Source organism: Dehalococcoidia bacterium (genome assembly GCA_040902535.1).
Lineage (GTDB): Bacteria > Chloroflexota > Dehalococcoidia > DSTF01 > JACRBR01 > JBBDXD01.
This window is the reverse complement of sequence record JBBDXD010000001.1, coordinates 57672-173014: the sequence shown is the minus strand read 5'-3', so window position 1 is coordinate 173014 and position 115343 is coordinate 57672. Positions and strand designations below refer to the sequence as shown.

General features: G+C 65.2%; 106 protein-coding genes and 1 tRNA gene (2 of these 107 cut by a window edge). 43 read left to right on the top strand and 64 right to left on the bottom strand.

Annotated elements, in window-relative coordinates:
- Nucleotides 1-438 carry the 3' portion of a D-aminoacyl-tRNA deacylase gene (dtd, locus tag WEB52_00805; protein MEX2224967.1) on the top strand. The gene continues 27 nt to the left of window position 1, outside the view, so 438 of the gene's 465 nt are visible here — the last part of the coding sequence; its start codon lies beyond the left edge, outside the window; the stop codon is at nt 436-438.
- Here dtd and WEB52_00800 read toward each other — a convergent pair.
- The 6 genes from WEB52_00800 to ispH form a co-directional block, all read right to left on the bottom strand.
- Nucleotides 435-977 carry an AAA family ATPase gene (locus tag WEB52_00800; GenBank protein ID MEX2224966.1) on the bottom strand — a complete coding sequence of 181 codons (543 nt, stop codon included), beginning with the start codon at nt 975-977 and terminating at the stop codon, nt 435-437. The genes dtd and WEB52_00800 overlap by 4 nt on opposite strands.
- Nucleotides 977-1846: a carboxylating nicotinate-nucleotide diphosphorylase gene (gene nadC, locus WEB52_00795; GenBank protein ID MEX2224965.1), complete on the bottom strand. Its 870-nt coding sequence runs from the start codon at nt 1844-1846 to the stop codon at nt 977-979. Before nadC ends, WEB52_00800 begins: the two co-directional genes overlap by 1 nt.
- A 3-nt stretch (nt 1847-1849) precedes the next feature.
- Nucleotides 1850-3385 (bottom strand): L-aspartate oxidase, encoded by a 1536-nt coding sequence (locus WEB52_00790; protein ID MEX2224964.1) that lies wholly within the window; start codon nt 3383-3385, stop codon nt 1850-1852.
- Nucleotides 3386-3508: 123 nt separating this feature from the next.
- Nucleotides 3509-5344: a glutamine--fructose-6-phosphate transaminase (isomerizing) gene (glmS, locus tag WEB52_00785; GenBank protein MEX2224963.1), complete on the bottom strand. Its 1836-nt coding sequence runs from the start codon at nt 5342-5344 to the stop codon at nt 3509-3511.
- Nucleotides 5345-5741: 397 nt separating this feature from the next.
- On the bottom strand, nt 5742-7217 hold the full coding sequence (locus WEB52_00780; GenBank protein MEX2224962.1) for a DUF512 domain-containing protein: 1476 nt from the start codon (nt 7215-7217) through the stop codon (nt 5742-5744).
- Nucleotides 7218-7263: 46 nt separating this feature from the next.
- Nucleotides 7264-8124, bottom strand: coding sequence for a 4-hydroxy-3-methylbut-2-enyl diphosphate reductase (gene ispH / locus WEB52_00775; GenBank protein ID MEX2224961.1), 861 nt, complete (start codon nt 8122-8124; stop codon nt 7264-7266).
- Between the two features lie 80 nt (nt 8125-8204).
- Here ispH and WEB52_00770 point away from each other — a divergent pair, with 80 nt between their 5' ends.
- Both WEB52_00770 and WEB52_00765 read left to right on the top strand, forming a co-directional pair.
- Nucleotides 8205-8759, top strand: coding sequence for a hypothetical protein (locus WEB52_00770; GenBank protein MEX2224960.1), 555 nt, complete (start codon nt 8205-8207; stop codon nt 8757-8759).
- A 35-nt stretch (nt 8760-8794) separates the two neighbouring features.
- Complete coding sequence (locus WEB52_00765) at nt 8795-9277, top strand: hypothetical protein (protein ID MEX2224959.1); 483 nt, start codon at nt 8795-8797, stop codon at nt 9275-9277.
- Here WEB52_00765 and WEB52_00760 read toward each other — a convergent pair.
- The 8 genes from WEB52_00760 to xseA form a co-directional block, all read right to left on the bottom strand.
- Entirely contained in the window at nt 9274-9975 is a 702-nt protein-coding gene (locus WEB52_00760; GenBank protein MEX2224958.1) for a lysophospholipid acyltransferase family protein, read from the bottom strand. The two genes, WEB52_00765 and WEB52_00760, sit on opposite strands and share 4 nt — an antisense overlap.
- A complete protein-coding gene (gene cmk, locus WEB52_00755) occupies nt 9972-10631 on the bottom strand; it encodes a (d)CMP kinase (GenBank protein MEX2224957.1) in 660 nt (219 codons plus the stop codon). The genes WEB52_00760 and cmk overlap by 4 nt, the downstream gene beginning before the upstream one ends.
- Before the next feature lie 97 nt (nt 10632-10728).
- Nucleotides 10729-11481, bottom strand: coding sequence for a pseudouridine synthase (locus WEB52_00750; GenBank protein ID MEX2224956.1), 753 nt, complete (start codon nt 11479-11481; stop codon nt 10729-10731).
- Nucleotides 11478-13400, bottom strand: a complete 1923-nt coding sequence (locus WEB52_00745; protein MEX2224955.1) for a lamin tail domain-containing protein — start codon at nt 13398-13400, stop codon at nt 11478-11480. The genes WEB52_00750 and WEB52_00745 overlap by 4 nt, the downstream gene beginning before the upstream one ends.
- Before the next feature lie 67 nt (nt 13401-13467).
- Nucleotides 13468-13827, bottom strand: coding sequence for a zinc ribbon domain-containing protein (locus WEB52_00740; GenBank protein ID MEX2224954.1), 360 nt, complete (start codon nt 13825-13827; stop codon nt 13468-13470).
- Between the two features lie 55 nt (nt 13828-13882).
- The gene (locus WEB52_00735) at nt 13883-14713 is read right to left on the bottom strand and encodes a formyltransferase family protein (protein MEX2224953.1); all 831 of its coding nucleotides are present in this window, start codon (nt 14711-14713) and stop codon (nt 13883-13885) included.
- A 59-nt stretch (nt 14714-14772) separates the two neighbouring features.
- Nucleotides 14773-15081 (bottom strand): exodeoxyribonuclease VII small subunit, encoded by a 309-nt coding sequence (xseB, locus tag WEB52_00730; GenBank protein MEX2224952.1) that lies wholly within the window; start codon nt 15079-15081, stop codon nt 14773-14775.
- Nucleotides 15082-15089: 8 nt separating this feature from the next.
- Nucleotides 15090-16361 (bottom strand): exodeoxyribonuclease VII large subunit, encoded by a 1272-nt coding sequence (gene xseA, locus WEB52_00725; protein ID MEX2224951.1) that lies wholly within the window; start codon nt 16359-16361, stop codon nt 15090-15092.
- Between the two features lie 224 nt (nt 16362-16585).
- Between xseA and WEB52_00720 the strand changes: the two genes are divergently transcribed.
- Nucleotides 16586-17146 (top strand): plastocyanin/azurin family copper-binding protein, encoded by a 561-nt coding sequence (locus WEB52_00720; protein MEX2224950.1) that lies wholly within the window; start codon nt 16586-16588, stop codon nt 17144-17146.
- Nucleotides 17147-17268: 122 nt separating this feature from the next.
- Nucleotides 17269-19350: an excinuclease ABC subunit UvrB gene (gene uvrB, locus WEB52_00715; GenBank protein MEX2224949.1), complete on the top strand. Its 2082-nt coding sequence runs from the start codon at nt 17269-17271 to the stop codon at nt 19348-19350.
- A gap of 12 nt (nt 19351-19362) precedes the next feature.
- On the opposite strand, the gene WEB52_00710 is transcribed toward uvrB, so the two are convergent.
- From WEB52_00710 to WEB52_00695, 4 genes are all read right to left on the bottom strand, one after another.
- On the bottom strand, nt 19363-19902 hold the full coding sequence (locus tag WEB52_00710; GenBank protein MEX2224948.1) for a GNAT family N-acetyltransferase: 540 nt from the start codon (nt 19900-19902) through the stop codon (nt 19363-19365).
- Between the two features lie 66 nt (nt 19903-19968).
- Nucleotides 19969-20880 (bottom strand): hypothetical protein, encoded by a 912-nt coding sequence (locus WEB52_00705; GenBank protein MEX2224947.1) that lies wholly within the window; start codon nt 20878-20880, stop codon nt 19969-19971.
- 103 nt (nt 20881-20983) lie between these two features.
- On the bottom strand, nt 20984-22381 hold the full coding sequence (locus tag WEB52_00700; GenBank protein MEX2224946.1) for an amidase: 1398 nt from the start codon (nt 22379-22381) through the stop codon (nt 20984-20986).
- A 56-nt stretch (nt 22382-22437) separates the two neighbouring features.
- Complete coding sequence (locus tag WEB52_00695) at nt 22438-23226, bottom strand: Sir2 family NAD-dependent protein deacetylase (protein MEX2224945.1); 789 nt, start codon at nt 23224-23226, stop codon at nt 22438-22440.
- Nucleotides 23227-23375: 149 nt separating this feature from the next.
- Here WEB52_00695 and WEB52_00690 point away from each other — a divergent pair, with 149 nt between their 5' ends.
- Nucleotides 23376-23711: a hypothetical protein gene (locus WEB52_00690; GenBank protein MEX2224944.1), complete on the top strand. Its 336-nt coding sequence runs from the start codon at nt 23376-23378 to the stop codon at nt 23709-23711.
- Between the two features lie 137 nt (nt 23712-23848).
- Here WEB52_00690 and WEB52_00685 read toward each other — a convergent pair whose 3' ends face one another.
- Entirely contained in the window at nt 23849-26800 is a 2952-nt protein-coding gene (locus WEB52_00685; GenBank protein ID MEX2224943.1) for a putative PEP-binding protein, read from the bottom strand.
- A 704-nt stretch (nt 26801-27504) separates the two neighbouring features.
- On the opposite strand from WEB52_00685, the gene mutS reads away from it, so the two are divergent.
- Together mutS and WEB52_00675 are read left to right on the top strand one after the other, a co-directional pair.
- A complete protein-coding gene (gene mutS, locus WEB52_00680) occupies nt 27505-30129 on the top strand; it encodes a DNA mismatch repair protein MutS (GenBank protein MEX2224942.1) in 2625 nt (874 codons plus the stop codon).
- Nucleotides 30119-30526, top strand: coding sequence for a PPOX class F420-dependent oxidoreductase (locus WEB52_00675; GenBank protein ID MEX2224941.1), 408 nt, complete (start codon nt 30119-30121; stop codon nt 30524-30526). The genes mutS and WEB52_00675 overlap by 11 nt, the downstream gene beginning before the upstream one ends.
- Before the next feature lie 102 nt (nt 30527-30628).
- Here WEB52_00675 and WEB52_00670 read toward each other — a convergent pair whose 3' ends face one another.
- Complete coding sequence (locus tag WEB52_00670; protein ID MEX2224940.1) at nt 30629-31618, bottom strand: hypothetical protein; 990 nt, start codon at nt 31616-31618, stop codon at nt 30629-30631.
- A gap of 125 nt (nt 31619-31743) precedes the next feature.
- Complete coding sequence (locus WEB52_00665) at nt 31744-32115, bottom strand: hypothetical protein (protein MEX2224939.1); 372 nt, start codon at nt 32113-32115, stop codon at nt 31744-31746.
- A gap of 327 nt (nt 32116-32442) precedes the next feature.
- Between WEB52_00665 and mutL the strand changes: the two genes are divergently transcribed.
- Nucleotides 32443-34170 (top strand): DNA mismatch repair endonuclease MutL, encoded by a 1728-nt coding sequence (mutL, locus tag WEB52_00660; protein MEX2224938.1) that lies wholly within the window; start codon nt 32443-32445, stop codon nt 34168-34170.
- A gap of 5 nt (nt 34171-34175) precedes the next feature.
- Here the strand turns inward: mutL and WEB52_00655 are convergent, their stop codons facing one another.
- Together WEB52_00655 and WEB52_00650 are read right to left on the bottom strand one after the other, a co-directional pair.
- Complete coding sequence (locus WEB52_00655; protein MEX2224937.1) at nt 34176-34817, bottom strand: DNA-3-methyladenine glycosylase; 642 nt, start codon at nt 34815-34817, stop codon at nt 34176-34178.
- Between the two features lie 22 nt (nt 34818-34839).
- Nucleotides 34840-35952: a carbon-nitrogen hydrolase family protein gene (locus WEB52_00650; GenBank protein MEX2224936.1), complete on the bottom strand. Its 1113-nt coding sequence runs from the start codon at nt 35950-35952 to the stop codon at nt 34840-34842.
- Between the two features lie 257 nt (nt 35953-36209).
- Between WEB52_00650 and WEB52_00645 the strand changes: the two genes are divergently transcribed.
- A complete protein-coding gene (locus WEB52_00645) occupies nt 36210-37643 on the top strand; it encodes an FAD-binding oxidoreductase (protein ID MEX2224935.1) in 1434 nt (477 codons plus the stop codon).
- Nucleotides 37644-37757: 114 nt separating this feature from the next.
- On the opposite strand, the gene WEB52_00640 is transcribed toward WEB52_00645, so the two are convergent.
- Nucleotides 37758-38891 carry an exo-alpha-sialidase gene (locus WEB52_00640; GenBank protein ID MEX2224934.1) on the bottom strand — a complete coding sequence of 378 codons (1134 nt, stop codon included), beginning with the start codon at nt 38889-38891 and terminating at the stop codon, nt 37758-37760.
- 153 nt (nt 38892-39044) lie between these two features.
- On the opposite strand from WEB52_00640, the gene WEB52_00635 reads away from it, so the two are divergent.
- On the top strand, nt 39045-39476 hold the full coding sequence (locus WEB52_00635; GenBank protein MEX2224933.1) for a VOC family protein: 432 nt from the start codon (nt 39045-39047) through the stop codon (nt 39474-39476).
- 49 nt (nt 39477-39525) lie between these two features.
- On the opposite strand, the gene WEB52_00630 is transcribed toward WEB52_00635, so the two are convergent.
- Nucleotides 39526-41028, bottom strand: a complete 1503-nt coding sequence (locus WEB52_00630; GenBank protein MEX2224932.1) for a helicase HerA-like domain-containing protein — start codon at nt 41026-41028, stop codon at nt 39526-39528.
- Between the two features lie 138 nt (nt 41029-41166).
- Here WEB52_00630 and WEB52_00625 point away from each other — a divergent pair, with 138 nt between their 5' ends.
- The 3 genes from WEB52_00625 (at nt 41167) to WEB52_00615 (ending at nt 43566) form a co-directional block, all read left to right on the top strand.
- On the top strand, nt 41167-41532 hold the full coding sequence (locus WEB52_00625) for a VOC family protein (protein MEX2224931.1): 366 nt from the start codon (nt 41167-41169) through the stop codon (nt 41530-41532).
- Nucleotides 41533-41907: 375 nt separating this feature from the next.
- Nucleotides 41908-42807 (top strand): hypothetical protein, encoded by a 900-nt coding sequence (locus tag WEB52_00620; GenBank protein ID MEX2224930.1) that lies wholly within the window; start codon nt 41908-41910, stop codon nt 42805-42807.
- A gap of 132 nt (nt 42808-42939) precedes the next feature.
- On the top strand, nt 42940-43566 hold the full coding sequence (locus tag WEB52_00615; GenBank protein ID MEX2224929.1) for a hypothetical protein: 627 nt from the start codon (nt 42940-42942) through the stop codon (nt 43564-43566).
- Between the two features lie 88 nt (nt 43567-43654).
- On the opposite strand, the gene WEB52_00610 is transcribed toward WEB52_00615, so the two are convergent.
- The 6 genes from WEB52_00610 to WEB52_00585 form a co-directional block, all read right to left on the bottom strand.
- On the bottom strand, nt 43655-46045 hold the full coding sequence (locus WEB52_00610; protein ID MEX2224928.1) for a S8 family serine peptidase: 2391 nt from the start codon (nt 46043-46045) through the stop codon (nt 43655-43657).
- 1658 nt (nt 46046-47703) lie between these two features.
- A complete protein-coding gene (locus tag WEB52_00605) occupies nt 47704-48036 on the bottom strand; it encodes a hypothetical protein (protein MEX2224927.1) in 333 nt (110 codons plus the stop codon).
- The gene (locus WEB52_00600; protein MEX2224926.1) at nt 48021-48572 is read right to left on the bottom strand and encodes a hypothetical protein; all 552 of its coding nucleotides are present in this window, start codon (nt 48570-48572) and stop codon (nt 48021-48023) included. The genes WEB52_00605 and WEB52_00600 overlap by 16 nt, the downstream gene beginning before the upstream one ends.
- Nucleotides 48573-48736: 164 nt before the next feature.
- Nucleotides 48737-49042, bottom strand: a complete 306-nt coding sequence (locus WEB52_00595; protein MEX2224925.1) for a hypothetical protein — start codon at nt 49040-49042, stop codon at nt 48737-48739.
- A 193-nt stretch (nt 49043-49235) separates the two neighbouring features.
- A complete protein-coding gene (locus tag WEB52_00590) occupies nt 49236-50003 on the bottom strand; it encodes a hypothetical protein (GenBank protein MEX2224924.1) in 768 nt (255 codons plus the stop codon).
- Nucleotides 50000-50758 carry a class I SAM-dependent methyltransferase gene (locus WEB52_00585; GenBank protein ID MEX2224923.1) on the bottom strand — a complete coding sequence of 253 codons (759 nt, stop codon included), beginning with the start codon at nt 50756-50758 and terminating at the stop codon, nt 50000-50002. Before WEB52_00585 ends, WEB52_00590 begins: the two co-directional genes overlap by 4 nt.
- Before the next feature lie 402 nt (nt 50759-51160).
- Between WEB52_00585 and WEB52_00580 the strand changes: the two genes are divergently transcribed.
- From WEB52_00580 to WEB52_00570, 3 genes are all read left to right on the top strand, one after another.
- Entirely contained in the window at nt 51161-51619 is a 459-nt protein-coding gene (locus WEB52_00580) for a pyridoxamine 5'-phosphate oxidase family protein (protein MEX2224922.1), read from the top strand.
- A 24-nt stretch (nt 51620-51643) separates the two neighbouring features.
- The gene (locus WEB52_00575; protein MEX2224921.1) at nt 51644-51937 is read left to right on the top strand and encodes an acyl carrier protein; all 294 of its coding nucleotides are present in this window, start codon (nt 51644-51646) and stop codon (nt 51935-51937) included.
- Between the two features lie 102 nt (nt 51938-52039).
- A complete protein-coding gene (locus WEB52_00570) occupies nt 52040-53386 on the top strand; it encodes an AMP-binding protein (protein ID MEX2224920.1) in 1347 nt (448 codons plus the stop codon).
- A gap of 402 nt (nt 53387-53788) precedes the next feature.
- Here WEB52_00570 and WEB52_00565 read toward each other — a convergent pair whose 3' ends face one another.
- The 6 genes from WEB52_00565 to WEB52_00540 all read right to left on the bottom strand — a co-directional run bounded on the left by WEB52_00565 (nt 53789) and on the right by WEB52_00540 (nt 67439).
- The gene (locus tag WEB52_00565) at nt 53789-54472 is read right to left on the bottom strand and encodes a response regulator transcription factor (protein ID MEX2224919.1); all 684 of its coding nucleotides are present in this window, start codon (nt 54470-54472) and stop codon (nt 53789-53791) included.
- Nucleotides 54444-55553 carry a sensor histidine kinase gene (locus WEB52_00560; GenBank protein MEX2224918.1) on the bottom strand — a complete coding sequence of 370 codons (1110 nt, stop codon included), beginning with the start codon at nt 55551-55553 and terminating at the stop codon, nt 54444-54446. Before WEB52_00560 ends, WEB52_00565 begins: the two co-directional genes overlap by 29 nt.
- Before the next feature lie 274 nt (nt 55554-55827).
- Nucleotides 55828-57141 (bottom strand): AarF/ABC1/UbiB kinase family protein, encoded by a 1314-nt coding sequence (locus tag WEB52_00555; GenBank protein ID MEX2224917.1) that lies wholly within the window; start codon nt 57139-57141, stop codon nt 55828-55830.
- Between the two features lie 163 nt (nt 57142-57304).
- Complete coding sequence (locus tag WEB52_00550) at nt 57305-57871, bottom strand: superoxide dismutase family protein (GenBank protein ID MEX2224916.1); 567 nt, start codon at nt 57869-57871, stop codon at nt 57305-57307.
- Nucleotides 57872-58244: 373 nt separating this feature from the next.
- On the bottom strand, nt 58245-58721 hold the full coding sequence (locus WEB52_00545) for a hypothetical protein (GenBank protein ID MEX2224915.1): 477 nt from the start codon (nt 58719-58721) through the stop codon (nt 58245-58247).
- A 720-nt stretch (nt 58722-59441) separates the two neighbouring features.
- Complete coding sequence (locus WEB52_00540) at nt 59442-67439, bottom strand: choice-of-anchor Q domain-containing protein (GenBank protein MEX2224914.1); 7998 nt, start codon at nt 67437-67439, stop codon at nt 59442-59444.
- 1763 nt (nt 67440-69202) lie between these two features.
- Between WEB52_00540 and WEB52_00535 the strand changes: the two genes are divergently transcribed.
- Nucleotides 69203-69793, top strand: a complete 591-nt coding sequence (locus WEB52_00535) for a hypothetical protein (protein ID MEX2224913.1) — start codon at nt 69203-69205, stop codon at nt 69791-69793.
- A gap of 216 nt (nt 69794-70009) precedes the next feature.
- Here WEB52_00535 and WEB52_00530 read toward each other — a convergent pair whose 3' ends face one another.
- The gene (locus WEB52_00530) at nt 70010-70159 is read right to left on the bottom strand and encodes a hypothetical protein (GenBank protein ID MEX2224912.1); all 150 of its coding nucleotides are present in this window, start codon (nt 70157-70159) and stop codon (nt 70010-70012) included.
- A gap of 6 nt (nt 70160-70165) precedes the next feature.
- Between WEB52_00530 and WEB52_00525 the strand changes: the two genes are divergently transcribed.
- The 12 genes from WEB52_00525 (at nt 70166) to WEB52_00470 (ending at nt 77986) form a co-directional block, all read left to right on the top strand.
- The gene (locus WEB52_00525) at nt 70166-70906 is read left to right on the top strand and encodes a hypothetical protein (protein MEX2224911.1); all 741 of its coding nucleotides are present in this window, start codon (nt 70166-70168) and stop codon (nt 70904-70906) included.
- 22 nt (nt 70907-70928) lie between these two features.
- Nucleotides 70929-71657 (top strand): hypothetical protein, encoded by a 729-nt coding sequence (locus WEB52_00520; protein ID MEX2224910.1) that lies wholly within the window; start codon nt 70929-70931, stop codon nt 71655-71657.
- A 414-nt stretch (nt 71658-72071) separates the two neighbouring features.
- On the top strand, nt 72072-72581 hold the full coding sequence (locus tag WEB52_00515; protein MEX2224909.1) for a phage terminase small subunit P27 family: 510 nt from the start codon (nt 72072-72074) through the stop codon (nt 72579-72581).
- Nucleotides 72578-72700: a hypothetical protein gene (locus WEB52_00510; GenBank protein ID MEX2224908.1), complete on the top strand. Its 123-nt coding sequence runs from the start codon at nt 72578-72580 to the stop codon at nt 72698-72700. Before WEB52_00515 ends, WEB52_00510 begins: the two co-directional genes overlap by 4 nt.
- A gap of 6 nt (nt 72701-72706) precedes the next feature.
- Nucleotides 72707-73591, top strand: a complete 885-nt coding sequence (locus WEB52_00505; GenBank protein ID MEX2224907.1) for a ParB N-terminal domain-containing protein — start codon at nt 72707-72709, stop codon at nt 73589-73591.
- Nucleotides 73592-73696: 105 nt separating this feature from the next.
- Complete coding sequence (locus WEB52_00500) at nt 73697-74152, top strand: hypothetical protein (protein ID MEX2224906.1); 456 nt, start codon at nt 73697-73699, stop codon at nt 74150-74152.
- Between the two features lie 46 nt (nt 74153-74198).
- Nucleotides 74199-74465 (top strand): hypothetical protein, encoded by a 267-nt coding sequence (locus WEB52_00495; GenBank protein MEX2224905.1) that lies wholly within the window; start codon nt 74199-74201, stop codon nt 74463-74465.
- A 171-nt stretch (nt 74466-74636) separates the two neighbouring features.
- Nucleotides 74637-75323, top strand: coding sequence for a hypothetical protein (locus WEB52_00490; GenBank protein MEX2224904.1), 687 nt, complete (start codon nt 74637-74639; stop codon nt 75321-75323).
- 208 nt (nt 75324-75531) lie between these two features.
- Nucleotides 75532-75693, top strand: coding sequence for a hypothetical protein (locus tag WEB52_00485; protein ID MEX2224903.1), 162 nt, complete (start codon nt 75532-75534; stop codon nt 75691-75693).
- 338 nt (nt 75694-76031) lie between these two features.
- A complete protein-coding gene (locus WEB52_00480) occupies nt 76032-76445 on the top strand; it encodes a pyridoxamine 5'-phosphate oxidase family protein (GenBank protein MEX2224902.1) in 414 nt (137 codons plus the stop codon).
- Nucleotides 76446-76714: 269 nt separating this feature from the next.
- Nucleotides 76715-77359 (top strand): dihydrofolate reductase family protein, encoded by a 645-nt coding sequence (locus tag WEB52_00475; protein ID MEX2224901.1) that lies wholly within the window; start codon nt 76715-76717, stop codon nt 77357-77359.
- A 231-nt stretch (nt 77360-77590) separates the two neighbouring features.
- Entirely contained in the window at nt 77591-77986 is a 396-nt protein-coding gene (locus WEB52_00470) for a VOC family protein (GenBank protein ID MEX2224900.1), read from the top strand.
- Between the two features lie 180 nt (nt 77987-78166).
- Here WEB52_00470 and WEB52_00465 read toward each other — a convergent pair whose 3' ends face one another.
- From WEB52_00465 to WEB52_00455, 3 genes are all read right to left on the bottom strand, one after another.
- Complete coding sequence (locus WEB52_00465; protein MEX2224899.1) at nt 78167-79510, bottom strand: adenylate/guanylate cyclase domain-containing protein; 1344 nt, start codon at nt 79508-79510, stop codon at nt 78167-78169.
- A 137-nt stretch (nt 79511-79647) separates the two neighbouring features.
- Nucleotides 79648-79724, bottom strand: a tRNA-Asp gene (locus tag WEB52_00460).
- A 92-nt stretch (nt 79725-79816) separates the two neighbouring features.
- Nucleotides 79817-81484 (bottom strand): ABC transporter substrate-binding protein, encoded by a 1668-nt coding sequence (locus WEB52_00455; GenBank protein ID MEX2224898.1) that lies wholly within the window; start codon nt 81482-81484, stop codon nt 79817-79819.
- 104 nt (nt 81485-81588) lie between these two features.
- Here WEB52_00455 and WEB52_00450 point away from each other — a divergent pair, with 104 nt between their 5' ends.
- From WEB52_00450 to WEB52_00440, 3 genes are all read left to right on the top strand, one after another.
- Entirely contained in the window at nt 81589-82152 is a 564-nt protein-coding gene (locus WEB52_00450; protein ID MEX2224897.1) for an Lrp/AsnC family transcriptional regulator, read from the top strand.
- Between the two features lie 61 nt (nt 82153-82213).
- Nucleotides 82214-82660 carry a hypothetical protein gene (locus WEB52_00445; protein MEX2224896.1) on the top strand — a complete coding sequence of 149 codons (447 nt, stop codon included), beginning with the start codon at nt 82214-82216 and terminating at the stop codon, nt 82658-82660.
- Between the two features lie 8 nt (nt 82661-82668).
- Complete coding sequence (locus tag WEB52_00440; protein MEX2224895.1) at nt 82669-83499, top strand: serine hydrolase; 831 nt, start codon at nt 82669-82671, stop codon at nt 83497-83499.
- Here WEB52_00440 and WEB52_00435 read toward each other — a convergent pair.
- From WEB52_00435 to WEB52_00415, 5 genes are read right to left on the bottom strand one after another with little or no spacing between them, the layout of a single operon-like run.
- The gene (locus WEB52_00435) at nt 83496-84359 is read right to left on the bottom strand and encodes a hypothetical protein (protein ID MEX2224894.1); all 864 of its coding nucleotides are present in this window, start codon (nt 84357-84359) and stop codon (nt 83496-83498) included. The genes WEB52_00440 and WEB52_00435 overlap by 4 nt on opposite strands.
- Nucleotides 84356-85141 (bottom strand): class I SAM-dependent methyltransferase, encoded by a 786-nt coding sequence (locus tag WEB52_00430; protein MEX2224893.1) that lies wholly within the window; start codon nt 85139-85141, stop codon nt 84356-84358. The genes WEB52_00435 and WEB52_00430 overlap by 4 nt, the downstream gene beginning before the upstream one ends.
- Nucleotides 85138-85953, bottom strand: a complete 816-nt coding sequence (locus tag WEB52_00425) for a methyltransferase domain-containing protein (protein MEX2224892.1) — start codon at nt 85951-85953, stop codon at nt 85138-85140. The genes WEB52_00430 and WEB52_00425 overlap by 4 nt, the downstream gene beginning before the upstream one ends.
- Nucleotides 85953-86777, bottom strand: coding sequence for an ABC transporter ATP-binding protein (locus WEB52_00420; protein MEX2224891.1), 825 nt, complete (start codon nt 86775-86777; stop codon nt 85953-85955). The genes WEB52_00425 and WEB52_00420 overlap by 1 nt, the downstream gene beginning before the upstream one ends.
- Complete coding sequence (locus WEB52_00415) at nt 86767-87525, bottom strand: ABC transporter permease (protein MEX2224890.1); 759 nt, start codon at nt 87523-87525, stop codon at nt 86767-86769. Before WEB52_00415 ends, WEB52_00420 begins: the two co-directional genes overlap by 11 nt.
- 306 nt (nt 87526-87831) lie before the next feature.
- Between WEB52_00415 and WEB52_00410 the strand changes: the two genes are divergently transcribed.
- Together WEB52_00410 and WEB52_00405 are read left to right on the top strand one after the other, a co-directional pair.
- Nucleotides 87832-88617, top strand: a complete 786-nt coding sequence (locus WEB52_00410; GenBank protein MEX2224889.1) for an FxLYD domain-containing protein — start codon at nt 87832-87834, stop codon at nt 88615-88617.
- Nucleotides 88618-88808: 191 nt separating this feature from the next.
- On the top strand, nt 88809-89552 hold the full coding sequence (locus WEB52_00405) for an FxLYD domain-containing protein (protein ID MEX2224888.1): 744 nt from the start codon (nt 88809-88811) through the stop codon (nt 89550-89552).
- A gap of 51 nt (nt 89553-89603) precedes the next feature.
- Here the strand turns inward: WEB52_00405 and WEB52_00400 are convergent, their stop codons facing one another.
- The 4 genes from WEB52_00400 to WEB52_00385 all read right to left on the bottom strand — a co-directional run bounded on the left by WEB52_00400 (nt 89604) and on the right by WEB52_00385 (nt 91841).
- The gene (locus tag WEB52_00400) at nt 89604-89894 is read right to left on the bottom strand and encodes a DUF3303 family protein (protein MEX2224887.1); all 291 of its coding nucleotides are present in this window, start codon (nt 89892-89894) and stop codon (nt 89604-89606) included.
- 142 nt (nt 89895-90036) lie between these two features.
- A complete protein-coding gene (locus tag WEB52_00395) occupies nt 90037-91035 on the bottom strand; it encodes a tyrosine recombinase (GenBank protein MEX2224886.1) in 999 nt (332 codons plus the stop codon).
- Between the two features lie 54 nt (nt 91036-91089).
- Complete coding sequence (locus WEB52_00390) at nt 91090-91422, bottom strand: DUF5615 family PIN-like protein (protein MEX2224885.1); 333 nt, start codon at nt 91420-91422, stop codon at nt 91090-91092.
- A complete protein-coding gene (locus tag WEB52_00385) occupies nt 91419-91841 on the bottom strand; it encodes a hypothetical protein (protein ID MEX2224884.1) in 423 nt (140 codons plus the stop codon). Before WEB52_00385 ends, WEB52_00390 begins: the two co-directional genes overlap by 4 nt.
- 313 nt (nt 91842-92154) lie before the next feature.
- Between WEB52_00385 and WEB52_00380 the strand changes: the two genes are divergently transcribed.
- Nucleotides 92155-92886, top strand: coding sequence for a hypothetical protein (locus WEB52_00380; GenBank protein MEX2224883.1), 732 nt, complete (start codon nt 92155-92157; stop codon nt 92884-92886).
- A gap of 9 nt (nt 92887-92895) precedes the next feature.
- On the opposite strand, the gene WEB52_00375 is transcribed toward WEB52_00380, so the two are convergent.
- The 6 genes from WEB52_00375 to WEB52_00350 all read right to left on the bottom strand — a co-directional run bounded on the left by WEB52_00375 (nt 92896) and on the right by WEB52_00350 (nt 96904).
- A complete protein-coding gene (locus WEB52_00375) occupies nt 92896-93864 on the bottom strand; it encodes an SDR family NAD(P)-dependent oxidoreductase (GenBank protein ID MEX2224882.1) in 969 nt (322 codons plus the stop codon).
- The gene (locus tag WEB52_00370) at nt 93861-94850 is read right to left on the bottom strand and encodes an SDR family oxidoreductase (GenBank protein MEX2224881.1); all 990 of its coding nucleotides are present in this window, start codon (nt 94848-94850) and stop codon (nt 93861-93863) included. Before WEB52_00370 ends, WEB52_00375 begins: the two co-directional genes overlap by 4 nt.
- Nucleotides 94851-94946: 96 nt before the next feature.
- Nucleotides 94947-95384, bottom strand: a complete 438-nt coding sequence (locus WEB52_00365; protein ID MEX2224880.1) for a MaoC/PaaZ C-terminal domain-containing protein — start codon at nt 95382-95384, stop codon at nt 94947-94949.
- A gap of 37 nt (nt 95385-95421) precedes the next feature.
- Entirely contained in the window at nt 95422-95913 is a 492-nt protein-coding gene (locus WEB52_00360; GenBank protein ID MEX2224879.1) for a MaoC family dehydratase N-terminal domain-containing protein, read from the bottom strand.
- Between the two features lie 36 nt (nt 95914-95949).
- Complete coding sequence (locus WEB52_00355) at nt 95950-96378, bottom strand: MaoC/PaaZ C-terminal domain-containing protein (GenBank protein ID MEX2224878.1); 429 nt, start codon at nt 96376-96378, stop codon at nt 95950-95952.
- 25 nt (nt 96379-96403) lie between these two features.
- On the bottom strand, nt 96404-96904 hold the full coding sequence (locus tag WEB52_00350) for a MaoC family dehydratase N-terminal domain-containing protein (protein MEX2224877.1): 501 nt from the start codon (nt 96902-96904) through the stop codon (nt 96404-96406).
- A gap of 185 nt (nt 96905-97089) precedes the next feature.
- On the opposite strand from WEB52_00350, the gene WEB52_00345 reads away from it, so the two are divergent.
- Both WEB52_00345 and WEB52_00340 read left to right on the top strand, forming a co-directional pair.
- Nucleotides 97090-98829 carry a dockerin type I domain-containing protein gene (locus WEB52_00345; GenBank protein MEX2224876.1) on the top strand — a complete coding sequence of 580 codons (1740 nt, stop codon included), beginning with the start codon at nt 97090-97092 and terminating at the stop codon, nt 98827-98829.
- A 218-nt stretch (nt 98830-99047) separates the two neighbouring features.
- Nucleotides 99048-101405, top strand: coding sequence for a sodium-translocating pyrophosphatase (locus tag WEB52_00340; GenBank protein ID MEX2224875.1), 2358 nt, complete (start codon nt 99048-99050; stop codon nt 101403-101405).
- Between the two features lie 106 nt (nt 101406-101511).
- Here the strand turns inward: WEB52_00340 and WEB52_00335 are convergent, their stop codons facing one another.
- Entirely contained in the window at nt 101512-103428 is a 1917-nt protein-coding gene (locus WEB52_00335) for an AMP-binding protein (protein MEX2224874.1), read from the bottom strand.
- Nucleotides 103429-103660: 232 nt separating this feature from the next.
- On the bottom strand, nt 103661-105064 hold the full coding sequence (locus WEB52_00330; protein ID MEX2224873.1) for a sigma-70 family RNA polymerase sigma factor: 1404 nt from the start codon (nt 105062-105064) through the stop codon (nt 103661-103663).
- 483 nt (nt 105065-105547) lie between these two features.
- Here WEB52_00330 and WEB52_00325 point away from each other — a divergent pair, with 483 nt between their 5' ends.
- Nucleotides 105548-106246, top strand: a complete 699-nt coding sequence (locus WEB52_00325; protein ID MEX2224872.1) for an HD domain-containing phosphohydrolase — start codon at nt 105548-105550, stop codon at nt 106244-106246.
- Nucleotide 106247: 1 nt separating this feature from the next.
- Here WEB52_00325 and WEB52_00320 read toward each other — a convergent pair whose 3' ends face one another.
- The gene (locus tag WEB52_00320; GenBank protein ID MEX2224871.1) at nt 106248-106574 is read right to left on the bottom strand and encodes a hypothetical protein; all 327 of its coding nucleotides are present in this window, start codon (nt 106572-106574) and stop codon (nt 106248-106250) included.
- A 182-nt stretch (nt 106575-106756) separates the two neighbouring features.
- On the opposite strand from WEB52_00320, the gene WEB52_00315 reads away from it, so the two are divergent.
- The gene (locus tag WEB52_00315) at nt 106757-107518 is read left to right on the top strand and encodes a site-specific DNA-methyltransferase (GenBank protein ID MEX2224870.1); all 762 of its coding nucleotides are present in this window, start codon (nt 106757-106759) and stop codon (nt 107516-107518) included.
- Here WEB52_00315 and WEB52_00310 read toward each other — a convergent pair.
- The 3 genes from WEB52_00310 to WEB52_00300 form a co-directional block, all read right to left on the bottom strand.
- Nucleotides 107515-108612, bottom strand: coding sequence for a DNA polymerase IV (locus WEB52_00310; GenBank protein ID MEX2224869.1), 1098 nt, complete (start codon nt 108610-108612; stop codon nt 107515-107517). The genes WEB52_00315 and WEB52_00310 overlap by 4 nt on opposite strands.
- Before the next feature lie 85 nt (nt 108613-108697).
- A complete protein-coding gene (locus WEB52_00305) occupies nt 108698-109261 on the bottom strand; it encodes a GNAT family N-acetyltransferase (protein ID MEX2224868.1) in 564 nt (187 codons plus the stop codon).
- Nucleotides 109262-109271: 10 nt separating this feature from the next.
- On the bottom strand, nt 109272-112490 hold the full coding sequence (locus WEB52_00300) for an error-prone DNA polymerase (GenBank protein ID MEX2224867.1): 3219 nt from the start codon (nt 112488-112490) through the stop codon (nt 109272-109274).
- Between the two features lie 42 nt (nt 112491-112532).
- On the opposite strand from WEB52_00300, the gene WEB52_00295 reads away from it, so the two are divergent.
- Nucleotides 112533-112919, top strand: a complete 387-nt coding sequence (locus tag WEB52_00295; GenBank protein MEX2224866.1) for an AbrB/MazE/SpoVT family DNA-binding domain-containing protein — start codon at nt 112533-112535, stop codon at nt 112917-112919.
- The gene (locus WEB52_00290) at nt 112916-113332 is read left to right on the top strand and encodes a type II toxin-antitoxin system VapC family toxin (protein MEX2224865.1); all 417 of its coding nucleotides are present in this window, start codon (nt 112916-112918) and stop codon (nt 113330-113332) included. Before WEB52_00295 ends, WEB52_00290 begins: the two co-directional genes overlap by 4 nt.
- Here the strand turns inward: WEB52_00290 and WEB52_00285 are convergent.
- Nucleotides 113329-113493 (bottom strand): hypothetical protein, encoded by a 165-nt coding sequence (locus WEB52_00285; protein ID MEX2224864.1) that lies wholly within the window; start codon nt 113491-113493, stop codon nt 113329-113331. The two genes, WEB52_00290 and WEB52_00285, sit on opposite strands and share 4 nt — an antisense overlap.
- A gap of 71 nt (nt 113494-113564) precedes the next feature.
- Nucleotides 113565-114764: a DNA polymerase Y family protein gene (locus WEB52_00280; GenBank protein MEX2224863.1), complete on the bottom strand. Its 1200-nt coding sequence runs from the start codon at nt 114762-114764 to the stop codon at nt 113565-113567.
- A 167-nt stretch (nt 114765-114931) separates the two neighbouring features.
- On the opposite strand from WEB52_00280, the gene WEB52_00275 reads away from it, so the two are divergent.
- Nucleotides 114932-115343, top strand: the 5' portion of a protein-coding gene (locus WEB52_00275) for a cyclase family protein (GenBank protein MEX2224862.1). The gene runs 233 nt beyond the window's last position; only the first 412 of its 645 coding nucleotides appear in the window; the start codon lies at nt 114932-114934; the stop codon falls past the right edge of the window.

The following is a 115343-nucleotide window of genomic DNA, read 5'->3' as shown; positions in this document are numbered from 1 at the left end:
CGCGCCAGCGTCCGGTTCGACGGTGAGACCGCGGGCGAGATCGGCGTCGGGCTGCTGATACTCGTGGGGGCGGCGGCCGGCGACGATGAGGCGACGGCGCGCCGTCTGGCGAAAAAGTGTGCGGAGATGCGCATCTTCGGGAACCAGGAGGGCCGCTTCGCCGCGTCGCTGCTGGACATAAGCGGCGAGGCGTTGGTCGTGTCCCAGTTCACACTCCTCGCCGATACGCGGAAGGGACGGAGGCCGAGCTTCACGGGCGCGGCGCCGTCGGGAGTCGCCGAGGCGCTGATCGCAGCGTTCGTGAATGAACTCGAAGCGCTGGGCCTGCGCGTCGCGACGGGCAGCTTCGGCGCCATGATGGACGTTGAGCTGGTCAACGATGGCCCGGTGACAATCGTCGTGGACAGCGCGGAGCTGGATCGACCGCGTCGGAGCTAGGGCTTCGGCAGCACCAGGCACGAACCGGCGCCGCATGCGTCCATCACGCGGTCGGCCGTTTGCATCGGCGTCATGTCGCTGGTATCGATCGTGCAACCCGCGAAGTTCGGCGCGTCGCTGAACATCGGGTAGACACGCCGGAACATCTCCTCTGCGCCTGTGATGCGCTTTTCGCGCTGGGCGGCTCGCCGCACTGCCACATCGAGCGCGGGCAGCAGCAGGGCGAAATGGACGGGGACGCCCGCCTTCTCCAGTTCTTCCAAATACACGGGGAGGTGAGCGGGCCCGATCACGCCGTCGATGAAGACGGCATAGCCCTCCTGGGCGAATGCAGTGGCCGCTCGCGCCGCTGCCCGGCTCACCATCATATTCTGGCGCGATGAATCCGTGTGCCATGGCCGCACAAAGCCCATGCGGATCCAACCGTAGGCGTCGTCGGTCTCCAGATGTACGGTGCGGTCATAGCGCTCGCACAGTGCTTCGCAGACGGTGCTCTTGCCGCTGGCCGGCGGGCCGGACACAATCACAATCTGTGCCATCAGACCGTCGAGATATCGAGGCTGATGTCGAGTGCGGGTGCGGAGTGCGTGAGGCGTCCGATCGAGATAAAGTCGACACCCGTGCGCGCGATCTCCGCGACGTTCGCGAGGGTGATACCGCCCGATGCCTCGACCTGCGCGCGGCCGTCGATAACGCGGAGGGCGGCACGGATCGCTTCGACGTCCATGTTGTCGAGCAGGATGACGTCTGCGCCGCCCTCCAAAGCCTGTGCGACCTGCTCGTCGTCGGTGCATTCGATCTCGATGCGCAGGGTGTGGGGCGCCGACTTGCGGACTTGCCGCACGATGTCGCCGAGGTGCGGGGTGCCGTCCTGCTTCGACGCTTCGATGTGGTTGTCCTTGATCAGGATGCCGTCGGCGAGCGCGAAGCGGTGGTTGCGGCCCCCGCCGGCGCGCACGGCGTAGCGTTCGAGCACGCGCAACCCGGGCGTCGTCTTGCGGGTGTCGAGAATCACAGCGTTCGTGTCTTGCACGGCATCGACGAAGTCGCGTGTCAGCGTGGCGATGCCCGAAAGCCGCTGCAGAAAGTTCAAGGCGACGCGCTCGCACGCCAGGATCGCCGCAAGCTGGCCTTCAACCTCGGCGATAGTCGTCCCGGCAATCACCTGGTGGCCTTCTGCGACGAGCGTGTCGAAGGAGACATCCTCGTCGAGCGCGGTCATGGCAGCGGCCGCGACGGGCAGGCCGGCGATCACGCCCGCGGTCTTGGCGATGAACGCGCCTCGCCCCCACTGGCCGGGCGCAAGGACCGCGGCGGTCGTGACGTCGTTGTGCGCGGCATCCTCTTCGAGCGCGGCGAGGACGGCTTCATCGATGACGTGCGGCGGCAGCGGTGCTCCCTGGATCATCCGTCAGATCCTGCGCCGGAAGGCGATGTGGCGGCGCCATGCATCGACGGGCTCGGGGTAGTCCGTGCGGCAGTGGGCGCCGCGGCTCTCTTCGCGCAGCAGGGAGGCTTCGGCCATGAGCCGCCCGGCGAGCAGCATGTTTGCCAGCTCGTGCGACAGGCGATCGAGGGGCTGCGGAAGCGCCGCGCGCCACGCCGCAAGCTGTCGTGTCGCGTGACGCAATCCTTCGCCGTCGCGCACGATCCCTACGTTGTCCCACATCAGTGCCTGCAGTGATGGGCGATCCGGATGCGACCCGCTTTCGTTCGCGAAGCGGGGCAACTCGCGCGCGTCGGCGGTCAGCTCAGCGGCAGCGCCGGTTGTATCGAGCGTGCGCTGCACGATGCGCTTGGCAAAGACGACGGTTTCGAGGAGCGAGTTGCTGGCGAGACGGTTGGCGCCGTGCACGCCGGTGCAGGCGACCTCGCCGCAGGCGTAGAGGCCCGGGAGCGTCGTTTCGCCCCAGGTGTTCGTGCGGACGCCGCCCATGATGTAGTGCGCGGCCGGCGACACCGGGATCGGCTCCCGGGTCATGTCCAGGCCGTGGTCGAGACAGTACTTGTAGATCTGGGGAAAACGCGCCGTAATCCGTTCCGCCGGCAGGTGCGTGATGTCGAGGTACACGCGATCCGATGCCGTGTGCGTCATTTCGCTCACGATCGCTCGCGCGACGACGTCGCGAGGAGCGAGTTCAGCGTCTGCGTGATAGCGCGGCATAAATCGCTCGCCGACGGCGTTCGCGAGCACGCCACCCTCGCCACGCACCGCCTCTGTGATGAGGAAGATGGGCACGCCTGGCAGGCGCAGCGCGGTGGGGTGGAACTGGATGAACTCCATGTCCTGCACCTCGGCGCCGGCGCGATAGGCGAGCGCGACGCCGTCACCCGTGGCGATCTCCGGGTTGGTGCTGACGCGGAATAACTGGCCGATACCGCCCGTCGCAAGAACGATCGCGCCGGCATCGAAGCGCTCGTTGGCGTTCGTCCGCGTGTCGAGTGCGAGCACACCGCTCGCGCGGCCGTTCTCGACGACGATCTCTTCGACCTGGACGTACTCCTTGATCGTGATGTGCGACATCTTCGCGAGGCCGCTGAGCGAGATCTCGATGTGGGCGCCGGTGGAGTCGCCGCCTGCGTGCAGGATGCGGCGGCGGCTATGCGCCGCTTCGCGGCCGAGTGCGACTTCGCCGTCGGTGCTGTCGAAGGGGACGCCGAAGGTCACGAGGTCGCTGATGCGGTCTGCGGCGGCTTCGACGAGGATGCGCGCCGCCTCTTCGTCCACCAGTCCGGCACCGGCTTCGATGGTGTCGCGCAGGTGAAGGCCGGCGTTGTCGTCGGTGCCGACGGCGGCGGCGATGCCACCCTGCGCGTACTTCGTATTGCACTCGTCGATGCTGCCCTTGGTGAGCACGCAGACGCTGCCGTGCTGCCGCGCGAGCAGGGCGGCATAGAGTCCCGCGATCCCTGACCCGACGACGATGTAATCGAACCGCTGCAGCATGGATGACCCCGAATGCGCCTGAGTTAGTGTCACTCTTACACTAACTCAGACGCCGGATGTGGTCAACGCCGGCAGGGCGGACGCCGCTATGCGATATGTTGCCCCAGCGCCGCTGGTCAGCGCTCACTCCACCGTCACTGTTTTCGCCAGGTTGCGTGGCTGGTCGACGTCGCAGCCGCGACGCAGGGCGATGTGGTACGACAGCAACTGCATCGGGATGGCGGTGAGCAGCGGGTAGAGCAGCGGCGTCGTGCGCGGCATCTCGAGCGCGTATTCGCACTTCGAGGCAATTTCGGTATCACCTTTGCTGACGATGCCGACGACGATGCCGTCGCGGGCGCGCACCTGCTCGATATTCGAGAGCATCTTCTCGCGCGTGCCATCATCAACAGCAATCGCGACGATGGGCATGTTGCGGTCGATGAGCGCGATCGGGCCATGCTTCATCTCCCCTGCCGGATAGCCCTCGGCGTGGATGTAGCTGACTTCCTTGAGCTTCAGCGCGCCCTCCATCGCCATCGGGTACTGGAGTCCGCGGGCGAGGAACAGGAAGTCATCGTGGCGGAACAGCCGGTGCGCGATCTTCTCGATCTCGGGGTCCAGCTTGAGGACGTCACCGACGAGGTTCGGGATCGTCGCCAGGTCGTTGATCAGCTCGCCGGCGCGTTCGGCATCGAGCGCGCCACGGGCCATGCCGACGCGAATCGCCAGCAGGTAGAGCGCGGTGATGGACGCCACGAGCGTCTTGGTGCTGGCGACGGCAACTTCGGGGCCGCAGCGCGTCAGGACGAAGCCGTCGGCGACGCGTGTCGTCTGGGCGCCCGGAGTATTGCAGACCGTAAGCTGAGGAGCGCCATGACGGCCGGCGTCGGACATCGCCTCCAGCGTGTCCACCGTCTCACCGGACTGCGCGACTGACACGACGAGCGTGCGCCCGTCGACGAGCGCGTCGCGATAGCGGAACTCCGAGGAGTTGTCGACTTCCGACGGGATGCAGGCGATCCGCTCGAAGTACGTGCGGCCGACCATCGCCGCGTGCATGCTCGTGCCCATGCCGATGAGCATCACGCGCTCGACCGAGCGCAGCACGTCGTCGCTGATGGCCACGTCTTCGAGGTCGACGCCCGGCGGATCAAAGATGGCGCGCCCGCGAAGCGTATCCATGATGCACTGCGGCTGCTCCATGATCTCCTTGAGCATGAAGTGCTTGAATGCGCCCTTTGCGGCCGAGACGGCGTCAAACGGCACGACTTGCGGCTGCTTCTCGATCGGCGCGCCGTCGAACGAGACGTACCGTACGCCGGAAGCCGCGACGCACGCGATCTCTCCGTCTGACAGAAATGCGACGCGCTGGGTTTCGGGCAAAAGCGCGGTGAGGTCGCTGGAGACGAACATCTCACCCTCGCCGTAACCCACGACCACGCCACCCGCGTTGCCACAGCGGGCCGCGAACAGTGTGCCCGGCTCGCGCCGCGACATGACGACGATCGCGTGCGCGCCATCGATGCGCGCGATGGTGCGCCGTAGCGCCGTTAGGAGATCGTCTCCTTCGTCGAGATAGCGTTCGATGAGGTGCGGCAACACTTCCGTGTCAGTCTCCGAGCGCAGATGATGCGCGCTCAGTTCGTTGCGCAGCGCGAGGTAATTTTCGACGATGCCGTTGTGAATGACGACGACGTCTCCGGCGCAATCGAGGTGGGGGTGCGCGTTGTCCGTCGTCGGCTTTCCGTGCGTCGCCCAGCGGGTGTGACCGATGCCGGCGGCGCCGGCGGGATACGCGCCCTCGAGGGCGGCACGGAGCGTCGAAAGCTTGCCGGCGCCCTTTGCGACGTGGATCTCACCGCCGTCAAGCAGGGCGATGCCCGCGCTATCGTAGCCGCGGTACTCGAGGCGTTGCAGCCCATCGAGCAGCAGCGGCGCGGCGTCCCGTTCGCCGGTATATCCGATGATCCCGCACATCTAGGCCACCTCCGAGCAGGTCAACCATAGGCGTGAAGGGATTGCCCAGGCATCGAGCGAGTGCGGCGTGGCGTAACGATTCCGTTCGTGTGGCAATGCAGACTCCTTGCTTGGGTCGCGATCGGCACGATCGCGCCTGTGCTCGCGAGGCGAGGCATCGAGCGGGTATCACGGTCTGCGGAGGGGGAGCGAAGCCTCGACGGAGGCTTGCACGCTGGCCGGTCTTTGTCGGGCGCTCGCGCGCCGCGTTTTGCTCCGTCCATGACGACTGTGCTGCCGAGAGGCCATCCGCCGAGTCTTTCGATGAGCCTCTGCCTCGTCGTCCGCGCTCGCGTCTCTAATCCGGCCGTGCCGGGCGATCCTGCGAAGCGGACCTGGCGCTGTGTTGATTACGCTCCTACCTCGCCGCTGCCGGCGCACCTCCTTCGTTCAGGGCCGCATAGTCGACCCAGGCCTTACCGTTCGTGGCCGCCGCGGTTTCGGCGCCCGACACGGGCGATTCTAACGGTTCTGACACGATTTGCAAGACCGCGCGCAGAGACGACGCGAACCCGATCGGCAGGCCGAGGCTGCGCTGCAGTTGGTCAGGCGTGCCGTCGTCGAGGAATCGGTTCGCGGTGTAGTCCAGCGCGTAGCGCGGCATCACGACGAGGTCGCCGAGGTCGCGGCCGCGCAACTGGCGCTCAATGTCCTCCGCGACGAGCAGCCCGGACACGTTCACGCGCGGACCAAAGAACGTGTTCTCAAGCGCGTGTACCGTGACTTCGATGCCGGTGGCGGCGGCGAATTCGCGCGCGATCCGGCGGAGCGTGGGTGCGATGAGCGTCGCGCAGACGAGGCTGACGCGATCGACCGCATAGCGCTGCTTAGCCCCAGCGCCGATCGATCGGCGCGTCTTCCTCCAGTCTTCGATCAGAGAGCGCGCCATGCCGATGCCATTTTCGAACTGTGGGAAGCCGTCGTAGTGCGCGACGCCGGGAGGCTCGCCGCCGTCGAGCAGGTAGTATTCGTCGGCGAGATACACGAGCGTCTTGCCCAGTTCCTTGCGGAACCGGCGCTGACAGGGTTCGACCTGCGCCTTTACGCGCCGTGCGTGCTCCACGTTCACTTCTTCGACTTCATCGGCGTGGTGTTGGCGCTCGATGCGTTCCTCGGCGTACGTCGTCGCGCCGACAGGCACGATCGAGACGTTCTGCACGGCCGGATGCAGCGATGTCAGGTCGTTGATCGTGCGGTCGAGTGCGTCGCCGTCGTTGACGCCGGGGCAGAGCACGACCTGCGTGTTGGCCTGAATGCCGATCGCGTCGAGGCGGCGCAACTGCTCGCAAATATCTGGCGCGGTCTTGTTGCCCAGCATGTAGCGTCGAAGCTCCGGCTCGGTGGCGTGCACCGAGACGTTGATCGGTGACAGCCGTTGCTCTTCGAGGCGCGCCCAGTCTTGCTCGCTGAGGTTCGTCAGCGTGACGAAGTTGCCGTGGAAGAAGCTCAGCCGGTAGTCGTCGTCCTTGACGTAGAGCGTCTTGCGCAACCCCTTCGGATTGCCCTTGAGGAAGCAGAAGAAGCAACTGTTGTTGCACGTGCGGACACCATCGAACGCGGCGTCCTGGAACTCGATGCCGAGATCTTCATCGATGAACTTCTCGACTTCTATGACCTCGGGCTCGCCGGCGCGGACGACTTCCAGCTCGATGGTGTCTTCCGCGGCATAGAACTGGAAGTCGACGGCGTCGCGCAGCGCGCGTCCGTCGATCGCCGTGATGCGGTCGCCTCGCTGCAGGCCTATTTCGTCGGCGAGGCTGCCCACGCGCACCGCGTCGATCACGCCACCTTCGTTGGGGCGGCGGCTGCTCGGCCTGCGTCGTACTTCGGTCATCGGCCGCGCGCCAGGTTCAAGATTGGTACGTCAGGAGACATAGAGATCAGTTCGGGGCCAGGGCGTGGAGGCGCTCTACGACCTCATCGATCACCACGTCGGGGGTCGATGCTCCCGCCGCAACGCCGACGTTCTCGTGACCGGCGAGCCATGCACGGTCGATCTCGTCTGCGGATTCGACGTGGTACGTCTCGATCCCGCGTTCGCGGGCGACTTCCGCGAGATGGCGCGTGTTCGCGCTCTCCCTGCCGCCGACTACGATCATCAGGTCGACCTGACCGGTCAACTCTTCCGTGGCGGCTTGCTGACTCGTCGTCGCGTTGCAGAGCGTGTTGATGACGCGCAGTTCGCTGATATGGTCGATATGCGCCGTCAGCAACTTGTGCACGAACGCGGCGAAGTGCGCTTCCGTCTCCGTGGTCTGTGAGAGCACTCCGACGCGGGACGGCATCCACGCGGGCAGGGGTGCGTCCAGTTCGTCGGCGCTGCGCATCGTGACGACCTTGCCGTTCGCCCAGCCGAGGATGCCGCGCACTTCCTTATGGTTCGGGTCGCCGAAGACGATGACGCCGAAGCCCTCGTCGGTGAGCTTCTTCGCCCACTGCTGAGCGCGCGTGACGATCGGGCAGGTGGTATCGACAATCTGCGCTCCGCGCGCCTCGAGCGCGCTGAGGACCGTGGGGCCGACGCCGTGCGCCGTGATGGCGACTGGACGCGCGTCGATCTCGTCGATCGTGGCGATGACGTCGACGCCACGCTCGCGCAGCTTGCCGACGACCTGCGGGTTATGCACGGTCGAGCCGAGGCTCGTAATGGGCCCGAGTTCGCCCGCGGCGTGCTCCATCATGTCGACGGCGCGTCGCACGCCCATGCAGAACCCGAGTTCTTTGGCTTTGATGACCTGCATGTCCTCAACCTGACACGCGAGCACGGCCGCGGCCAGCACGCTGATCGCACGATATGCGCAGTCAGTATAGCGTCATTGTGATGCGCTGCACGAAGCTGGAAGTGGAGTGCGCGATGGAGGGATTCTGGCTCGTGTGGAGCGTCCTGCTGTTCGCCTCCGTGCCCGTGGCGGTCGGCGGCGGCGTGCTCGCGATGCTTCGGCATCACTTGCGACCGCTAGTGGCGGTGCCAGCGGGCGTGGCCATCGGCATGATCGCCGCTCCGACGTTCCTTCTCGGGTCCTACATCTTCCTGCTCGGGTGGATCGCCGCCGCGTTCATCTGGGCGGTAGCCGGCGCATGGCATCGGTACGTCACGGACGTGCAGTTCCTGGAGATTGCTGTGGTCATCGTGTTCGCCTTCGGCTGGCTGATGGCGGGCAGCGTCGGTGAACTCTTCCAATCGGGCGAAGGGGCGCGAAAGGTCGCGGCCGATGGCGCGTTCCTCACGAGTCCGCTCGTGGCGACCCTCATCGTGCTGGAATTCAGCGCCGCGTCCTGGGATTGGCTCTTCCCGCGCCGTCGCTCTGCCAGCCGTGACATGACCCAGCCGGATGGCGGGTTCGCGGCGATTCCGGCCCGACCGGGGCGCAAGTAGGTCGGTCTCCCGCCGACCCTTATTGGGGAGGCGTCATGCAATTCATCTTTGCGCTCTTGTGGCTCGTCGGGCTGCTGGTCGCGGCGCCGCTGGCGATCCTGGGCGGCATCCTGGTGGCGCGCCACGGAGGCTGGCGCCCACGCGTGGCGATACCCCTGGGCGTGGTGCTGGGCGCCGCCGCCGCCCCGACGTTCCTGATCAGCGCGTACCTCATCGTCGGGTGGGCATTGGCGATCTTGCTGTGGTTGTTTGGTCTCGCGTGGCATCGACTCGTCGGCAACATTCGCGTCGTGCAGATTGCGTTCTCGGTCACCTTCACGATCGCATGGCTTGCGGTGACGAGTGCGTCGCAAGCGGCCGATCGCTACGGCGACCCGCTCGGTCTCGCGACCGACGGTGCGATCCTGTTGAGCCTGCTGGCGTCGTGCCTCATTGTGCTCGAGTTCAGCGCGCTCGCGTGGGTGCGGCGGCCGTCTGAGAACATCGTAGAGGAGCCCGTCGGAAGCCTCGCGGCCTAGGCTTCCGTCGAAATAGCTGAGCCGACACGACCGCTGGCGACGGCCTCGCGGAACTCCCCCTGGTACGACTCGGGCAACAACTCCGCGACGCGGAGCATGATCTGGTCGGTGGCGTCTTTCGCTGCCTGCGTCGTGATGCGCCCGGTCGCCGGTGGGTAGAACGGCTCGCCGATCGTGACGGTCACGCGCGGGCCGATGAATGGCCGAAAGAACACCCAGGGCCACGGTAATCCTTCGGTGCCGGTAATCGCGATCGGGATGATCGGGGCGCCGGTGCGGTACGCGACGAGCGCCGTCCCGGGAAAGCCGCGGTGCAACTGGCGATCCTTCGATCGCGTGCCCTCAGGGAACATCAGGAGCAGCAAGCCGTCGTTGACGAGGCGCTGAGCCTCGCGCAGCGCGCCAAGATCGGCGCCCTGCCGATCGACCGGAAAAGCGCCGATGAACTTGAAGAGCCAGCTAATCACGGGCCAGCGGAACATCTCCTTCTTCGCCATCGTGACGATGCGCCGGCTGGTGACGCCGGGGATGATGCACGGGTCGGCATTGTTGAGATGGTTCGAGACGAGGATGGCGCCGCCTTCTCGCGGGATGTTCTCGAGCCCGGTGGTCTTCGTGCTGCGGATGTAGAGGAACATGCACAGCCGGATGAACCAGACGATAGCCCAGTACGAGAACGGCACGATGCGCTTGATCACGTTGCCATCTCCACGATGCGCTCGACGACCTCATCGACCGAAAGGTTATCGGTATTGATGATCACCGCGTCGGGTGCCGCCGTCAACGGAGACGCCGGGCGCGAGGAATCGATGCCGTCGCGGCGCTCCAGATCCGCCAGCAGGTCATCATAATCAGCCTCACCGCCCGCATCGAGGATCTGCTTGCGCCGGCGCTGTGCGCGCACCTCTCGGGATGCATCGAGGTAGATCTTGCAGTCGGCATCGGGGAGCACGACGGTGCCGATATCGCGTCCAGCCATGACGACGGCCCCGTCGCTCGCCAGTTCACGCTGGATCCGCACCAGCGCCCGGCGTACGCCGGGAACGCGTGAAACCACCGACACATGGGCTTCTACCGGTGAGTCGCGAAGATGCGGGGTGGCGTCTTCGCCATCGACCCGCACGGAGGTTGCGTCGGCGGAGCCACGCGGGGCTTCGCGTACGGTCACGCTCGCATGTTCGACGAGCGTCGCGAGCGCATGCGGATCGTGTACGTCGATGTTGCGCCGCAGCGCGTACCACGTCACTGCGCGGTACATGGCGCCCGTATCGAAGAACCGGAAGCCGAGTCGAGTCGCCACGGCCACACCGACGGCGCTCTTGCCCGACGCCGCCGGCCCGTCGATCGCGATCACGCCCGCATTTCGGCGTTGTGACTGGTCTGAGGTCGTGACGGTGGGCCTCCCGGGATCGCGCGATTATAGGCGCGAAGTCGCGATGCGAGAAAGCAGCCTACGTCTCTCCCAGTCCGACGATCTTGCGCAGCGCATCGACCTCGGAGCTGGTGAGGCGGCGCGTTTTCCCCTTCGCCAGGCGGCCGATCTCCACATCGCCGATGCGTGTGCGGACCAGGGTGCGCACCTGATGCCCGACGGCGCCGAACATGCGCCGGACCTGGCGCTTGCGTCCTTGATGGATCGTGAGGCGCACCCAGCTATGCTGCGGGCGTCCCTCGAAGCCCTCGGGTGCGGGTGCCAGTTCGGCACGCGCGGGTGCGGTCTCCTCACCGTCGATGACGATCCCGCTGCCCAACTGTCGTAGCGTGGGGTCGTCCGGGCGACCCTCGACGAGCGCGACGTACTCCTTCTCGATCTGGAACCGCGGGTGCGCCATGCGATGCGCAAACTCGCCGTCATTGGTGAAGAACAGCAGTCCTTCGGTGTCCCGGTCCAGGCGTCCGACGGGGAATACGTGGGGCGGCAGGCCCGGCGGCAGCAAGTCCATCACCGTCTTGCGCCGTTGCGGGTCGCTCGCCGTGGTGACGAAACCGAACGGCTTGTTCATGGCCAGGTAGACGCGCTCGGTCGCCACCGTCACGGGACGACCATCGACCTCGATGCGGTCAACGTCGGGATCGGCCTGCGTGCCGAGTTCGGTGACGGTCTCACCGTTGACGCGCACGCGTCCGGACGCGATCAGCGTCTCGGCGGAGCGCCGCGAGCCGTGGCCGGCGCGTGCGAGGACCTTCTGCAGACGCTCCTTCACGCGGGCCGCGACCGCGCGCGGACAGCCTCGATCGCGCGCCACGCGACGGCGCCGGCCAGCGCGACGCCGGACACGGCGACGAGCGCCCACGGCACCCAGTCGAAGTCCTGCGCACCCGTTGCCTCCAGCACCTCGACCGTCGTCGTGCGACTTAGCGGCTTCGGATTGGTCGCATCAGCGTCAAACGGACGTCCCGGTGACGGATCGTTGTTGTCGACGAAGTCTTCGGCGGCATTCGTATCGACGCCGGCCATGCGGCGCTCGATCGAATGGCCGGCCGGCACGGCGTCGATCGGCGGTTCGAGGATCGACGACTCGTCGCCCCAGGAGATCGCGTCGACGACTGTGCCAGTCGGGGAGATCAGTTCGAGGCTGTCACCGTCGTTACCCAGGCCGTTGCCCAGGCGACCGTCCAGCCACGCGACGACGCCTAGGAAGTCGGGGTACGTCGCCAGAAAGCTATCGGAAGCGGCCACGACGGCGAAATCACCTGCAGGGATGATGATGTCGGGGACCGATGAGGCGCGGGCGTTGTCCCTGAGCGTCCAACCGGCGAGCGAAACGTCGTGGCCGCCGGGGTTGTAGATCTCGACCCACTCGCCCTCCGCGTCGGCGCCGGCGGTGTCCGCATCGAACAGCACTTCGTTGATGACGAGTGTCGGAGCATCGGCGCCGGACGAATGGGCTGAAGCGAAGACGCCCGCGCCGGACGCCGCGCTGCCGGTGCTGCGTGACGGACGGGCACTGCCGGCGCTCAGTGATTCAGCACCGGCGTCGTCGTCCGGCACGGGCGCTGCTACAACCGGCGCCAGTGGTGTTGCCGACGAGAATGCCGCATCGTCGACGAAGATGGCCGCCGGTGCCCCCGATGAAGGCGCGAGCATGACGCGCAGTCTTGCGGTCCGTGCGTTTGCGGGCGCGTTGATTGCGCCGGTGGTCAGATGGCGATAGCCGGAGATGGGCGTATCAAGCCGCGTGGTGGAATCGACGCTGGTGATCGACTCACCGCCGCCGTCGGCGCTCGCGTACCAGGAGACGCGCAGAAACGCGGCCGCGACGGCTGGATCGTCGTGCCAGATCCACGCCTCAAACGCGTACGTCGCTCCGGGTTCGACGAGCACGGTCTGATACAGCCACTTCGTCGAGGCGGTGTTGCTGTCGACCCGCGCGGCGTGCCGTCCCGACCGCGCGCGGTCCGGCGCGACGGAGAGCGTCCCGCCGAACTTGGCCCAGGCGAACGGAAGTCCGTCGTCGCCAATCTCCTCGAACGATGCGTTCCGAAGATGCGCTGCTATCGCATCGGCCCGTGCCGTCGTGGGCGTCGCCGTCGGAGAGGCAAGTCCTGTCGCACTTGGGACCGGCGTCGTGGCCGCGAGAGCAGGCGCCGCCGTCGGCGTGAGCGTGACAGGCGGTGCGCCGATCAGTCGCACGGCGTCGACGTACAGAACATCGCCGGGCGCGCCGGAGCCGCTGATCGAAATGGACAGTTCGCCAGCCGCGGTGGCATTGACGGCCATGCGGAGGGGCGTCCACACGCCGGGCTGGGCGTTCGCCATCGTTGAGCCCTCGAAGCCTGAACCGTGCACCTGTGCCCGAACACTCCCGGCGTAGGACGTCAGCACCTGAGCGGAGAATTCGTACGTACCGGCGTCGACAGGACCGCTCATCGCTGGCCGGAGCTCGAAGCGGGTTCCCCCGAGCATGACTTTGCCGCTCGATGTGCCGTCGGCGGGCGCCACTTCGGGATGCTGCGCTGACGTGATCGTGGCGCCATATCCGGCCGACCATCCTTCAGTGCCGAGTTCGAAGCCGCCGTTGCGGACGTGCTCGTATGCGGATGCGTCGGGCGTCGCGAGGGCAGCGAACGCCGCAATGCCGACTATGATAGATGCAACAACCGCGAGGAGCCGCGCTCGCATCGGCGACCGGTCCTGGTGTCCTGCCCGCCCCGGGATCGACTGATGTGCGTAGCGAAGAGCTGCGGCGTCAGGCCTGGCGGCGCACCCGCACGCGCCGCATCATGATCGTTTCGGTGATGATCTGCGCTTCGTCGACCATCCCGTCGTCGCCGCGTCCCCGTCCGACTCGAATCGCGCCCGCCTTGCGCGATCTGCCGCCACTGAGCAACGTGCTAACGGCACGCCGGAACAGGAACTGCCCGACGGTGCCCGCCGCCATCACGGCCGCACCCTTGACGACCGGCGAGACCGCCGGCTGCCAGATCGTCGTCGACATATTCGACCGCACCGCCGGCAGCGTCTGCTCGACGGCAACGCCGCAACGGCGGCAGAAGTTGTCGCTGGTGTCGACGATGGCGTCGCAAGATGCGCACACGGGATTGCTCATGGCCGCGACATCGTAACCGGTGGCCATAAGGCCGTCAATTACGGAAAGCAACAAATCAGGCGAGAGCGGCCTTTGCGAGCGAACCTTCGATCTCCGGCGTCAGATCGTAGCCGCCGACAACTTTGGTGTCATCGGCCATCATGACGCGATCCCCTTCGATGCGGAGGCGGCCATCGGCGAATGCGCGCAGCGTTTCGACGACGAGCGGCAGTTCGCGCGACGAACCGCGGCGGCGGATCTCCTGGAAGAGCGGATTCGCCTCGCCGTCCGACGCGCGTATCTCGTCGACGCTGCGGTGCTCGATCCCGCGCCAGAGCAGGTCGATCGTCGCGCCCCGCAAGGGGTACGTGCAGTAGGTGGCGATCGTGCCTTCGTCGAGCGCTTCCGTCGTGAGGTGGATGCGCACGCCACCGTGGTCCACACGCTGCTCGATCAACTTCCACGTCACATCCTGCCACGTGCCCGCAGGTTGGCCGGGTGCGGCGGGATGCATATTGAGCAGCGGCCGCCACGAGAAGAGAGGCTCGGTCGTGATCCGCATGTAGCCGGCGAGCATGCCGAGGTCGCAGCCGTGCGGATCCAGCAGTTCTGCGACGCGGCGGTCGTAGTCCGTGCGCCAAGCAGGGAGCGGCTGGCCCACGCGGGCCACTTCGCCGCCGTTCTCGCGGCGGAAGCGCGCGTCGGAGAGCGTGATGAGCGGGATGCCGCACGCGTTGACCTGGCTGAAGAAGGTGTCGGTGGCCTCGAATTGACCGGGTTCGCGATTCGAGAAGACGAACGCGATCTCGGCGTCGAGCCGGCCCTCTGTGATCGCCTCGACGGCGGCGCGCAGGAGCTTTTGCGATCCCTCGCCGCGTCCCGTTGAGAACCAGCCGATGCGCAGCACGACGATCTCCCTTTCTGCCGGTTCACCCTAGCCCGAGGCCGCCGTGGCACGCAACCGGATTATTCGGAAGGCCCGTCGGCCGGCGGTTCGGCGTCTTCCTCGGGAACGTACTCGTATCCGGCGACCTCGTCGCCTATTGTGCGGCCGTTCAGGCGCTCCGGCACAGGTGCGAATGACTCTTTTAATTTGGTGATCTTCTGTTCCGCCGCGTCGAGCATGTCCTGGCATCTGCGCGCGAGCGTCATGCCCTCCTCGTACAGGGCGATCGCCTGCTCGAGTGTGAGGCCGCCTTGCTCGAGCTTGCCGACCGACTCTTCCAGCCGCGCGTACAAGTGCTCGAACGTCTCGGCCTTTGGTTCCTTTGCCATCGGTCCTCCTAAGCGCGCTCTTCCGGCATGCTGAAGAGCGGCGCCTGCGCCTCCGGCACAGAGCGGCGGGGCCGTCTGCGCGCCGCCGGAGCGCCGCCATCGACATGCGCGCCGATGCCACCGTCCTTCACGCGAATATCGAGCGCGTCGCCGGCTTTGACGCCCGCCACGCTCGCGACGATCGCCCCGCCACGCTGCACGATCGCGTAGCCGCGTTCGAGCGTGGCGAAAGGGTCGAGCGCGCGGAGCCGCCAGACACAGCCGCCGACGTTGCTGACTGCGCCGCGATGCGCATGCTCCATCGCCTGTTGTCCGCGCCGCGCCAGTTCGTCGATGTGCTGACGTTGCGTGTAGACATCCGGCACGCGACGGTCCATCGACTGCGCCGCTGTGCGCACGCTCTCCTGCTTGATGCGGATCTGCTGACTCAGGATCGACTCCATGGTCCCCGCGGCGATGCCGATCCGTACTGACACGTCGATGCGGTCCGGCGCGACGATCTCAGCGGCGGCCGACGGCGTCGGCGCACGCCGGTCGGCGACGAAGTCGCTGATCGTCGTATCTGTCTCATGCCCGACCGCCGATACGATGGGAACGCCGGTCGCGAAGACGGCGCGCACGACCGGCTCCTCGTTGAACGCCCACAGTTCCTCGTACGAGCCGCCGCCGCGGCCCGCGATGATGACGTCGATGTCGCCGCGCGCGTTGAGTTGCTGGATACCGCCGATGATGCCTGCCGCCGCGTCGGGGCCCTGTACGGGCGTGGGGGCCAGCACGACTTCCGCCAGCGGCCAGCGCCGTTCGAGGACATGGCAGATGTCATGAAACACGGCGCCCGAAGGCGACGTGACGACGCCGATCTTGCGCGGGAAGCGCGGCAGGGGTCGCTTCCGGGATTCGTCGAACAAGCCCTGCTCCGCGAGCTGCGCCTTGAGGCGCTCGAACTCCATTTGGAGCGCGCCGACCCCTTCGGGCTGGACGAAATCAACGTACAGCTGCAAATCGCCCCGCTGTTCGTAGAGCGAAACGCGGCCATGCGCGACGACCGCGTGTCCGTTCTCGACCATGCGGGACGTCGCGTTGGACGGCTGTCCGCGACGGGCGAAGAAGACGGCCCGGACCTGCGCATCGCCGTCCTTCAGGGTGAAGTAGACGTGCCCGGACGCAGGACGGCTGACGTTCGAGACCTCGCCCGAGATCCAGATGTCGCTGAGGTGCGGATCGGTCTCGAACAGCTCACGGAGGTAGGTCGTCAGCTCGTGGACGGCGTAGACCTGCATGCCACCATTGTCGAACAAATGCGCGAATCAGCGCAACGGCACGCCCGCGAAACGTTATGCCCCGGGACGCGAACGCAATGCATCCTTTGCATCGGAACGAGCCGGGCAAACGTAGATCATGGAGGCGATGACCGTCGCGCGACCTGCGTCGTGCGGCGGCCTTGCTGCGAGGATAGGCGCTTCGCCAATACGCGAAGCTACCCAGGGAAGGGATCATGTACATGATGCGGCTCATCATCACGGTAATCGCGCTAGCGCTGGCGGGCACGATCTTGCTGTCCGGGCCACCGGCGGCGAGGGCACAGGAATCGGCGACGGTCAGCGTGGGCGATAACGTCTTTAGTCCCGCGGCGGTCACGATCGACGTCGGCGGCACAGTGACCTGGAACTGGTCAGGCGTGAACCCACACACGGTCACGGCCAGCGACGGCTCATTTGAAAGTCCGCAACAGGCGACCGGATCGTTCAGCCAGACGTTCAATACAGCGGGCACCTTCAATTATTCCTGCGAGGTCCACGGACAAGTGATGAGCGGCACGGTGACCGTGAACGCCGCAGCGGGCGGCGAACCGACCGCGGGAGCGGGCGTCGCGACTCCGACGACGGCCGCGGCGGCGACGCCGGCGGTGGCGGGCACGCCCGGTCCACCTGTGGCGGCGCCAAGCACCGGGACAGGCACGGGAAGTGACGGTGGTTCGGGCAGCGTCGTCCTGTTCGCCGCGGCGCTCGGCCTCGGTGCAATCTTCGCGGCTGCGGGTGCTTTTGTGATCCGGCGGAGCGTCTAGCGGTCGACTGCTGACATCACGCTGACAGTAGCGCGACAAGATGAGGCCCGGACGCACAGCCGGGCCTCGTCGGTGCTCTGTTAGACTTGATCAGATTCCGCCTGAGATTTCCGGGACCGTCCATGCCTGACTTCAAACTCGTATCCGACTTCCTGCCCACCGGCGACCAGCCGCAGGCCATCGAACAGCTCGTGTCCGGCCTGGGGCGGGGCGACCGCTCCCAGACGCTCATGGGTGTCACGGGCTCGGGCAAGACGTTCACCATGGCAAACATCGTAGCGCAGTATCAGCGCCCGACGCTCGTGCTGGCGCCGAACCGGACGCTGGCGGCGCAGCTCTGCTCGGAGTTCAAGGAGCACTTCCCGGAGAACGCCGTCGAGTATTTCGTGTCGTACTACGACTATTACCAGCCAGAGGCGTACATACCGCGCACCGACACCTACATCGCCAAGGACGCCGATATCAACCAGGAGATCGACAAGCTGCGGCATGCGGCGACGCGTGCGCTCTTTGAGCGGCGCGACGTGCTTATCGTGGCGTCGGTGTCGTGCATCTACGGTCTCGGCGAGCCGGAGGAGTACCAGAGCTTCGTCGTCAAGCTGCGCAAAGGTGAGAAGTTCGACCGTTCTCGCATCATGCGGCGGTTCGTCGACATGCAGTACGAGCGCAACGACATGAACCTGGTGCGCGGGAAGTTCCGGCTGCGCGGCGACAGCATCACGATCCAGCCCTCGTACGAAGAGCTGGCGGTACGCATCGACTTCTTCGGCGACGAAGTGGAGCGGATCATCGAGATCGACCCGCTGACGGGCGAACTGCTCGCCGACCGGGAGGAGATCGATATCTATCCGGCGAAGCACTTCGTGACGTCGAAGGACAAGCTCGACGAAGCGATCCAGGACATCGAGCTCGAGCTACGTGAGCGGCTGCAGGATCTGCGCGGTCAGGGCAAGGTCCTGGAGGCGGCGAGGCTCGAAGAGCGCACGAACTACGACCTGGAGACGATGCGCGAGGCGGGCTACTGCTCCGGTATCGAGAACTACAGCCGGCATTTGGCGCGACGCGCCGCGGGGAGCACGCCGTGGACACTGCTCGATTACTTCCCGGACGACTTCCTGATGTTCGTGGACGAGTCGCACATCGCGATTCCGCAGGCGCGGGGCATGTTCCACGGCGACTACGCGCGGAAGCAGACGCTCGTCGACTTCGGGTTCCGGCTGCCGTCGGCGCTCGACAACCGGCCGCTGAACTTTGAGGAGTTAGAGAACCACCTCAACCAGGTGGTGTTCGTCTCGGCGACGCCGGGGCCGTACGAACTCGGCAATAGCAGCCAGGTCGTCGAGCAGGTGATTCGTCCGACGGGTCTGCTCGATCCGGTGATCCAGGTGAAGCCGACGCGCGGGCAGATCGACGATCTGCTCGATGAGGTGAGGAAGCGCATCGAGAAGCAACAGCGCGTGCTTGTCACGACGCTGACGAAGCGCATGGCGGAGGATCTGGCCGACTATCTCCAGGAGATGGGCGTCCGCACGCATTACCTGCACAGCGAGATCGACACGCTCGAACGCGTGGAGATCCTCCGCGACCTGCGCCTCGGCGTGTACGACGTGGTCGTGGGGATCAACCTGTTGCGGGAAGGTCTGGATTTGCCGGAAGTGAGCCTCGTCTGCATCATCGACGCCGACAAGGAGGGCTATCTCCGGTCAGGCGGATCGCTGGTGCAGACGATCGGTCGCGCGTCACGCCACGTCGAGGGCACTGTGATCATGTACGCCGACAACATGACCGCCTCGATGAAGTTCGCGATCAGCGAGACAGAGCGCCGTCGCGCGATCCAGCGTTCGCACAACGAAGAGCGCGGCATTTCGCCGGAGGGTATCACGAAGGCGATCCGCGACATCACCGACCAGATCAAGAAGGTCGCCGAGGAGAAGGCGGAGTACACCGTCAAGTCCATGCCGAAGGACGAGATGGCGCGCATGGTCAAGGATCTGGAATCGCAGATGAAGACCGCGGCGAAGTCGCTCGAGTTCGAGCGTGCGGCGTTGGTGCGCGACCAGATCATCGAACTGCGGAAGGCCATGCTCGACGACGAATCGGCGCTGCACGAGTTTGCGCAATCGTCGTACGGGTCGCTCGGAGCGAAGCCACGTCCGCGGCCGGGACGATACCAGCGGCGGGCGCCCGTGCGGGGGCGGCGCTGATCGCGACGCTGTTCAGGGCCGGCATGCCGCTATGAGCGATGCGGGACGTTCCCAGACATACCGGCACACTTGAATCATGCCGCCGCCTGGCCGCTCGTGCGGTGCGACGCTTTCGTTGCGGCCCCCGAGCGCTTCGTAGAACGTCCTGGCGTTCGTGTTTCCTTCGAGCGCCCAGAGATGGACGGGGCTCTCTGCATGCCGTTCATTCAGTTCCGAGGCGGCGCTGTGCATTAAGGCGCGGCCTAAACCGAGGCGCTGATACGCGCGCGCGACGTGCAGGTTGTCGATGAGCGAGCCCCAGGTCTCGTCTGCGGCGCCGTACGCGCAGACGAAACCCGCGAATGCGCCGTCGGTCTCGGCGACGAGCAGCACGCGTCGCGGATCGCCGTCGAGCAGCCGCTCCTCCCAGACCGTGCGGCGGTCGGCAACCAGGTCGCCGTCCAGGTAGGCGTCGCTGTACATGCCGCGATAGGTCCGACGCCAGCTATCCGCGTGCAGCGCGGCGATCGCTTCGAGGTCGTGATGGATTGCTCGCCGGTAGCGCAGATCCATGCGCGAACGCTACCGGAAGTGCGGCAGACGGACAAACGGGGGCATAGTAATTCGCGAGGCGAAAATCTACTTCCTCGGCCGCAGTGAGCGGCCGCCGACGACCGTCGCGATGCCGACGATCACGAGACCGAATCCGAGCATCGCGACGATGAACGAGACGCCGTCCATGCCGCCCTCGCCGGCGTCCGGGAAGCTCGTGCCCGTTTCCGGCGTGTCGCCTTCGCCGCCGGAGGGGGCGTCGGGCGCGGATGGCTGCGCCGGCGGCGTGCCGCCCTGAACTTCGTCGGTAAAGGTCGGCGTGGCGATTGCCGCAGTCGCGGTCGCCGTGCTTGTCGTGCGATTCCGCGACGACGTACCCACGGGCGTCTGCGTAGCTTCGGTCGGCGGCTCCGTCGGCAGCGGCGTGATCGTCGAGTTCACGGTGATGTCGGGCGTCGCCGTCTCCGCCGGTAGCGGCGTTACGCTGCCTTCGGTCTCCGGCGTGTCTTCGGGCTCTGGCGTGCTCGTAGCCGTCGGCACGGGCGTGTTCGTCGTGCTGGGAGTCGCAGTGGCGGTCTTCGTCGCTGTCGACGTGGGCGCCGCACAGACGAGATCGATGTCGGTGCCGTCGGTGCCGGCCTCGATCGTGTAGCCGCGGCGTCCCCGCTCGTACATCGTGATCGTGCCGGAGGTCTGCAGCGATCCGGTGCCGCTGCGTTCGTAGAGCAGGTAGTAGTCCTGATGTCCGAGATGGTCGTCGTCGAAGATGAACGTCTCGTCGATGTGTTCGCCGTTGACGGTGACGTCGACGACGACCATGCGGTCGCCATTGCCGCCGATGTACTCGGCGCGCACGGTCCAGCCATCGCAGGCGTAGTCTTCATCGGTCTCGATGTGGTGCGCGAGCGCCGCGTCGGGGCGGGCGAACAGCATGGTGAGGCCCGCGGCAGCCAGGGCCGCGCCGAAGGTGATCCGTCGCGCGAGAGGGTGAAGTGGCATCCGTGCCTCCGGCCGTAGCTATGCGCAATCCGCGCAGAGACAAGGATGGAGCCGGAGCGAGCGGCCAACAATGAGGCGAAACCCTGCGTCGGGGGGGTGAAGATCAGGAGATCGGCGGGGCGGGGAAGGGGCCGCGCACCATCTCGTACGCGCGGCCGGCGCGTACGACCGCGGCTTCATCCCAGCGGCGGCCGATGATCTGCAGTCCGACGGGCATGGCCTGGCTGGAAACGCCGCATGGCACCGACATGGCCGGCTGGCCGGTGAGGTCGATGAGGCTCGTGAGCGCGGTGCGCCGGACCACGTCGCGGTCTGTGAGGACGTCCGCCATTTTCGGTGCGACCTGCTGCACCTGCGGCGTCATCAGCACGTCGACGTCATCGAGCGCGCGGTCGGCTTCGCCGCTGCGTGCGCGTTCCATGATGCGCATCGCGTCGATGTATTGCGTCGCCTTAATCTGGGCGCCGGCTTCGAGCATGCCGCCGACAACATCGCTGTACTCGGCGCGTCGCGCTGGCAGGTACTGCGCGTGGTAGGCCGCCGCCTCCGCGAGGATGATCGGCCCGACCGCGGATGAGTACACGGATGCCTCGGGCCAATCGACCTCCTGGACGTCAGCGCCGGCAGCGGCCAGGTCGGCGATGGCTTTGCGCACGAGGCGCTCGACTTCGGGCTCCAGATTGTCCCAGAACAGTTGCTTCGGCACGCCGATGCGCAAGCCCTCTGGTCCTTGCTCGGCGTCCGCGAGCATGTCGTCGACCGGGCGCAACTCGGTGGCAGGGTCAAGCGGGTCGTGGCCGCTGATCGCCTGCGTGACGATGGCCGCATCGCGGACCGTGCGCGTAAGCGGGCCGGGATGGTCGAGCGACCGTGAGAGAGGGACGGCGCCATGCAGGCTCGCGCGTCCGTACGTCGGCATGAGGCCGACGACGCCGCAGAAGGACGCCGGAATGCGGATGCTGCCGCCGGTGTCGCTGCCGAGCGCCGCGAACGCAAGACCGGCGGCGACCGCCGCTCCTGAGCCGCCGGACGAGCCTCCCGGCACGCAGTCAACCCTCCAGGGATTGCACACGTAGCCAAAGTGCACGTTGGCGGACGTCGTGCCGAACGCCCACTCGTGCATGCCAAGCTTGCCGAGCATCACCGCGCCGGCGTCGCGCAGCTTTGTCACGACAGTGGCCTCATGGTCGGGGATCCAGTCGGTCAGGATCTTCGAGCCGGCGGTGGTGCGCACGCCTTTCGTCGCGTAGAGGTCCTTGTGCGCGATGGGCACGCCGTGCAGCAGGCCGCGATGATTGCCGGCGACGATCTCGCGTTCCGCGGCGCGTGCTTGTTCGAGCGCGATGTCGGCGGTGACCGTCATGTACGCGTTGAGCTGAGGGTTCAGCCGCTCGATGCGTTCGAGCATCGCCTGCGTCAGCTCGACCGGGCTGATTTCCTTCGCGGCGATCTTCTCTGCGACGGTCTCGATCGACGCGAGGGCCAATTGGTCTGCGATCATGGGCAGAGATTACACGGCCGCCGCGCCTGCCGACAGACGGCGCGGCGCTCCAACTTCTAGTCTCCAGGTTCCAGCCGTTGCATCCGGTGAATCTCGTCGACGATCAGCGGCAAGGCTTCGCCCGAGGGCGCCCGTATCGACGCCGCGCAATGGGACGAGAACGGCGTCGGCTCCGTGTTGATCTCGATCAGCGTGCCGCCGCGTTCGAGGACGATCTCCGGGAACCACGCGGCGGGCGTGACGCTCGCGGACGTGCCAACGATCATGATGCAGTCAGCGCGCTCGGCCTGCGCCTGGCACTCAGCGAGAAATTGGCGCGGGATCGGTTCGCCGAACATGACCGTGTCGGACTTCACCATTCCGCCACAGTGCGGGCACGCGGGCGGGATGTCCGTCATCGTGAACTCGGCCCACGGCCACCGCGCGGTGCACTCTACGCAACGCAGCTTCGTGCGGTTGCCGTGGATCTCGGTGACGGACATGCTGCCGGCTTCGAAGTGCAGGTTATCGATGTTCTGGCAGATCGTGTGCTTGAGGACGCCCATGCGTTCGAGTTCGGCCATCGCCAGGTGCCCGGCGTTGGGCTTCGCAGCGTTGAGGGCGCGCGTGAACTCGTCGTCGCTATCGCGGCGTGCGAGCATGTTCCGCCAGTGGGCCGCCGGGTCGGCCATGAAGCGCTGATAGCCGTCCATCGGTGGCTCGCCGTGCTTCGTCCAGAGCCCGCCTGCGCCGCGGAACGGCGGGATGCCGCTCTCGACGCTCATGCCAGCGCCCGTGAGCGCGATCATGTGGGTGGCGTTGGTGAGGGTGGTGGCGGCGGTGGTGATCTGAGCCCGAGGCCGCATCACGGCTCGAAAAGTAGGGACGAACCTTCAGGTCCGTCCCACTCGATGCGTTGAGACTGAGCCACAATCGTTCCTCCGGTATGTGGCCACGTGCTGGAGTCGGACGTTAGACCTGCGGCTACGGGATTCTCGATGATATAGCGGGCGACATGAAGAGCGTCGTCGTCCTTGCGAAGGACGCGATCGTGAAAGCTCTGCTGCCAGAGGTGATGACCAAAGTCGCGTTGAGCGATGAAGCTCGTTGTCTGCTTGAACAGCTTCATGAACTTCAGCAGGCTCGAGTCGTCGGCGCACCCCTGCAGGAGCAGGTGGCAGTGATCGGGCATTACGCAATACGCCAATGGATCGAAATTGGTCGCTGCGGCGCTCTGGACGATGCGGGTGCATACGGATTCGGCGAGGTTCTCGCTGAGGATTGGCATGCGTCGATGCGTCACGACCGTGACGTGATAGGCCTGATGCCCGAGATAATCGAATTCCGGTAGGCGGGGGCGACGGCGACTCACCCCGCGGCCATCGTCGGAAACATCCAGTGAGGGGGACGGACCTGAAGGTTCGTCCCTACTTTCAATTCCTACTTCGCCCTTCGTTGCGTCGATCCCTCGGTTTCCGCTCGGATCGCTCACCGATCCCGCTCCGCGCCCTCACCCAATGCTGCCTGCGCGGCGGCGAGGCGGGCGATCGGCACGCGGAAGGGTGAGCATGACACGTAGTCGAGGCCGATCTGGTGGAAGAATTCGACCGAACGGGGCTCGCCGCCGTGCTCGCCGCAGATGCCGAGCTTGATGTTGGGGCGCGTCTGCCGTCCGGCGGCGATCGCCTGCCGCATGATCGCGCCGACGCCTACCTGGTCGATCGTCTCGAACGGGTTGTCCTTGAGGATGCCCATGTCGAGGTAGCGCGCGAGGAACTTGCCCTCGGCGTCGTCGCGCGAGCAGCCGAGCGCGGTCTGCGTGAGGTCGTTGGTGCCGAACGAGAAGAACTCGGCCGTCTCCGCGATCTGTCCCGCGGTGACGGCGGCGCGCGGCAACTCGATCATCGTGCCGAACTGGTAGTCGATCTGCTTGCCGGCGGCGTCCATCTCCTTGCGCGCCGTCGTCTCGAGCAGTTCGCGCAGGTAACGCAACTCCGTGTCGAAGCCGACGAGCGGGATCATGATCTCGGGGAACACCTCGACGCCTTCCTGCGAGAGCTTGATCGCGGCGCGGAAGATCGCCTTCACCTGCATCTCGTTGATTTCCGGGTAGAGGATGCCGAGCCGCACGCCGCGCAGCCCGAGCATGGGGTTCTGCTCGCGTACGGCGTTGACGCTGGCGAGCAGCGCCTCTTTTTCGCCCAGCTCCTGGATCTGTTCTGCGAACTTCGCCTCGATGCGCAGGCGCGTGACGTCTTCGAGCAGCGCGTCGTGGTCGGGCAGGAACTCGTGCATCGGCGGATCGATGAGGCGGATGGTGACGGGCTTGCCGGCCATGACGCGGAAGATCGCCTCGAAGTCGCCCTGCTGCATGGGCAAGATCTTCTCAAGCGCGCCGAGGTACTGGCCCATCGGGCCCTCCATGCGCCCCTGGATCTCATGCAGGCGCTCATCGAGACGCCGCTTCTTCTCGCCGGTGGCGTTCTCCAGTTCCTTTTCGATGGACTCGGCATCGAGTTGCAGGATTTTCGCCTGGTGCGCGCCCAGGATCATGGCGCGCGCGACGGACAGGCGCTCCTTGTCGAGGAACATGTGCTCGGTGCGGCAGAGCCCAATGCCCTCGGCGCCCAGTTCGATGGCCTTCGCGGCATCGGGCGGGTTGTCGGCGTTCGCCCGTACCTTGAGGCGCCGTGCCCCGTCGGCCCAGCGCAGGAACTCGTCCAGCTCGTCGAACAGCTCGGCTTCGGCTGCCGGGATCATGCCGAGCAGGACGACGCCCGCCGAGCCGTCGATCGTCAGCACCTGGCCCTGGTTGAGCGTGACGCCGTTGAGCGAGAAGCTGCGCGACTCCTCATTCACGGAGATCGCTTCGCAGCCTGAGACGCAGGGCTTGCCGAAGCCGCGCGCGACGAGCGCGGCGTGGCTGCTCATGCCGCCGCGCTCGGTGAGAATGCCCTGTGCGGCCTGCATGCCGTGAATGTCGTCGGGCGAGGTCTCTTCCCGCACGAGGATCACGGGCTCGCCGCGGCCGCCGATGCCGATTTCGGCCGCGGTGTCAGGATCAAACGTCGCCTGGCCGACGGCGGCGCCCGGCGATGCCGGCAGCCCGTGCGCGACATCGATGAACTTCGCGCGAGCGATCAGTCCGTCGCGATCCGCCGGCGACATGGCGTCCCACGCGGCGAGATCCATCGTCTGCAGGCCGTTGTCGAAATAGATCACGGCAGGCTTGTCGGCGATGATCGCGGCGACGTCGTTCGCCACCACGCCGAGCGGCACGGTCTGGACACGCGGGTCGACGTGCGGGTGGAGCAGATCGTCGAGCCGCTGCGGCTGCACGCGCTGCAGCGCCTCGCGCTTGTCGATCAGCCCTTCTTGCACCATGTCGTGGGCGATCTTCACGGCGGCGCGCGTCGTGCGCTTGCCGACGCGGCACTGCAGGAAATAGAGGCGTCCCTTCTCGAACGTGAACTCGACGTCCATCGTGTCACGAAAATGCTTCTCGAGCGTCTCGCAGATGTCGGCGAACTGCTTGTACAGGGACGGATTGTCCCGCGCGAGCTGCGCGATCGGCGTGGGCGTGCGGATGCCCGCGACGACGTCTTCGCCCTGCGCGTTCAGCAGGTACTCGCCCCAGATCAGGCGTTCACCTGAGCCGGGGTCGCGTGTGAAGGCGACGCCGGTGCCGGAGTCGTCGCCCATGTTGCCGAAGACCATCGTCTGGACGTTGACGGCCGTGCCGAGGTCGTGCGGGATCTTCTCGATCTCGCGGTAGCGAAAGGCACGCTCGTTATTCCAGGAGTTGAAGACGGCGCGGATCGCCAGCTCGAGCTGGGCCATCGGCTCGTCCGGGAAGTCGTTGCCGGTCTCGCGCTTCACGTGCGCCTTGAAGCGCTGGACGACGTCCTTCAGCGCTTCGGGCTGGAGGTGCGAGTCTTCTTCAACACCGGCGGATTTCTTGGCTTCGTCGAAGATGCGGTCAAAGCTGCGGCGTTCGAGGTCGAGCACGATGTCGGAGAACATCATGATGAAGCGGCGATAGGCGTCGAAGGCGAAGCGCTCGTCGCCGGTCTGGTCGACGAGCCCGAGCAGCGTCGTCTCGTTGAGGCCGAGGTTGAGGACGGTGTCCATCATGCCGGGCATCGAGAACTTGGCGCCGGAGCGCACCGACACGAGCAGCGGCGTCTGCGGATCGCCGAGCTTCTTGCCGGACGCCGCTTCGACCCGAGCGAGGCGCTCGCGGACCTGGTCCATCAGGCCTTCGGGGAACTGCATGCCGAGCCTGGTGTACTCGTTGCAGGCTTCGGTGGTGATGGTGAAGCCGGGCGGCACCGGCAGTCCGAGATTCGTCATCTCGGCGAGGTTTGCGCCCTTGCCGCCGAGCAGATCCTTCTGGTCCTTGTCGCCTTCGTGGAACAGGTAGACGTACTTCTTGCTCATGATTTCCTCATCCGGCGTTCCTCGTCCGAGGATCGTGACTCGATCGACGTGCTGCGATGTGGTGATCGGGCGCGATGGGCGTACGCGATGCGTGTAACCAGGGGACGTTCGGGACCGAGCCAAGAGCGGGCCGCTCCTCGAGGACTCGTTCGCCTGGTCAGACTGGAATTATAACGGGGTCTGCATCCGGCGGTTCAGGACTCGATACTCAGCCTTCGCCGTCGTCGTTGGCGGCGTCGCCCGGGTCGCGGCGATGGTTCGCGCCGTCGTTACGGCCGCCGAGTCGCGTCAGGAGCGCGCCGGTCGTCGCGAGCAGCAGCACGCCGACGAAGATCGACCCGTAGGCGTTCGAGATGAGCGGGATGTCCTGGGCCGCCCGCTCGACCCCACGATGAACAACGCGAGGCCGATCGCCCCAAGGAACGCCGACAGCAACTGGTTGGCGCGGATGTGCCGCAGGGGGCGCGATGCGCCGGTGCGGTCGAGCGCGTCGATCAGGCGGCGGGCGGTGTATTCCGTCATCTCTGCGGATTGGTCGATCATGCGTCGCGACACTGTTCAGCTCTCAACCGCCGGCGTTCGCGGAGTTCGTCGTCCAGCGATTATCGCACAGGCTCATCCGGTTGACGTAATGCGATGGCTGGGAACCGGAGTGAGCGGCGCCCGCTACTTTTCGCGGGCCGGCTGATCTAGGATCGCGGTCTATGGACGAGGTGACGCCGATCCGGCGGCAGTACCTGGACGTGAAGCGACGCTACCCGCACGCGATCGTCTTCTTCCGCCTCGGGGACTTCTACGAGACCTTCGACGACGACGCCGAACTGTGTTCGCGCGAACTCGACCTGACGCTGACATCGAAGCCGATGGGGAAGGGGCTGCGGGTGCCGCTCGCCGGCATCCCGTACCACGCCGTCGACGGCTATCTCGCGAAGCTCATCGCGAAGGGCTACAAGGTGGCGCTGTGCGAGCAGATTGGCGATCCGGCGACGTCGAAGGGCCTCGTCGAGCGCAAGGTCGTGCGCGTGGTGACGCCGGGCACGCTCATCGAAGGCAACCTGCTCGACGAGCGCGCGAACAACTACCTGGCGTGCGTCGCGCCGGCGCGCAGGCGCGGCGACGACGCGTGGAAGGGCGACGCGGGCCTCGCGTACGTCGACATCAGCACGGGCGAGTTCGTCGCCGGGACGCTGACGCCGGAACGGGCTGCGGCGGAGTTGGCGCGCATCCGCCCCTCAGAGGTGTTGCTGCCAGAGGGCGTCGACGCACCGGCGTGGCTCGATGCCTCGATGAATGTGACGTGCGTGGAGCCGCTCTGGTTCGACGCGGAACTGGCGAACGTGACGGTCGTCGAGCACTTCCGCGTCGCGTCGCCGGACGCGTTTGGCGTCGCGAAGGGATCCGCGGCGGTGGCGGCGTGCGGCGCGGTGCTGATGTACGTGCGCGAAAACCAACCGGCGAGCGCTGCGCTGATCACATCGATCCGCGCGCATCGCTCCGACGAGTACGTCGGTCTCGACGCGCACACGACCCGGAACCTGGAGCTGTACACGGCGGGCCGCGAGAATCGCCGCGAAGGCTCGTTGCTCGACGAGTTGGACCTGACCAACACGTCGATGGGGGCGCGATTGCTGCGGCGCCGGCTAGGGCAGCCGCTTATCGACATAACGACGATCAACCAAAGGCTGGGTGGGGTCGCCTACTGTCACGAGTCGGCGCTCCGGCGCGGCCGCGTTGGCGGATTGCTGCGCGCCATGCCCGACGTGGAGCGGCTGGTTGCCCGCATCGTCGCCGGCACGGCGCAGCCGCGCGAACTCGTGGCGCTGCGCCGCGGGCTGGAGCTTGTGCCGCAACTCCGTGAGGCCCTTGATCAGGGGAGCGATGCACGCATGGCGGACATCGTCGCGCGGCTGCGGCCGTGCGAAGACGTCGCCGCGGCGGTGGCGCAGGCGATCGACGACGAGCCTGGCGTGACGCTGGAAGCGGGCAGCGTCGTGCGGCCCGGCTTCTCCGAAGAACTCGACGGCCTGCGGCTGATCTCGCGCGACGTGAAGCGCTTCCTGGCCGAACTCGAGGCGGGTGAGCGTGAGCGCACAGGCATCAAGTCGCTGAAGATCGGCTACAACCGCGTCTTCGGTTACTACATCGAAATCGGCCAGGCGAACGCCGCGAGCGCGCCGGAGCACTACGAGCGGCGGCAGTCGCTGGTGAACGCCGAGCGCTTTGCGACGCCACAGCTGCGCGAGTACGAATCGCAGATCCTGCACGCGAAGGACCGCGCGCAGGAGGTGGAGACGGCGATCTTCCGGCAGGTATGCGCGCAGGCTGCGGGCGCCGTATCGCAGCTCCTGACGACGGCGGTGGCCGCGGCCGAACTCGACGTCGCGTGGGCGCTCGCCGAGGCGGCGTCACGGTACGGATACGTGCGGCCAGAGCTGAACGACTCCGACGTCATCGATATCGCGGACGGGCGGCATCCGATGGTCGAGCGGTCGCTCGCGGCGGGATCCTTCGTGCCGAACGATAGCCATCTCGCGTCGAGCGAGGAACAGATCATCGTCCTCACCGGACCGAACATGGCAGGCAAATCGACATACCTGCGGCAGGTCGCCGTCATCGTGTTGATGGCGCAGTGCGGCAGCTTCGTGCCGGCGTCCTCGGCGTCGATTGGCGTCGTCGACCGGATATTCACGCGCGTGGGCGCCGGCGACGACCTCACGTCGGGTCAGTCGACGTTCATGGTGGAGATGATCGAGACGAGCGCGATCCTGCACAATGCGACGCAGCGGTCGCTCGTCATTCTGGACGAGATCGGCCGCGGCACGAGCACGTACGATGGCATGGCGATCGCGCGGTCGGTCATCGAATACCTGCACAATCGCCCGGGCCTGCAGGCGAGGACGTTGTTCGCCACGCACTACCACGAGTTGGTGGAACTTGCGCAGCATCTGCCGCGCGTGCGCAATTTCAACGTCGCGGTCGCCGAGGAACAGGGGCGGATCGTGTTTCTACGGCGCATTGCACCCGGTGGCGCCGACCGCAGTTACGGGGTGCATGTGGCGGAACTGGCGGGACTGCCGAAAGCCGTCGTCCAGCGGGCGCGCGACGTCCTGCGCGAGTTGGAGGACGGAGCGAACCGCCACGTCGAGCGGGCGCTCGAAGCGACGCCGCAACTGTCGCTCTTCGCGGCGACACCGCCGGACGATGGCCTGCGCCGCGAGGTGGCCGCGATCGACGTGGACGCGATGTCGCCGCTCGAGGCGCTGACGCGCCTCTACGAACTTCGCGACCGCGCGCGCACGGCGGCAGGGAGTGACAACGATGACCAATGAGTTGCTCGACGAACGCCAGCTTCGTTTCGTCGCGAAGGCGCGCATCGCGACGCTCGCGACGGTGCGCGCCGAGGGGTCACCGCACATCACGCCGGTCTGGTATCGCTACGAGGACGGCGACTTCGTGGTGTCGGTCGACCGCGGGTCGGTGAAACATCGGAACGTCGCGCGCGATCCGCGGGTCGAGCTGTGCATCGATGACCGCGAGCGGCCGCCGTTCCACACGGTGATTGTGCGCGGCCGCGCATCGGTCGAAGGCACGCCGTCAGCGGCGTGGCGGCGGGCGCTTGCCGTGCACTACCTCGGCGAGGAGCGCGGCCGCCGCTACATCGAGATGAGTGACGCGCCCGACAGCGTCCTGCTGCGCATCAAGCCTGAGAAGATCGTGGGTTGGTGACCGGGCTTGATGCCGGTGGAGGCGGGATCAGTTGCGACTCGTGCCCGGCGCGCCGGTCCGGGACCGCGGCGCCAGCGCATCCGCCATGTCGAAGAGTTGAGGCTAGGGTTGCGCCCGGTCGCGTGTTGGTCTGACGCAGAAAATGTCGCGCACCCACCCCGCGCCTGTCTCCGCGATCACGTTGCCACTCGCGTCGAGCGCGTGCAAGTGGATCATGCCGTCGTTGCCGGTACCGGCGATGGTGACGTACCAGGCGTCCTGCGGCGGCAACGCCGGCAGATCGAGTGCGAAGCCGTCGACGTCGCTTGTGAACGTCTCGTCGAGCACGATCGTGAGGAGTTCCTCTTCAAGCGGCGGTTCGGCACAGGGGTCCGCGGCGAGTTCGCGGCCGGCGTTGAGCGTCGCGGTCAGCCGATAACCTGCGGCGCCGGCGTGGCGTGTCCAGCGCATCGTGTTGTCGTCGTGGAAGTACCACAGGCGCAGGTCGTCGGAGTCTCGTTGCACGGCAGAGACGACGTCGTACCGGCCGTCGCGCGGGCGCAGCACCATCGGCAGCGTGAAATCGGGACGGCGCTGGATCGTGAGCGTGACGTCGCCGCCGGTTTCGCGGCGCGGCCGATAGTAGCACCAGTCGATGCGCGACTCGTCGGCGCCGAGAATGAGCGGGCGCGTCGCGCACTCGCCCGTCAGTTCGCCGCTCTGAGTTGCGAGCCAGGCGCGCGCCGCGTCGTAGAGCGCAGGGTCGCGCGCCCATGCCATGGCCGTGCGCACCTGCTCGGGGCAACCATCGAGGGCGTCGCCCGCGAACAGGAGCAGCCTGTAGCCGGTGTTGGAAGATCCGTCGAAGAAAAAGAAGGTCGAGTAGGTCGTGCGTCCGTCATCGATGAAGCCGAACGCCGCGTGATCATTCGTCGCGTCGGGCGGGATCTCGAGGCAGACGCGGATTGCATCGTTGGCGAGGCCGGAGGGAATGCGCTCCCACTGGGGCGCGGACGCCGCGGCGACGGCCTCGGCGAACGCCAGCAGGTCGGGCTCCGGCAGGTTGAAGGCATGGATCACTGTCGCGCCGAAGTCTTCCGGAAAGATCACCATGGAGCGCTGCGCGGGCGCGCCGGCGACGGTGGCCGCGATGACGACGGCCTGCCGCGCGCCGATGGTGCGCGCCGTGACATCGCTTTCGGCGGCGTCGAAGTCCCAGGCGCGCGAGACGCTGCGTGTCAGCGTGACGTGCGCGGGGCCGGCATCGTGCGGCTTCGTGAACTCGAGCGTAAGGCCCGTCGTCCGGCCGCCGCATGCGACGACCTCGGGCCGTCCGTGGGAGTGATGTGCGGCTCGTCGCCGGTGCGTTGGAAGCCGGCCGGCAGGACGAGCGGCATCATGAAGTCCAGCTCGCTTTGGCCGGCCGGCGCGCTCGTGCAGCCGCCGGCTACCGTCCGCTCGTACGCGTCGCGAAGCTCAGCGGGCCAGTCATCGACCGACGGGGCGATGTAGAACCCGAGGATCCCGCCGTTGAAGCGTGGCTCGCCGGCGCGGGCAGCGGCCGTCGCGGCCGCCGACTCGAGGCGCTGGTCGAGGCGCTGCGTGGGCATGGGCGTGACGGATGCGTGCTGCTGGCCCGGTCATTTCGCCGCAGGCGACGATCGCGAGCGCCAGAAGGGCGGCCGGAACGGCATATCGAATCATCTTCGTCCGACCAGGTTTCATTCGCGCACTCTAGCGTCGGTGTGCGGAGGCGCGCCTGACGCTCGGGCTACCTTGCGGCTACGGCTTCCCGACGCCAGTTCAGGGGCGCAACATAACCAGAGATGGTTTGGCGTTCCAGCCCGCGCCCAGCGTGCATGACGCGGGCGCTTTTCCCCTGAGGCGCGGGTCTGCCGCAGGATCGCCGGTGCTACAATCGCCGCTGGAGGTCCCGCGTGGCGATTCGGATCCTGGCACCGCACGAGGCGGCGAAGATCGCGGCCGGCGAAGTCATCGAGCGGCCGGCCTCCGTCGTCAAGGAACTCGTCGAAAACTCCCTCGACGCGGGCGCGACGCAGATCACGGTCGAGATCCGCGAGGGGGGCTTGGCGCTGATCCGGATCGTCGATAACGGCTGCGGCATCGACCCGGGCGAACTGCGGATCGCCTTCGAGCGTCACGCGACGAGCAAGGTGCGCAGCGAGGACGACCTCTGGCGCGTGGCGACGCTGGGGTTCCGCGGCGAAGCGCTGCCGAGCATCGCGGCGGCGGGCGACGTCGAGTTGTTGACGCGCGTGGCAGGCAACGACGTGGGCGCGCGCCTTCGGTTGCGCGGCGGCGAGATCGTCGAAGAGGGGTCGGGCGCGACGCCGCCGGGGACGTCGTTTTCCGTGCGGTCGTTGTTCGCGGCGCAGCCGGCGCGCTTGAAATTCCTGCGCGCGCCGGGCGGCGAGTCGACGCAGGTGTCCACCGTGATCATGCACTACGCCATGGCCTACCCCGAAGTGCGCTTCGTGCTGTCGATCGACGGGCGGGTGACGCTTCAGACGCCGGGCACGGGCAGCCTGATCGATGCCGTCGCGTCGGTCTACGGCAACGACGTGGCGGAGTCGGCGATCGAAGTAGACGCCTTGCCGCGGCACGAGGGCGACATCGGCGTTCGGGGCGTGGTCGCCGACCCGCGGATGCACCGGGCGTCGCGCAACTACATCGGCCTGTACGTGAACCGGCGCTGGGTGCGCAACCGGGCGCTCACGTTCGCGGTCGACGAGGCGTACCAGGGGATGTTGCCGGTGGGACGCCATCCGATCGCCGTGCTCGACCTGCGCATCCCGCACGATGAAGTCGACGTCAATGTGCATCCGACGAAAGCCGAGGTGCGGTTGCGGCGGGAGCGCGAGGTGTTCGGCATGCTGCAGCGCGCGGCGCGGCGTGCGCTGTCCGATCGGTCGCCCGTGCCCAGCGCGTCGGCGTCGGTGTGGTCGGGCGGCGGCGCCGGCGCAGGGCCGCCGCTGATCCTGCGCCCGCAACCTGTACAGGCGCCGTTGCCGCGTCCCGCCCCGGTCGACGACCCGGTGCGCGGCGCTGAGCCGGCGCCACCCATGGTCGACCGGTTGCCGATGCTGCGGGCCGTCGGGCAGGTCGGCAACACGTACGTCATCGCCGAAGGGCCGGACGGCATGTACCTGGTCGATCAGCACGCCGCCCACGAGCGCGTGATGTACGAGAAATTTCTGGCCGCGGTCGTCGCGGGCGCGCCAGACGTGCAAGGGCTGCTCGAGCCGGTGACCGTCGAGCTGAGCGCACCGCAGCAGGCGCTGCTCAACGAGCATGCGAGCGCGATGCAGTTGCTCGGCTTCGACATCGAGCACTTCGGCGATAGTGCCTACGTCGTGCGCGCCGTGCCGTCGGCGATGGCAGGCGAGGACCTGCACCGGCGCATCATCGAGCTGTTGGACCGCATGCAGCGCGACGACGGACCGCAGGACGCGTCGCATCGCGTAGCGGCGTCGCTGGCGTGCCATGCGTCGGTGCGGGCGGGGATGACGATGAGCGGCGACGAGCAGCGCGAGTTGCTGCGCCAGCTCGAGCAAACCGAGACGCCGCGCACGTGCCCGCACGGCCGCCCGACGATGGTGCATCTTGCGGCGGATGCGATCGCGCGGGAGTTTCGGAGGCGGTAGGGCGACTACAGGGTGACCAGATCGCCGCGGCGCCACAGGTACCACGATCCGGCGCTGCGGTAGGGCCGCCAAGGCTCGGCGAGCGTCTCCATCTCGGCGGGCTTCGGCATCGCGTCGAGGCCGTACGCAAGCTTCATGGCGTTCTGAATGCCGAGGTCGCCGACGGGCAGCACGTCGGGACGGCCGATGCAGAACATGAGCAGCATGTCCGCCGTCCATCGCCCGACGCCTTTGATCTCCGTCACCGCGGCGACCACCTCGTCGTCCGGCATGCGCATGATCTTGCGGTCGGAGAGGTGCCCGTTCGCGAAATGCTCGGCGATGCTCCGCATGTAGCCGGCCTTCTGGCGCGAGATGCCGGCCGTGCGCAATCGCTCGTCGGTCGTCGGAGCGAGCTGGTGCGGATCCGGAATGCGGCCATCGAACATGGCGAGGAAGCGCCGTTCGATGGCGGCGGCCGCTGGGCCTGCGAGTTGCTGGTAGAGGATGGCGCGCAACAGCGACTGGTAGGGCGCCCCGCGCACTTCGATCGCGTACGGCCCCACGCTCTTCACGATCTCGCGCATGACGGGGTCAGATTTCAGCAATTGTTTGCGCGCCGCCTCCGCATCGTACGGGAGAGGGCGGCGGCGCATGATCGTGCGCACGCGGGTCAGCCTCCGGTCTGCGTCAGGTGCTGCTCCACATGCCGGAGGCGGCCATGTCAATCGATGCGAGCGCTTCGACGAGCGCTTCGTTGACGTCCGCGTCGCCATCGGCGCCGGCGCGTTCCATGATACTGCCGAGGTACTCGCGCATCGCCTGCAGGCGGTCGGCGGCGTCGTGCGAGTTGCTCGTCGCCACGACGAATCGCGCCGCCGCGGCGCCGTTCGTGTAGCTCATGATCGGCTTGCGTTGTGTGTTCATAACGAGCTGAAAAACGTCGGGACGTGCGTAGTGCCCGGCGATGTCGCGCGAGTGCTTCTGCTGGATCGCGTGTTCGATGTCGATCTCGGCGTACAGGATCTCTTCGCGGTCGAAGACCGGACCGGCGAGGTACTTGCCGTCGGGGCCGATGATGCTGGTGCCGCCGTTTGCCTCGGGGACGGTGCCCAACTCGGAGGGATACGATTCCGGCGTGACGACGCCGCACGCGGCGACGACGAAGCAGGCGCCCTCGAACGCGTACTGCCGCGAACCGAAGTCGATGTGGTCGTTCTGCGATGTGTATGCGGGCCAGACGCCGCAGTGCACCTGCTCGCCCTGGGCGTAGAGCGCATACTTTGCGAGCGTCATTTCGTGTTCCCAGCAAATCAAGCCGCCCAGGCGCCCGATCTCAGTGTCGACGACGTCCAGGTCCGAGCCGTCGCCGCAGCCCCAGATCGTGCGTTCGGTGAACGTCGGCATCAGCTTGCGATGCCGGTGCATCACCTCGCCCGTCGGCGAGAGGTAGAGCAGCGTGTTGAAGATCGTGCCGCGGCCGATCGTGTCTCGTTCGTTGATGCCGATGGCGACGTAGGCGTTTGCGCGCTTCGCGGCCTGCGCAAGCTGATTCGTCTCCCGCGACGGGACTTCGACGGCGTTCTTCCACAGTTTTACGAAGAGCTTGCTGGAAAAGACGCCGGGCGATGAATGCCAGAACGGGTACATCGGGACCCAGGTCTCAGGAAAGACGATGAGGCGCGCGCCCGCGTTGCCGGCCTCGACGATGAGTTCGCAGGCCTTGTCGATCGTCGCTTCACGGTCGAGGTAGACGGGCGATGCTTGCACGGCCGCGGCGACGTACTTCGGCAGATTGTCCACGGTTGATGATCCTCCCGTTGTCCGCCCGTCCGCGCGAGCGGTGCATTCTACCAGCCATAACGTCCAGATCGGCCAGCAGAGTCATCAGGCGAGCGCCTGATTTTCGAAAGGGCGAGCTTTGGAAATCGTGCGGAGGCCGTGAAGTGCTTTGCGGGCGATCTCTTCAGACGCCGAGCGTATCCCAGATGCCCACGCGAAACCCCACGCTGCAGCTTCTACCTCCGGGCTGCTCAGGCGGTTGCTACGCTGCAGCCACGATGGCTGAAGAAATGCACGACGGCCTCATCGCGCGGCTGACACGGTTGCTCGGCGATAGCGGTGTCGCCTTCGACGAAGCGACACGCGACGCCGCCGGCTGGGACGCGCTGGGCAGCCAGCGCGGGTTCGACGATGGATCGCACGTCCGGCCCATGGCGGTCGTCTATCCGTGTACGCCCGACGACGTGGTGGCGATCGTACGCGTCGCGAACGAGACCGGTTCTTCGGTCGTGACGCGCGGTGGTGGCACCGGCCTGATGGGCGCCGCGCGCTCTACGCGGCGGGGCATTGTCATCGACACCAAACGCATGGCGCGCGTGCGCGAGATCGACGTGACGTCACGTATCGCATGGGTCGAAGCAGGCGCAGTGCTCGAGCAGGTCGATGACGCGTTGCGGCCCCACGGGCTGATGATCGGCCACGATCCGTGGACATACGGCATCGCCACGATCGGCGGTACGATTTCGACGAACGGCCTTGGGTTCTTGGGCGGCAAATACGGCAGCATGGGCCAGCAGGTGCTCGGCTTCGAAGCGGTGATGGCCGACGGGTCTATCGTCCACACGCGGCCGGTGCGTCCGAAGTCGGCAGGCGCCGACCTGTCATCACTGATCGTCGGTGGCGAAGGCCAGTTCGGCATCATCACCGCCGCCGCGTTGCGCGTCTTCCCGCTTCCCGAGTCGCGCCAGCGCGTAGGCTACAGATTCGCGAATTTCGAACGCGGCTTCGCCGCGATCCTGGCGCTGCACGCGCTGGGGATCGCGCCGGCGCTGCTCGACTATGGCGAACGCCCGGCCGTGCCCGACGGTGTTGGATGGCGCGGCGCGCGCGATGCCGCGCCGCCGACGCTCTTCCTGGGCTTCGATGGCCTCAGCGAGGAAGTGCGGGCGCTCGTCTCGCGCGCCTCCGACATCTGCAAGCGGCACGGTGGCAGCCGTATCGATGACGCGGCGGTCGAGGAATTCTGGGACAGCCGCCACGTCGTCGCTGACAATTTCGCGAAAGGCCGAGCGGCGCGTGCGGGCGTGACGCCAGCGAGCGGCGAGGGACGCTGTTTCGACTACATTCATGTTTCGCTGCCGCCGTCGCGTGTATTGCAGTATCGGCAGCAGGCATGCGCCGTCGCCGTGCTGCACGACGTGCACGTGCTGGAGGCGGGCGTGTGGGTGTCTCCCGGACTGTTCTCGCTGGCGATGGCGAACGTCGCGCCGACACATGAAGAAGCGCGCGTTCGCATGTCGGCGATGGTCGACGAGTGCCTGCGCGCGGCGCACGCAGCAGGCGGATCGATGGAGTACTGCCATGGCGTCGGGATGCGGCTCGCACACCTGATGCGCGAGGAGCACGGCGCCGGGCTGGACGTGTTGCGGCACCTCAAGCGCGGGCTGGATCCATCGGGTGTACTGAACCCGGACAAGCTGTCGTTGACGTAACCACGCGTTGCATCGGCGCGACGGCTATGAGGCCGGGCGCGCGGACACGACGTGAGTCGCGTTCAGATGCTTTAACCGCCAGGCGCCGGGCGCTGCGTGGCGAGGCGGTCGGCATCACACGTCGGCGCAGGTCACCGAGAGGATCGGCGGCAGCGTACCCGGCAGGCGCTGCCAGCGATCGCCGCCGTCGATGCTCGCGAACACTTCGCCGTTGCTTGTGCCGACGTATACGCCCTCCGGGTCGGCGCCGTCGGTGTCCATGCCTTCGCGGTACACGCTCTGGTAGTCGTGCGGGCCGGGGAGGCCGTTCGTCAGCGGTTCCCACGATGCGCCGCCATCGCGCGTGCGGTAGACGGTGAACTGGCCATCGGCGACGCGGAAGTTGTTGTACATGCCGGCGAAGGCCAGCGGCACGACGTAGGCGGCGTCGGCGCCGCGGCGGGTGACGGCCATCGGGAAGCCGTGGAACGACGGCAGTCCTTCCGTGACATCGACCCAGGTCCTGGCGCCGTCGGTCGAACGGAAGACGCCCGTGTGCGCCTGGCCCCACAGGGTGTCCGGGTTCTTCATGTCAATGCGCAGGCGGTGCATTTCGGTCTGGCCCACGGGGTCGACGTCTTCCATCGGGAATTCCTTCGCGAGTTCGGCGTTGAAGGCGAGCGCCATCTGGGTCGTCGGGACGACGTTGTGCGTGCACTCTTCCCAGGTCGCGCCGCCGTCCTTTGTGACAAAGGCGCCGCCGGCGCTGACCACGGCATACATGTGGCGCGCGTCGCGTGGGTGGATCTCGATCGAGTTGACGCACGAGTCGCCGCCGCCGGTGCCGGACCACTTGTCGCGGCCCGGGTGACGGTTCAGGGCGTCGACGGGCGCCCAGTTCGCGCCCCAGTCTTCGCTGCGGAAGAGGCCGGCGGGCTGCACGCCGGCGTACACGACGCCCGGCTCGCCGGGCCCGCCCGGCGCGACTTCCCAGACGTTTTGCACCGTTACGCCCATGTCCTTCGGGAAGGCGAGGCCGGGGCTCTTCCAATCCCACTCCGTGCCGTGATCGTCGCTCTTCGCGACGGACGGCCCCCATGCCCAGTGGTTCGCCGCCGCGTAGAGTCGCGGCGTCTCCCGCCGGGTGTCCGCCGCCATGTGGTACACCGTCCAGCCGGTGAGGATCGGCTCGCTGACGCGCCACTTTTCACGGCGCGTGTCTGATTCGTAGATGAAGGCACCCTTCTTGGTGCCGACCAACAGCTTCATGCTTGGCTCTCCTTCACACTTATTCGTGGTGTAATACTTCGGTCTCGTCTCTCCCGCAAGGATCGACGAATGGCTGGCGCCGCGATCGACGGGGGTTACAGACATGTTTTGTCGAGATGCAACATCTCGCAAGCGCCGCCAAAGGAGCACCACTTGAAGCAGCCGCCGACGTTTACAGGATTGCATCTCTTCGTCCGCGATATGCGGGCGACTGCGGCGTTTTATCGACGGCTCGGCTTCGACGTGCCGGACGACGAGCAGCACGCCGTCTTCTCGCTGGCCAGCGGCGTCGTGGTAGCGCTTGGCAGCCACGCACTCACGCAGTCGTACAACCCCGGCTGGCAGGCGCCGCCGGGTAAGGGCGCGATGGCCCTGCAGTTCGACGTGCCGTCACGGCAGGCCGTGGACGACCTCTACCACGACCTCACCGCGGCCGGGTACGACAGCGAACTGGCGCCTATCGACGCCTTCTGGGGCGCGCGATACGCCGAAGTGCTCGATCCGGACGGTAATACCGTCGGCTTTCACAGCCCGCGGGACGCGAGTATGCGGGGAGCGCCGCCAGGGGCAGCGGGCGTATCGTAGCCGCATACCGGCGACCATCCGAGGTGAGCGATTGTGCTCGCGCGATCGACTACGAGCGGCGTTTGCCGAAGAGTGAGCCCAGGATGCCGCGCGTGAGGCTGCGTCCGAGCTGACTGCTGGCGGAACGCGCGGTACTTTTTGCGACCGTCTCCGCCATGCTGTCCGATTGCCGCCGTCGCGGCGCAGCCGGCGCCTTCTTCGCGCGTGCGTTCTCGCGCTTCGCTTCTGCGAGTTGCTCGCGCTCTGCGGCGTCGCGAGCGGCCTCCGCCTCCGACGCTGCCGCGCGCGTCTTGAGCATCTCGTAAGCCGACTCGCGATCAACTTCCTTCTCGTAGTGGCCCGCGATCACCGATGATGCCATGATCTGCTTGCGCTGTGCATCGTCTATGGCGCCGATCTGTCCGTGCGGCGGCATGATGAGCGCCCGTTCGACGATCGTCGGCGCGCCGTCGTCGTCCAGCACGGAGACCAGCGCTTCGCCGACACCAAGCTGCGTGATCGCATCTTCGACCTTGAAGGCGGGGTTGGCGCGAAACGTTTCTGCCGCGGCGCGGACCGCTTTCTGGTCACGCGGGGTGAAGGCGCGCAACGCGTGCTGCACCCTGTTGCCGAGCTGCCCCAACACCTCGTGAGGGATGTCGAGCGGGTTTTGCGTGACGAAATATACGCCGACGCCCTTGGACCGGATGAGCCGCGTCACCTGCTCGATGCGGTCGAGCAGCGCCTTGGGCGCGTCGTCGAAGAGCAGGTGCGCCTCGTCGAAGAAGAAGACGAGCTTCGGCTTGTCGAGATCGCCCACTTCGGGCAACCCCTCAAAGAGCTCGGAAAGCAGCCAGAGCAGGAACGACGTGTAGACCTGCGGTGTGTTGAGCAGACGGTCGGCGACGAGCAGGTTGACGACGCCATTGCCGTTCGCGTCGGTCTGCATGAGATCCTCGAGCATGATCGACGGTTCGCCGAACAGGTGCTCGCCGCCCTGCTCTTCGAGCGCGAGCAGGCCGCGCTGAATGGCGCCGATGCTTGCCGGCGAGACGTTCCCGTATTGCGTCTTGTAGGTGGCCGCGTTGTCGCCGACGTGCTGGAGCATCGCCCGCAGATCAGCGAGATCGAGCAGCAGCAGTCCGTTGTCGTCGGCGACGCGGAAGACGAGCGTGATGACGCCTTCCTGCGTGTCGTTGAGATTGAGGAGCCGCGAGAGCAGCAGCGGCCCCATTTCCGAGATCGTGGTACGCGCCGGATGGCCGCGTTCGCCGAACACGTCCCAAAAGACCGTCGGGCAGCCCGCAAACTCGTGGTCGGCGATCCGCAGCGTTCGCAGGCGCTCGGTCAGGCGCGCCGATGATGTGCCGGGTCGGCTGATGCCGGAGAGGTCGCCCTTGATATCGGCCGCGAACACCGGCACGCCGGCCCGGCTGAAGTGCTCGGCGAGCACCTGCAGCGTGACGGTCTTGCCGGTGCCCGTGGCGCCGGCGATCAGCCCGTGACGGTTCGCCATGCGGGGCAGCAGGCGCACGTCTTGCGATCCGCGGGCGATCAGCATCGGATCGGGCATGGCGAACCTTTCGTTGCGCGGATGCTGCTGCCGATCATACCGAACGAGACCGATCCCGCTCGATCGAGCGGCGATCCGATTCGCGAACCAGGCTCCGTACGATGGGGGCTCAAGGCATAGACGCGAAGGAGTCGAGCGATGGACGTGGATCAGTTCGTCGTCAGCGTCAACAGCGAGCGGCCGGAGGACTTGATCGCGTTCTATCACGACATCGTGGGCCTGACGCCGAATCCCGACGCCGGGCCGGGCGCGTTCATGGCGGGATCATCATCATTCATCGCGCTGATCATCGAACGCCATAGCGGCGTGCGGGGCGCGACGAAGGACCCCGACCGCGTGATGCTCAACTTTCTGATCCATGACCTCGCGTCGGAGGAGAGCCGCCTGCAGTCGCGCGGAGTAACCTTCGTCCGAACGGCGACAGAAGAGCCCGGATTCGGTATCGTCGCGACGTTCGTCGACCCGGATGGGAACCACTGCCAGCTCATGCAGCTCGCATCGTGATGCGCGGATCATGATGCCCGGCGCCAGACTGAGACGCGCACGTTGAAGGAGATGGGAATGCGTTGGCGACGCGCTTTCCGAGCGAGTGCAATCCATCGCCGTCCGACAGGCGTAGATCGCGGAGAACAAGCCGCCGCGCCCGGTCCGGCGTCAAGCGATGACGGGCGATCTCGTTCGAGTCGGATGTGGCCGACATCCCCGGGAACCCGGCCCGGCCTTCTGGGACGAACGAGCCGCTTGTCGTCGGGATGCTATTAGCGTAGCATCGCCCTCCAGCAGCACCGCTCCCCGCCAGGCCGCTGGATGAGACTCTCGTAGCGAGCGGCGGCAAACCATGCCTCTCGCCTGGCAGCCACTCGGTAGGAGAAGGATCATATGCGTTACGTCTGGTCGCTGTCGGTCGCGCTCGTGATCGCGTTCGTTGTGCTGGCAGCATCACCCAGCCGCACCGCCTTCGCTGCGTTCCACTGCATGCGCATCCACGCCGTGATGCACGGATATCAGGGGAACAATGCGGTGCAATATGTCGAGCTGCGCATGAACATGAGCTCGCAAAACTTCCTCGCCGGCCACAAGATCGAGTTCTTCGACGCCGGAGGGACCGTGAAGGCAACGTTCACCTTCCCCGCCGGATCACCCTCGGTGCCTAACGGCGCACTGGGGGACTCGGTGCTCATTGCGACGTCCGAGTTCGTCCCGTACGCGAACGGCGGCGCCCCCGACTTTACGTTCTCGGGCGCCAATACGGTGGGTGTGAATGGCGGTGACCCACTCCATCCGGTGCAGGGGGCGAACGGGCTCGTCCACTTCGCGCGGCTTAACGACAACTGCGACGTAGGCGCAGTAGCAGGCCCCGGCGAAGTGGACTCGCTCGCGTATGGCTCCGCCACAGCGCACTTCGGCAGTGCCGCAGCCACGCTGCCATCGCCGGCGGACACGCGCGCGCTGCGGCTCGAAGCTCTGACAACCGTGCCCAGCGCAAACGACGCGGAGTATGAGTTGGCAGCCGTCTCGCTGACCACGTTCGGCGTCGCTCCGGGGAGCCTGGCGTCAAACCTGGAGACACCGCGGAACAATGGCCGCACGGTGCTGCGGCTACAGGCACCGACATCCGTGGGAGGCGTCGTTGAGCCGGCCGGTTCAGAAGCGGTCGCCCCGATTTCGTCCGGGAGCAATGACGATGGCAGGCCGTGGCGCGGCTATGCGTACGGGGCGCTGGCAGCACTGCTAGCGCTCGCGGCGACCGGCGGCTTCCTTCGTTGGCGGAGGGGCTGAAGGGTTCCCATGCCAGGCTTGCGTCGCACGGGGATCGTATTCGCCGGCCTCGTGATCTGCGCGGCCGTGGCGGCAGCCGCCCTGGCGTTAGTGCGCCGGGAAGATCGACCGGACGAGACAGGGCCGCGGGCCGTGATCGTCGATCAGCTATCGTCCGCGATCCCAAATAGCGGGTTGATCGACGAGGCGACATCTTTGCTGGAAGGCGCCGGCTACGAGGTCGACTACGTGCCGGGCGAACAAGTCACGGTGGACTTCTACCGGCACTTGCCAGACGGGCGGTACGACGTGGTCCTGCTCCGATCACACGTCGCGCGCGAGAACGTGAATGGCGCGTGGGGTGCCGCCACGTTATTCACTTCGGAGCCGGTAGATGCTTCGATCAAGGAGCGCGGACTGCCGCTGGATCTGCTGGGTATCGTGACCAATACGTATGAGCCGGGCAAACGTTACGTCGGTGTGCGGCCAACGTTCATCGAGCAGGCGCTGGCAGGGTACCTCGACGATGCGACCATCATTTTGATGGGCTGTGATGGCATGCTGGACGACGCCCTCGCCCTGGCGTTCATCGCCAGAGGAGCGAAGGAATTCATCAGCTGGGACTACCCGGTGACGCCCGAGCATAACGATGTAGCCGCGTCGCGACTGCTGCGGAATCTGCTGCTGGATCGGGATCCGGTCAAGATTGCCGTTGCCGACACGATGGCTGAAGTGGGAGCGGACCCCGCGTTCGGTGCGCGCCTTCGTTCCTACCCGTGACCGCGCCGCCCGCCCACGGAATGGCATGACGAGACCAGAAGCGCCGCCACCTTGGCGATTACGGCGTGTGGTGAGGGCGGGGGATGCGCTAGAGGCAAGGCTTCGCGTTGAAGATACGCTGGGCGATGGCCAAGAAGTCGCCGGTCGAGTTCGCGACGCCGCTTCCATCGAAATCGAAGTCCTGGGTCTGCGGTCCATTGTTGAAGATGGCATGCGCGTACGCGAGTAGATCCCCGGTCGAATTGAGAGCGCCGTTCCCATCGACGTCGGCCGCCTCGCGGCAGTCGCCCATGCCATCGCCGTCGCTGTCGATGACGGTGGCCGCCGTACCCCATTGCCGCCGCTCCCACCCGTTGAGCAGGCCATCGGCGTCGGCATCAGCGCTGTCATCAGGCAACGGCCCGGGCTTGCTGAGGCGGTCTCGGGGGTGCGTGCCCCGCAGGCACTCATAGCCGTCTCGCACGCCGTCGTTGTCGGTGTCCCAGCTCGGCCCGTCGTCCGTGCCATCGGTGCCCATGGGCGGCGCCGGGATGCCGTTGCCGTTGTCATCGTTGGTGTTGTCGCCGCGTGCGGCGTTTGGATGCAGGGTCTCACTCAGGTTGAACGCGCCGCACGCATCGGCGGATTGCTCGTCGATGTCGGCAAGACCGTCGTTGTCGTCGTCGAGGTCGCAGACATCGCCCGTAGCATCGCTTTGCGGCACCGTGAGATCGTCGCCGGCCAGAGATGGGCCATTGCCGGCGGCGCCTTCCGAATTCTGCTGATCCGGGTTGGCGATGGTGGGGCAGCTGTCCTCGTCAGTGTTTGCATTCAAGGGGGCGTGCGAAGTAGCTGGCTTATCCTTGAACCCGTCGCCATCGGTGTCGGGGCTGAGAGGACTCGTCCCCTGGGCGAGGTCACCGCCGTCGGTGATGCCGTCGCCGTCGCTGTCTGGCGCGAGCGGGTCGGTGCCGAGCGTATCCTCGGTACCGTCGCCGAGCCCATCGCCATCGGTATCGTGAACGCAAGGATCCGTGGCGAGGAACTCTTCCTGGGCGTTCTCGAGGCCGTCGCCGTCCGGGTCGGCCGTTGCGTCGGGTGTGAGCGGATCGAGGCAGGCGTGGGCGCCCTCGTAGACATCAGCCAGGCCATCGCTGTCAGCGTCTCCCGGCGCCGGGTCGCACGGAAAGGCTGAGTCGTCGAGGACGGCCGCCAGGGCGTCGACGCGGCAGGTCGCGACGCCGTTTGCGGGATCGATGATGATCTTCCCGCGCTGCTTGAGTCGCGTGCGCAACTGCTCGGGCGTGAGGCCGGGCTCCGCCTCCAGGACAAGCGCCGCGGCGCCGGCCGCCATCGGCGAGGCCATGGAGGTCCCTCCCCATGTGCCCGTGCCACCGACGACCGTCGACGTAACGCGCGCGCCGGGGGCGAGCAGTTCCAAGCCGGCGCTGGATTGAGAAAAGCAGGTCACCGCGTCGGCGGCCGTCGTGAGGTCCATGCAGGCTGACCAGGCCACCGCGCCCACGTTAGCATCGTAGACGGCACCGACGGATGCCACGCCCTGCAGGCACGCGGGATACGCGAGGCCCGTCTTCGACGTGCTATTCCCGGATGCGGCAAACGTGACGATGCCGGCAGCGTTACTGGCAGCGACGGCATCGGTGAACGCCGGGATGAATGATTCGCACGTGCCGTCGGCGTGGCTGGCGCCATCGCCCAAACTCAGGTTGATGATGCGCACATCGCCGTGCTCCGCCAGAATTTCGTCATACGCAGAAAGAATGTCTGCAACAGTGCCGTTGCCTGCATTGTCGAGGATTTTGAACGCCTTGATCTGCGCATCGGGCGCGATGCCGGGCGCCGTCCCGGAGGCCGTCACGATCCCTGAAACGTGGGTGCCGTGGGAGTTGCCGTCTTCCGCGGAGCCTCCCACCTGTCCACCCCCGGGACACGTCCCGGCCAGCAAGAAGCACCTCTGGTACACCAGGTCGTCGGCTAAGAGCGGATGATCGGAGTCGATGCCGCTGTCCAGCACCGCGACCACGACTCCGGCGCCGGTGCGGTTCAGCGACTGGTGCACGGTCGGTGCATTGATGAGCAAGGATGACTGCTGCAAATCGGCATGGACGCTGATATTGGATGAAACGGCGGACACAAGGGGATGGCTGGCCAATGCATCGAGGGCCGGGGGCGGCGCCTTGACTACCATCGCCGGTATGAGTTCGTACGTCGCGATTATGGACAGGGAATTCGGTGGGACGTCGCGCAGGACTTGGTCGCGGAGCGTTGCTATCTCGTTTCGCGCGCGCGTGCGATCAAGCGTGGTCCGAGGCGCGACTGGAGGATTCTGTGCCTTCATGGACACGATCGCGATCTCGTCACGGTCGAAAGCATCGCTTCGGGCAGGACGCGCGGGCGCAGCACCAATCGCGACCAACATCAGCGCCAGCGCGCTAACGCGAACGATCAGAAGTGAGCGACGGCTGTGTTCGATCGTCACGGTCTCCGGACTTGCGCTACCATCGAGACGAGTCCGCCCATTCTACGCGACGCGCGGGAGGGCAGGCAGAGGCCAGATGCGGAAGCGACCATCCGGTGAGCGGCGTGGTGCGGCGAGGTCGCGGCCAACCGGTGACGCCCTATTTCAGATTCGGATGCGGGAGATGCGGGTAATGCGGACGTGCCGACGCGATGAGGCGCGACATCAGCACGCTACTGTTGGATACGCGTCCCGCAAACGTGGCAGTACGTGCCTGTCGGAGCATGCGGTGTACCGCATTCCGAACAGAACTTCGCTCGTTGGGCAGCACCACGAACAGAGACGTCGCCTGTCACGGTCACACCGGTATTCGTTTGGATTCTTGCACCACGTACCAAGTTGCGAACGAAGAGCCAGACGAACCACGCTGCGATTGCGAGCAGAGGCTTGATGATTGCGGCTCCTAGGCTCGCAAACAGCGACAACACTGCGAGTGCGATGACGAACCCGATGTACCACCTGGGCATGGAATCCTCCATGGCGAGGTCAAGTCGCCCCCGAGAGGATCGGCCGTGGATGAGAGGACTTCACGGATCCGCACGCGCGAATGGGTTTCGCATGCAAGTTGCGCACAGCTTCGCTTCTTCCCGTACGTGCCCGCACCTCGCACGCTCCTAACGCGGTGGGGAGGCGCCCCGCCGGGCGCTATCTCGTGATCGTGTATGACCGGCGGCGCGCATGGAAGATGCACACACCCTCCTCTTAATCCGCTGACCGACCGATAGAAGTATGTAGTTCGCGGAGAAGTCGGAGATGGCCATGCGCATTGGTGTCGTTGTCGCGCTCATGACCGTGCTCGTCGCTGCAGCAGCGGTGCTCAGTGCGCGAGGGACCGGTCCGTCGGACGTTTTGGCGGCCGTGAATGATCCTACGGAGACGCCGACCGAGACACCGCTTCCGGGCACGGCAACTCCGACGCCCACGCACACCCCGACGCCAATACCAACCGAGACATCGCTCCCGGACACGGCGACGGCGACCATCACGGCGACTCACACGGGAACGGCAACATCAACGGATACGCCGCTTCCAGACACAGCCACTCCGACGTCCACAGACACGGTGACTCAGACACCCACCGCTACCGCGACCCCGACGAGCCTCGCGTCAACACCAGGTGATCCAGCAGCCCCGAACGTGCAGGCGCCGCGCTTCACGCCCACAGCACCTGAAGGTGCACCGCCGGCAAGCGACGTCGACGCACCCGCCGCCGAAGGTACAGACGGCCAGGACGACGCCACTCTAGACCGCGATGCGTCCGTCGATCCCGCAGGTGACTATGGAGACGTCGGGCCGTCGTCCCTGTCGCTCCCAACCGCAGGCAGTTCTGAGGCATTCGAAAATCGGAAGCGTCTCCCCATGATGCTGGCTGTTCTCCTTGCCGGAGCAGGGACTCTCCTCGCACTTATAGGGCTCCGTGCGCGATCGAACGAAACGGCGTAAGTGGGTCTACCTTCTCCGTAACGCCATCCCTGCCGCGCTACGGCCGGGCGATCGCACGACTCCGCCATCGTGTCGCGGTGGCTTCGCGACTGTGGGCATGACCAGACAGAACATAGCCTTCAGGATCGATTCCGAGGGCGCCCTGGGTCCAGCTGTGAACGGATGCCGACGGATGTCTATGCTTTTACGTCAAAGCTGTCTTCGAAGATGATCGGCAATGCGTCCTCGTCGCCCTCAAGCATCACCTTGATGGCGACATTCAGCTTGCCCGACCCGATCGAGGGTGGTGCCTCTAAAATTGACTGGATAGCATCGACGCCTCGAGACGTGCGGAACCTCTGCGACTGCACGCGGTTGCCCTCGTCATCCGTGACCTCGTAGTCGATCATCTGCTGGACGTCGGAACGGGGAAGCCTGATCGTGATGCGGCGCGACGTGCCGGCCTCGACCGCTTCGCTTCCATCGAGTTCCAATACCACCTCGTTGGGCGGGACTATTTCCTCAGACATCTCGACACCTCGGACTCGCGGCGAAACCAGCTAACGACGATGAACACGAGGAGGATGATCAGGATCACGAGGACGACGGCCGCGGACAGCGCCGCATATTGGCGTTCACCCAGTGCTAAGAGGATGGCAGAGCTGCTGCCAGCGGCGATGGCGAGCAGCCCGATCACCGCCGTCAGGACGTTATTGGCGGCACGGACCGACGCGAGCGCAAACTGCACCATCGTACGTTTAACACACAGCTGAGGAGCAACGCTGTCTTTGGTCGCGGGCGGATCGCCCCCGCCCTCTCGGACGTGGACGGTGAACGACGCTCGCCGTACGAGTCTTGTCGAGTTGCTGTCGGGATCGACGGTCAGAAGAAGGTCGATGGCGCCGCGAAGATCCAGTGCGAGCGTCTTTAACACCTGGCCCTGGTATTGAATTCGCAGGGGGTTGCCAGTTTCGACAAAGATCGACTCACCGGCAGCGGGGACGCCAGGGCGAGCGATCCGTGCCGTGGGATCGACGCCTTCTTCAATCAGGCAGGGAACATCCACGAGCAGGATGCCGGAGTCGCTCGTGAACCTGCACGTCCCGGAGGGCGGTCCTGGCGCCGGAGGGGGCGACGCGGTTGAACCTGTAGCTGGGTGAGTGACAGTGCCCACTAGTTTCTCCAAGGATAAGCAGCAACAACACTTATACTCTTGGTTCCGGAAGCGTGTCAACAAGCAGGAGAATCCTCTTTCACGCCGGAGCGATCGGAGATCGGGGGAAGTGTGGAGATCCCCATGTCCGGTCGCGCTTCCAGGACGGATCGTAGTTGCGCCAGCTTCCCAACTCGACGCGGAAAACCGGCATCGGTCCTCAGCCCGTCGTAAACGTCGAGCGAGAGGCCAGAGGCGGTCGAGCAGCGCCCCAGGACGGCCACCGTTGCGCCGTCGTCGGCCAACGGCGCGCAGAATTCGTCAGGTCGGTAGTGCGCGCCCCATACAATCATCGAGCCGTCGAGCGTCGTGATCTCGAACATCGTCTCACGCGTGCGATCGCTGATGGGGCGGACGTAGCCGCGGTCGCGGTAGGGGAACACGGTCATGCATCATTGATCCACGCCCTGCCTGCAATCTCGAAGGGGAGGAGGTCACTTGCCGGGGCGATCGCTACGGGACGATCGTGTCGTGCGAGCACCCAATCCGACCCCGAACCGGCCTCGGGATCAGCGCTCACATCCGGGCCACCAACATCGCGATGCTCAGTAATGCAAGCGCTACAGAGAGCAGCATCAGAGCCGATTCGTCGGTGGCGATAACCCATGCGCGATCGATCACGTGCGTCTCTCCGCTCACATCGGTTACGTGTCCCACGATCACGCGTGCTCGCCGGCGGATTTCACGCACGCGCTTGCTCAGCACGCGTTGCACCAGGCTAACGAGCAACACCGCAACCGCACCGACGCCAGCCGCTGGACCGAGATGCTCGGCGTTCACCCAGTAGCTCGTGAGGAACGGGAAGGCACCCCAGGCGGCCGCAAACCACAGATCCGAGTGCAGGCGACCGTGGAACCATTCCAGGTTGTAGGCAGGAGCAATGAAGGCGCCAAACGCCACGAAGGCGAGCAACCACGGAGAGACGAGCGCCACCCCGAGGCCTCCCAGCCCTGCGGCGCCGGCGATCCCTCCGATGGCGATGCCACGTAACACGCGGTCCGGGATGTGCGTCTGCAGGGGGCGTCCATTGAGTTCGTCGAGCGCGTGGGCGCCGAGGCCAAGTGCCAGGAAGAAAGCGAGCAAGCTGGCGCTGAGGCGATCGTAATGAACCGTGGGGGCCAGCGCGGCACCCATGACCACGTAACTTAGGTGCCAGATGGTGTAGGGCGGGTGGAGCAACGTGACGTAATCGCGCCATGCGCCGGGGCGCAGCGCGTAAAAAGCAGGCGGAGACGCCGACGCAGCGGTCGGATCGCGCAGGCCGAGCCGCGACGGCCTCGTCACGCCCTCGTGCCGGACATCACCATTGCTCCACCGAGCGAGAGATGTCGCACACGCACGTCGCGCAGACCGCACTCGTACCAGAGATCCACGAGCCGATCCTCGGGCCATCGTCGGTAGAAGTCCCGGATGCTCGGCCCAAGAAACGAGCCGACGCGTCGCCAGTTTGCCGCGAAGGCCGCACCCGCGACAGGAAGGAAAAGGTCGGTGTACAAACGCCACAGCGGATACGGTATGCCGCTTGGAACGGCGAACTCAAGAGAGACGAGTCTCCCCCCGGGCCGGACAAGGTCAGCGAGCTGGCGGACCGTCCAGGCGACGTCCGACACGTAGCGCAGGAGATAACTGAACACCACGGCGTCGAACACGCCATCTCTGAAGGGGATCATCTCGGCGGTGCACTCCAAGAGATCGAGCCTGACGCCTTGACTGAGCGCGCGCTCACACGCCGATGAGAGCATCTCCCTTGTGACATCGGCGCCCACCACCTGCATTCCTGACTGGCGACCGAGACGTAACGCGATGGCGCCGGTCCCGGTCGCCATGTCCAGAATTCGAGCCGGCGGTTCCACGCCAATCTCGGATTGCACCTGTCGGTGCCAGCGGCGGTACTGGAGAAGGCTCAATGCTTGGGCGGGACCGTCGTAGCTCCTCGCGATCGCTGAAAAGAGTGTGAGTGGTACCGCGGCCGCGTGGACGGCCGGCTCCATCGCGCGCCTAATATCGCCTGCGGTCGCAGTCGGTCGCGTGGGCATCATGCCAACCTCCAAGGAGAGGGTACCGCGGAAGCGCGAAGGCCTCTATGAGCCGCATCGTGAGGGGACACCCTTGCGAGGCGACTTCCACGCGATCAGCGAGGACATCGCCGGGCGACACTATCAAACGATAGTCGCGTTACGCCGATTGAACCGTCAGTGCTAGCATGTGCTGCAGGACTTCGTCAGCCCTTTGCTTAAGACGTTGAAAAGACTCGGCGTCTTGATCTTCAATTTCGAATCTAATCCTCTGAATGTGGACGTATGCCCACTGAACGAAGGACGGCTCAATCTTGCGTGGGCATTGTCGGACATAGGTAACGAGCGCATGCGGCTATTTCTCGGGCATCGCGGATTCGTGGAGAGTGCGACGTTGGGAATCTGGGGACTCGAGGAGAGCTCGCCATGACCGAACAGTCAGATTCCCCAAGCACACGGGATCTCCTGAAGTCGGCCATAGATCGGGCGACAGCGGGGGCCGGGCCGGTAATGAAAGTGAACTTTGTAGACGACGAATGGGTGATGTCGGTTCATGAACTCGAAGCCTTTTGGCAGCAACACCCCGTCGCCGGTTTCTGCACTGTCTCGTCGCGGGGGAAGCCACACGTAGTGCCGATAGAACCCGAGCTGGTCGACGGCACTTTCACCATGAGTACGTTTGCGAACGCCGTTCGCATATCCGACCTGCGCTCGAATTCACAAGCCGCCCTGATCTCGTGGTCGGGTCCTTGGGAGGTGGTAGTCGTATACGGGAAGGCTACGATTGAGCCTGGCGAAGCGGAAGAAATGGTGACGGTCCGCTTGGTTCCCAGCCGAATCTACTGCATTCGGCCGCCGGCTTGGCACCACGCGGCCAAAGCGTGACGTTCCGGATGCTCAGGAGGTGTTGTGTTTACGCGAGTTGATATTGAGACGGGAGTAGGCGAAGCAATTGAGTTTGCAACAAACGGACGAGTAAAGGCCACCTCGATCCGCCCCGACATGTTGCTCCTCGGGGCGGAAGGATCAGGCGCAATCGCCTTAGATTTAGACTCGCTTGAGGCACTCGATCTCACCATGTCATTGGAGGAGCGATTTGAACGCGACCTGCCGACAGACATCGATACTTCTCTCGTGAGGACCGTGAGAGATCTGTGCAACTTGGTGGATATGAATGTCAACATTCCCGGGGTCAGCCGCTAAGTAGCCAGCCCAGCAATCGAACGCCGTGAGTATGGCACGCAGCGACAAGCACTCGGTGGCGCGCGTGTAACGCTCATCGGTGTACCGAGGACGAGCAACCCTATGCCGAACGACAGCCGCCACGATTCTCGGCTCCTAAGTTGGATCGAAAGTCCTAGTACCGAGCGGGGCATCACGTCCGTCGCCGGTCGCTCCCGCCATAAACGACGATACGAAGACATGGCCCGGGACGTGCTGGCTTTGGCGTCCTTGCTCAGGGCCCAAGCACCGCCAGGCTCCCGAGTTGGCTTGGTGCTGGGCGATCCCTATTCCTTCGCGATCGCCCTCTTTTCCACCTGGTATCTCGGTTGCACGGCAGTTCCTATCGCCGCGCCGAGCGCTTTTCAGCAACGCAGCTCGTACCAGCAATATGTGCGGCCACTACTTGAACACGCGGCCGCGAGTCTCACTATCTGTGAACGCGAAACACTTCCGTTACTCGAGCATGTTAACGGCGGTGTCTTCTGCTATCCGGATCGTCTTCCGCGCAGCCATCAATTGGTCTCCGGCGCCCTACCAACGATCGCGCTATTGCAATACACCTCGGGCTCGACCGGGACACCCAAGGCGGCGGTTATCACGACGAGAAGCCTGATCGCGCAGACGGGAATGATCCGAGCGACCCTTGAATTGGGCGATGATGATTGCGTCGCGTCCTGGCTTCCGACTCATCACGACTTGGGTCTAGTCGGCGCATGGATTACGCCGATCGTGTTTCAGATCAGCACGATGATCACCAGTCCGCGAGAGTTTGTGCGATCGCCGAACGAGTGGATCGAGGCGATGGTAAACGCCGGCGGCACCATAAGCGGATCCCCTCCGATCGGGTATGAGCTCCTGCTCCGGCGCCTCCAAAGAAGCGAAAGGCTCGATCTCTCAAGATGGAGGGTTGCAATCTGTGGCAGTGAACCCGTCGACCCATATCTCTTGCGGAGCGCCACGCGGCGCTTGGAAGACTTCGGCTTCAAGCGTGAGGCGTTTCTTGTGGGCTATGGCATGGCAGAGACAACGCTCGCGGTGTCGGCGACGCCGTTGCCTGAGCGTGTTAAGGTCGCAGTTCTACGGCTCGATGGCGATGAAGGAGAGGCGCTTGAGTCGATCTCCTCGAGTGCGTTTGATGAGCTAGAAGATCCAGAGTCGTCATCGAGATACGTGACTTCATGTGGCCGGCCATTGCCGGGCGTTTCGATCCAGATAGTTGACGAAACCGGAGTCTCCGTCGAATGCGGTGAGCTGGGCGAAATCGTCGTCACATCACCGAGCGTTTTTAGCGGCTACCTGGATGAACAAGTGGTTGAGAAAACGCTTCGCACAGGAGATGTTGGCTTCTTGATGGACGACGAGCTTTACGTCGGTCTTCGGCAGGGTGTGCGAACAACGATCTTCGTCTCGATTCAGCTTTCGATCTGAAGTCGGGGAGCCTGGTAATCGAACGAATCGTCGATTCGTTCGATCCTGAGGCGGCCCTCTTCACAGTAGATGCGAATCCCGGATGTCAACCCCTGCCAGCGAATCGTTGCACGAGCTTTCCGCTGATCGATGACTTTCACTCTGATGCGTCGTGGAGTACCGATCATTTGAGCCTTGCGGTGGAGACTCACGGGGACATTTGGGACGGCTGTTTCATCGACGGGGCGTTCCGATCTGGTCCCGGTTGCGGCGGTGGCCCGCTTCCTCCGGGTGGAATACGCCTAGTCGAGTTCATTGGGTGTGCCGTTCGCGGCATGGCTGACGACTGCTGAGTGCTCCCGCCGCTGGCTAGGAGCAACTTTAATGGGAGCGTCGAGTGGAGCGCTATGACGCAATAGGGCGTCAGTCGCGGCCCTGCCGCGGTTCCGCCGGCGACATCGTCACGAGGCCCATCCGCAACGCCTGGATCACGGCTTGCGTCCGATCGTTGACGTTGAGCTTCGAGAAGATGTTGGCGATGTGGTTCTTGGCGGTCTTCTCACTGATAACGAGCCGCTGCGCGATGTCGCGATTGGTGAGTCCATCTGCGGCGAGCTGTAGCACTTGAAGTTCCCGCTGACTGAGTTGCTCGTAGGGAAGAGGGCGCAGCGCCTGCTGCGATTCGCCCGCGAAGTGATCGAGCACCCTCCTCGCAATCACCGGGCACAGCATCACCTCACCGCGGTGGGCGGCCTCAACCGCACGGCGCAGCTCTTCTGGCTCCGCTTCCTTCAGCACGTAGCCACGCGTGCCGGCGCGCATGCCGTCGAAGACCGACTCCGGGTCATCGAACATTGTCACGAGGATGATGCCGATGTGCGGGTTCTCCTTGAGGATCGCGCGTGTCGCTTCGATCCCGCTCTGCTCGGGCATCTTGATGTCCATCAGGATCACGTCAGGCACAAGCTCGTTCGCCAGCGTGACCACGTCGCTTCCATTGGCCGCCTCTCCGATGACTTCGATGCCAGGCATCTGGCTGAGCATCGTGGCGATGCCCCTGCGAAAGAGCGTGTGGTCGTCAGCTAACAGGACTCGGATGGCTTCCAAGTGCCGCCTCCGTTCTCTTTTCAGCCTGGCGGCTCGGCACGGTCAGCCTCACCTCGCAGCCGTTCCCCGGGCTGCTTCGTATCCATAGACGCCCGCCGGTGATCTCGGCCCGCTCGCGCATCCCTAGGATGCCGACGCCCGCATCAGTTCGCGTGCCGTGGCGGCGTTGGTCGAACCCGCTTCCATTGTCCCGCACCGTGAGCTCGACGCCGTCAACGGTTTGTCGCAGATGCACTTCAACGTGATCGGCGCCTGCGTGTCGCTGTACGTTGATTAGAGACTCCTGGAGGACACGAAAGATCGTCACCTCGGCGTACGGATCAAGCGACACGGGTGACAGGAGCGACAGCACTTCGATACCTGTCTCACTGGCGAATTGCTCGAGATGCTGCCGCGTCGCGCCGACGAGCCCCAGTTGGTCAATGGTGAGCGGCCTGAGCCCGTTGATCAGTTGGCGAATATCCTGGATGTGTCCTCTCACCGTCTTGCTCAGGTCTTCCAGTTCAACTTCTGCGGCCTGGGGATCGCTGCGTACCAGCGGTTGGCAAGCACGCAATCGGTTGACGGTGACCGCCAGTGAGGGCCCGAGACCGTCGTGTAACTCGCGAGATATGCGCCGTCGCTCATCTTCCTGCGCTGCCGTCACCCGGATGATCTGATCCCTTAGCGCCCGCGACCGCTCCTCGGCGAGCGTTGCTGCCTGCAAGCGCGCCAAGTCGTCAGCCATGCGGTTGATGTGGTCGGAAAGCTCGCCAAGTTCGTCACGGCTCTTGACCTCGACGGGCTGTGAGAAGTCGCCGGTCGCGATCCGCCGCATCGCCTGCTTCATCTTCTCCAACGGCTCGATCACGGAGATGGCGATTGCCGCGCCGAGGGTGATCGTGACCAGGGCGCCGATGATGGCAAGCATCGGAGCGGAGGAGAAGAGGAATCCGTGCTGCGTCTGCTCCAGGTCTTCAACGGCGGCCGTGAGACGCTGCGGATCTTCTTGCTGGAGGTCGAGGATCGCATGCAGTTCGACGTGCATGTAGTCCATCGCCTCGAAGTTGATCACAGCGCCCGCTACGAACAGCAGCGCCATGAGGCTCAGCGCCGCGACGATCTTCCAGCGGATGCTGAGCTGGACCCGCGCGATGACGCGGGAGAGGCGGGTCGCGACGAGCCGGATCAGCACGTAGGCCACGGTGAGGATGATGGCGAACGGGAGTGCGCCAGGGATCAAGAACGCTTCAATCAGCGCCGCCGACGCGACCACCACCACGACCGCAGTCAGAGGCTTGTGCCGCCAGAGGACGTTGATGCTCATGGTAGGCAGACTATACACCTGTTCTCTGCGCGCCCCGCCCTCGCTGACGTCAAGTCTTGCTTTCGGCGAGCGCGCGCCGCAGGAAATCGCGGTCTCCCAGGAGCGTCTCGTCCGGGATGTACATGCGTCCGTAGCGTTCGAGGTAGACGAGTTGCTTGATGGACAGAAACCCCATGCGCATCATCGGCGTCTCGAACGCGCCGGACTGCACGGCGCTGCGGTACGAACGTCCGGCCGCCCTCATTCCCGCCAGCTTTTGGCGGATGGAGCGCCGGGTCGGCGCTTCACCGGTCGCGAGGCGCACGACGTCGTCACCCGTCAGGAGCAGCGAAGACATGCTGACCTCGCGCAACGGCAACACGAGCACTGGCTCCATGTTGGCCCGCGTGAAGCGACGGATCTGCTCGTCGTTCAGCCCCAACGCGTAGAAGCTCGGACCGTTCGCGCGGATCATGAACACCGTCAGGTCATCCCACGCTTCCTCACGGCCCGCAGCCGCCTCGCATATGCCGCGGAACATGAGCAGCGACTCGTCGTCGAGCCGCGAGATGATCCCCCAGTCGATCATGCCGAGCCGGCCATCGGTGAGCAGCAGCAGATTGCCGGCGTGGATATCCGCGTGGAACGCGCCGGCGCGAAGGCTCGAAACGACCCAGGCAGACAGGAGTTCGCGGACCAGCGGCGCCGGGTCTACGCCGCGCGCCCGTGCATGCCCCAGATCATCCAGCGGCTTTCCATCCAGGAGTTCCATCGTCAAGACGCGCCGCGAGGAGTGCGCGTGATAGACCTGCGGCACGACGAGGAGCGACATCTCGAACTCCGCGAAAAGCGCGCGGAAGGCGTCCATCGTGCGTGCCTCGTTGCCCAGGTCCAACTCCTCGGCGATTTGCGCCTTAAGACCCACTACCAGTCCCACCATGTTGTAGGCCTGGTCGATGCCTCGCGCCGCGAGGAACCGCACCCATGCCTCCATCATCGCGAGGTCCGTCGCAACCGCGCGCTCGATGCCCGGCCGCAGCACCTTCACGGCGACGGGGGTGCCGTCTAGCAACGTCGCACGGTGGACGACCGCGATGGAGGCGGCCGCCAGTGGCGTCTCCTCGAAATGAGTGAACACGTCACCGAGTGGGCACCCCATCTCCGACTCGACGAGCGCGCGCACGTGTCGAAATGGCACCGCGGGCCCAGCATCGAGGCAACCCCGGAACTCCTCCGCCACCTCATCGCCGACGATGCCAGGAGCCGACGCGATGAACTGCCCGAACTTGATGTAGGTAGCCCCTAGACCGTCGAAGATCCGTCGACCTGCTGTCGCCGCGCCGCCCGGCCGCCGCAAAAGCTTGCGGGCGGCTACGGGCGGCATGTGTCTGGCTGCGAGCGCGGCGATCCGTGTGAGGCGTCGGACGCGGCGCACGAGGCCACCGCTCGGCAGGTCAATCGGACGAGGGGCGAGCACCCGCGACGATCGCTCAGCGGAGCTATCTTCCGCTGCACCATGGTCGTCAAGCACTCGCACCTCCATCACCTCAGCGCTTTTCGATGATGCCGCAGGCGATGCGGCCACCGGCATCGCCGGTAGCAAGCGTCGTTGCGTCGGGGTCCGGGTCGTAGCGGTCGGTCGGGATGTTCGCGTAGTTGTCAGGGCCAGCGTGCAGGATGAACGCGCTTCCATCCGCGTCGAACAGAGCGTTCAGCCCAAAGCGATCCGTGGAGAAGCGCGCTTCAGCCTCGCCGTCGGCGTCGACGTACAAGACTGGCAGGTCGCCTGCGTGATCGCGGTGCGTAGCGCTGCTCGGGTTGTAGTGCCCGCCGGCTGAGGTAAACGGCGCAACGCACGCAGCAGTCGCGTGTACGTGAAAGCCGTGGAAGCCGGGAGTCACCGATCCATCAACCTCTATTCGGATCTCTACCGCGTCACCCCGTTGCTTGAGCTTCACCTTCCCGACCTCCGCCTGGTTCGCATCACGCAACGTGGCGCGCGCGCTTGAGCCATCGCGGGACGAACTGCCGCCCGCCTCGCCTCCGGCCGCAAAATACGAAAGCCCGCCGACCAGAACGGTCGCCGCGGCGACCAGTCCCCATACCATCTTCATAGGATCTCCTCCTGATAGTTTGCTCGTGGGCAAAGCGCCCTCGAAGTGAGGCTACGCCGTAGCGGTCTCATTGCCATGGGCCTGCGGTCTCATTTGCAGTGGGTATTGCGTCCCAGAGGGGTGTCAACGATGACGCCGCGCAGGGCGACGGCGCGGACCAGGGTAGGCAGAGCCTGCAGGCCACTATGACGACATCGTGGCGTACGCATGTGACGCCCCTTTTGTTGCGTGCCCAAGAAGGACGATGACAATCCCTAAGAAGGACAATCGCGTTGACGACGTCGTTGTCACGCCGGACCCAGTCCGGATTGAGGTAAAGAAAATGACTCGAACGACTGCAGCATCCACCCATCGTGTCGGATTAGCGAGCCGATCAGTCTGGCGCCAACGCCATTTTCGTCTCATCCCGATCCCTGACGTTCAGGAATGGCAGAGCTCGTTCCATGATCTGCTTGGGATGTGTGAGAGGAGCCATATGCGTGGCGCCGGCGATCTCAGCGTAGCGGGAACCCTTGATGACATCTGCGACCTCGCGTCCAAGGGTAGCCGGAATCAAGAGACCCAGTTCAAACCCGACGACCAGAGTTGGCGCCGCAATGGTCGCGAGCGCATCCAGCCGCGGTTCGTATGCCGTATCACCGAACGCCCGGCGGTGCACTTCGGGCGGCGATGCGCCAGCGGCGACGGCCGCCACGACGGCGTCGTTGAAGATCATGCCAGGCATCATCTGGCCCCGCATCATCAGCACGGATCTCATGTTCGCGCCGTCCTCGGTGCCGAGAGTGAGGGAGTCTCTGTATGCCTTACTGAACACGCGGAAGAAAGTCGTGAACCTTCCGGTGGTGGCCAAGAGTACGATGCGCCCGGCGAGATCATGACGCGCATCACGGCACCGCCTGACCAACCCCAAACGCACGCGGATCGCAATTCAAGCGCATCGAGTAGGCCGGCGAGGCCATCCGTGAACTCCAGGATTGATGCCGAGGCGGGTCCGTGGTTTTCGAAGATCCGCACGCGCCGTCCCGCCTTGACTAGCGGATCGGCCAGCCTGTCGCTGCCCCGCCAACGGCAAGGGGGTTGTTCACAAGGACGACGAGAGGGTCGTCGCCGACGAACTCGTATTCAAGCCGCTGGCCGTTTATCGTAAGTGACTGCATGGAGGGTTCCGCGTTCGTAAAAACGGCGCGCCACTCACCTGAGCGAGGGTAGGGGTTAGGACGCGCCGACAACAGCATCGCGAACACCGGGCACGATGTCCACATGGTGTTCCGCACCCTGATCTGAAGGGACCGCCCGAGGAGTACGTCGAATTCGCCCAGGGTGCGTTCCCGGCTGGCGCAAGGGCCTCGACAGGCCGATCCCAAAACGAGAGAACAGGTGAAGGCTGAGATGCTGGAAACTATCCGTGGAATACTACGATGGCGAGCGCATCAAGTTCGGCCGCAACATCTTCCGTCGTGACGCATCGTCGTAGCGCGTCCCGCCTGGCACGGCGCCTGTTCGGCGTTCGTTCGATCACGTTCGTGCCGGCGACGGATCGAACCGAAGACGCGCGGTCATCGACGCCGCACTACTGCCGGCAGCGCTCGCCAAGCTGCTTCACGGCGAGCGCGACATCCAACCCCGTGATCTTGCGGTCATCGTTGATGTCGTACTTCCGCGCGTATCGCTTCTCGTCCTCGCCGGAGCCGAGCCGCTCGACGATGCGCAACACGTCCTTCAGCGTTACGCGACCATCGCCCGTTACGTCGGCGCACTTTTGATCGTTCGGCCTCGGCGTGCTCGTGCCAGAGATCGTCTTCGTTGCCTTCGGCTTCGGCGTATTCGTCGCCGTGGGCACGGCTGTCTTCGTGCGGGTCGTCGTCTTCGTTGCCTTCGGCTTCGGCGTATTCGTCGCCGTGGGCACGGCTGTCCTCGTACGTGTCGCCGTCTGAGTGCCGCGAGGAGTGGCCGTGCGCCCGGGCGCCATCGTCGTCATACGCGTGGGCGTCGCGCTCGCCGCGGCAACGGTAGGCATGGGCGTGACGGAGGGAATCTCCGTCGGCGAAGCAGTCGGGCTGGGCGTCCACGTGAACGTGGCGGTAGACGTGGGCGTAAGCGTGCCCGATGGCGTGGCGCTCGCCGTGTTCGTCGCCGTCGGCGTGGGCGTGTTCGTCGCGGTCGCTATCGCCGTGTCCGTCGCCGCGGGTGTCGACGTGTTGGTGGCCGTGGCTATCACCGTGTTCGTTGCGGTCGGGGTCGCGGTGTCTGTGGCGGTCGGTACGCCCGTGTTTGTTGGCGTCGGTGTAGCCGTGTTGGTCGGCTCAGGCGTCTCGGTCGCGGTGGGGACTGCGGTCTCGGTCGCGGTGGGCGACGCCGTGCTTGTCGCAGTTGCCGGGGGCGTCGCGGTAGCAGTGGGGGCAAATACGCCATCAGCTTCGAACGCACCGATGTCGCACGAACTGCCCTGGGGCCGCGAGACGCCGCGTTGGTCGATCGCCGGGCACCCAACGTTCGCTCCCGCGTCAACCGCGGGGCTTTCCGCGAGCAACGAGTGCGTCTCGGTGCGTCCGCCGTTGTCGGCGAGCGGCCCGAGCTGAGCGTCGACGCCGGTGATATCGGAGTCGGCGTCGCCGAGGCGGAAGCACTCCTTGGGATCGGCGATCAAGTTGTGGCCCGCGGACGTAATGCTCTGGAACGATGCGGCGCAATCCGGGGCGTTCAGGTCGTCGTCGGGGTCGGATGCGGGCGCGCTGAGGTCGCGGTTGCCGCCGATGAGGACGTTGCGCATGGTCGTTCGGTTGCCGCCGTGGCGGATGCCGCCGCCGTTCCCCTGGCCGTCGGCGTCGCTGTCGGCGCTGTTGCCGGTGATCGTGACGTTGATCAGCTCGGCGGTCGCGGGCGCGGTCGTGCTCACGCTGAGACCGCCTCCGTCGCCCGACGTCGAGTTGCCGCTGATGGTGGAGTTCAAGATAGTGAGGCTGCCAGCACTGGCAATGCCGCCGCCGAACCCGGAAAACGGCGTTGGCGCGGTGTTGCCGCTAATCGTGCTGCCGCTAATCACGAGGTTGACGTTACTGTTGATGCCGCCGCCGGACTGTCCTGAGTTGTTGGCGATGGTGCTGTCGACGACATACGCTGTCCCGGATCCGGTCAGCGAGATCCCTGAAGCCCCGTTCCCTTCGATGCGAGAACGCACAAAGGCAGAGTTCGAGCCGAAGCTGCTAAACGCGATACCGGCAAGCCCATTGTTCGAGACGGTGCTGTCCACGATCGAGAAGCTCACGCCGAGAGTGCTGTATGTACCGATGATCCCCTGGTGGGTGTTGTTGCTGACCTCGCTGTTTCGAACGATAATCGTCCCGCCGCTTATCCCCCAGCCGACGTTGTCACTCACGATCACGTCTACAAGCGACACCACCGACGTCAATTCCGCCTGAATGCCTCCGCCGCCGTTGGCCGGGCCGACGTGCTCCAGCAGGCCCGGGCATGGGCAGTTCGGTGCCCGGTTGTGCGGTGCGCCATTCACAACGGAGACGCCCTGCAGTTCAAACATGACTGCCTGCGGGATGGAGGGCACCGCGTTCGGCCCGGCGACGCCGAAGATGTGGTCGAGAGCGCCGCCGTCTATGATCGTCTGCCCCGATCCTGCGCCACGGACCAACAGGTCGTCGACGACATCCAGGTCGCCAACGGACGCGTTCACCGTGAAGTTTTCGGTAGTGGGGCGGCTCAGCAGGAACGTGCCTGCGCGGAGGTCGATGACCTGCGGTCCTGCCTGGAAGTTCGCCTCCATGATAGCGGCGCGCAGGGTGCAGACGCCGGTCGCGTCCGCGCAGACGCCGTTGAGCGCGGCGTCAGGCGAATCCGCGAAGTCGTTCACGGCGATCACGCCGGGTGAGGCTGGCGCCGGAAGAGCCGGAGGATCGGCGACGTCGGGTGCGCCGGCATCGCGCTCGTAAGCGCCGATGTCGCAGGCCGCCCCCTGCGGGCGCGTGGCGCCGCGCTGGTCCGCCGGCGGACAGCCATCTCCCGCGGCATCGAGCGCTGCGCTCGCGGGAGCCAGGGCGTGCGTGTGCGTTGGCCCGCCGTTATCGGCGAGCGCAAATAGGCCCGCCGGAGTCCCGAGGACGCTCGAACCCGCGTCTCCGACCAGCACGCATCCGGCGCTATCGCCGATCAGGTTGTTGCCTCCCGACGTGAATACGCCCGCGCAGTCGGGTGTTTCTCCCGCCGCATCACCGTTCGCGTCGATGATCGTCCGCGTGACGGAACCTGCCGCGGGACTCGTGAGGCCTCCGCCATCGCCCGTGCCATTGCCGTCGGCGTCGGCGAGGTTGGCAACGACGGTAGAGTCGCTGAGCGTCATGACGGCGGAGTAGTCGTTGAAGATGGCGCCGCCGTCCATGCCGGCGCTATTACCGCTGAACGTGCTGTTGGTGATCGTCGAGGTGCCCAGGTTGGCCAGGCCGCCGCCGCGCCCGCTGGCGCGGTTGCCGCTGATCGTGCTGTCGATGATCGTCACGGTGCTGCCGATGTTGTAAATGCCGCCGCCGTCACCGCTCGATTCGTTGTCAGAGATCGTGCTGCGGACAATCAGCGCCGACTTATTCTGGTCGAGGCGAATGCCCGTATCGCCGTGCCCTGAGACGGTGCTGTCGTACAACTCGAGCCGGGCCTGCGCGTTGGTGAAGAAAAGGCCAAAGCCGCCGCCCGCGTTGTTCTCGACGCGGCTGTCCTTGACGATGACCAGGCCCAGGCTCAACACGGCCGCCGAGCCGCCGCCTGTGATCCCCGTGACGCGGACGCGGTCGAGCGTCATCGGTAACCCGTGGTCGCTCTGCCGGTGGATGATGCCTTGCGCGCCGGAGTTCTGCAGCGTCATGCCGCGGAGCTCTGCCCCGCCGCGCACGTCGAACACGCGCGAGAAGCCCGTGGCATCGACGATCGTCTGATCGATGCCCGCGCCGATGATGGTGAACTGCTTGCTCCCGCCAAGATCGAGGTCGCCGCGGTCCTCGGCGAAGTCACCTTCGGGATCGTTTGGCCCGAGCGTGAGTCGGTAGGTGCCTGCTGGGACGGTGATCACACGCGTGGCGCCTGCGCCCCGGTTTGCCTCCATAACCGCTGCTCGCAACGTGCACTCGCCCGCCGCAGAAGCACACACGCCGTTGCCCGGCGCGGCGTCGACGGCGTCGACGGTGCTGTTAACAACGAACACCCCGTTGCTCGGCGTGGACGTAGGCGTGGGGGTGTTGCTCGCCGTCGGAGTGTTGGTGGGCGTCGAGGTATCCGTGGGGACGGCGGTTGGTGTTGGCGTCAGTGTCGGCGTATCCGTCGGGGTATCCGTCGGCGTTGGCGTCACGGCTTCGCAAGCATCGCCCTCGAAGTCGTCATCGGCGTCTTCTTGTCCGGGGTTGGCGATGTTGGGGCAATTGTCGAGCAGATCCACGAGGGCGTCGCCGTCGGTGTCAGGACTGAGCGACGCTGCCTCCTCGAAGGTGATCTCCTCGACATCCTCGTCGTGTGTCTGATGCACGCCATCGGCGAAGTCGGGGCTGTGGCGGAAGTTGTACCGGATGTTTGACCAGTCGTCGTGGCCGCCCAGGGTGCTGAGGACTTCCGCGTCGTTGGTGCCGTCCGCGTCCGAGTCAAGTTCAAACCCGCAGCCGCCTCCGCCGAGGCGAATCCGGTTGATGTCGCTTGCAACGCCAGTGTCAGACGTATCGCCATCGAAGTTCCAGTCGATCGGGTCGTCGGTGGGCACGACCACCACCCAGGCGCCGCCGGTCATTATGCCCAGGGATGGTGCAGGGACGCCGGGCGGGCCGATCGGGTCGATGGGGCCGTAGACCGTGATCTCGCCGGGGAGGCCCGAGATGCCGGCGCTTTCGTCCAGGCTGTTTTCGTTGAGTGCCGGTAACGCCAGGCGAGAGTAGTCGAGCGTTCGCCCGGTCGGGCTGCTGAACTGGCGAGAGTAGCTCATCACGCTGATGTAATTGGGCTTGCAGTTGACGCTGGTGGCGCCGCCGTGGCGCAGGTCGAGGGTGTGCCCCATCTCGTGCATGAACGTCCCGGCCTGCTGATCCGGGCTGCCGACCGCGTGACCGCCGACGGTACTCCAGCCACCGAGGGTGACGACAAAGTCGTTGCCGGGAAGTTCCGCGCATCCGGATGTGCTGCCTCGGCCTTGCAGGCTGTGCGCGAAGAGCGCGTAACGGGTGACCAGACGTTTCGCGCCAAGGACTTTCGGATTCCCGCGCTCGGCGGCTGTGCCGAAGCTGGCCGACTTGATCGAATCGAAGTCGGCGCTTCCAGCGGCGGCCGCGCTGGTGCAAGGCGTGAACGCGAGAAGGCTGGCGTGCGCCGCGGCCAACTCATCGCGCTGGACGTGCAGCCGGATCCCGGTGGTGCCATCCGGATTCGCGACGGGGGCCGCTGCGAAAGATGCGACGGCGGCGGCAAGCGCCTGCGAGTTCGGCTGGTGTTGGGCCATCCAGTCCGCTTCGACGAAGAGGTCCTTGTGCATGGGATCGGCCCGCTCTCCGGCCTGCACCGTGCCATCCTGATCGAGGTCATACAACTGAAGGTCGATCACCTCGTCGCCGTCGAAGTCGATGCCCAGGGTCTCCCAGGTGTCGCACAGGCCATCGCCGTCGGAATCAGGGCTGCCATCGCCGTCGGGATCGACGCAATGAGAGAATTCCGATGTCGGACCGAACTGCCCGCTCGCCGTTGCCGTGTAGTAGTCGCTATCCGACAGGGTGACGGAAGTCGTCAGGGTCCAGTTGCCGTTGGCGTCCGGCGAGGTCGATCCGACGTAGCGCGTTCCTTCCGTGAGCCCGCCAGCGCCGAGGAAGCTGGATGCGTAGACATCAACGAAGGCGGCCGCGGGGTTCTGGGTATCGAGTGTGCCCGTGAACGTCACGGTGCTTGCCGAGAACGTGACGCTGACGATCTCCGGCGCGTTGAACAGCGCGTTCGGACCGACATCGAGATCGCCGGGATCCCCCCACGTGATGCCGTCGCGGCCGAGGTCGATGCCGAGACCGGCGTTGCGGAAGATCGAGTTGCCACGGATGCGGTTTGTGGCGGCATCCCCAGTTACGATCACGCCGGCGCCGCCGTTGTCGCTGATGCTGTTGCAGTCTCCCTGGCACGTGCCGCCCGGTTCGACGCCTTGAAGACCGCCGATGATATTGGCAGATCCGTCGTGAATCAGAACGCCACCCAGGCCGTTCCCGACGGTATCGCCGGCCGCCCAGCCGATATCGTTGCCGGAGACCTGGTTGCGGATCGCGTCGGTGCCGATGATCGCGAGGCCAAAGTTGGTGTTGCCGGCGAGGAGGTTGCCGGCACCGTCCTGAGCGCCGCCGATGATGTTCTGTTCGGCATCGGAGATGAGGATGCCGCTGCCGTTGGGCAGCGGTGGCAGTTCCGAGGACACGCCGACGCCGATGCGGTTGCCGAGGATCTGATTCTGATCGGCGGCGTTGTGCAGGAGAAGGCCGTCCTCGCCGTTGCCACCGATCACGTTGCGATGATCCGCGGCGGTTCCGCCGATGACGTTGAATGGGCTTTGCACGTCGATGCCGTTGTCGCCGTTGCCCAGCGCGGTGTTGCCCACATCGGTAATGCCGATGTGGTTGCCGCGGATCCGGTTGAGGACGGCGCTCGCGCCCACAATCGAGATGCCGTTTCTCGTGTTGCCGGCGATCACGCTCCGCGTGGCGATCCCGCCGTCGTGATGCCCGATCTCGTTTTCGGAGGCGCCGCTGATCGCCACACCATCGCCAGCGTTAGCGATCGCCGTCTCGGCGTCATCATCGGTGCCGATGAAGTTGCCGCGCACGAGGTTGTTCTTCGCGAAGGCTCCAAAGATGGCGATGCCATCCATCCCGTTGCCCGAGATCACGTTGCGCGCTTCCGCAGCGAAGGCTGCCGCAGAGAGGCCAACCACGTTGTCGGGCGAATCGATGCGGATGCCGGATTGGGCGTTGCCCTGATCGAGCTCGCCGGTGGGGTCGAGACCTATGTAGTTCGCTTCGACGAGATGTTCGCCCTCGCCGAGCAACCACAGGCCGTTGAGCTGGAACCGGTTGATCGCGAGTCCGCGCACGGTACTTCCGCGCGCCATCAGGACGAGGCCGTTCGCTGCGGGGCCGGCGATGGTTCCGTCGATCTCGATCAGCGGCTTGCCGGCGTAGCCGCCCTGCGTGCGCCCATCGATCAGCGTCGTGCTCACGAGTTCGGGCAGCAACGATGCGGGGCTAATCGTCCTCACCCCGCTGCCGATGTCGAACAGGATGTAGTCGGTGCCGGCGATGGCGTTGCCCTGCTCGATCGCGGCTCTCAGCGAGCATTGCCTCCCGGGGGTGGCCGGCAGCGTGTCGCATATGCGGTCGTTGACGCCGGCATCCGACGCGTCGCTGGTAGTGTTGACGACGAAGCCAAACAGCACCTCAAGCGGCGATGCGCTGCAGGCGATGTTGAGGAATCCGGGGTAGCAGATATCGCTGGGCGCGCCGAGCTGTCCGGAGGAGTTGCTTCCCCAACACATTTCCAGCCCGTCGGAGAGCACGATGCAGCGATGAGCGCCACCCGACGGCGCCGTCGCGGCGGGGCCGGGAAGTCCGGTCACATCAACCGGTGTGGCGCTGTTAGTGAACGAGCCATCGCCAAGCTGACCGAGGAAATTATCGCCCCAGCATTGCGCCGCGCCTGTCGCGAGCAGCGCGCAGGACTGTGCAATGGCATCGACGCCGGAGGTGAGTCCGACTACGTCTGTCGGCATGGCAACTGGATGATTCGGCGGGACTCCAATCGGCACGCCCGGGTTCGCGGGTGTCACTGCGCCAGACCCCACTTCGCCGTTGCCGTTATAGCCCCAGCACTTCGCCGCGCCCCCGGTTGTTCGCGCGCACGTCGTGTCGAACACGGCGACCTCTGCCGCGCCGCTGCTCAACCCGGTGACGTCGGCCGGGCGTGACAGGCATTTCGCGCCTGGTTCTGGCGCGGATGGACACGTTTCTCCGGCCGCGAGCGGGGCGTTCGGGAAGGTACCAATGCCGAGCTGGCCGTTGTAGTTGTTTCCCCAGCACTTCAACGCGCCGCCGGTGAGGATGGCGCAGGTGTTGAATCCGCCGGCGCTAATGTGTGTGACGCCGGACGACAGCCCCGGCACATCCACAGGCAACGTGCTGCCGGCTGCGGTTCCGCTGATGCCGTCCCCGATCTGCCCGAAGAAGCTATCGCCCCAGCATTTGACGCCCCCGCTGAGCATGAGCGCACAGGTGTGGCGGTCACCGGTGGCGACGCTGGCGATGCCGATCAGTTCGTTGCCGCCGGTGCAGAAGAACCCGCTGCCGGTTTCGCACACAGGGACGGCGCCGAGCCACGCGTTTCCGCTCGTGCCATTTCCGACCTGACCGTAGGCGTTTCCTCCCCAGCATTTCAGGCTGGTATCGGCCAGGACGGCGCACGTGTGGTCGGATGTCGACGACACGAAGGTGACGCCGCCGGTTTCGTACCCGACGACCGGTACCGGACGCTCGCGCGACGCCGACGTGAAATCGCCGAGCTGCCCCACGTTGTTCGCGCCCCAGCAGCGCAGCGCTCCTGTGGTGTTAAGGGCGCAGGAATGCGCGTTCCCGGCGACGGTTTGCGTGACCGTGAAGCGTGCCTGAGGGATCGGGATGAGAGGAAGTGACGCCGGCTCAAGAGTAGCGGGCGATGAGGCGCTCGCTACGACGCCGACGAGGATGGCGGCAGCTAGCGCGGCACGCTGGCGCAGCGAGCTGAGGCGACTCGCAACGTCTCGCAGGGAGCAGAGGGTAGGTCGAAAGTGCAGCCGGTCCCCCCATCGGCTTCGCGGCGGGGTTCAGGCGAGTGTATCACCATCGCGCAAAGACGGAAGCAGCATCGATGGGAATCTAGCTTGACAAGTGGGCCGCGAGGGGCCGAAGCCAGATAGAAAGCCGTTGAACTAACGCGTTCGCCTGAGGGTTGGCGGCGGGTCTGAGTAGAGAGAAGGGTCTTTGGCCGGCGAGTTCGGACGCGGCTCAGTTGACGATGATCTGGCCGCTGCTGATGGACGACATGCGTCCAGCCAACCTTGCGCTTCAATCAGCCAGACGGGTCCGATTGGTGGTCGTCGGTCGCGCTCTGCCTTCCATGACGGTTGCACCTGCTGTTCACGGAGCCCACTTCGCGCTTCATCGTCACGATCAAAACGCGTTCCGGCGCACTGTATGTTCATGCTAAACGTTCGTTGAGACCAGCATGCGGCCGACCTGTCAGCTTGGCGGGTTGCAACCGCTGAGGGATGCCGTCGTCCGCGCCAAACACGTGAACGCGAACAAAGCAGTCAACGCCTTCTTCTGGTTGACCTTCGCGGCACTGATAACTATGTGGGGATAGCGCTCGATTGGGTGAACCGTCACCCGTTAGTCAGTGGCTGATACGTGACGCCGAACATATTGTTTGCCAGCCACTTGGTGAACGATGGGTTCCCGCTGAACTCCTTGCAGAGTTGCGTGTGGTTGGCGAGGAGACTGAGCATCACCTGCGCACGCCGGGTGCCACCCCCCCCGACAGGCGTCCGTGTGTGACATGCCGGTGCGGGTTTCAATCCTCACCCGACGCCCGCGCCCGTACTGCTTGATGCAGGACGTGATCCGCGATCTTCTGGTTCGTGCCGACGCCACGGACGCGCGAGCGGCCATTCTTCGCCCTGACGAAATGGAGTCGTGGCGCGAACCTTTTCTTGACGTGTTCTTGGCTGAAGAGATCATCCACGAGATCCAGCCGTCGCGGACCGCGCTGTGTCCGGCGTGCGACGAAGGGCACTGGGAAGAGCCGGAGTGGCTGGATGGCCGCGCCTACATTCATGCGTCGAATTCGGGAAGACAGCGGTCGACAGTGAGCTCTGCAGGCGTTGGGCGGTATCCGCCGACGGGGTTGCCAGTCTCGTCGCGCGTAAGCTTCGGACTCAGGCGTGCACGGCGCTTGTTCCAGGGCGTGTCTGGAAGTTGAGCCGCATCCATTCAGGCGGGCGGCCCTGGCCGCCTGTCATCGCACGCGGCAGTGGTTGGCCGGATCGCTCTAGCGTTATCGCTCCCGCGGTCGAGGCTTACAGGAACCCACTCGTCATAACGTTCGCGAGGACGCGTGATGAGCCGCGCTGGATCTGCGCCGAAAAGTTCATTGAGCTTGAAGAAGATGGGCTGAAGCGCGTCGAACCCCTCCGCCGGCGTGATAGCGACCGCCCGCGGGGATGCGATGTCGCCGCCCTGCGAGTGGGCATCCGTAATGGATGAACAATGTTCGTCGAGACGCGACGCGACGAAGCCGATGACATCACGCGCTTCCTGTCTACACCGATCGCTGTTGGCCCGAGCCGTGAATCGGATTGAGCCGCGGGCGACCGCTGCGTCTGCCGACAGCGATGTGGTGCGACGTGAATTCCTCTTCATCGACGTTGACCCGACGCGCGCGAGCGGAATCAGCAGCACGGCTGAAGAGCGCGACTCGGCTCAAGCCTTGCTCCGTGAGGTGGTGGCATTTCTGACGGGCGCTGGTTGGCCGGAACCGGTCATCTGCATGTCCGGGAACGGGTTCTACGCGTTGTACCGCGTCGACCTTCCCAACGACTCTGCTGCGATGTCGCTCGTCAAAGCTGTCCTCGAATCGTTGGCAGAGCGCTTCAACACAGACGCTGCGCACGTCGACACGAGCGTGTTCAACGCCGCGCGTTCTCGCGGTCATCGGTACGAAAAGATGAAGGGCGACGCGACGCTCGACCGACCGCATCGGCGTTCGGGAGTGGTCTCGGTTCCTGACTCGTTGGTCGCGGTGACGAGCCAGCAACTCGAGCAGATCGTGCCCGGTCGGTCGGCCCCGAAGTCGGCTCTTTGTCGTACCTCGCACAAGCGATCTGGGTGACATGCTCGGGTCGGCGGGAATTGAGTACCGAGAGCAGGCTCCCGATGCGCACGGCGTGACCTGGTACCACATCCAGCCATGTGTCTTTCACGATGACGGACGCCCTTTCGAGTGCGGTGTCGGACAGAGAAGCTTCCCGACGGACCCTACGCCGGACACTGTTTCCATCCCGAAGGCCAAGGCAAGACCTGGCACGACTGGAAGGCGGCGCTTGGCCTAAGCGTCCCCCGTCTTTCGAACGATCAGATAGCGCCCGGCCACGCACGACTGAAAATCATCGTTTCCGGCCGTCATCGACGCGACATCGCCTTCGATGCTTGGAGTGCGCTGATTGCGGCGAACAATCCCGTCCGCTTCTTCCGCCATGGCAACGTGGTGGTGGAGATCGCCAAGCCGGACGAGGGCGGCGCGGTGATCAAGCACCTCGGCACGACAGGGTTGTCTGGGCGCCTCGACCGATGCGCGGACTTCATCAAGCGCACGAAGGCCGACGAACAGCCCGCGCGCCCGCCACGCGACGTCGTCGAGGACATGGAGGCGCTGGAGATCCCATTGCCGCCGCTTCGAGGGATCATCGCGTCGCCTGTCTTCACATCAGCGGGAGAACTTCAGACGAGCATTGGCTATCAGCGCACGACGGGCCTCTACTACGAACTTGTCGGCCAGCCGGTACCCGACGTGCCAACCGATCCGGACGCCACGGACCTGCGCGTCGCCCGCATGCGGCTGGGTGACGATCTGTTCGGCGACTTCCCTTGGGCGGACGAGCGCGCCTCTCTTGCCAACATGGTCGCCGCACTGATCACGCCGATGGTGCGAGATCTGATTCAAAGCCCTGTGCCGCTGTTTGCGCTGGACGCTCCGAAGGCGGGGAACGGGAAGGGTCTCCTCGCGACGTGCGTATCGATCGTCACGACGGGCTACGACGTTGCCGTGATGGCCGATACGAAGAACGAGGAGGAGTTCCGGAAGCGCGTCACGACAAAGTTGATGGAGGGCGCCGGCGTCGTCCTGCTCGACAACGTGCGTCGTCGCCTGGACTCCGGGTCGCTGGCGGCGCTGCTGACCGCGTCCGTCTGGACCGATCGGTGCTTGGTTTCTCGCGGACTGTGACGTTACCGGTACGCTCTTCCTCGTGACGGGCAACAACCTGCCGCTCAGCGACGAGATCACGCGCCGTGCCGGGTCGATCCGGATCGACGCGAAGACTGACCGTCCGTGGGAAGGCCGCACGTACCGACACCCTGATCTCGTCTGCTGGCTCAAGCGGCATCGTCACGACGTGATCTGGGCGTGTCTCGTGCTGGTGCGGCACTGGCTGGCGCGCGGGCGGCCCGACTGGACGGGGCAGCCGATGGGCTCGTACGAGTCCTGGTGCCGTGTGCTCGGTGGCATCCTTGAAACAGCCGGCATCTCCGGGTTCCTGGAGAACCGCCCGGAACTCTATCGCCGCGGAGACGCCGACAGCGAGGAGTGGCGCGCGTTCACTTCTTCGTCGTGGGGCGAACACGGTGCTGCGCCAGTCAAAGTTGCCGACCTTCAGCCGATCGCCGAGGAGACGCTGACGCCGTGGTTCGACGGCATCAAGGAAGGCGCGGACGGCAAGACGATCCGGACGAAGCTGGGCAAGGCGCTCGCATCGCGCCGCGACAACCGCTTCGAGCATCTGTTCATCCGCCAGGCGCAGCAGGGGGACGGCCACTCGAAGACCGCCCGCTACGTCGAGCTTGCCCAAGCGGCACCACCGGATGCGGGGGACAACGCTCAAGTCGACGGCACCCCCGCATCAACCCCGCAGAAAAACGGCCCCATTTCAGATTCGGATGCGGGAGATGCGGGTAATGCGGGGTCAGATCCGACCTGAGCAAACGCATGTATGCGACGGCCGTCGAGATCGATGCGTGCGCAGAGGGTAGCAATTCAACCCCGCAATACCCGCAACCCCCGCACGTAGATTCAAAGACGGTGCCCAAATGGTGCGGGGGACGTGCGGGGGACAACCCCGAATGCGGTGGGAACCCCGCAGTGCAAGCGGTGCTCACGTGTTCCCGAGAAACCCGCCAGCAACCTGTGCGACGAGTGCCGTGGAGACGCGCTGAGGCAGACTGATGAAAAACCAGCGATGAGCGGACGCTATGACCGAATCGTGCGTTGCGAGGAGCGGATGGTGAGCGGGGGCGCCCCGAAATGAAGTCAAAACGATTTCGATCCGGAAGGCGCTCTGCAACCCGCCTCTTTGTCCGTACGGGTTTTTCCGGATCGTATCCCGAGGCGCGTGATGGGTGACCGGGACCGCTGCCGAAGCCGTGCGCGCGTCGCCGCAACCGCCGGCGGACGAGCGCCCACAGCATCCAGGTCGCGCGCCCGAAGATGCCGCCTGACCTCGCGGCGGAGGCGAAGGCCGAATGGCGGCGGGTCGTGCCGCAGACTGGAGGACATGGGCGCCCTGGCGATGATCGACCGGGCGCTGCTCATCCGCTACTGCACGGCATGGTCGGACTGGGTGGAGCTGGAGGGGATGCTGCAGAAGTCCGGGATCCTGATTGGCGGCCAAAAAAACAACTTGGTGAGGAATCCGATCTGGCTGCTGCGGCGCGACGCCGACGAGTCCGTCACCGAGTTGGCGCGGCAACTTGGCCTGTCACCGACCGCGCGCCTGCGTGCGGGCATCGTGCACGAGCGGCCGCCTGACCCACGGGAGGCGCAACGCCAGGTCGAGAGCATCGAGGAGTACCGCAGACGGCTGGCAGAGCCCGATCCGCGGGAGATGTTGAGGTCATCACCATGAACACCACAGTGATGCAGATCGAGCACGTCGCGATCGACGACCTGAAGCCGGACCCAGCCAACCCGCGGCGGATCTCCGACGACGAACTGGAGGCGCTGACGCGCAGCCTGCGCGAGTAGGGCTTCGTGCAGCCGATGCTGGCGCGGCGCGAGGACAACAGCGTGGTCGGCGGCCACCAGCGGCTGCTCGCCGCACGGCGACTGGGATCACCCCACGTGCCGGTCATCTACCTCGACCTGACGCATGAGCAGGCGCGCGTCTTGAATTTGGCGCTGAACCGAATTAGCGGCACGTGGGATGAGGAGCTGCTTGCGCGCATGGTCGCGGACCTTTCGACGATCGAGTCCGTCGATCTCACGATCTCGGGCTTCAGCGAGGACGAGTTGGACAAGCTGCTGCGGTCTCTGGACGTGCGGGAGAAGAAGGAGCAGGTCGAAGCGTTCGACCTCGACCAGGCGCTGGACGCCGCCCGCTCCGCCCCGCGCGCCCAACGTGGCGAGCTGTGGGCCATGGGCGACCACCGGCTCCTGATTGGCGACAGCACCGACACGGGCGCGGTGGAGCGCTTGTTCGACGGGGCGAAGGCTTCACTCATGGCGACGGACCCGCCGTATCTCGTGGACTACCAGGGCGGCAACCATCCGCAGAGCAAGACGAACAGCCGCAAGACCAAGGACAAGCACTGGGACGACTACACCGACCCGGAGGCGGCGGTCGAGTTCTTCACAAAGTTCCTCAAAGCCGCGCTGCCGCACCTGGTCCCGAACGCCGCGATCTACCAGTGGCACGCGCCGCAGGCAGGCGCTCGTCGAGGAAGCCTGGAAGCAGGCGGGGCTGCTCGTGCACCAGCAGATAATCTGGGCGAAGGAACACGGCGTGCTGACGCACAGCCACTACCTCTGGCAGCACGAGCCTGCTTCTACGGCTGGGTCGAGGGCAAGAAACCGAAGCGCAGGTCGCTCGCGCCCGCACGCTCGCCTACCTGGCGCAGACGGCGACCAAGCTGTTAGAAAGTCGGCGAGCTGGAGGAGCGGCTGTCGCGCGTGGAGGGCGCCCTTGGTCCGCGGCTGGAGAAGAGGCGATGACGACGGCAGACAGGCGGGCTCGACCGATTGATGCCTGCGCTTCGCGCCCACGAGCGGGCGATGCTGTTTCTGCACGACTTCAAGGACGGCGTGACGACCGATCCCTACGAGCAGCCGGTGCCAGCGGGCATCGAGCGAGAGTTCGAGCGGTTGATGGCGATCATCCGCTTCGTCAACGGCGAACTGGCGGACTGCGTGCGGATTCTGAAGGAACAGGTGACCCAGGCAGAGCTGCGGCTGAACTGGCTTGAGGAAACACACCGGCATGCCGGCGACCTGTGGATCTTGGGCAACTACCTCGACGAGGCATGCCCGAACCGATCACCAAGAGCGAACGCGGAAAGCGGAAGAGCAAGCCGCGCCTCGGCGGCTACGTCGTGTATCCCGACGAGGACGCCGACGAGGTCGCGGCACTGCGGCGGAACCGCGATCTCGTCCGGAAGATCACACGCGGGGGCTGCCAGTTCACGCTCCCCTTCGACCTGACTGCGACCTACCTGACGAACCCAATGGGACCGAGGAGACCGCGCGCGTGGTGGCGTACATCATACGTGAGGCGCTGGCGTCGTACTGGACGCAACTCGTCGCCGTCGAGACCGTGGCTGCTGAGTACTTCGAGGAGTTCAACGGCGAGGACCCGATGAAGCCGAGCTTCCGGGGCGACCTCGACGACCCAAAGCAACGCATCGTCGAGACGAAGGAAGAACTGCTGCGGTTCATCGGCAATTGGGACCTGCCAATCGACCACGAGCGTTCGCTCGGCATCACGCGGGCGCTGGCGCAAAGGGTATTGGGCTGACCGCCTAGCGCAAGCCGCCCCAAGCGTCGCATCGATCAATCGACTATCCTCTCGGTGACCAAGCTCAAAACAGCCGACCAACGCGAGGGCCCATCGACGCCCCATGCGCCTTCTCGACGTCGATGAAGGAGTTCGTCAGTGACAGTCCGGCGTGCCGCAATGCTAGGAATCTTGGCCCTGATTGCTATGGCAGCGTTGGGCGCTCGCTGCGTTGAGAATACGAGCGTTCGCGTTGATGCTGACGGCTATACGCACATCTATGGCGAGATCTACAACGACACCGAGATCCAGGGCCACTCGATGCGTATTCATGGCCGGCTCCTGCGCAGCGACGGAAGCGTGATTGCGGAGCAGGACGCTCCGCTATGCCCACCCGAACTACCTCCGCACAGCCAGACGTTCTTCGACATCTGTTTCGACAGTCCGAATCTGCCGCCGTCGGCTTCGTTCGATGTCCGCATGGTCGGGGGGACCGCTTCCGACGCTGGCCTCCCTGACCCACGCATCCGGCTGCTCGGCACGAGCGCGTCGTTCAGCCAGGGGCGGGCTACTCTCCGCATGGACATCAGGAATGAATCTGGCGTCGAGTATTTCAACCTCAATGCCTGCATCGCCGGATACGACGCGGCCGGAAAAGTCATCGCGGCAAACAGCAACCCACTCCAGAATTACAACGATCAGGGCACGCCCATTCCCGGAGGGTTGGGTTCAGCGCCGGACTACGTACTTATGCATCTTGATGATGCACCGGCGGATCTCCGGACCGTCCGCGGTTGGTTCTGGATTGCCCAAGACCCGACCAACACTCGAGGGACGTACAGGCCCCTCATGACCGGTCTGGTAGTCGTGCCTCGTTAGCCGTTCAGTGCCTCGTTGTTCAGCCTGCTGGGCGCGTCACGAGTTCGCCCGTCGTCGGGGATCGTTCACCGCCACCATTCCGCCCTAGTGACGCTTACGCGCGGTCGCGGCTCCACGACGGATCGAAGTCGTCCGGAAGATTGCCCACCTCGCTGCGGCAGCGGCGGTGGTCGTTGGCCTCGTCAACGCCGTCGCAGACGGACTTGGCATGGATGCCCTCGGCACCATCTACGTGGTGAGTTTCATGCTCGCCTTGATGGCCTTAATCGCGTTGGCGGCGACCGTGTTCGCGCGAAGCTCAAGCGTGTCGCTGGACTCTGCGTTGCACTCATTATTGGAATTGGGCTCTTCCCGGTCGGTGGTGGCGTGATCGTGCTGTTGTCCCTCGCCAGCATCGCATTCGCGCCCGGCTGGTATGCGCGGCGCACTGGCCCGACGGCGAATGAACCGACGATCGATTGAGGTGGTAGCGACTTTGAAGGTGCTCGGGCGGAGTATGAAGCTGGCGACCCCGAAGGGAACGGGGCCGTCGAAGACACAACGGCCCAAGATTGACCGAGGCTGAAGCACCGGGGCATCACGGTGGTTCTGCTCAACACCCTCTCGGGCATAGCCTACAATGGCGGCTGTCAAACTCCGGCTGAGAGTGAGTGCCAGTACAGAAAAATCGGTGGAAGCATGAGAAGCCCTGCACAGCGGAAGGCAGATGTGCTGGAGCAGCTGCGCATGGTGCCCGGTACGGAAAAAGACATCTGGGTTGCGTCAGCGAGCGAACAAGGCGATGCGTACTTGATCCCGCTGTCCTTTTTCTGGGACGGCTCTCGCCTAACGTTGGCCACCCCGAAGCGAAGCAAGACCGCTCGGAACCTTCGTCGTGCAGGCGTTGCCCGCATGGCGTTGCCGCCCACGAGAGACGTTGTCATCATCGAGGGGACGTTGGAGTTCGTCGAGACTGACGCGGACGATGCATTAGCTGATGCACACACCGAGGCAGCTGGGTTCGATGCCAGACGTTCAGGCAGGAACATCTATATCCGGCTCACGCCACGTACGATTCATGCCTGGCGGGAGGAGGACGACGATCGCTCAGTGATGGTGGACGGCCGTTGGCTTGCTGATTAACTCAGCAAGTCCAGGCAAACAGCGCCGTGAAGCTTCGTTGCTGCGAGAAGAGGCTGGCGACCCCGAAGGGATTCGGGCTACCAGCAACACTCCGGCGAGCCTGACGACCCCCGCATACGCCGATGGCGCATGACGGTCGTCCCGGTGCTTCCCGCTGCAAGTGTCGCCGTACCTCCGACGCGGATGCGGCCTGCGATGAGGCAAAGGCCCGTGTGCGTGTAGGATCGATTGTGGTGATCTGGCAGCCGAAGCTGATGAAGAGGTGTTGGATGACGAAGGTCCGCGTGACATCATTTTCGATTTCACTGGATGGATACGGTGCCGGCGCTGACCAGAGCGTCGAGCAGCCGCTCGGTTCCGGAGGCGAAGGGCTACACGAGTGGTTCGTCCCGACGCGCACTTTTCAGCGCATGCACGGCGGAGAGGACGGCACGTCCGGTATTGATGACGATCTCGCTGCGCGAGGATTCGCGAATGTCGGGGCGTGGATCATGGGTCGGAACATGTTCGGTCCGGTCCGCGGTCCGTGGACAGACGAAAGCTGGAAGGGCTGGTGGGGTGACAACCCACCGTACCACGTGCCCGTGTTCGTCCTCACGCACTACACGCATGGCCCGATTGAGATGGATGGTGGCACGACGTTCTACTTCGTAACAGACGGCGTTCAGTCAGCGCTCGAACAGGCGCGCGAAGCCGCAGGTGGGCGCGACATTCTTGTCGGCGGCGGCGTCAGCACGATCAGGCAGTATCTCGAAGCTGGACTGATCGACGAGATGCACCTCGCGATCTCACCCGTTTTGTTGGGCGCCGGTGAGCACCTGCTGACGGGTATCGACCTGCCGTCGTTGGGCTACGAGCGGACTGAACACACCGCGACGGCGAAGGCGACGCACGTGGTCATCGCCAAGCGCTGATCTGCCGGTGCGCCGGTCCCCGTGTGTATGGAGTGGCGACCCCGAAGGGAACGGGGGCCGTCGAAGACACAAGCGAGCGAAGGTTGACCCAGGCTTAAACGATGGGGCATCAAAGTCGTTCCTACGCGGGCGCCGCGATGAGCGACGAACGGCGGCGTTCATCGCTCCAAAGCTCGGACGTGTGGAAGGGCATTGTTGGTAGACGAAGCGACGCTAAGGTGTGCTGTGGCCGTGCCGTTTCTGGAACTCATCGCAATCGTGGTTGACGAATACGACCCCGCGATTGCCTTCTTCGTCGATGCGCTCGGCTTCGATTTGGTGGAGGATGCACCGTCGCTATCTAACGATAGGCGTCCCAAAAGGTGGGTCGTCGTGCGCCCACCGAGTGCCCAGACGGGCATCCTTCTCGCGCGAGCGGATGGCGAACAGCAACGTGCGATCGTCGGGAGCCAAACAGCCGGGCGGGTAGGATTCTTCCTGCGGGTCGACGACTTCGACGCGGCTTACGAACGCATGGTGTCGGCTGGTGTGAAGTTTCTGTCGTCGCCTCGGACTGAGGCGTACGGTCGGTTCGCACTCTTTGTCGACATCGCGGGCAACCGATGGGACTTGCTTGGCCCTGCCTGAGCGAAGCCGCGCGCAGACCCAACGCGTGTCGCCGCGGTCGTCAAACACAACCGGCCGCATTCGGGGCCGGTTTTCATGTTGTGAACTGGCGACCCCAGAAGGGGAACGGGGGCCGTCGAAGACACACGAAGATTGACCCGAGACTGAGGCGGTGGGGCATCACTGTTGTGAGGGTCGTCCCTACGACTGCCAGCGCACTTCGTACAACCGCACAGCATCCTCGAAGCCCTTGAGCAGCGTCTCCCCGCGGTCGGCATGGACGTAGGTCTTGCCGGAGAGCAGATGCCGCAGCGGTTCCGGAATGAGGATCTCGCCCGCAGAAGCCTTCGCCGCCACCCGCGCCGCCAGGATGACCGACGAACCGAACAGATCGCCTTCCTCCTCCACCGGTTCCCCAGCGTTGAGGCCGATGCGTACGTGCAGCGCTTCGCCCCCACCTTCGTTGCGCGCCGCAAACGCGCGCTGGAGCGCGATCGCGCAGTCCACCCCGGCCGTGACGCTGCCGAACGACACCATGAAACTGTCGCCATCCGTCTTGATCTCGGTCCCGCCGTACTGCTTCAGCGCGTCGCGCGTCATCCGCTCGTGCTCTCGGAGCACTTCCCGTCCCCTTTCGTCGCCCAGCCGCTGCATCATCTCCGTGTGACCGACGAGATCGGTGAACATGACGGTCACGGGCGCGCCGCGATTCGCGCGTAATCGCACGGCTTTATGCCCGAGGAATCCTTCGAGCAAGTCGAGGAACGTCTCAAACTCCGGCTCTTGTTCGAGGATGTAGTGGTTACTGCCTTCCATGGGCACGAAGCGCGCCCCGGGGATGAGTGCCGCCATCTCGCGCCCACGCTCGAAGAACACCGCCGCGTCTTTTTTAGGGTGAATGACAATCGTTGGCGCCTGTAGGTCCGGCAGGATATTGCGCACGTCGATTTGGCCAATTGATTCCAGAACCCTGGCCGCCGTCTCCGGGGAGGCGGAAACGCGTTCGAGCTCGTTGAACCAGGCCATCTGCTCGCCGTTGGCACCCGGGATGAAGAGGGTAGTGAAAAGCTGCCTAAACGCTGGATTGTCCTGGCCCCAACCTACGCGCATCGCGCTTGCGAGCGCGGCACCGCGCTCATCCGCTCCGACGTGAGCGAATGAGCCGTAAAGAACGAGGTGGCTAACGCGCTCGGGATGAGTCACTGCATATTGCATCGCCGTCGGGCCGCCCTGAGAGATGCCGAGGAGCGCGAAGCGCTCGAGGCCGAGCGTATCAACCACCGCCTCGAGGTCGCGGACGAGTCCTTCCAGCGAGATCTCGTCGACCTGACGATCCGATAGCCCCGTGCCCCGTTCGTCGTAGCGCACCAGCGTGTGGTTCTCTGCCAGCGCGCTGAAGAGGTGTCGCCAAACGGGACTCTCCCAGTCAAACTCCAAATGCGTGAGCCAGTTTGCCGCCTTCACCAGCGGCGGTCCCTGACCCACAGCGGAGTACGCGATGCACACGCCGTCGCTGGTCGTACAGAAGCGGATCTGTTGATCCATCGGGCGCAGCCTACATCCGCCAACCGAGCTAGACAACGGCGTGCGATGCCTCATGCGAAACGGACGGTAGCGCAGTAGGGCGCGTAGGTACGGCACGCCCGTGGCCGACGACCCGGAGCCGATGGGAAGTGTGATAGTGGCGACCCCGAAGGGATTCGAACCCTCGATCTCCACCGTGACAGGGTGGCATGTTAGACCGCTACACCACGGGGCCGCGCTCGACGTAATGACGCCCGAAGCACCGCATGCGCGGGCATCTTCGGGCAGAGACATTCTACGGACGGACGCGCGAGGGTGTCAAACGCATCAGCTTCGGCCGGGAGCGCCGGGAGCGAGCCACTGCTCGTATTGATACTGCGCCATGCTGCCGAGGTGCGCGCGCCCTCGGTTCCGTACGTAGTTCCACGCCGACGTATAGCCGGTGCCGGTAAATAGCTGGAGCATCGGGCGGGCGTCGAGCATGAGGCGCTGGGCGTCGAGCAACGTTTCGCGGCGCGCCTCGCCGGTCTGACCCCAGGACCGCTCGATGCGGGTGTCGATCGCGGCGTCGCCAAAGCCGAACATGTTGGCCTTTCCATCGATGCCCTTCGAGTAGAAGAAGCGCGTCGGGTAGTCGGGCGATTCGTACGGCAGGTGGCTGATCAGCGTCGCGTCAAATTGGCCGCCGCGGAAGTTCAGGAACCACTGCAATTCGGGGAGCACCTGCACTTCGGCGCGGACGCCGCCGCGCATCAGTTGATTGCGCACGAGCGCCCCCACGTCGACCAGGTCCGGAAGGTCGCGCACCTGCAGGGCGAAGGTGGCATCCGCGGCGTCCGCTGCGGCCAGCAGGCGCATCGCGTCCGCTATCCGTTCGTCGGCAGACATGGTGGCGTTTCGCGAGGCCGCGATTTCCGATCGAGGCAGCGACCAGAAACCGTCGGACAGGCGCGGATTGACCGGGCCGAGAATATCACCGTCGCCGAACGCCACTTCCCGGATCAGTTCATCGCGGTCGAGCAGCATATCGATCGCGCGGCGCACGCGTTCGTCGGTGAACCGTGGGCGATCGACGCGGAGGCCCAGGGAGAGGTACGCGAGGCTCGGTTCGGACGCGACGTCAACTTGATCCGAGAATTCGGCGAGCGTGCGCGCTTCGTTCTTGTCGCGGTTCGGGATGACATCGACGTCGCGGCGGCGGAAGGCCTCGAGACGTGATCCAGCATCAAACACTTGCCATTGCATCGCATCGACGTTAGCGGGAGCGCGAAAGTAGGCGTCATTGCGGACGATGCGCGCCGCGCCGCTCGAGACGTCGAGAGATTCGGCACGGAAGGGGCCGCTGCCGATGGCATTGATGGCGATGTTCTCGTTTTGCTCGATCAACTCGCGCGGGATGATGGCTCCCGCAGCGAGAGCGCCGAGTTCGCCAAGCGTGTATGTGTATGGCCGCTTCAGTGTGATGCGGACGGTCTCAGGATCGGTTGCTTCGGCGCGGTCGAGGATGGTGGTGTGCCATGTCTTGTCAGTGACGAGCGGGTTATCGCGGAATCGCTCGATTGATGCGACGACGTCGGAGGCGGTGACGCGACGTTGGCCGACGGGCGGGATGTCGTGGAAGTAGATGTTCGGTTGGAGTTTGACGATCAGCGTCGTATGGTCTGGCTGTTCATAGCCGGAAGCATGATCGTAGACGACGGCGTCGTCGCGCGGGTCGACATGGAGCAGGTAGCCGTAGATCTTCGGGAAGATCGCGAGGCCGGTGGCCCGCTCTACGTGCGGATCAAGTCCATACGAGATTGGCAACGACGTCGCGAAGCGCAGCGTGCCGCCGGCCTCAGCAGGAGGCGTCGATACGCCGCCACCGTCCTCCTCGTTGCAGCCGACGAGCGTCATCGCCGCAAGCGCGCCTGAGGCGGCGGCGGAGCGACGCAACAGGTCGCGGCGGCTGAGGCGCGTGGTGAGCGCGCGTGCGCCGGGGCGGGGGTGGGGCATGTTGAGCCAGCGGCTTTCTGATGCAAGCGAGACGGTACACGGATGTGCTCGCGGGACGGTACATCGAACGGGATCGCGCGTGGGCTGTCAAGCTTGGAGGCGGCTTGACACTGTCTTGGGGCGCCTCTATCGTGCCGTCACAATCCGTCAGCGCAGGGGGCATTCAGTTGCCGTTTCAGAAGCCCGACGCCGTCGATCAGCACATTCTCAGCATTCTCGAGGAGAATGGCCGCGCCACGAACCGGGAGATCGCGGAGGCCGTCGGCGTTTCGGAAGGCACGGTGCGGAACCGCATCGAGCGGTTGATCCGCGATGACGTGCTGCGCATCGTCGGCGTGACGAATCCGGCGCGGCTGGGGTTGAATACGGCCGCCGTGATCAGCATTTCGGCCGAATTGGCACGCATCACGGATATCGCGGAGCAGATCGCGCAGGCGCCGGGCGTCGTGTACGTCGGGTATACGACCGGCAACGCCGACATCATCGTGCTCGCGTTTTTCCCCAGCAACGACGATCTCACTGACTTCATGACGCAGACGCTGGCGGCGATACCCGGCATCGTGAAGGCAGAGACGAACATCATCCTGAAGCCAGTGCGGAGCATGTTCCCGGGCACCGTGACGGCGCGCACGGGCCGCGGTGCGGCGCACGTGGCGACGGCTTCGTAAGATCTTCGTCGTTCACACTAAACTCCGGCCCGACGCCGCATGCCGCACGATGATGCCCTGAGTGGAGGACGATGTGATCGAGAAGATCGCCACTGAGGCGGCGAAGCGCGTCACGACATCCGACCATGACGGGGCGGAAAACGGCTGGCTGCTCGAATTGTTCAAAGACGGTGAGAAGACCGTCGCGTACCTGACGGCGGCGGCGCCCGGCGCGTTCAAGGGCTACCATCTGCATCGTGTGCGCGCGGCGCGCTACGTGTGCGTGCGCGGTCGGATGAAGATCATCCTCTACAGCGGCGGGCCAGAGTGGCGGCGCGAGGAGCATATCCTTGACGCAGCACAGCCGCAGCGATTGTTCATCCCGAACAACGTCGCGACAGGGCTCGAGAACATCGGCGACGAAGAGGGTTGGCTGGTGAACTACCCCGATCCTGCGTACGACCCTTCGCTTAGAGACGAGCAGGTCGAATACACGCAGGCCGAGCTCGAAGCCGGGTTGGTGAAGTGACGCCGGCGATGCAAGAGCTTGAACGCAGGCTCAACGCCATTGCCGACGCGCACACGGGCACGTGCACCTGGGCGCTGACCGACCTCGGGTCGGGCGCGCACATCGGGCGTGACGAAGATGCGACGATGCCCCCGGCTTCGCTCGCAAAGGTGCCGATCCTCGTGACGTTGTATCGCGCGGTCGAAGACGGACGGCTGCGGCTCGATGAACGCCTACGCTACGAAGAGCAGCATCGATCGCTGGGTTCGGGCGTGCTCGCGCGCATGTCGTTCGGCGTCGAGATGACGGTGCGCGATGCTGCGACGCTCATGATCATCATCTCGGACAATACGGCGACGAACATGTGCCTCGACCTGGTGGGTATCGATGCGGTGAACGGCGAGATGGAGCGGCACGGATTGCGAGACACGCGGCTGTTCCAGCGTTGCGGCGATGCGGGGAGCCGGGGCGCACGCGGCAGGAACCTTACGACGGCGCGCGAGATGACGAAACTCCTCGCGCTGATCGGGCGGCATGAGTGCGTGACAGCGGACGCTGACGAGGACATGCTGCGCATCTTGCGGCGGCAGGACTACCGGCACGAGCTTTCGGGTGAGTTGCCGTGGAACGAGATGAACACGCTCGGGGACGATCCGAAGCAGGCGTGGGTAGCCGAGAAGGGCGGCGCCGACCGCGGAGGTGTGCGCGCCGGCGGATCGATCTTCAAGGGGCGGCGCGGCTTCTTCGCGATGAGCCCGTTCTGCGAAGGCAGCACGAGGCCGGGCAGCGGTCGCGCCTCGGAAGGCAACGTCATACTCGGGCGGCTGGGCAAGGCAGCCTGGGACGCGCTGGCCGCCTAGACGGGCACGCGCGCGAACGGCGACAGCGCGGCGTCGACGGCTTCGAGCGCCTCGATGACCGGCTGCGTGGGTTCTCCGCCGGCCGCCGCGACCGCGTCGAGGAAGATGAGGTCCTCCTCTCGCTCTTTCGCGGCATCACGCAGGTGCGGCGAACCCAGTTCGAACGACCGGCTCAGCGTATCGACGAGCGTCTGCAGCGACTGGCGATGGAGCCGGTACTCGATGATTTCGCCGCGCATGTAGGCGGCGAGCCTTTCGTCCGAGGGTGCGCCGTTCGTGACGATCTCGTCGACGACGTGGCGGAGGCCGATGATGCGCGCCGGGATGCCGACGACGGTGACGTTGTCCGGCACATCGTGCACGACGACGGCATTAGCGCCGATCCGCGCGTAGTCGCCGACCGTTATGGGGCCGAGGACCTTCGCGCCGGTGCCGATGTGCACGTGGTCGCCGATCGTCGGACCATCGACGCTGAATCCTAGCTTGCGGCTGTTGGAGAGCCCGATCGTCACCCACGGATTCACCTGGCAGTGCCGGCCGATCTTCGTGCGCCCGTCGATGACGACATGGCCGTGGGTGATCATCAGTCCCGGACCCGCCTGGACCGTGTTTCCTATCTGGACGCCGAACAACGTCCGTGATAGGAGATCGCAGACGCCGGGCAGCATGGGCGCGTGGATTCCCAGGAGCCTGATCTTTGTGCGGTACAGGGCAACGGCGAGCCAACTTTCGACGAACGCGATGACGAACCAGCGGCGGACGCGCGCTGCGCGGTTCGCCATCGCCGGCGACTCGGGAATGGCCGAGAACGAGAAGACGGCATGTGCGTCGAAGTCCTGGTCGATGCGTCCGGAGGTCATCGGGCGCCGGGACGCTTCCACACGGAAACGATCATGTCGGAGTCCTGAGGCCGGTTTCGCGCGATGCGGTCGAAGCCGCGCCAGATCGTCGACGCGAACGTCTCGGGTATGACGTTGAGGGCTTTTCCGTATCCCGGCACGGGCCAGAATAGCGAGATGCCAAACAGGTCGTCGAGCGCGAGCGCGTCCGCGCCGAGCGTGCGCACGTACGATAAGTCGCCTTTGACGTTATGGTCCTCGGGTGTCTGCCAGTAGAGCCGCCACGGAGGACGCGGCCGCCCGAGACGCCGCTTCACGCGATCGACGGTGCGTCCGATGCGACAGGACACGCTCTCAAAGTTCGCGAGCGCGATGACGACGCGACCATCGGGCTTGATGACGCGTGCCGCTTCGCGCATGAAGGCATAGGGGTCCGCGAAGTGGTCGAGGGAGCCCTGACAGATGACGCGGTCGAACGAATCGTCGGCAAACGGAACTTGCTCCGCGATGCTGCGCACCATGCGGGCGGTACTCCCGGGCATCACCCAGCGGCCGACGCCGATCATTTCCGTCGATGCTTCGGCGCCGACGGAGTAGCAGCCGCGCTCGGCGATGCGCATGGCGTTCTTGCCGGTGCCGCAGGCCATATCGAGCACACGGCCGCCGCGGACTGCAGTCGCCAGTTCGAGCATCATGTCTTCGATCGCACGGTACAGATATTGCGAGTCACGGTCGGCGCTGGGCGTGAAGTCGTCAATCGAGTAGTCGAGATCGACTTCGGGCGTCTGCGTCTCGATGGTCAAGGCACGTGTTCTCCGCGATCTCCGGACGGGTGCGAGACGTACGGTGGGCCGGTCTCGGCGGGCGCGGCGTTGGGCAGCGGATCGACGGCGTCCGGTTCGACCGCTGCGGCCTCGTGCGCGACATCGCTCGTGACGCGCAACCCGTTGGGGTCGACGGTGGCGGCGTGTTCGTCCGAGAGGGGCGGGCGTGATGGCGCGGAGGCACGCGCTGTGCTCAGCCGCGCTGATCGTTCCGGATGCTTCTCAACGTCCTTGATCACGGCCAGCGCCACATCGAACTCTTCGAAGCCACCGATGAGGTTCGCGAACCAGCGCTCGAAGCGATACTGCGAGCCGCGACTTCCGTTCGCAAGCTTCTCGATGAACTGCGCAAAGGGTCCGCGGGCCAGCGCGAGGCCTGTGTCGTCGCCGCGGCGGCCGGCGACGCGAAGGCGCGCGCGCTCGATGGCGAATGCGGTGCGAGGCGCATCGGCAGGCTTGAGGCGCGGGTCATAGTAGTTGAAGGTGTTGAGCGTGAGGAGCGGACGCGGATGAGCGTCGCGGGAGGCGGCGATCACGGACGAAGCGTGCGGAAGCGTCAGGTGGATAAGCGCGCCTGGCTTGCTCACGCGCCATAGCTCGTCGAGCGTCGCCGCGATATCGGTGCGCCACGCGACCGCGCGGCCGACGAACAGTTCATCGACCGTGCCGTCTTTGAACGGAAGATGGGGCCCGGCCTCCGCGACGAGCGCGATACCGGGCTCGCGCCGGGCGCCGACGCGGATCGCTCGCGCGGCCTGGCGGGCACGGCCCGTGAAGTCGACGCGCACCATCATTGCGCCACCGCCGTCTGCTGCATCTTCAGACGCTGCTGCTCCTCGGTGCGGAGCGCGAGCAGCTTCTCGACGCGCTCGAGGTAATTGTGTACGACCTGCTGAGGTGTGCCTTCGTCGGTGATGCGGCCGTGCTCGAGCAGGATGCCGCGGTCGCAGAACATCGGCAGGCTGAGCATGTCGTGCGTCACGAGCACGAGCGTCACGCCGTTCGCGCGCAGCCGGTGGATGTGGTCCATGCACTTCTTCTGGAACTCGGCGTCGCCTACGGCCAGCACTTCATCGATCAGCAGGATCTCCGGGTCGACGTGTACAGCGACGGCGAAGCCGAGGCGAAAGAACATTCCCGACGAGTACGTGCGCATTGGTTGGTCGATGAAGTCGCCAAGCTCGGAGAACTCGATGATCTCCGGGAGGATATCGCGTGCTTCCTGCAGTGTGAGTCCGAGCAGGACGGCGTTGAGGATGGCGTTCTCGCGGCCGCTGATCTGCGGATGGAACCCGGAACCCAGCTCGAGAAGTGCTGAAATACGCCCGTTGACGACGACGTTACCGGATGTCGGAGGCGTAATGCGCGCCATGACGCGTAACGTGGTGCTCTTCCCGGAGCCGTTTGGGCCGATGATGCCCAGGCTCTCGCCGCGGTGGACGCGCAGGGTTACATCGTCGAGCGCGACGAATGGGCGCCTCGCGCTCGAAAGGAAGCGCGGCAGGTGCAGCAGCATGGTCTTGAAATCGGTCGCTTCTTTTTGGAGTGAGAGGGAGTAGTGCTTGGAGACGTTTTCGAGCGCGATCGCGACGTTGCCGCCGATGTCAGAGCGCATCGGCGAATCCTCCCTCCATTTGCTTGAAGGAGAAGGTGCCGAGCGCGGCCATGCCGGTGGCGAAGACGAGCGCCGGCCAGAGATCCGCACCGGGGAGCTGGTTCTGGAGGAACAGATCGCGCCAGCCTTCGATGAGCGATGCCATGGGATTGAGCAGCATCCAGCCATGATACTTGTCGGGCACGATAGAGAGCGGGTAGATGACCGGCGTCAGGTAGAACCAGATCAGCCCGACCACGACGTCTGTGAGGTGCTCCAGATCGCGGAAATAGACGTCGAGCGAGGCTATGAACAGGACGATACCCATGATCAGCAGCGCCTGCACCGCCAGCAGATACGGGATGCCCACGATCCACGTCCAATTCGGCGTATAGCCCTGAAACAGCAGCAGGATCAACAACACCGGGATCGAAAGCGCGTACTGCACACCATTGTTCATGACGGTTGCCAGGGGCAGCACGAAGCGAGGGAAGTAGACCTTCTTGATCAGGGCGCCATTGGAGGCGAAGGAGCCCACAGCGATGACGAGCGACGTCTGGAACCACGTCCACGGAAAAAGGCCGGCGAGCAACACCAGAGCGTAATCTTCGACGTCGATGCGGATGAACTTGCTCAGCACGACGAAGAGCACGGCGCCCTGCAGCAGCGGGCGCACGAGGGACCAGAGGAAACCGAAGATGGTGTCCTGATACCGGAGCTTGAGTTCGCGAAACGTGAGGAGGTAGAGCAGTTCGTAGGCTCTGCGCACCTGGCGGTTGATAGGTCCTCACCCCCGTCGTAAGACGCGCCGGTCTTCGAAGGCGTAGGGTATCACACATCGGCTCGGGAGAGCCGTTCAAACCAGGAAGCGCCAGTTACGAGCGGCTGTGGCCGTCGGGACCCGCCTGAACCTATTCCCAACCGCGGGTCATCGGAGTGAAAGCCCGACATATGACAAGCTATGTGACGCCGGGCGCTGGTACTTTGGCTCCGGCAATGAGAGACTCGCTATTGAGGATGGAGCCGGGTGACGGTCGGCGGGGTAGTTTCGGCTCGCGCGAACGGGGAGGACACCGTGAGAAGAATTGTAGGGGTTGCGCTATTGGCGGCGATTGCGCTGGCGGCGACGGCCGCGACGTGCGTCGTGACGCACGAGTCACTGACTACGATCGGCGAGCACGATACGTTCGCCGGCGAGATGGAGAACGATTCGGGCGTCGACATCCTGAACCATCGGTTTCGCGTGGCGTTCCTCAACAGCAACGGCGCCGTCGTTGAGACAGTGTCCGTCGAGGGGTGTCTTCGCTCGCTGCAGGACGGCGGCTCGGACTTCTTCTCCGCGGCGAGCCGCCTCCCGGCGTCGATGACAGCGATCGGACTCGCGCGGATGGCGAATGCAGCGGAGGATCCGAGCTTCTCGATCGGCGAAGTCGAGGACGGCGCGATCGTTATCAACGAGGTGACGGCGGTGCGCGTCGGCACGACGCTCACGATCGAAGGCACCATCACGAACAACGACGACGACACGTTGGAGGATCCGGTCGTCTGTGCGACCGTGTGGAACGACGAGAATCGCGTCATCACGACAAAGAAGGTCGGTAACATCGACGATCTCGCCAAGGGCGAGGCTTCGACGTTCACCATCGCAATCACGGTGCCGGACAGTTCGAAGCTCGTACACCAGGTAGACGTGTGGGCGGACGGACTCGAGGACGATGATCCCGTGGAACCGTCGAGCCTCGGTGATGTGGTCGTTACGGTGGTGGCGCCCACCGCAACGGCGACTGCCACGGTCACGGGGACGCCAGCGACGAGTACGCCGGTGAACACGGCAACGCCGACAGCTACTGCGACGCCGTAGCGGTGCGCGACGGCGCCTTACGAGGCGCCGCTCCGTGTTTCACTTCGGTCTTCGATTGTGGGCTCCGGACCCGGCGCGCCCGCGTCAAACTTCGACATCTGGCACGGCGGCGTAACCCTGACATTGGCTGCAACGCGGAATCTACGGATCGAGCGGATAACCTGAATGCGAATCTACCAGGGAGGCTTGATTTGAAGCGTATTCTCGCATTAGGAATCTTTGCGGCGATCGGGTTGGCGGCTATGGCCCAGACCTGCATCGTCACGAACGAGTCGCTCACGACGATCGACGATAACGACGTATTCGCGGGTGAGCTGCAGAATGACTCCGGCGTCAACATCTTGCAGCACCGCTACCGGATCGCATTCCTGAACAGCAACGGTGCGGTGGTCCAGAGCTTCACGGTCGACGGGTGCCTGCGCTCGTTGCCTGATGGCGGTTCCGACTTCTTCTCGGCAACAAGCAGCCTGCCGGACGAATCGACGACGATCGGGCTCGCGCGGCTCGCGAACCTGGCGGAGGATCCAAACTTCACCGTCGGTACCGTCGAAAACGGTGACATCGTGCTGAGCGACGTGACGGCCGAACGGGACGGCACGACGTTGACGGTGGAAGGCACGGTCACGAACGAGGACGACGACGAACTGGAAGAGCCTGTCGTTTGCGCGGTGGTCTGGAACGAGGATGGGCGTGTCGTGACGACGGGCAAGGACACGACGATCGACGACCTGGCGGAGAACGAATCGGCGCAGTTCTCGATCGACATCGCCGTGCCGGACGACGATGACCAGGTGAACGAGGTCGACGTGTGGGCCGATGGCCTGGAGGACGACGTGCCCGTGGAACCGGGCTCGGAGGAAGACATCGCCGTCGGTGATGCAGGGACGCCTGCGCCGACGAACACGGCGACGCCTACCGCCACGGCTACACCGTAATCTGATTTCACTTGAGAGATCACTGCTGAGGGCGCACCGGCCGGTGCGCCCTCAGCACGTCGCGGTGGCTACGACCTGCTCACAGGTGTGGACTTCCTTGACGTCGACGGAGCCGACCATTGAGAACGGTTGCATGTACTCGTCGATCGGCTTTTGCGAGTCGGCTTCGAGCACCATCATCATGTGGTGCTCGCCGGGGATCACGACGTCGGAATGGATCTTGATGCCGAACTTGTCCGCGGTCTCCTGCGTGACGTGTTGCCCGAGCATGAGCATCATGTCGCGGTTTTTCGTGGGACATGTCTCTGCGGAGTGCTTGTGCTCGGTGAGGTAGAGGGGCATTTTCTGGCTCCTTCTGTTTTGGATTGACATGTTGATGAAAGCATAGCGCGAAGTGGAACTGCGACGGCCCGACGGTCGGAGGTCAGACGCTGGAGGCCGGAGGCTGGAGGCTGGAGGCTGGAGGCTGGAGTGAGCGTGGCTCTCAGTCGCGCTGCTTGCGGGCGGCGCGGCGCGCCATCTCGACTTCGGCGATGCCGTCGAGCGAGCCTTCGAGGACTTTGCGCTGGCGTTCCTCCGTGACGTGCAGATAGATCTGCGTCGTGTTGGGGCTGGCGTGCCCCATGAGCTCCTGCACGACGCGCAGCTCGGCGCCGCCATCGAGCATGTGCGTGGCGAAGGTATGACGCAGCAGGTGCGGATGCACGCGCGCGTCGAGGCCCGCCTTGAGCGCGTAGTTGCGGACGAGGATCTGGATACGCCGCTGCGACATGCGGCCGCCGCTGCGATTCAGAAGGACGGCGTGTGTATCAGGTTTTACGCCGGGCTTCGCTGCCTTCGGGGTGCGCACGATTTTAGGGCGGCCGTCTCGCAGGTAGCGTTCGAGCGCGCGGCGGGCGGGCTCGCCCATGACGGCGACGCGCTGCTTGTTGCCCTTGCCATGGACGAGCAGGGCGTTCTGCTCGAGATCGACGTCGCCGAGGCTGAGCGCTGATATTTCGCTGACGCGCAGTCCGCACGCGTACATCACCTCGAGCAGCGCGCGGTCGCGGAGGTCAGCCGGACGTTCGCCATCCGCCGCGGCGATGACGTTCGTGATGTCTTCGAGCGTGAGCGCTTTCGGCAGGCGGCGCGCCCGCTTCGGGCCGCTGACGTTCGCGAGCGGATCGTCGGTGAGCGCGCCGGTGAGCCGCAGCCACTTGTAGAACGATCGTGTCGTGCTGACCCGTCGCGCGATGCTGCCCTGCGCGTTGCCGGCGTCGATCATCGACGCGAGGTAGCTGCGGAAGGCCTGCCGGGTGAGCTTCAATGGGTCGGTGCTGCGATCGGCGAGCCAATCGAAGAACTGGCGCAGGTCGCTGGCGTAGTTGCGCACGGTGAAGCGCGAGAGGTTGTGTTCGGCCTGCAGGACGGCGAAGTAGCGCTCGAGGAGGCGGTCGATCGCAGCCTGGGCGGGCGTAGAAGCAGAGGCAGGGGCCTTCATAGTGCGATCTTCGCACGGGTGGGCGATCCGGCGCTATGCGGGGAAACCCTGACGTCAGCGGAACTCTTCTTCGAGCCAATGGGGCCAAGAACCTGGATCCGCGTTCATCCCCGCCCAGCGATCCAGGGCCGCCGCCAGGCCGGCGGCGAGCGCCTTCGGCGGCCACCACGACTTACGGACGAACAGGACGGGGCAGGTCGTCACGTGAGCGAAGTCGCTCGCGTTCTCCGTCACGATGACGCGCTGCTCCGCCGTCGCAATTTCGATGAGAACATCGTCGGGCAGATTATGCGCGCCGATGTCATCTGGCGTCACCGCGTCATGACCACGCGCATTGAGGTCGCTGGCAATGTCGGATGGGAACATAGAGTCAACAAGAAACCTCACGCAAGAAGGCGCTTGCGCTCAAATGACACACGCTCTGCTTCATCGAGCGCGCGATCGTTGGCGGCAATACGAGCATCAATCTCCTCACGATTGGCGGCGGCGTAGTTCAGGGTGATCGCGACTTGCTGCTCATGGATGCCGAATTCCTTGGCGATGGTGGCGACGCGGCCGGCTTCCGAGCCTGAGAGCCGCCGTATGGCTGCGGCAATCTCCCAGACATCAGGGCCGCTGGAGAGCGCCGCGCGACGGCCCGACGGCCCCGGTTTGAATACGATGCCCGGATGCTCGGCTACGGCTAGTCCCTCTCTCAGGAGCCGCTCCACGAGCGCAGTTAGGGAGATCGCTTCGGATTCGGCCTGAATGCCAAGCCGCTCGCGCAGGTCGTCGTCGAGTCTGAGGCTGGTGGTGGAGCGTGGCATCGAAACCTCCTGACGCAATACGACGTATTGCATTGCAAGATAACCGGCCTGAAGAGCGCCGGTCAAGGGCGGCCTTGGCCTCTAGCGCGATCAAGATGCGGAACCCCCGGGACCGAGACGGCGTGGTTCAGGCGAGGCCCATCCCGGCAGGCACGGCCGTCGCGACAGAGCACACCGGCCGAAAGCCGCTCGCCAGAGCCGTCTTCTGCGATGCGATGTTGGTGAGGGCGCAGGCATAGTAGGGCGTGGCGCGCCTTCATCGATAATCGCACAGGCGGTCGCGGTGACGACCATGGGCGCGAGGAGCTGCAACTTGAACGGCAGTCAACGCATCGATCTGACGGGTTGGGGGACGCAAGCAGAGCTGCTCGAACCGATGACCGGAGGCGCGAGGAACCTGTCGTGGATGCTGAAGATCCAGGGCAAGACGGGGGTTGCGCGGTTAAGCCGTCGTTCGCCCCTGGCGCTGGATTGGGAGCTTGACCTGATGGCGGCGGCGGCCGCTGCTGGCGTTCGCACCCCGGGAGTCGTGAGGACGATGAATGGCCGACGTCATGCGGGATCTATTGTCATCTTCGAGTGGGTTGACGGTGTGACGCCTGAGTCGAAGCGTGACTGGGAATTGGTCCGCGATTCACTGACTCAACTCCATCAGTCAACACGCGACTGGGCTCAACGACCCGGCTTCGCTTCTACGCGCGATCTCCTGTTGCACCCTCGAGGTGGCGACGTTGATTTCACGCGAATGCCTGCGGGCGTGGTGGAGGCCTGTCGACAGACGTGGCGCGCGGCGATGAATGAGCCGATGTCTGCGATTCACGGTGATCCATCATCGAACGTGCTTATGGTGCACGGTAGGCCGACGTTCATCGACTGGGACGAGTCGCGCGTGGATGCATCCATGCTTGATTTGGACCTGCCTGAACTCGACTTGCTCTTGCCAGCGCAACGACGTGCTCTCGTGGCGTGGGAAGTTGCCTGTTCATGGTCGACTGAGCCCGAGTACGCGCGCCGCCGACTCAAGCAACTTGAAGCACTGCTATAGAGCTACTCGCTAGGCCGTCGCGGCGACCGGTCGTCCTGGCAGATCGAGATCGGGCGGTGGTGGAGCTGGGTTCTGCACGCCGTTGGTGAGTTGCGACGGCACCATCTCGCGCAGCTCATCGATGGTCCACATGCCGTCTTTCTGGATCTGGCGGTACGCCGCCTCTTCGTGCGCGAGCGAGATGCGGCCGCCGGCGACGTAGAAGATCTTGCCGTTGATGTTCCAGGCGGCGTCCGTCGCGAGGAAGACCGTCATCGGCGCGACGTACTCCGGTTCGCGCATCGGCGGCACAGACGACTGCCGTGGCTGCTGGACGACGGGCGCGGTGCCGGCGCGCTGTCGCAGTTGCGCCGTGTTCGCGGGGACCGTCGCCGTCATGCGCGTCGCGGCGCCGGGCGCGATCGCGTTGCAGGTGACGCCGTAGCGTCCGAGATCGCGCGCGACGACGCGCGTGAAGCCGGCGATGCCCGCCTTCGCGGCACCGTAGTTCGCCTGTCCGGGCAGACCGCCGAGACCGGAGACGGACGAGAAGTTGATGATGCGGCCGGAGCGCTGCTGACGCATCAGGATCGACGCCGGCTTCGTCGTCGCGAAGTGACCCTTGAGGTGGACGGCGATGACATCGTCCCACTCCTGCTCGCTCATGTTGAAAATCATGCGGTCGCGCAGGATGCCGGCGACGTTGATCAGGATGTCGACGCGGCCGAAGCTGTCGAGCGCGGTCTTGATGATCGCCTCGCCGCCGTCCATCGTCGCGACGGTGTCGAAGTTGGGGACGGCCTTGCCGCCCTTCGCGCGAATCTCGTCGGCCACCACCGCCGCGGGGCCGCTGTCGGGCTTGGTACCGTCGACGTTCACGCCAAAGTCGTTGACCACGACGTTCGCGCCTTCTTCGGCGAGCAGCATCGCCACGCCACGGCCGATGCCGCGACCGGCGCCGGTGACGATCGCCGTGCGTCCTTCAAGGCGGCCGCTCATGCCGCACCTCCTGCGGGTGCGCCTTCGGGCTGCTTTGTCGGACGGCCCGGGATATCGAGATCGGGTGGCGGCGACGCCGGGTTCGGGATGCCCGCCATCAACTGCCGCGGCACCAGGTCTTCGAGTTCGTCGAGCGTCCACATCGCGGGCTTCCAGAGCGTGCGCATGGGCGTCGGGTGATAGGCGATACCGACGGTGCCGCCGGCGACGTGAAAGATCTGCCCGTTGATGTTCCACGCGTCGTCGGAGGCGAGATACGCGACCATGGGCGCGATCATCTCGGGGTCCCGCATCGACGGGTTCGGGCGTCGCTGCGGCTGTGCGCCGGGACCGCCGATGCCGGCGCGCTGGCGCAATTCGCGCGACTGGTCGCTGACCGTGCCGATCATGCGCGTGGCGGCGGCCGGCGCGATGGCGTTGCAGGTGACGCCGTAGCGTCCGAGATCTTTCGCGACGACGCGCGTGAAACCGGCGACGCCCGACTTCGCGGCGCCGTAGTTCGCCTGGCCGGGGTTGCCGATGAGGCCGGAGCCCGACGAGAAGTTGATCAGCCGCCCGAAACGCTGCTGGCGCATGAGGATCGATGCGGGGCGCGTGCAGTTGTAATGGCCTTTGAGGTGGACGTCGATGACATCGTCCCACTCCTGCTCACTCATGTTGAAGATCATACGGTCGCGCAGGATGCCGGCATTGTTCACCAGAATATCGATGCGTTCGAACGTGTCGACGGCGGTCTTGATGATCGCCTCGCCGCCATCGGCGTCGGCGACGGAGTCGTAGCTGGCGACGGCGGTGCCGCATTCGCCCTTGATCTCCGCGACGACCTGGTCGGCGGGGCCGTTGTCGTGGCCGGTGCCATCGACGTTGCCGCCAGGATCGTTCACGACGACCTTCGCGCCTTCACGCGCGAAGAGCATGGCGATGCCGCGGCCGATGCCGCGGCCGGAGCCGGTGACGACGGCTACTCTGCCTTCAAGCGCACCCATGTGAGTCTCCTGATTACTCGGTCTGTGACGAGTTCTGATGCTGGTCACAGAAACAACGGAGAGATTCTTCGCCTTCGGCTCTGAATGACGCGGAACTCACGACTTGCTCGGCAGTACGACCGTGGCGGTGCCGGGCGTCGTCTTTTTGCCTTCGGCGTCTTCCGTCCAGACGTCGAGGTCGACGAGATTCTCGCCGCCTTCCTGGCGCTTGGCGGTGACGACGCCGTTGACGGTGATCTCCTTGTTGAGCATGTCCATGCCGCGGTAGCTGACGCCGAACTTCTGCACGCGGCCCTTGTAGCCTGCGAAGGCGAAGACGGCGCGTCCGACCTGCGCGTACTTGAAGCGGCCGTGCACGATATTCTCGCTCAAGCCCATGGGCTTGAGCATGGGGAAGTTCTCGTCGAAGTGCAGGGGGTTGAAGTCGCCGCTGCCGGCCGCGAACTTCACGAGTTGCTGCTTGTCGGGCGAGATCTTGATCGGGGGCAGCTCCTGCCCTTCCTTCACGTCTTCGAAGTAATTCTGTTCCGCCATGTGATTGCTCCTTGCTGCGCATATGGCTGCGCGCTGGTTACATGTGAATCGAGGTCAAGCGCTGCTTCGCGACGACCTTGCCTGTCGCCTTGTTCGTGTAGACGGCCTCGTTGGTCACGAACAACATGGGACGTCCGCTCTCGCGCAGCTTGAGGTCCGCGAGGTGCGAGGTCTCCACGAGCACGTCGCCCGCGCAGATGACGTCGAAGTACTCGGTCTCGGTGCCGCCGTCGAGCAAGCCGCGAAACGGGATGTTCAGGCGCGGCCCGCCCTCGCGGCGCGGAAAGCCGAATGTGGGGTCGTTCTTGCCGGGCACGTAGACCGGCGTGCCAATGTACCCGAGCGGCGCGACGATGCTGCGGAACCCCTGCGACTTCGCGAAGTCCACGTCGTAGTGGACGGGGTCTTCGGAGCCGATGCCGCGCGCGTACATGCGCACGCTTGTGGTTGTCACTTCGTACTCCCAGGGCTCGCTTTCCTTGCCGATCTGGGCGCGCATCTCATCGGTGATCTGGAAGTCTTCGGCCATGCGTCCTCTCTTGTGGTGCGCCGCGCCCGTGCGCGATCAGCTTTTCGATGGCAACGTGACGACGGCGGTGCCGGGAGACGTCTTTGCGCCGTCGGGCTTTTCCGTCCATACGTCCAGCTCGACGTAATTCTTGCCGCCGTCCTGGTAGGTCTTCGTGACGACGCCGCGGCACAGGATGTCCTGATCGGGCTCGTCCATGCCGCGATAGGCACAGCCGAACTTCCGGACGTGGCCGTGCTCGCCGGCCCAGTCGTGCAGCAATTGGCCCAAGAAGGCGTTCTTGAGCGCACCGTGCACGATCAGTCCCTTCAGTCCGGTGCGCTGCGCGAAGTCCTTGTCATAGTGGATCTGGTAGAAGTCGCCCGAGCCGGCCGCCCACAGCACGAGTTGCTGCGTGGAGCAGTTCTTCTTGAGCTGCGGGATCTCGTCGCCGACCTTGATCTCTTCGAAGTAAACCTGCGGCATCGTCTCTAGCTCCTTCGACTCGCATTCAGTACTGGATCACCGTGCCGTACATCTTCGCGACGACTTTGCCGTGCTGGTTGGCGTACGTCGTCTCGCGCGTCGTGATGAGCATCGGGCCGAGGCTGCCTTCGCGCTCGTCGAAGCCAGTGACCTTCGAACGCGCGGTGATGGTGTCGCCGGCGCAGATCACGTCGTTCTCCGGGAAGTACTCGTATTCCGTGCCGCCGTTGAGGACGCGCTTGTACGGGATGGTGTAGCCGCGGCCACCCATCTCGCCTGGGGCGCCGGGCGCCCGCGCAGGGTTGAAGATCGGCGTACCCAGAAACCCGGGTGGCGCAACGATGCCGCGATATCCGCGCGCCTTCGCGGCCGCATCGTCGTAGAAGACGGCATCGGTGTGCCCGACGGCTCGGGCGAACATGCGGCAGTTGGTCTTCTCGACGTCGAGCGTCGCAGGCGGGCCTTCGACGCCGACCGCCGCACGCATTTCATCGGTGATGACGGATTGCTTGGCCTCCTGGGTCATGGGGTGCACCTCGGGCCGCGAGCGCGGCATGCAAGTCTCACGTACACGTCAGGGTTAGCAAAATCGAACATAGCACCGGCCCCTGCGAGTGTCAACGCGCTCCGAACCGGGCAACATCTTTGCGAATTGGGGCCGATGATCGACAACAGAGGGGGAGGGCGGCGGCATGCACAGGGGGAGCGTGCATGTTGCATCTGCGTGTCGTCCTGCTGTTGTTGCCCGTTGCGGCGATCGTCGCGACGGCTGGATTACTGCTCCCGCGCTCCGAGGCCGCGCCGCCAGCCTATCAGTCGATCGTGAGCGCGGGCCCCATCGAGCAGATCAACGCTGGCGGCGACCTCAGCTGCCAGGCCGGCCTCTCGAATGTGCCGGAGCAGGCGATGTTCCCGCAGTCGATCCCGCTCGCCGACTGCGGCACGTTTCTGAACGTTGGTTCGACGCTATTCGCGCCCGATGTCTTCAGCCACGACGGCACCGGCGCCACACAGCTGGTGTACACGACGTTCACACCGGATTCGCAATCTTCGGCAGGCGGCAGCGGCACGGCGGGCGACCCGTACATCATCACTACGGTCGTGCATGCCGGTACGACCGGCCTCAGGATCACGCAGGTCGATTCGTACGTCGCCGGCGATGACGGCTATCGGACGGACGTGACCGTCGAGAACAGCGCGGCGACGAGCCAGAGCTTCGTGCTCTACCGTGCCGGCAACTGCTTCGTCGGCGGATCCAACCTGGGATTCGGCTACGCCGATGCATCGACGGGAGCAGCCGGCTGCGCGACGACCGCGAACAACTCGCCGGTAGAGCGGTTCACCGCCTGGGAGCCGATCACGGCGGCGGACCACTACTTTGCGGGCGCCGCGGCCACATTGTGGACATCGATCAACCAACGACTGGACCTCAGCGACGCCTGTGCGTGCACGTCGCCAGCGGACAACGCCGTGGGCATCAACTGGCGCCGGACGCTGGACGCGGGCGCATCTGCGACGTTCTCACATCGGACGCGGTTCGCGAACGTGCGCGCGTTGACAATGACGAAGACCGCTGACAGCACGCAGTCCGACGCGGGCGGCACGAACGGCTACACGATCGAAGTGCACAACTCCAACGCGTTCGCGGTGCGGCTCGATTCGATCGAGGACACGCTCCCAACCGGGTTCACGTATGTGCCCGGCTCAAGCGTCGGTGCGTACGCGTTCGACCCGTCCGTATCGAAAACGTCGATCGGATGGTTCGATCGGGCGACAATCCCGGCCGGCGACAGCGTCTCGCAGAGTTTCGACGTGGGTGTCGGGATTACACCCGGAACGTTCACAAACGACGCGACGGGCACGGCGCGCGGCGTCGAGGTGCAGGGTGTGATCGGCGCGGCGCCTGTGGACGTGCGCGGGTTGGAAACGCCGACGCCAATCGGTACCGCCACGGTGACGCCCGCATCGACCGCTTCAGCGACCGCGTCGGCTACGGAGACGTGGACGCCGGTACCGACGTCCACGCTCACGGCGACGTCGACGCCGACTCACACCGCGACGGCGACTGCCACACGCACGTCGACTCACACGGCGACAGCGGCAGCCACGCGCACGTTGACGCCGACTCAGACGGCGACCGCAACAGCCACGCGCACGTCGACGCCGACTCACACGGCGACCGCAACAGCCACGCGCACAGCGGTGCCGAGTCGCACCGCGACGGCAACGGCGACACGCACGTCGACCGCCACGCGCACCGCGACGGCGACGCCGGCTCGAGACTGCCCCGACGTCACTGGCGACGGGCGCGTCACCGTCGCGGACCTGGTTGCCGTCGCGCGGGCCATGGGGAAGAAGAAGCCCAACCTGCGCTATGACCTCAACGGCGACGGACGGGTGAACGTCCGCGATCTTTTCGTCGTACTGCGCGCGATCGGGATGAACTGCTAGCCGGCCGCCACCGAACCGTACGAATCGACGGGCGGCAGCGCGCACAGCGCGCACGTCCTGCGCGATGACACTCGCTTACGTTGCTTGATCGAGGGGATCGCGGCGGTTAGACTTGCCCCGCTCTTACGGAGGTGCGCGGGCGCCTCCTTTTGTGTGTCTGGATACTCACGAAACTCGCGGCGCCAGGCGTCGAGCGAGCGAACCTCAGGAGGGGGACGATGGAACTGGTCTGGTTGGTGCCAGTGACCGGGGCGGCTGCGGCGCTCTTCGCCATCTGGCTGGCCTATGACGTGCTTCGACGCGATACCGGGACCGAGGCGATGCAAGAGATCGCCGGCATGATCTTCGAAGGCGCCATGGCGTTCCTGGCCCGGCAATACCGCACGATCGCCATCATGGCGGTGCTGACGGCCGTTGCGGTGACGCTGATCGTCGGATCTATTTCGGAAGGCGTGAAGCCGATCATCTCCAGCGAGAGCGGCATCAGCTTCGGGGGAGAAAACGTCGTCGGACAGTGGGAGGAAGGCTTGCTGACGGGCATCGCCTTCCTGGTTGGCGCGGCCTGCTCCGGCATCGCCGGCTACATCGGCATGTTCATCGCCGTGCGCTCGAACGTCCGGACGGCGGCGGCGGCGCAGAATTCGTTGAAGGAAGCGATCACGGTCTCGCTGCGCGGAGGCGCCGTATCGGGGTTCCTGGTGGTGGCGCTGAGCCTGCTCGGCGTCTCGGGCATCTTCTTCACGTACAGCAAACTGCTCGACAATCCGTATGAGATCACGCCTTTCCTGATCGTCGGCTTTGGCTTCGGCGCCAGTTTCGTGGCGTTGTTCGCGCAGCTAGGCGGCGGCATCTACACAAAGGCGGCGGACGTCGGTGCGGACCTTGTCGGCAAGATAGAGGCGGGCATCCCAGAGGACGACCCACGCAACGCTGCGGTCGTAGCAGACCTTGTCGGGGATAATGTCGGCGACTGCGCGGGACGTGGCGCGGACCTCTTCGAGTCGATGTCTGCCGAGAACATCGGCGCGATGATCCTCGGCGTCGCCATCTATGCCGTGACGCGCGACATCGAGTGGATCATGTTCCCGCTCGTCCTGCGCTCGTTCGGGATTATCGCGACGATCATCGGTCTCATTTCGGTACCGTTCTTCACCAGTGGTGATCCGCAAAGCAAGCAAGACCCGATGCAGCCGCTGAACTTCGGGTACTACATCGTGTCGCTGCTGTCAGTTGGCGGGCTCTTCATCGCGACGAGGGCCATGCTGGGCGATGAGTGGCACTGGTTCTTCTACTGCGGCCTCATCGGCATCGCGACGGGCATCGCATTCGTCTACATCACGCAGTACTACACATCAGGCTCGTGGCGGCCGGTGAAGGAGATCGCCGAGGCATCGCGGACAGGCCCCGCGACGAACGTGATCATCGGTACGGCCGTCGGATTCGAGACGACGGCGATGACGGCGATCTCGATTGGTCTTGCGCTGATCGGGTCGTTTGCGCTCGGTTCGCAGGCGGAGATCGTCGGGGCGAACGGCTTTCAGATTCCATCGTTCACCGTCGGCATCTTCGGCACGGCGGTGGCGACGATGGGCATGCTGATGTCCGCTGCGTACATCCTGAGCATGGACACGTTCGGCCCGATCACGGACAACGCGGGCGGCATCACCGAGATGTCCGGCGCACCGGAGAGCGCGCGCGAGATCACCGACAAGCTGGACGCTGTCGGCAACACGACGAAGGCGCTTACGAAGGGATACGCCGTGGCGTCGGCAGGGCTGGCTGCGTTTCTGCTGTTCTCGGCGTACCTGGACAAGGTGAAAGAGCGGCTCGAGATCCCGTTGACGGCGGAGTTGCCGATCGACCTGGCGAACGTCGACGTGTTCGTCGGTGGGTTGTTGGGCGTGATGCTGGTGTTCTTGTTCAGTTCGCTGGCGATCCGCGCCGTGGGCAACGCCGCCGGGGCGATCATCGAGGAAGTGCGGCGGCAGTTCCGCGCGGATCCGGGCATCATGGCCGGCACGTCGCGACCGGACTACCGTGCGGCGGTAGATATTACGGCGAAGGCTGCGCTGCGACAGATGGTACTGCCGGGCATCCTGGCCGTCGGGCTGCCGGTCGCTGTAGGGCTGATTTTCCGGTACACACGCGACAGCGAAGTCGTCGTCAACGGCATGGTGTACGAGGATGCGTCCGGCTGGCTTGCGGTGTCAGGCGTGCTGATCATCGGTACGATCGGCGGCATCATGATGGCGACCGTCTTGAACAACGGCGGCGGTGCGTGGGACAACGCCAAGAAGTTCATCGAGTCGGGTGGGTTGAAGGACGAGCAGGGCAACGTGCTCGGCAAGGGGAGCGAGCCCCACAAGGCGGCCGTCGTCGGCGACACGATCGGCGACCCGTTCAAGGATACGGCCGGCCCTTCGCTGCACGTGCTGATCAAGCTGCTCGCGACGATTACGCTCGTGTTGGCGCCGCTGTTCATCGCCACGGGATCGGAGCCGCATCCGGTGGAGACAGGCGCGGGAGGCGGCGCGATTAGCCAGCAGTTGCCCTCGGATGAGGCCTCCGCCAGGTAGTCAGGACAGCAACGCCGACCAACAAACAAGAGGGAGCGCAGTGCGCTCCCTCTTTCGTGCTTGCGCAACCACCGCGCGTGAGGCTCACCCGGCCTGCTTTGCGCGGTTAGACGCTGAGCGCTGCTTCCTCTTCCGACTCGACGGCATCCGCGGGAGCGCTCGACGCGGCGAGGAAGTCGCGCCAGCTCTCGGCCCAACGATTGACGTTGAAGCTATAGCTATCGGCGATGTGACCGCGCATGACCTTGCGAATCGGCGTGCGGGGCAGCGGCGCATCGGTGAGCATGAACTCGCTGATCCGCTTGTACTGCGCGATGTCCGCCTCCTGTTCGCGTATCGCTTCCTGGACGGCGCGCCGGATATCCGTCTCGTCGAACACACCACGGAGGGTCTCGAGCGCCGCATCGCGGTTCGGGTAGACGACGGCGACGATCTGCGTCTTGCCACGGGACTTGCGGCCCATCACGACGATGTCTTCGATCAACGGATGCAGTTCCAGTTTCTCTTCGAGCTCATCCGGGTGCACCTTCTCGCCGGAATCGAGGACAATGACGAACTTGCTCCGGCCAGTGATCCAGATGTGACCATCTTCATCGATCCGGCCGACATCGCCCGTGCGTAGCCAGCCGCCCACCTTGATGGCGCGGCTTTCATCCTCGCCGTTCCAGTAGCCGGGTGTGATGTTCTCACCGCGCGCGATCAACTCACCCTCGCCGTGCAGGTGGACGTACAACTCCTTTTCGGGCACGTCGATGAGCGCTATCTCAACCCCGTCGAGCGGCTCGCCGATCGAGCCCACGTGATCTTCGTAGTGATTCGACAGGTAGAACTTGCGTGGATTCCAGCGCTGCACGGAGAGCACAGGTGCGGCTTCGCTGAGGCCCCAACCCTGCAGGATCTGGACTCCGAGCATGGCGAAGTCCCGCGCAACCTGGGGGTTCAACGCCGCGCCGCCGCTCACCATGAAACGCAGGCTGCCGCCGAGGCGCTTGTGGAGTTCGCGGAAGACGATCCGGCCGATGTTCACGCCCGTGCGCTGCTTCGTCGCCTCGACGATGCGCAGGCCGCGCTGGAACTGCTCGAGGCGTCCTTGCGTCTCGATGCCGTGGATGATGTTCCGGTACATCACCTCGAAGAGGGCCGGCACGCCCAGGAAGAGCGTCGGCTTCACCTCGGCCATGCGGTCGCGGATGCGGCGCAGGTCGTTCTCGAAGGTGACCTCACCGCCGACGTAGGGCGCGACGACGACCGTCACCGTGAAGGGGAACGCATGGTGGAGGGGCAGCACCATGACAAGCCGGTCCCGTTCGTTGAAGGGGATCGACCGTCTGACCTGCTGCAGATTCGCCATGAAGTTGCGGTGCGTGAGCATGACGCCCTTCGCGCCGCCCGACGTACCGGACGTGAACACGATTGACGCGACGTCGTCGGGACTGATCGTGAGCGCCGCCACCTGCGCGCGCGCCGCGGCGTTGGCGTGTTGCGTCAAGGCATCGAAGGACACGATGTCTTGACGGGCGTCGTCCTGTTCGGGCACGCCGGCGCGCGCTGCGGGATCAGGGACGACGATGATGGTGCGCACGTCGCGGAGCAGCGCACGCATTTTCGGCAGCACCTTTGCGGAGACGACGGCCATGGTTGGCGACGCGTGCTGCAGCATCGCTTCGACTTCCGGCGGCTTGAGGTCGTAGTAGATCGGCACGGCGATCGCACCGTTCAGGACGATGCCGTAGTACGAGAAGACCCATTCGGGGCTGTTCTCGAGGATGATGGCGACCCGATCGCCCTGCCGGAGTCCGATGTCGTTGAGCCCGGCTGCGATCGCATACGCCTGCGCATAGGTTTCCGCGTGGCTATAACGACGCCACTCGCGGCGCACCTTCGTCTGCACCAGGATCTTCTGGCCAAACTTGCGTCGCTGAACCTCCAGAAGTTCCGGGAACGTGAGCGGATCTTCGGGCGAGAAGATGGAGTCTTGTTCGTCGTCGGGAACGCCGGCGATTCTCAGTTTGCCAAGTACCATCGCTTCTCGATTCTCCGGCCTGCGGGGGGCCACTGTTGCCTGAGTTGCGGTCGATCGAATCGCGTCCGTTACGTCTTCGAGTATACGTAGCGGGGTGCGATTGGCGGACAAATGTTCTGTCAACCGCGCCGCATTCGACCTAAGCGTAGCCAGAGCGGGGTCAGCCAGGCAGGTACGAATGAACCATTGCCACAAGGCGTGATGGCTCGGCAAGCGCGCGGCGACCGACCGGCTAGAAGTCGCCTTCGCCGCGGAGGTTGCCGTTCGAGCGGCGCAGCTTGTCGAGCGCCTGCGCTTCGATCTGACGGGCGCGCTCTCGCGTGACGCCGAGTTCGTTTCCGACGATGTCGAGCGTGCGCGGGCGGCCGTCCTTGATGCCGAAGCGCAGTTCGATCACCGTGCGCTCGCGGGGCGTGAGGACGTCGAGCGCGGAGCGCACACGCTCCCGCAAGAGTTGGCGAGCAGCTTCCTCTTCCGGCGAGGGCGCCATGACGTCCTCCAGGACGCTGCCCAGTGTGCCTTCCTCTTCCTCACCCACAGGCGTCTCGAGCGAGACGACCGACTGGCGAAGCGCACGTGCGGCCTCCCGCACTTTGTCCGGCGGCATGCCCATAAGCTTGGAAAGCTCGGTGGTCTTCGGTTCGCGCCCGAGACGCTGGAACAGCCGCTCGCGGGCCTGGGAGTACTTCGAGATCAGCTCCGTGATGTGGATCGGCAAGCGGATCGTGCGACCCTTGTCGGCGATCGCCCGCCCGACGGCCTGGCGAATCCACCACGTCGCGTACGTGCTGAAGCGGAAACCACGCCGGTGTTCAAACTTTTCGACGGCGCGCATGAGGCCGCCGTTGCCCTCCTGGATGAGATCCATCAGCGGCATGCCGCGGCCGGCATACTTCTTCGCCACGCTGACGACGAGCCGCAGGTTGGCGTTCACCATGTGCTCTTCCGCCCGCTGCGAGCGTTCGCGCGCGACGAGGATCACGGGGAGCAGGACACGCAGCCGCGCTGCCAGTGAGCGATCCGTCGGACGGGTGACGCCCTTCTGGATGAGCCCGACCGCTTCGTTGAAGGCTTTTTCCGTGGTTTCAGGCAAGATGCGCTGGGCGACGGCGAGCGTGATGAGCAGGCGGCGCACGTCGGCGACCTGCTTCTTTGTGGCGGCCGCGATTGCGTCCTCGAAGCCCTCCTCGAGCCTGTTCTGGATGTAGTCCTCAAGCTGGGAGAAGTGAAGTTGATCCCAGTAGGCGCCGCGCTGCGGGAAACCCTTCAGCGTGCGCGAGCGTCGTACCAATGACAGTCCATCGCGCACTTCGCCGAGGAAGCGGACGATGACCTGCTCGATGGAAGGCGCCGAGCCCTGCTCCTCCATCAGCACTTCAGTCAGCTCATCGAGGATGCGGCCGTTTTCTATCTCCTTGGCGAGCGAGACCTCCTCTTCCGGCCGCAGGAGCTTGTAGCGGGCGATCTCATTGAGGTACAGCTCAACGGAGTCCGGCGTTTCGCCGACCGGTTCTTCCGTCGTGGTTTCGGGTTTGGGCGCGACAATGGGAAGCGGCGGAGTCGCCTTCAGCTCACCCTTGTTGCGCGCTACTTCATCGGGCGCGATCTCTTTTACTGCGGTTTTAGTTTTCGCCATCTCTCACCTGGAATTCAGCCCACCCGGCTGGGGAAGGGGGATCTTGATGCCAGTCCGGCTGGAAGCGGCTTCGGAACGCGCGTGACCGTGTGACCGGGGAGCCAGAGCGCTCAGACGACGTCCGGCAGGGGCCACTTGAGGTCACAACTCAGGCAGCGCGCCTGGACCATCACCCCGCCGCTCCAATAACTGGCGGTAAAGTTCTTACGGCAACGAGGGCACACCGGTTCACCCATCCGCACCTCGCGGGCACGCTGAGGCGCCGCCGTGCGGTCTTCCTTGCCGTCGGGGGCGTTCATACACCTCTCCACGAGCATTGTACTACGCTCCGATAGTCGTGTTCTATGGCCAAACTGTGAAGTTGACGCCGGAATGGTTTACAAGACATAACTCGTGGCCCATTGCAAGCGTGCCTGGCCGCTGCCGATACCTACTCTGCAGTACGGGCGCTGTTGCGCGCCCAGGCGGTTGGGGAGTGCCCGCATGAGTGTCCCGGAGATGAACTCCGTCGTCGATCTGCTGATTTCGCTGTGGCCGCAGGATACGTGGGAGCGGGTCCGGGGGCTCCTGGGGACATGGCGGGACAAGCTCGATAGCAAGGACAACTACTCGGGGCATCACGCGGGGCTGGCGACGGAATATGCCGTGCAGCTCGCAAACCGCCAGGACCTGCCGTACGACACCATCGCGGCGCTCTGGGTAGGGGGACACGTCTACGACTTGGGCAAGATCTCGGTGCCCGAGAACGTGCTGGTCAAGCAGGGGCCGCTCTCGAACGCCGAGATGATGATGATGCAGAACCACGTGTCGACCGGCTACGAGCTGCTGCGGGACTGGGACATCCTGAAGATCAGCCCGCGCTGGATGTCGCAGGTCGTGCTCGAGGTCGTGCTCTTTCACCACGAGCGTTGGGATGGCACCGGTTATCCGCGGGGGTTATCCGAGAAGAAGATCCCGCTCGCGGCGCGCATCATGACCATCGCCGACGCATACGCCGCGATGATCATGGACACGCCGTACCGCGTGGCGCGCGGCGAGGAGGTCGCGCTCGAAGAACTCGATCGAAATGCGGGATCGCAGTTCGACCCGTACCTGGTCAGGTCATTCGTGTCGATGGTGCGCGTGAACCAGCTCACGGGCAGGGGCCCCGAGCTTCCGCAGGAGCGTCAGCGGGCGGCCTGAGCTACTCGCTGACGGCTGCGGCGCTATCCTCATCGTCTTCTTCTTCGTCGTCGTCGGCGAGCCACTCCTGAATCGAGACGCAACGGCCGTCCTTCTGGGGATGGCGAATGACGAAGTTGCCGCGGCGCAGGCGCTCGATTATGTGCCTCTCGAAAGCGATCAGTGCCCCGACCTCGTCGTCGAGCCGGTCTTTGGAGACGGCGACCGCGTACGCCGGCGGCAGGTACGTCTTCTCGGCGAGTGAGCCGACGTAGCGTCCGCAGCGGTCGCAGATGAGGCCCTTACGGACTTCATCGATCAGATCCGCGAGCGTGCGAGGTTCTCCCATACGGTGCGCATTCTATCGGTTGACATCGAACCGCTGGCGCAGGCGGAATGCAGGGTTTTCCCGTATGGTTTGGTGATCATAACGCTGATCTAATGCCTGCCATGGTCACGAAGGTCTCGACTCGCAGTTCATCACGGCGCGCGGCGCCGCCGCCTCCCGCGCGTCTATCGCCGCGGCCCGATGTGAATCGCTTGATCACAGGCGACTGCCTGGATGTCATGCGCGCGTGGCCGGACCACTGCATTGACCATTGCGTCGTCGACCCGCCCTTCAACATTGGCTCGGGCAGCGGTCGCAAGAGCAAGAGCGGACTCGGATGGGCGTTCTCATCGCACGTGACGATGCAAGAGACGTGGGACGCGTTCAGCAAAGACGAGTTCTTCGAGTTCAACCGCGCCTGGCTCGCCGAAGTGTGCCGCGTCGTGAAGCCGAACGGGAATATCCTGGTCTTCGGCACGTACCACAACATCTACCAGCTCGGCTTCATCCTGCAGAACTGGCTGGAACGCCGCATTCTCAACTCGGTCGTGTGGTTCAAGCCGAACGCGCAGCCGAACATCACGGCGCGCACGCTCACCGAGAGCACCGAACAGATCATCTGGGCGGTAAACGAAACACCGGCGAAGGCGACGGGATGGACATTCAACTACTGGCTTGCCAAGGAGATGAATGAGGGCAAGCAGATGCGCAACCTCTGGCAGTTTCCTGTGACGCCGGGTAAGGAGCGCGCCGAGGGCAAGCATCCGTCACAAAAGCCATTGGCATTGCTCGAGCGTGCGGTGCTGTTGGCCTCGCAGCCGGGGGAGCTGCTACTCGACCCGTTCGGCGGCGCCGGCACGCTGGCTCTTGCAGCGGCGAAGCATGATCGCGACTGGCTGCTCATCGAGAGCGTCCCCGAATATGCGGCGATCGCACAGCGCCGCCTGGATGCGATGGCCGGCTAAGCGTGCTTTTCGCTTGAGTTGATGTTCGGCTGATCTTCCCAGAGGCGGCCCTGCGGATCGCCGTCCGACGTGAGCCTGGAGCACTGGATCCCGAGCAGGCGAAAGCAATCACCAGGGTGGACCACGGCGTCGAGCAGCTGCGTCGCCATATTCTCGATCGAAGGGGCGCCCGCGATCGGCGACTTGGCGCTGGCCTGGCGCGTGATCGTCTTGAAGTCGGAGTAGCGCAGCTTGATCGCGACCGTATGGGCGCGCACGCCGGCGTGCTGCATTCGCTGATCGACGTGCGCGGCCGTGTCGCGCAGGGCAGCGCGCAGTTCCTCGCCATCCGGAAGATCGCGCGCGAACGTGGTCTCCGCGCCAACCGACTTACGCTCAGAGTTCGTCTCGACCGCCCGGTCATCGATACCGCGTGCGATGTCGTGCAACCACGGGCCGCGCGAACCGACGAGACGCGTGATTTCACCTGCCGAGCGTTGCGTGAGATCAGCGACCAGGCGAATGCCGGCTCGCAGCAACACCGCCTCGGTCTTGGGCCCCACGCCGGATAGCGCGCGGATCGGCATCGGCGCCAGGAACTCTGCCTCACTGCCGAACGGCACGACCACGAGGCCGTCTGGCTTGCGCAGGTCGGACGCGATCTTGGCGACGGTCTTGTTGCTGCCGACGCCGATCGAGAGCGTTAGTCCCGTCGTCGCGCGGACGCCGTCCTTGAGGTTGCGCGCGATCGCCTCGGCCGCAGCCTCATCGGCCGCGACAGCGGTCACGTCGAGAAAGGCTTCGTCCAGCGACAGTGGCTCGACGAGCGGTGTCACGGCGCGAAATAGCGCCATGACCTTACGCGACAGCTCGATGTAGCGGTCGAAGCGCGGCGGCACGCGGACGGCGTCCGGACAGAGCCGCACGGCGCGTGACATCGGCATAGCGGACCGCACGCCGAACCTGCGAGCTTCGTATGATGCGGCAGCGACGACGCCGCGCGCTTCCGGCGGCCCGCCGACGACCACGGGCTTGCCGCGCAGGTCGGGGTTGTCGAGCTGTTCGACGGAGGCGTAAAACGCGTCGAGGTCAGCGTGGAGGATGATCCGCGTCATCGTTGCCCTAGCTTAGCTGACCGTCGAACTGGGAGCCGGAGCGCCGAGTAACGACGATCAACGGGCGTATCACTACAGGGACCTGTTAAAGCCGGCGGCGCATGATCGGGCGTTTTGGCGTGCGGCGCAGCGCTTCTTCGAAGCCGGCGCGCTCGAAGGCGGGTTGGAGGCCGTAGTAGGCCTGATCGGGCGTCAGCGGGCCCTGTGCCGGGTCGACGGGATAGGCTTCGACGAGCTTTGCGCCGTGCTTCTGCGCGAGGTCGACGGCGGCATCGGTGAGCCGGCGCGAAAGGCCGGCGCCACGCGCATCCTTTGCGATGAAGAAGCAGACGATCGACCACGCCGGTTCGTCATCGATCGGCTTTACGTTGCGCGAGCGCTCGATGCGCGGGTAATCCTCGCGCGGTGCGATGGCGCACCAGCCGGCTGGTTTGCCATCGACATACGCGAGGATGCCGGGCGGTACTTCGGCGGTCTGGACGATCTTGCGGAATGCGTGGCGGTTCTGTGCTCCGCCGAAGCGTCGTGCTTCGTCGGTCGTCTGACGGAACCACATGCACCAGCAGTTGCGGGTGATGCTGTTCGTCTTGAAGAGCGCGTCGAGGTCGTCCCATCTATCAGGTGTGAGCGGATGCGTTTCGATCTTCATGATGGCTCCGTCAACCGAAGTTGTGTGACTGCGGCGGCTTCATCGATCGTGGCACGGGCAGCTTATCGAAGCGGCGCGCCAGCAGGTTGACGGTGTTCTCCTTGCGCTGTAACTCGCCCTCGACAATGACGAATGCCTCGCCGCGGACCATGGCGCGTTGCTGATCGTGCAGCCAAGGCGGCACGATGACGTTGAGCATGCCGAACTCGTCTTCGAGGAGCAGGAAGACGAATCCCTTCGCCGTCCCCGGCTGCTGCCTGCAGACGACCATGCCCGGCACGCGGACGTGCGAGCCATCGTCCATGCGCTCCAGGTGCCGCAGGGAAGGCATCGACTCGCCGATGCCTGGGCGGAGCAGGCTCATGGGGTGATACGCCGGGGAGAGCGAGAGCAGGTTGTAGTCGGCGGCCGTGCGCTCCCACACGTTCATATCTTCAAGCTGCACGGCGTCCTGCTCCACCGGGAGCGGGAGCGCCATCTGGACGTTCGGCGGGCGATACAGCAGGCCCAACTGCCATAGCAGCTCGCGGCGGTTCAGGCCGAAGCGGTCGAACGTACCGATCTGGACCATGTTCTCGATCGCTTCCTCACGCGGCGCGTGATCGGTGATGCACCCCGCGCGGCGCACGAAGTCCGCCAGCGACGCGTACTCACCGTTGCGGGCGCGTTCCGCCGCGATCGCCGCTGCTGTGGTCGCGCCGATGCTCTGTACGTAGCCGAAGCCGACGCGCAGCGCATGCTCTTCGACCTTGCAGGTGGCGCCGCTACGGTTGATATCCGGCGACAGCACTTCGACGCCGTGGCGTTTGGCATCGTGCGTGAGGACGTGCGGCGGATAGAAACCCATGGGTTGGGAATTGAGCAGCGCACACGTGAATTCGACAGGGTAGTAGCGTCGCAGCCACGCCGATTGGTACGCGAGGATCGCGAACGCCGCGGAGTGGCTCTTTGGGAAGCCAAACTCCGCGAATGCGATGATCTTCTCGAACACGGTCTTCGCGACGTCTTCCGTCGTGCCGCGAGCCATGGCGCCTTCACGGAACAACTCCCAGAAACGGGCCATGCTGTCACGCGAGCGCTTGCGGCTCATGGCGCGGCGCAATGCTTCCGCCTGGCCATCGGTGAAGCCGGCGACGGCGATCGCCGCCTGCAGCACCTGCTCCTGGTACAGGATCACGCCCAGCGTCTCGCCGAGTACCGGCTCCAGCGCCGGGTGGTCGAACGGCGGCTTGAAGTCAGGGTCGGCGAGTTGCATCTGGCGATGCTTCACGTAGGGGTTGACGGCGCCGCCGACGATCGGCCCGGGCCGAATGATGGCCACCTGCACGGTGAGGTCTTCGATCGTGCGCGGGCGCGTGCGGGGCAGCATCTGCATCTGGGCGCGGCTCTCGATCTGGAAGACGCCGACGGTATCGGCTTCGCAGATCATGTCGTAGACCAGCGGATCGTTGAAGTCGATGCGGCTCAGGTCTTCGATGTGGCCGTGCTGTTCGGCGATGAGGTCGGAGCACTCTTCGACGAGCGATAGCATGCCCAGCGCAAGGAAGTCGATCTTGATGAAGCGCGCGTCATCGACAGAGTCCTTGTCCCACTGGCAGATGTAGCGCCCTTCCATGGCCGCGCGCTCGACGGGCACCAGTTCGACGATAGGCTTCGTCGAGATGACCATGCCGCCGACGTGTTGGCTGAGGTGGCGCGGGAAGCCGGAGATCTGCTCCGCCAGTTCGATGAGGTCGCGCCAGATCGGCGCATTCAGCCTGGCGGCGAACTCCGGGTACGCGGACATTTCCGCGGCGATGTCGCCGCCGGTGCCCCAGCCGGCGCGCTTCGCGAGACGATCGAGTTCACTGTCCGCGATGCCCAGCGCCTTGCCGACATCGCGGATCGCGCTTCGCAGCTTATATGTAGGAAAGCTGGCGACGAGCGCGGCGTGCTCGCGGCCAAACTTCTCGTACACGCGCAGGATGAGTTGCTCGCGGATGTCGCGCGGGAAGTCCAGGTCAATGTCCGGCACCGACGCGATCTCTTCGTTCAAAAAGCGGCCGAGATACAGTCCGTACTTGATGGGGTCGACGTGCGATAAGCCGATCAGGTAGCAGAGGATCGACCCCACGGACGAGCCACGACCGCGCCCGGGAGGCAGCCCCGCGCGACTTCGGGCGCTCTGGTCGCCGCGCACGTCGCGTGCGACCTGGCGGCTTAGCTCGAGCAGGTCGCGGTAGATCAGGAAGAAGCCGGATAGCCCGTGTTTGCGGACGAGCCGCAATTCCTCGCGCAGGCGCTCTTCGACGCGCGCAGGGATCTGGCCGTTGACCAGCGCGTACCGCTCACGCGCAGCTTGACGGCACACCGTCTCAAGGTATTCGTCGGCGGTGGAGTTATCGGGCGTATCGTAGTCGGGGAACCGGTAATCGAGGTCCGTCGTGATGTCGAATGAGCAGCGCTCCGCGATGCGCGCGCTCTCTTCGAGCGCTTGCGGCCACGCTTCGAAGAGCTCTGCCATCTCGGCGGACGACTTCAGGTAGTACTCGGAGTTCTCGCGCCGAACCTGGTGTGAAGCTTCGAGCGTCGAACGGTTGCGGATCGCCACCATCACGTCCTGCAGGCGATGGCGGTCGCGCTCGTGGTAGTGCACGTCGTTCGTCGCGACGTAGCGCAGATCGTGCTTGCGTGCGAGATCGACGAGCCGCCGGCAGCGCTCCGTGTCGCCGTGTACCAGGTTCTGCTGCAACTCGATGTAGAAGTTCTCGCGTCCGAACCACGCGACGTAGCGAGCGACGGCTTCCTCGGCGGCGTCGTAATCGCCGGCTGCAACGAGTGCGGGCACTTCGCCGCGCTTGCAACCCGACAGGGCGATGATGCCGCGCGTGTGCTGCGCCAGTTCGTCGAACGGGAGGTGCGGATCCTTGCGCTCGCCGGCCAGGTGCGCCGTCGAGATAAGGCGGCAGAGGTTGTTGTAGCCCTCTGTCGTGGCCGCGAGGAGCGTCAGGTGGTGGCCGTTTTCGAGCGTGACCTCGGCGCCGGTGATCGGCTTGATGTCGAAGGACTTGGCCATCTGCGCGAACTCCATGGAGCCGTAGAGGCCATCGTGGTCGGTCAGGGCGAGTGCGGTGTAGCCCAGTTCGCGGGCGCGCAGGATCAACTCGTCGGGGCTGGAGGCGCCATCGAGCAGCGACCAGCAGGAGTGGAGGTGGAGTTCGGTGCGGTAGGGGTGTTCAGGCCGTGACATAGCAGTTATACTTTTTCGGATTTCGTAATACTGGAGGGGCATATGCCGAAGACGAGCGCAAAAAAGCAATCGCCATCATTCGTGTCGGGCGCATACGCCCATGGCAAAGCGAAGGTGTCCTCGAAAGGCTGGGTGGTGATTCCAAAGGCGATCAGGGATGCGCTCGGCATTGAGCCTGGCGACGAGTTGTCGTTCACGATGTTTCCGCCGCCGCTCGACATGAAGCAGGACAAGCGCTTCAGCAGCATCCACATCATGAAGGTGCCGAAGACGCGGAAGGGACTACTTGAACTGACCAGAGCGATGTTTCCGCACCGGCCGGGCGAACAGTCACTGACTGAACAGTTGCTGCGCGATAGGCGCGAGGAAAGAGAGCGCGAGGAGCGTGGACTCAAGCCGCCTACAACGCGGCGTCGTAAGACAGCATGAGCCGTTTCGTCCTCGATAGCTATGCCGTCCTGGCAGTGATACGCGAAGAGGCTGGTGCCGCACGTGTTCTTGATTTGATAACGGATCTTCGACACCAACATTGGATGTCGGTAATCAACGTCGGTGAGGTGTATTACCAGAAAGCGCGCGACGAAGATGTCATGAGCGCGGACCGAGCGCTCGCGTGGCTCCAGTCCACGTCGATCCGGATTGTTGATGTTGACCTGATCACGACGATCGAAGCTGCCCGCATCAAAACCACACATCCGGTCTCGTACGCGGATTGTTTTGCGGCGGCGCTTGCCAGGGAGATGCAGGCTCGCGTCGTCACGGGTGATCCCGAATTTGCGATCCTCGAACGGGACAACATCGTGGCCATCGAATGGCTTCCGGCCAAGCCGCGACGGCGCTAATACCGCTGTTCCCACCACTTACCTCCTACGAGGTCCCGGTACACCGTCACCACGCGGCCGCTATCGAGTTGGAGCTGGTAGTACGTGCGCGATACCGGCATTTCGCGCCACCACTCGTCATCGATACGCCAGCGATCCTGGATCGATGTGACGTCGCGCATAGCGCCCTCGAAGAGCACGGCGCGAGGACAAGCGCGCTGGCCAGTCTCGACGTGGGTGCGGCGCGGCGACGCTAGAGGTCGTAATCGATGAGCGCGTAACGCCGTTCCGGAATCCTTGACCATGGCTCTACCTCCACGACGCGGGCGACCTGCGAATCGCCGCCGAAGCGCGTCTTCAGTTGCCGTAGCGCGCCGATCAGCTGGGCGCGCCGCCGCGCCTGCTCGACGAACAGCAGGCTGCGCTGCTTTCCCAGCTCTCCCGTCAGCTCGACGAACTCCAGCATCATCTCTTCCACAGGACCGGCAAGCTGTACCGGCTCGATGAGCTTCTTTACGACGTAGGCCATGCTCTCTTCATCGCCGAGCGGCTCGCGAAACGTCACTGCACGCTCCCAGCTGCCACCATCGAGCAGGGCGAGGCGCAGGCGGAACTGCCGCACCTGGCGGTAGCGCATGCGCGGGTGCTGTAGCAGCCGGCCGATGAGTTGCCGCGCAGCGATGATCAGCGCGCCCGTGTTAACCGTCGGGGCGGGCATGGCAATCGATCCGGCAACGGGCTCGTGGCGTTCCCGCGGACGGAACGGCGCGAGATCGATACCGTGCGCCAATTGCCACAGCCGTCGCCCTTCACGGCCGAATTGGGCCTGCAGCGGCCCGACCGTCAGTTCGGCGACATCGCCGATCTTGTGCAGTCCGTACAATCCGAGTTTGCGTTGCGACTCGAACGAGATCGGCAAGAACGATGTGCTGAGCGGCGCAACGAACGCCTGCTCGCGGCCCGCAGGCACAGTCGTAGCCTCGCCTGGCGCGCTGACCGCCGCGGCTACCCACGCGATGAACTTGCCTTCGCCAATGCCCACGCTCGCATCGATGCCGGCAGCGTCTTTGACGGCGCGCACCAATCGCGATGCGGCATCCCACTCGGCCTTTTCGTCGGCGTTGGGGTCAATCGCGGAGAACGCGGTGCCATCGTCTGCGGGTTCGATGAGCGGTTCTGCGTCTTCGAGTGCGAGGAGCAGCGCATCATACGAACGGCTGTAATAGACGGGATCGGGCGGGAGCAGTGACAGATCCGGCGCCAGCGTCCGGGCATCGCGCAGCGGCATGCCGGCGCGCACGCCAAGCGCTGCGGCCTCCGGCGAACATTCGACGATCGTGTTTGCTCCCGGCGGCGGCTCGCCGATGGCAAACGGACGGCCGCGCAGGCTCGCATCGCGCAGGCGCTCCAGGGCGATGCGGAAGTTGGGGATAGTGATGCATGCCAGGCGCATCGCCGGCTCCAATGCGGAGACTGCTCTCACCCCGTCGAGGTCCGGGGCTGACGGGCGGATTAAGGGAGAACATCCGTCCGGAGAGATAGGCTTAGTATAGAACGTTTGTACTGCGAGTCAAGGCATACCAGCTTTCAAACACGCATCCCGTCAAGTACGGTGGCCGCATGACGGCCAGCCGCCAGATCTACGACATCACGGTACCGCTTCGCAGCGGTATGCCCGTGTACGAGGGTGATCCAGAGGTCCAGATCACACGCACGGGATCGCTCGAGGACGGCGACCTGGCGAACGTGAGCCGGCTCGACTTCGGCGCGCACACGGGGACGCACATCGACGCGCCGGTGCATTTCCTCGACGGCGCGCCGGGCGTCGACGCGCTGTCGCTCGACACGCTGATCGGCGCCGCGCACGTCGTCGACGCGACGCATCTCCATATGCACATCGGTGCGGGCGAAATCGCCTCACTTGGTCTCGACGAGGGCGTTGAGCGCGTGCTCTTCAAGACGAAGAACTCCCAACTCTGGGAGCAGGACACCTTCTCATCGAATTTCATCGGATTGACGGTGAGCGCCGCCC

Coding starts and splice junctions, on each gene's coding strand:
- WEB52_00800 (MEX2224966.1), bottom strand. CDS start 977: ATGGCACAGATTGTGATTGTGTCCGGCCCGCCGGCCAGCGGCAAGAGC.
- nadC (MEX2224965.1), bottom strand. CDS start 1,846: ATGATCCAGGGAGCACCGCTGCCGCCGCACGTCATCGATGAAGCCGTC.
- WEB52_00790 (MEX2224964.1), bottom strand. CDS start 3,385: ATGCTGCAGCGGTTCGATTACATCGTCGTCGGGTCAGGGATCGCGGGA.
- glmS (MEX2224963.1), bottom strand. CDS start 5,344: ATGTGCGGGATCATCGGATATACCGGCGAACGGGACGCCGCGCCGCTG.
- WEB52_00780 (MEX2224962.1), bottom strand. CDS start 7,217: ATGACCGAAGTACGACGCAGGCCGAGCAGCCGCCGCCCCAACGAAGGT.
- ispH (MEX2224961.1), bottom strand. CDS start 8,124: ATGCAGGTCATCAAAGCCAAAGAACTCGGGTTCTGCATGGGCGTGCGA.
- WEB52_00770 (MEX2224960.1), top strand. CDS start 8,205: ATGCGCTGCACGAAGCTGGAAGTGGAGTGCGCGATGGAGGGATTCTGG.
- WEB52_00765 (MEX2224959.1), top strand. CDS start 8,795: ATGCAATTCATCTTTGCGCTCTTGTGGCTCGTCGGGCTGCTGGTCGCG.
- WEB52_00745 (MEX2224955.1), bottom strand. CDS start 13,400: ATGCGAGCGCGGCTCCTCGCGGTTGTTGCATCTATCATAGTCGGCATT.
- WEB52_00740 (MEX2224954.1), bottom strand. CDS start 13,827: ATGAGCAATCCCGTGTGCGCATCTTGCGACGCCATCGTCGACACCAGC.
- xseB (MEX2224952.1), bottom strand. CDS start 15,081: ATGGCAAAGGAACCAAAGGCCGAGACGTTCGAGCACTTGTACGCGCGG.
- xseA (MEX2224951.1), bottom strand. CDS start 16,361: ATGCAGGTCTACGCCGTCCACGAGCTGACGACCTACCTCCGTGAGCTG.
- WEB52_00720 (MEX2224950.1), top strand. CDS start 16,586: ATGCGGCTCATCATCACGGTAATCGCGCTAGCGCTGGCGGGCACGATC.
- uvrB (MEX2224949.1), top strand. CDS start 17,269: ATGCCTGACTTCAAACTCGTATCCGACTTCCTGCCCACCGGCGACCAG.
- WEB52_00710 (MEX2224948.1), bottom strand. CDS start 19,902: ATGGATCTGCGCTACCGGCGAGCAATCCATCACGACCTCGAAGCGATC.
- WEB52_00705 (MEX2224947.1), bottom strand. CDS start 20,880: ATGCCACTTCACCCTCTCGCGCGACGGATCACCTTCGGCGCGGCCCTG.
- WEB52_00700 (MEX2224946.1), bottom strand. CDS start 22,381: ATGATCGCAGACCAATTGGCCCTCGCGTCGATCGAGACCGTCGCAGAG.
- WEB52_00695 (MEX2224945.1), bottom strand. CDS start 23,226: ATGCGGCCTCGGGCTCAGATCACCACCGCCGCCACCACCCTCACCAAC.
- WEB52_00690 (MEX2224944.1), top strand. CDS start 23,376: ATGAAGAGCGTCGTCGTCCTTGCGAAGGACGCGATCGTGAAAGCTCTG.
- WEB52_00685 (MEX2224943.1), bottom strand. CDS start 26,800: ATGAGCAAGAAGTACGTCTACCTGTTCCACGAAGGCGACAAGGACCAG.
- mutS (MEX2224942.1), top strand. CDS start 27,505: ATGGACGAGGTGACGCCGATCCGGCGGCAGTACCTGGACGTGAAGCGA.
- WEB52_00675 (MEX2224941.1), top strand. CDS start 30,119: ATGACCAATGAGTTGCTCGACGAACGCCAGCTTCGTTTCGTCGCGAAG.
- WEB52_00670 (MEX2224940.1), bottom strand. CDS start 31,618: ATGGTGATCTTTCCGGAAGACTTCGGCGCGACAGTGATCCATGCCTTC.
- WEB52_00665 (MEX2224939.1), bottom strand. CDS start 32,115: ATGCCCACGCAGCGCCTCGACCAGCGCCTCGAGTCGGCGGCCGCGACG.
- WEB52_00645 (MEX2224935.1), top strand. CDS start 36,210: ATGGCTGAAGAAATGCACGACGGCCTCATCGCGCGGCTGACACGGTTG.
- WEB52_00640 (MEX2224934.1), bottom strand. CDS start 38,891: ATGAAGCTGTTGGTCGGCACCAAGAAGGGTGCCTTCATCTACGAATCA.
- WEB52_00630 (MEX2224932.1), bottom strand. CDS start 41,028: ATGCCCGATCCGATGCTGATCGCCCGCGGATCGCAAGACGTGCGCCTG.
- WEB52_00625 (MEX2224931.1), top strand. CDS start 41,167: ATGGACGTGGATCAGTTCGTCGTCAGCGTCAACAGCGAGCGGCCGGAG.
- WEB52_00620 (MEX2224930.1), top strand. CDS start 41,908: ATGCGTTACGTCTGGTCGCTGTCGGTCGCGCTCGTGATCGCGTTCGTT.
- WEB52_00605 (MEX2224927.1), bottom strand. CDS start 48,036: ATGTCTGAGGAAATAGTCCCGCCCAACGAGGTGGTATTGGAACTCGAT.
- WEB52_00595 (MEX2224925.1), bottom strand. CDS start 49,042: ATGTTCGAGATCACGACGCTCGACGGCTCGATGATTGTATGGGGCGCG.
- WEB52_00585 (MEX2224923.1), bottom strand. CDS start 50,758: ATGATGCCCACGCGACCGACTGCGACCGCAGGCGATATTAGGCGCGCG.
- WEB52_00580 (MEX2224922.1), top strand. CDS start 51,161: ATGACCGAACAGTCAGATTCCCCAAGCACACGGGATCTCCTGAAGTCG.
- WEB52_00570 (MEX2224920.1), top strand. CDS start 52,040: ATGCCGAACGACAGCCGCCACGATTCTCGGCTCCTAAGTTGGATCGAA.
- WEB52_00560 (MEX2224918.1), bottom strand. CDS start 55,553: ATGGCGCTGCTGTTCGTAGCGGGCGCTGTGATCAACTTCGAGGCGATG.
- WEB52_00555 (MEX2224917.1), bottom strand. CDS start 57,141: ATGCCGCCCGTAGCCGCCCGCAAGCTTTTGCGGCGGCCGGGCGGCGCG.
- WEB52_00550 (MEX2224916.1), bottom strand. CDS start 57,871: ATGAAGATGGTATGGGGACTGGTCGCCGCGGCGACCGTTCTGGTCGGC.
- WEB52_00535 (MEX2224913.1), top strand. CDS start 69,203: ATGACATCACGCGCTTCCTGTCTACACCGATCGCTGTTGGCCCGAGCC.
- WEB52_00530 (MEX2224912.1), bottom strand. CDS start 70,159: ATGGCGGAAGAAGCGGACGGGATTGTTCGCCGCAATCAGCGCACTCCA.
- WEB52_00515 (MEX2224909.1), top strand. CDS start 72,072: ATGGGTGACCGGGACCGCTGCCGAAGCCGTGCGCGCGTCGCCGCAACC.
- WEB52_00510 (MEX2224908.1), top strand. CDS start 72,578: ATGAACACCACAGTGATGCAGATCGAGCACGTCGCGATCGACGACCTG.
- WEB52_00500 (MEX2224906.1), top strand. CDS start 73,697: ATGCCTGCGCTTCGCGCCCACGAGCGGGCGATGCTGTTTCTGCACGAC.
- WEB52_00485 (MEX2224903.1), top strand. CDS start 75,532: ATGGATGCCCTCGGCACCATCTACGTGGTGAGTTTCATGCTCGCCTTG.
- WEB52_00475 (MEX2224901.1), top strand. CDS start 76,715: ATGACGAAGGTCCGCGTGACATCATTTTCGATTTCACTGGATGGATAC.
- WEB52_00465 (MEX2224899.1), bottom strand. CDS start 79,510: ATGGATCAACAGATCCGCTTCTGTACGACCAGCGACGGCGTGTGCATC.
- WEB52_00455 (MEX2224898.1), bottom strand. CDS start 81,484: ATGCCCCACCCCCGCCCCGGCGCACGCGCGCTCACCACGCGCCTCAGC.
- WEB52_00440 (MEX2224895.1), top strand. CDS start 82,669: ATGCAAGAGCTTGAACGCAGGCTCAACGCCATTGCCGACGCGCACACG.
- WEB52_00435 (MEX2224894.1), bottom strand. CDS start 84,359: ATGACCTCCGGACGCATCGACCAGGACTTCGACGCACATGCCGTCTTC.
- WEB52_00425 (MEX2224892.1), bottom strand. CDS start 85,953: ATGGTGCGCGTCGACTTCACGGGCCGTGCCCGCCAGGCCGCGCGAGCG.
- WEB52_00420 (MEX2224891.1), bottom strand. CDS start 86,777: ATGCGCTCTGACATCGGCGGCAACGTCGCGATCGCGCTCGAAAACGTC.
- WEB52_00400 (MEX2224887.1), bottom strand. CDS start 89,894: ATGCCCCTCTACCTCACCGAGCACAAGCACTCCGCAGAGACATGTCCC.
- WEB52_00395 (MEX2224886.1), bottom strand. CDS start 91,035: ATGAAGGCCCCTGCCTCTGCTTCTACGCCCGCCCAGGCTGCGATCGAC.
- WEB52_00385 (MEX2224884.1), bottom strand. CDS start 91,841: ATGCCACGCTCCACCACCAGCCTCAGACTCGACGACGACCTGCGCGAG.
- WEB52_00375 (MEX2224882.1), bottom strand. CDS start 93,864: ATGAGCGGCCGCCTTGAAGGACGCACGGCGATCGTCACCGGCGCCGGT.
- WEB52_00370 (MEX2224881.1), bottom strand. CDS start 94,850: ATGGGTGCGCTTGAAGGCAGAGTAGCCGTCGTCACCGGCTCCGGCCGC.
- WEB52_00365 (MEX2224880.1), bottom strand. CDS start 95,384: ATGGCGGAACAGAATTACTTCGAAGACGTGAAGGAAGGGCAGGAGCTG.
- WEB52_00360 (MEX2224879.1), bottom strand. CDS start 95,913: ATGGCCGAAGACTTCCAGATCACCGATGAGATGCGCGCCCAGATCGGC.
- WEB52_00355 (MEX2224878.1), bottom strand. CDS start 96,378: ATGCCGCAGGTTTACTTCGAAGAGATCAAGGTCGGCGACGAGATCCCG.
- WEB52_00350 (MEX2224877.1), bottom strand. CDS start 96,904: ATGACCCAGGAGGCCAAGCAATCCGTCATCACCGATGAAATGCGTGCG.
- WEB52_00345 (MEX2224876.1), top strand. CDS start 97,090: ATGTTGCATCTGCGTGTCGTCCTGCTGTTGTTGCCCGTTGCGGCGATC.
- WEB52_00340 (MEX2224875.1), top strand. CDS start 99,048: ATGGAACTGGTCTGGTTGGTGCCAGTGACCGGGGCGGCTGCGGCGCTC.
- WEB52_00335 (MEX2224874.1), bottom strand. CDS start 103,428: ATGGTACTTGGCAAACTGAGAATCGCCGGCGTTCCCGACGACGAACAA.
- WEB52_00330 (MEX2224873.1), bottom strand. CDS start 105,064: ATGGCGAAAACTAAAACCGCAGTAAAAGAGATCGCGCCCGATGAAGTA.
- WEB52_00325 (MEX2224872.1), top strand. CDS start 105,548: ATGAGTGTCCCGGAGATGAACTCCGTCGTCGATCTGCTGATTTCGCTG.
- WEB52_00320 (MEX2224871.1), bottom strand. CDS start 106,574: ATGGGAGAACCTCGCACGCTCGCGGATCTGATCGATGAAGTCCGTAAG.
- WEB52_00310 (MEX2224869.1), bottom strand. CDS start 108,612: ATGACGCGGATCATCCTCCACGCTGACCTCGACGCGTTTTACGCCTCC.
- WEB52_00305 (MEX2224868.1), bottom strand. CDS start 109,261: ATGAAGATCGAAACGCATCCGCTCACACCTGATAGATGGGACGACCTC.
- WEB52_00300 (MEX2224867.1), bottom strand. CDS start 112,490: ATGTCACGGCCTGAACACCCCTACCGCACCGAACTCCACCTCCACTCC.
- WEB52_00295 (MEX2224866.1), top strand. CDS start 112,533: ATGCCGAAGACGAGCGCAAAAAAGCAATCGCCATCATTCGTGTCGGGC.
- WEB52_00290 (MEX2224865.1), top strand. CDS start 112,916: ATGAGCCGTTTCGTCCTCGATAGCTATGCCGTCCTGGCAGTGATACGC.
- WEB52_00285 (MEX2224864.1), bottom strand. CDS start 113,493: ATGCGCGACGTCACATCGATCCAGGATCGCTGGCGTATCGATGACGAG.
- WEB52_00280 (MEX2224863.1), bottom strand. CDS start 114,764: ATGCGCCTGGCATGCATCACTATCCCCAACTTCCGCATCGCCCTGGAG.